Annotated in this window: 109 protein-coding genes and 2 riboswitches (2 of these 111 cut by a window edge); of the genes, 59 read left to right on the top strand and 50 right to left on the bottom strand. The window is 76.2% G+C overall.

Annotated features, from left to right (window positions below):
* Positions 1-73, bottom strand: partial view of an NAD(P)/FAD-dependent oxidoreductase gene (locus FN207_RS10500; RefSeq protein WP_142458431.1) — the 5' end (the start) only. The gene continues 1,187 nt to the left of window position 1, outside the view; only the first 73 of its 1,260 coding nucleotides appear in the window; its start codon is at positions 71-73; its stop codon lies beyond the left edge, outside the window.
* Positions 74-192: 119 nt separating this feature from the next.
* Here FN207_RS10500 and FN207_RS10495 point away from each other — a divergent pair, with 119 nt between their 5' ends.
* Complete coding sequence (locus tag FN207_RS10495) at positions 193-1,854, top strand: serine/threonine-protein kinase (protein WP_142458430.1); 1,662 nt, start codon at positions 193-195, stop codon at positions 1,852-1,854.
* A gap of 13 nt (positions 1,855-1,867) precedes the next feature.
* Here the strand turns inward: FN207_RS10495 and FN207_RS10490 are convergent, their stop codons facing one another.
* The 4 genes from FN207_RS10490 to FN207_RS10475 all read right to left on the bottom strand — a co-directional run bounded on the left by FN207_RS10490 (position 1,868) and on the right by FN207_RS10475 (position 7,855).
* A complete protein-coding gene (locus tag FN207_RS10490; protein WP_142458429.1) occupies positions 1,868-2,779 on the bottom strand; it encodes a TIGR01777 family oxidoreductase in 912 nt (303 codons plus the stop codon).
* A gap of 72 nt (positions 2,780-2,851) precedes the next feature.
* On the bottom strand, positions 2,852-4,768 hold the full coding sequence (gene sucB, locus FN207_RS10485) for a 2-oxoglutarate dehydrogenase, E2 component, dihydrolipoamide succinyltransferase (RefSeq protein ID WP_142458428.1): 1,917 nt from the start codon (positions 4,766-4,768) through the stop codon (positions 2,852-2,854).
* A 54-nt stretch (positions 4,769-4,822) separates the two neighbouring features.
* Positions 4,823-6,202: a dihydrolipoyl dehydrogenase gene (gene lpdA, locus FN207_RS10480; RefSeq protein ID WP_221888132.1), complete on the bottom strand. Its 1,380-nt coding sequence runs from the start codon at positions 6,200-6,202 to the stop codon at positions 4,823-4,825.
* Positions 6,203-6,343: 141 nt separating this feature from the next.
* Complete coding sequence (locus FN207_RS10475) at positions 6,344-7,855, bottom strand: leucyl aminopeptidase (protein ID WP_142458426.1); 1,512 nt, start codon at positions 7,853-7,855, stop codon at positions 6,344-6,346.
* An 80-nt stretch (positions 7,856-7,935) separates the two neighbouring features.
* On the opposite strand from FN207_RS10475, the gene gcvT reads away from it, so the two are divergent.
* Positions 7,936-9,045, top strand: coding sequence for a glycine cleavage system aminomethyltransferase GcvT (gene gcvT, locus FN207_RS10470; RefSeq protein ID WP_142458425.1), 1,110 nt, complete (start codon positions 7,936-7,938; stop codon positions 9,043-9,045).
* A gap of 8 nt (positions 9,046-9,053) precedes the next feature.
* On the opposite strand, the gene FN207_RS10465 is transcribed toward gcvT, so the two are convergent.
* The 4 genes from FN207_RS10465 to FN207_RS10450 form a co-directional block, all read right to left on the bottom strand.
* Positions 9,054-10,190, bottom strand: coding sequence for a YihY/virulence factor BrkB family protein (locus tag FN207_RS10465; RefSeq protein ID WP_142458424.1), 1,137 nt, complete (start codon positions 10,188-10,190; stop codon positions 9,054-9,056).
* A 152-nt stretch (positions 10,191-10,342) separates the two neighbouring features.
* Entirely contained in the window at positions 10,343-10,618 is a 276-nt protein-coding gene (locus FN207_RS10460; protein ID WP_110907867.1) for a DUF4235 domain-containing protein, read from the bottom strand.
* Complete coding sequence (locus FN207_RS10455) at positions 10,615-11,094, bottom strand: DUF3618 domain-containing protein (RefSeq protein ID WP_142458423.1); 480 nt, start codon at positions 11,092-11,094, stop codon at positions 10,615-10,617. Before FN207_RS10455 ends, FN207_RS10460 begins: the two co-directional genes overlap by 4 nt.
* On the bottom strand, positions 11,091-11,531 hold the full coding sequence (locus tag FN207_RS10450; protein WP_142458422.1) for a phage holin family protein: 441 nt from the start codon (positions 11,529-11,531) through the stop codon (positions 11,091-11,093). The genes FN207_RS10455 and FN207_RS10450 overlap by 4 nt, the downstream gene beginning before the upstream one ends.
* 126 nt (positions 11,532-11,657) lie before the next feature.
* Here FN207_RS10450 and FN207_RS10445 point away from each other — a divergent pair, with 126 nt between their 5' ends.
* Complete coding sequence (locus tag FN207_RS10445; protein WP_110907864.1) at positions 11,658-11,870, top strand: hypothetical protein; 213 nt, start codon at positions 11,658-11,660, stop codon at positions 11,868-11,870.
* Positions 11,871-11,929: 59 nt separating this feature from the next.
* Here the strand turns inward: FN207_RS10445 and FN207_RS10440 are convergent, their stop codons facing one another.
* Positions 11,930-12,913 carry an aldo/keto reductase family protein gene (locus tag FN207_RS10440; RefSeq protein WP_142458421.1) on the bottom strand — a complete coding sequence of 328 codons (984 nt, stop codon included), beginning with the start codon at positions 12,911-12,913 and terminating at the stop codon, positions 11,930-11,932.
* A 21-nt stretch (positions 12,914-12,934) separates the two neighbouring features.
* A complete protein-coding gene (locus tag FN207_RS10435) occupies positions 12,935-13,546 on the bottom strand; it encodes a DUF3043 domain-containing protein (protein WP_142458420.1) in 612 nt (203 codons plus the stop codon).
* A 141-nt stretch (positions 13,547-13,687) separates the two neighbouring features.
* On the opposite strand from FN207_RS10435, the gene FN207_RS10430 reads away from it, so the two are divergent.
* Entirely contained in the window at positions 13,688-14,044 is a 357-nt protein-coding gene (locus FN207_RS10430) for a HesB/IscA family protein (RefSeq protein ID WP_091110228.1), read from the top strand.
* Between the two features lie 111 nt (positions 14,045-14,155).
* On the opposite strand, the gene asnB is transcribed toward FN207_RS10430, so the two are convergent.
* The 3 genes from asnB to FN207_RS10415 are packed head-to-tail and all read right to left on the bottom strand — an operon-like array spanning position 14,156 to position 16,821.
* Entirely contained in the window at positions 14,156-16,090 is a 1,935-nt protein-coding gene (asnB, locus tag FN207_RS10425) for an asparagine synthase (glutamine-hydrolyzing) (RefSeq protein ID WP_142458419.1), read from the bottom strand.
* A 31-nt stretch (positions 16,091-16,121) separates the two neighbouring features.
* Positions 16,122-16,466, bottom strand: coding sequence for a DUF3817 domain-containing protein (locus tag FN207_RS10420; RefSeq protein ID WP_246065967.1), 345 nt, complete (start codon positions 16,464-16,466; stop codon positions 16,122-16,124).
* On the bottom strand, positions 16,456-16,821 hold the full coding sequence (locus FN207_RS10415) for a metalloprotease (RefSeq protein WP_110907859.1): 366 nt from the start codon (positions 16,819-16,821) through the stop codon (positions 16,456-16,458). Before FN207_RS10415 ends, FN207_RS10420 begins: the two co-directional genes overlap by 11 nt.
* Before the next feature lie 255 nt (positions 16,822-17,076).
* Here FN207_RS10415 and ctaC point away from each other — a divergent pair, with 255 nt between their 5' ends.
* Positions 17,077-17,949, top strand: coding sequence for an aa3-type cytochrome oxidase subunit II (gene ctaC / locus FN207_RS10410; RefSeq protein ID WP_142458418.1), 873 nt, complete (start codon positions 17,077-17,079; stop codon positions 17,947-17,949).
* Between the two features lie 54 nt (positions 17,950-18,003).
* Positions 18,004-18,408: a cytochrome c oxidase subunit 4 gene (locus FN207_RS10405; RefSeq protein ID WP_142458417.1), complete on the top strand. Its 405-nt coding sequence runs from the start codon at positions 18,004-18,006 to the stop codon at positions 18,406-18,408.
* A gap of 642 nt (positions 18,409-19,050) precedes the next feature.
* Here FN207_RS10405 and qcrB read toward each other — a convergent pair.
* From qcrB to ctaE, 4 genes are read right to left on the bottom strand one after another with little or no spacing between them, the layout of a single operon-like run.
* The gene (qcrB, locus tag FN207_RS10400; protein WP_142458416.1) at positions 19,051-20,769 is read right to left on the bottom strand and encodes a cytochrome bc1 complex cytochrome b subunit; all 1,719 of its coding nucleotides are present in this window, start codon (positions 20,767-20,769) and stop codon (positions 19,051-19,053) included.
* Positions 20,769-21,881 (bottom strand): cytochrome bc1 complex Rieske iron-sulfur subunit, encoded by a 1,113-nt coding sequence (qcrA, locus tag FN207_RS10395; RefSeq protein ID WP_142458415.1) that lies wholly within the window; start codon positions 21,879-21,881, stop codon positions 20,769-20,771. The genes qcrB and qcrA overlap by 1 nt, the downstream gene beginning before the upstream one ends.
* Complete coding sequence (qcrC, locus tag FN207_RS27300; protein ID WP_142458414.1) at positions 21,878-22,756, bottom strand: cytochrome bc1 complex diheme cytochrome c subunit; 879 nt, start codon at positions 22,754-22,756, stop codon at positions 21,878-21,880. The genes qcrA and qcrC overlap by 4 nt, the downstream gene beginning before the upstream one ends.
* 7 nt (positions 22,757-22,763) lie before the next feature.
* On the bottom strand, positions 22,764-23,387 hold the full coding sequence (gene ctaE / locus FN207_RS10385) for an aa3-type cytochrome oxidase subunit III (RefSeq protein WP_342778727.1): 624 nt from the start codon (positions 23,385-23,387) through the stop codon (positions 22,764-22,766).
* A 135-nt stretch (positions 23,388-23,522) separates the two neighbouring features.
* Here ctaE and FN207_RS10380 point away from each other — a divergent pair, with 135 nt between their 5' ends.
* Complete coding sequence (locus FN207_RS10380; RefSeq protein ID WP_142458412.1) at positions 23,523-23,942, top strand: response regulator; 420 nt, start codon at positions 23,523-23,525, stop codon at positions 23,940-23,942.
* Complete coding sequence (trpD, locus tag FN207_RS10375; protein ID WP_142458411.1) at positions 23,939-24,997, top strand: anthranilate phosphoribosyltransferase; 1,059 nt, start codon at positions 23,939-23,941, stop codon at positions 24,995-24,997. Before FN207_RS10380 ends, trpD begins: the two co-directional genes overlap by 4 nt.
* 25 nt (positions 24,998-25,022) lie before the next feature.
* Here the strand turns inward: trpD and FN207_RS10370 are convergent, their stop codons facing one another.
* Both FN207_RS10370 and FN207_RS10365 read right to left on the bottom strand, forming a co-directional pair.
* Positions 25,023-25,316: an Lrp/AsnC family transcriptional regulator gene (locus FN207_RS10370; protein WP_142458410.1), complete on the bottom strand. Its 294-nt coding sequence runs from the start codon at positions 25,314-25,316 to the stop codon at positions 25,023-25,025.
* A gap of 10 nt (positions 25,317-25,326) precedes the next feature.
* Entirely contained in the window at positions 25,327-27,291 is a 1,965-nt protein-coding gene (locus FN207_RS10365; RefSeq protein WP_246065966.1) for a DEDD exonuclease domain-containing protein, read from the bottom strand.
* Positions 27,292-27,468: 177 nt separating this feature from the next.
* On the opposite strand from FN207_RS10365, the gene FN207_RS10360 reads away from it, so the two are divergent.
* From FN207_RS10360 to FN207_RS10340, 5 genes are all read left to right on the top strand, one after another.
* A complete protein-coding gene (locus FN207_RS10360; protein ID WP_142458409.1) occupies positions 27,469-29,211 on the top strand; it encodes an NlpC/P60 family protein in 1,743 nt (580 codons plus the stop codon).
* Positions 29,212-29,321: 110 nt separating this feature from the next.
* Entirely contained in the window at positions 29,322-29,609 is a 288-nt protein-coding gene (locus tag FN207_RS10355; protein WP_142458408.1) for a hypothetical protein, read from the top strand.
* A gap of 157 nt (positions 29,610-29,766) precedes the next feature.
* A riboswitch (cyclic di-AMP (ydaO/yuaA leader) is annotated at positions 29,767-29,948 on the top strand.
* A 17-nt stretch (positions 29,949-29,965) separates the two neighbouring features.
* Positions 29,966-31,183, top strand: a complete 1,218-nt coding sequence (locus tag FN207_RS10350) for a C40 family peptidase (RefSeq protein ID WP_246065965.1) — start codon at positions 29,966-29,968, stop codon at positions 31,181-31,183.
* 110 nt (positions 31,184-31,293) lie between these two features.
* On the top strand, positions 31,294-32,574 hold the full coding sequence (locus tag FN207_RS10345) for a M48 family metallopeptidase (RefSeq protein ID WP_142458407.1): 1,281 nt from the start codon (positions 31,294-31,296) through the stop codon (positions 32,572-32,574).
* Entirely contained in the window at positions 32,571-33,698 is a 1,128-nt protein-coding gene (locus tag FN207_RS10340; protein ID WP_142458406.1) for a glycosyltransferase family 4 protein, read from the top strand. The genes FN207_RS10345 and FN207_RS10340 overlap by 4 nt, the downstream gene beginning before the upstream one ends.
* A 52-nt stretch (positions 33,699-33,750) precedes the next feature.
* Here FN207_RS10340 and FN207_RS10335 read toward each other — a convergent pair whose 3' ends face one another.
* Complete coding sequence (locus FN207_RS10335; RefSeq protein WP_142458405.1) at positions 33,751-35,550, bottom strand: AMP-dependent synthetase/ligase; 1,800 nt, start codon at positions 35,548-35,550, stop codon at positions 33,751-33,753.
* Between the two features lie 156 nt (positions 35,551-35,706).
* On the opposite strand from FN207_RS10335, the gene FN207_RS10330 reads away from it, so the two are divergent.
* Genes FN207_RS10330 through FN207_RS10315 form a run of 4 tightly spaced genes read left to right on the top strand, consistent with a single transcriptional unit; the run spans position 35,707 to position 38,692 of the window.
* The gene (locus FN207_RS10330; protein ID WP_142458404.1) at positions 35,707-36,138 is read left to right on the top strand and encodes an SRPBCC family protein; all 432 of its coding nucleotides are present in this window, start codon (positions 35,707-35,709) and stop codon (positions 36,136-36,138) included.
* Positions 36,139-36,143: 5 nt separating this feature from the next.
* A complete protein-coding gene (locus tag FN207_RS10325; RefSeq protein WP_142458403.1) occupies positions 36,144-37,355 on the top strand; it encodes an ArsA-related P-loop ATPase in 1,212 nt (403 codons plus the stop codon).
* Positions 37,352-37,687, top strand: a complete 336-nt coding sequence (locus FN207_RS10320) for a hypothetical protein (RefSeq protein ID WP_142458402.1) — start codon at positions 37,352-37,354, stop codon at positions 37,685-37,687. The genes FN207_RS10325 and FN207_RS10320 overlap by 4 nt, the downstream gene beginning before the upstream one ends.
* Positions 37,688-38,692, top strand: a complete 1,005-nt coding sequence (locus tag FN207_RS10315) for an ROK family glucokinase (RefSeq protein ID WP_142458401.1) — start codon at positions 37,688-37,690, stop codon at positions 38,690-38,692.
* Here the strand turns inward: FN207_RS10315 and FN207_RS10310 are convergent.
* Positions 38,689-39,393, bottom strand: coding sequence for a hypothetical protein (locus tag FN207_RS10310; RefSeq protein WP_142458400.1), 705 nt, complete (start codon positions 39,391-39,393; stop codon positions 38,689-38,691). The genes FN207_RS10315 and FN207_RS10310 overlap by 4 nt on opposite strands.
* A gap of 159 nt (positions 39,394-39,552) precedes the next feature.
* Here FN207_RS10310 and FN207_RS10305 point away from each other — a divergent pair, with 159 nt between their 5' ends.
* Complete coding sequence (locus tag FN207_RS10305) at positions 39,553-40,314, top strand: lysophospholipid acyltransferase family protein (protein ID WP_246065964.1); 762 nt, start codon at positions 39,553-39,555, stop codon at positions 40,312-40,314.
* A gap of 59 nt (positions 40,315-40,373) precedes the next feature.
* On the opposite strand, the gene FN207_RS26240 is transcribed toward FN207_RS10305, so the two are convergent.
* Complete coding sequence (locus FN207_RS26240) at positions 40,374-40,541, bottom strand: hypothetical protein (RefSeq protein WP_185938276.1); 168 nt, start codon at positions 40,539-40,541, stop codon at positions 40,374-40,376.
* Positions 40,542-40,565: 24 nt separating this feature from the next.
* Here FN207_RS26240 and FN207_RS10300 point away from each other — a divergent pair, with 24 nt between their 5' ends.
* Positions 40,566-41,054 carry a polyadenylate-specific 3'-exoribonuclease AS gene (locus FN207_RS10300; RefSeq protein ID WP_142458399.1) on the top strand — a complete coding sequence of 163 codons (489 nt, stop codon included), beginning with the start codon at positions 40,566-40,568 and terminating at the stop codon, positions 41,052-41,054.
* Positions 41,055-41,103: 49 nt separating this feature from the next.
* On the opposite strand, the gene FN207_RS10295 is transcribed toward FN207_RS10300, so the two are convergent.
* Both FN207_RS10295 and FN207_RS10290 read right to left on the bottom strand, forming a co-directional pair.
* Positions 41,104-43,227 (bottom strand): methyl-accepting chemotaxis protein, encoded by a 2,124-nt coding sequence (locus FN207_RS10295; RefSeq protein WP_246065962.1) that lies wholly within the window; start codon positions 43,225-43,227, stop codon positions 41,104-41,106.
* Between the two features lie 149 nt (positions 43,228-43,376).
* Complete coding sequence (locus FN207_RS10290) at positions 43,377-43,772, bottom strand: PaaI family thioesterase (protein ID WP_142458398.1); 396 nt, start codon at positions 43,770-43,772, stop codon at positions 43,377-43,379.
* Between the two features lie 97 nt (positions 43,773-43,869).
* Between FN207_RS10290 and FN207_RS10285 the strand changes: the two genes are divergently transcribed.
* From FN207_RS10285 to FN207_RS10275, 3 genes are read left to right on the top strand one after another with little or no spacing between them, the layout of a single operon-like run.
* Positions 43,870-44,892 (top strand): 6-phosphofructokinase, encoded by a 1,023-nt coding sequence (locus FN207_RS10285; RefSeq protein WP_142458397.1) that lies wholly within the window; start codon positions 43,870-43,872, stop codon positions 44,890-44,892.
* Positions 44,893-44,919: 27 nt separating this feature from the next.
* Entirely contained in the window at positions 44,920-46,257 is a 1,338-nt protein-coding gene (locus FN207_RS10280; RefSeq protein WP_142458396.1) for a class II 3-deoxy-7-phosphoheptulonate synthase, read from the top strand.
* Entirely contained in the window at positions 46,250-47,266 is a 1,017-nt protein-coding gene (locus FN207_RS10275) for a threonine aldolase family protein (RefSeq protein ID WP_142458395.1), read from the top strand. Before FN207_RS10280 ends, FN207_RS10275 begins: the two co-directional genes overlap by 8 nt.
* A gap of 44 nt (positions 47,267-47,310) precedes the next feature.
* Here FN207_RS10275 and FN207_RS10270 read toward each other — a convergent pair whose 3' ends face one another.
* From FN207_RS10270 to FN207_RS10245, 6 genes are all read right to left on the bottom strand, one after another.
* Entirely contained in the window at positions 47,311-48,489 is a 1,179-nt protein-coding gene (locus FN207_RS10270; RefSeq protein WP_142458394.1) for a S8 family peptidase, read from the bottom strand.
* A 205-nt stretch (positions 48,490-48,694) separates the two neighbouring features.
* The gene (locus tag FN207_RS10265) at positions 48,695-49,564 is read right to left on the bottom strand and encodes an endonuclease domain-containing protein (RefSeq protein ID WP_142458393.1); all 870 of its coding nucleotides are present in this window, start codon (positions 49,562-49,564) and stop codon (positions 48,695-48,697) included.
* Between the two features lie 117 nt (positions 49,565-49,681).
* Positions 49,682-50,572: a deoxyribonuclease IV gene (locus FN207_RS10260; protein ID WP_142458392.1), complete on the bottom strand. Its 891-nt coding sequence runs from the start codon at positions 50,570-50,572 to the stop codon at positions 49,682-49,684.
* Complete coding sequence (pknB, locus tag FN207_RS10255; RefSeq protein WP_142458391.1) at positions 50,569-52,554, bottom strand: Stk1 family PASTA domain-containing Ser/Thr kinase; 1,986 nt, start codon at positions 52,552-52,554, stop codon at positions 50,569-50,571. The genes FN207_RS10260 and pknB overlap by 4 nt, the downstream gene beginning before the upstream one ends.
* Positions 52,555-52,751: 197 nt before the next feature.
* Positions 52,752-54,206 carry a glycine hydroxymethyltransferase gene (locus tag FN207_RS10250; RefSeq protein ID WP_185938275.1) on the bottom strand — a complete coding sequence of 485 codons (1,455 nt, stop codon included), beginning with the start codon at positions 54,204-54,206 and terminating at the stop codon, positions 52,752-52,754.
* A 25-nt stretch (positions 54,207-54,231) separates the two neighbouring features.
* Positions 54,232-54,315: riboswitch (ZMP/ZTP riboswitch) on the bottom strand.
* 62 nt (positions 54,316-54,377) lie between these two features.
* A complete protein-coding gene (locus FN207_RS10245) occupies positions 54,378-56,027 on the bottom strand; it encodes an amidohydrolase (RefSeq protein WP_142458390.1) in 1,650 nt (549 codons plus the stop codon).
* Positions 56,028-56,220: 193 nt separating this feature from the next.
* Between FN207_RS10245 and FN207_RS10240 the strand changes: the two genes are divergently transcribed.
* Entirely contained in the window at positions 56,221-56,544 is a 324-nt protein-coding gene (locus FN207_RS10240; RefSeq protein ID WP_142458389.1) for an Rv2175c family DNA-binding protein, read from the top strand.
* A gap of 56 nt (positions 56,545-56,600) precedes the next feature.
* Here the strand turns inward: FN207_RS10240 and FN207_RS10235 are convergent, their stop codons facing one another.
* The 3 genes from FN207_RS10235 to FN207_RS10225 are packed head-to-tail and all read right to left on the bottom strand — an operon-like array spanning position 56,601 to position 60,150.
* A complete protein-coding gene (locus FN207_RS10235; protein ID WP_142458388.1) occupies positions 56,601-57,527 on the bottom strand; it encodes a phytoene/squalene synthase family protein in 927 nt (308 codons plus the stop codon).
* On the bottom strand, positions 57,524-59,014 hold the full coding sequence (gene crtI, locus FN207_RS10230; RefSeq protein WP_142458387.1) for a phytoene desaturase family protein: 1,491 nt from the start codon (positions 59,012-59,014) through the stop codon (positions 57,524-57,526). Before crtI ends, FN207_RS10235 begins: the two co-directional genes overlap by 4 nt.
* 2 nt (positions 59,015-59,016) lie before the next feature.
* Complete coding sequence (locus tag FN207_RS10225) at positions 59,017-60,150, bottom strand: polyprenyl synthetase family protein (protein WP_142458386.1); 1,134 nt, start codon at positions 60,148-60,150, stop codon at positions 59,017-59,019.
* A gap of 160 nt (positions 60,151-60,310) precedes the next feature.
* On the opposite strand from FN207_RS10225, the gene metF reads away from it, so the two are divergent.
* The 3 genes from metF to FN207_RS26235 all read left to right on the top strand — a co-directional run bounded on the left by metF (position 60,311) and on the right by FN207_RS26235 (position 64,278).
* Entirely contained in the window at positions 60,311-61,252 is a 942-nt protein-coding gene (metF, locus tag FN207_RS10220) for a methylenetetrahydrofolate reductase [NAD(P)H] (protein WP_221888131.1), read from the top strand.
* A 151-nt stretch (positions 61,253-61,403) separates the two neighbouring features.
* The gene (locus FN207_RS10215) at positions 61,404-63,395 is read left to right on the top strand and encodes a Calx-beta domain-containing protein (RefSeq protein ID WP_142458384.1); all 1,992 of its coding nucleotides are present in this window, start codon (positions 61,404-61,406) and stop codon (positions 63,393-63,395) included.
* 58 nt (positions 63,396-63,453) lie between these two features.
* Positions 63,454-64,278 carry a hypothetical protein gene (locus FN207_RS26235; protein WP_185938274.1) on the top strand — a complete coding sequence of 275 codons (825 nt, stop codon included), beginning with the start codon at positions 63,454-63,456 and terminating at the stop codon, positions 64,276-64,278.
* A gap of 60 nt (positions 64,279-64,338) precedes the next feature.
* Here FN207_RS26235 and FN207_RS10205 read toward each other — a convergent pair whose 3' ends face one another.
* Positions 64,339-64,983, bottom strand: coding sequence for a hypothetical protein (locus tag FN207_RS10205; protein ID WP_142458383.1), 645 nt, complete (start codon positions 64,981-64,983; stop codon positions 64,339-64,341).
* A 98-nt stretch (positions 64,984-65,081) separates the two neighbouring features.
* On the opposite strand from FN207_RS10205, the gene FN207_RS10200 reads away from it, so the two are divergent.
* Genes FN207_RS10200 through FN207_RS10180 form a run of 5 tightly spaced genes read left to right on the top strand, consistent with a single transcriptional unit; the run spans position 65,082 to position 68,583 of the window.
* Entirely contained in the window at positions 65,082-65,342 is a 261-nt protein-coding gene (locus FN207_RS10200; RefSeq protein WP_142458382.1) for a FitA-like ribbon-helix-helix domain-containing protein, read from the top strand.
* Complete coding sequence (locus FN207_RS10195; protein ID WP_142458381.1) at positions 65,339-65,728, top strand: type II toxin-antitoxin system VapC family toxin; 390 nt, start codon at positions 65,339-65,341, stop codon at positions 65,726-65,728. The genes FN207_RS10200 and FN207_RS10195 overlap by 4 nt, the downstream gene beginning before the upstream one ends.
* A gap of 31 nt (positions 65,729-65,759) precedes the next feature.
* Positions 65,760-66,860, top strand: coding sequence for a transcriptional regulator (locus FN207_RS10190; RefSeq protein ID WP_246065961.1), 1,101 nt, complete (start codon positions 65,760-65,762; stop codon positions 66,858-66,860).
* 5 nt (positions 66,861-66,865) lie between these two features.
* Entirely contained in the window at positions 66,866-67,774 is a 909-nt protein-coding gene (locus FN207_RS10185) for an ABC transporter ATP-binding protein (RefSeq protein WP_185938273.1), read from the top strand.
* The gene (locus FN207_RS10180; RefSeq protein ID WP_142458379.1) at positions 67,771-68,583 is read left to right on the top strand and encodes an ABC transporter permease; all 813 of its coding nucleotides are present in this window, start codon (positions 67,771-67,773) and stop codon (positions 68,581-68,583) included. The genes FN207_RS10185 and FN207_RS10180 overlap by 4 nt, the downstream gene beginning before the upstream one ends.
* A gap of 16 nt (positions 68,584-68,599) precedes the next feature.
* On the opposite strand, the gene FN207_RS10175 is transcribed toward FN207_RS10180, so the two are convergent.
* From FN207_RS10175 to FN207_RS10165, 3 genes are all read right to left on the bottom strand, one after another.
* A complete protein-coding gene (locus FN207_RS10175) occupies positions 68,600-69,262 on the bottom strand; it encodes a hypothetical protein (protein ID WP_142458378.1) in 663 nt (220 codons plus the stop codon).
* A gap of 134 nt (positions 69,263-69,396) precedes the next feature.
* Positions 69,397-70,212 carry an ArsR/SmtB family transcription factor gene (locus tag FN207_RS10170; RefSeq protein ID WP_142458377.1) on the bottom strand — a complete coding sequence of 272 codons (816 nt, stop codon included), beginning with the start codon at positions 70,210-70,212 and terminating at the stop codon, positions 69,397-69,399.
* Between the two features lie 43 nt (positions 70,213-70,255).
* Positions 70,256-71,065, bottom strand: a complete 810-nt coding sequence (locus tag FN207_RS10165) for a lipase family alpha/beta hydrolase (protein WP_142458376.1) — start codon at positions 71,063-71,065, stop codon at positions 70,256-70,258.
* A 57-nt stretch (positions 71,066-71,122) separates the two neighbouring features.
* Between FN207_RS10165 and FN207_RS10160 the strand changes: the two genes are divergently transcribed.
* Both FN207_RS10160 and FN207_RS10155 read left to right on the top strand, forming a co-directional pair.
* On the top strand, positions 71,123-71,818 hold the full coding sequence (locus FN207_RS10160) for a CDP-alcohol phosphatidyltransferase family protein (protein ID WP_142458375.1): 696 nt from the start codon (positions 71,123-71,125) through the stop codon (positions 71,816-71,818).
* A gap of 117 nt (positions 71,819-71,935) precedes the next feature.
* The gene (locus FN207_RS10155; protein ID WP_142458374.1) at positions 71,936-72,913 is read left to right on the top strand and encodes a carbohydrate kinase family protein; all 978 of its coding nucleotides are present in this window, start codon (positions 71,936-71,938) and stop codon (positions 72,911-72,913) included.
* A gap of 65 nt (positions 72,914-72,978) precedes the next feature.
* On the opposite strand, the gene FN207_RS10150 is transcribed toward FN207_RS10155, so the two are convergent.
* From FN207_RS10150 to FN207_RS10125, 6 genes are read right to left on the bottom strand one after another with little or no spacing between them, the layout of a single operon-like run.
* Positions 72,979-73,653 carry a flavin reductase family protein gene (locus FN207_RS10150; RefSeq protein WP_246065960.1) on the bottom strand — a complete coding sequence of 225 codons (675 nt, stop codon included), beginning with the start codon at positions 73,651-73,653 and terminating at the stop codon, positions 72,979-72,981.
* 18 nt (positions 73,654-73,671) lie between these two features.
* Positions 73,672-74,772: a glycosyltransferase family 2 protein gene (locus tag FN207_RS10145; RefSeq protein ID WP_142458373.1), complete on the bottom strand. Its 1,101-nt coding sequence runs from the start codon at positions 74,770-74,772 to the stop codon at positions 73,672-73,674.
* Positions 74,769-75,590 carry a carotenoid biosynthesis protein gene (locus FN207_RS10140; protein ID WP_246065959.1) on the bottom strand — a complete coding sequence of 274 codons (822 nt, stop codon included), beginning with the start codon at positions 75,588-75,590 and terminating at the stop codon, positions 74,769-74,771. Before FN207_RS10140 ends, FN207_RS10145 begins: the two co-directional genes overlap by 4 nt.
* The gene (locus tag FN207_RS10135; RefSeq protein WP_142458372.1) at positions 75,587-77,233 is read right to left on the bottom strand and encodes a phytoene desaturase family protein; all 1,647 of its coding nucleotides are present in this window, start codon (positions 77,231-77,233) and stop codon (positions 75,587-75,589) included. Before FN207_RS10135 ends, FN207_RS10140 begins: the two co-directional genes overlap by 4 nt.
* Complete coding sequence (locus FN207_RS10130; protein WP_142458371.1) at positions 77,230-77,808, bottom strand: GNAT family N-acetyltransferase; 579 nt, start codon at positions 77,806-77,808, stop codon at positions 77,230-77,232. The genes FN207_RS10135 and FN207_RS10130 overlap by 4 nt, the downstream gene beginning before the upstream one ends.
* A 14-nt stretch (positions 77,809-77,822) precedes the next feature.
* The gene (locus FN207_RS10125) at positions 77,823-78,392 is read right to left on the bottom strand and encodes a YbaK/EbsC family protein (protein ID WP_142458370.1); all 570 of its coding nucleotides are present in this window, start codon (positions 78,390-78,392) and stop codon (positions 77,823-77,825) included.
* 230 nt (positions 78,393-78,622) lie between these two features.
* Here FN207_RS10125 and FN207_RS10120 point away from each other — a divergent pair, with 230 nt between their 5' ends.
* From FN207_RS10120 to FN207_RS10095, 6 genes are all read left to right on the top strand, one after another.
* A complete protein-coding gene (locus tag FN207_RS10120) occupies positions 78,623-78,940 on the top strand; it encodes a DUF6504 family protein (protein ID WP_142458369.1) in 318 nt (105 codons plus the stop codon).
* Positions 78,940-79,431 carry an SAV_6107 family HEPN domain-containing protein gene (locus FN207_RS10115; protein WP_142458368.1) on the top strand — a complete coding sequence of 164 codons (492 nt, stop codon included), beginning with the start codon at positions 78,940-78,942 and terminating at the stop codon, positions 79,429-79,431. Before FN207_RS10120 ends, FN207_RS10115 begins: the two co-directional genes overlap by 1 nt.
* Positions 79,428-83,225, top strand: coding sequence for a DNA polymerase III subunit alpha (locus FN207_RS10110; protein ID WP_142458367.1), 3,798 nt, complete (start codon positions 79,428-79,430; stop codon positions 83,223-83,225). The genes FN207_RS10115 and FN207_RS10110 overlap by 4 nt, the downstream gene beginning before the upstream one ends.
* Before the next feature lie 93 nt (positions 83,226-83,318).
* On the top strand, positions 83,319-83,801 hold the full coding sequence (locus tag FN207_RS10105) for a VOC family protein (RefSeq protein ID WP_142458366.1): 483 nt from the start codon (positions 83,319-83,321) through the stop codon (positions 83,799-83,801).
* Between the two features lie 49 nt (positions 83,802-83,850).
* Positions 83,851-84,603, top strand: coding sequence for a class I SAM-dependent methyltransferase (locus tag FN207_RS10100; RefSeq protein WP_142458365.1), 753 nt, complete (start codon positions 83,851-83,853; stop codon positions 84,601-84,603).
* Complete coding sequence (locus tag FN207_RS10095; protein WP_142458364.1) at positions 84,600-85,775, top strand: alkaline phosphatase family protein; 1,176 nt, start codon at positions 84,600-84,602, stop codon at positions 85,773-85,775. The genes FN207_RS10100 and FN207_RS10095 overlap by 4 nt, the downstream gene beginning before the upstream one ends.
* A gap of 4 nt (positions 85,776-85,779) precedes the next feature.
* Here FN207_RS10095 and FN207_RS10090 read toward each other — a convergent pair whose 3' ends face one another.
* The 3 genes from FN207_RS10090 to FN207_RS10080 form a co-directional block, all read right to left on the bottom strand.
* Complete coding sequence (locus FN207_RS10090; RefSeq protein WP_246065958.1) at positions 85,780-86,727, bottom strand: sucrase ferredoxin; 948 nt, start codon at positions 86,725-86,727, stop codon at positions 85,780-85,782.
* Positions 86,728-86,746: 19 nt separating this feature from the next.
* Positions 86,747-87,871, bottom strand: a complete 1,125-nt coding sequence (locus FN207_RS10085) for a cupin domain-containing protein (protein ID WP_342778725.1) — start codon at positions 87,869-87,871, stop codon at positions 86,747-86,749.
* 287 nt (positions 87,872-88,158) lie between these two features.
* On the bottom strand, positions 88,159-88,470 hold the full coding sequence (locus FN207_RS10080; RefSeq protein ID WP_110907807.1) for a BatC protein: 312 nt from the start codon (positions 88,468-88,470) through the stop codon (positions 88,159-88,161).
* Between the two features lie 254 nt (positions 88,471-88,724).
* Between FN207_RS10080 and dinB the strand changes: the two genes are divergently transcribed.
* On the top strand, positions 88,725-89,897 hold the full coding sequence (gene dinB, locus FN207_RS10075) for a DNA polymerase IV (protein ID WP_246065957.1): 1,173 nt from the start codon (positions 88,725-88,727) through the stop codon (positions 89,895-89,897).
* Between the two features lie 139 nt (positions 89,898-90,036).
* Entirely contained in the window at positions 90,037-90,468 is a 432-nt protein-coding gene (locus tag FN207_RS10070; RefSeq protein WP_246065956.1) for a DUF3040 domain-containing protein, read from the top strand.
* Positions 90,469-90,589: 121 nt separating this feature from the next.
* Here FN207_RS10070 and FN207_RS10065 read toward each other — a convergent pair whose 3' ends face one another.
* From FN207_RS10065 to FN207_RS10055, 3 genes are read right to left on the bottom strand one after another with little or no spacing between them, the layout of a single operon-like run.
* The gene (locus tag FN207_RS10065; RefSeq protein ID WP_246065954.1) at positions 90,590-93,031 is read right to left on the bottom strand and encodes a transglutaminaseTgpA domain-containing protein; all 2,442 of its coding nucleotides are present in this window, start codon (positions 93,029-93,031) and stop codon (positions 90,590-90,592) included.
* Positions 93,028-94,437 (bottom strand): DUF58 domain-containing protein, encoded by a 1,410-nt coding sequence (locus tag FN207_RS10060; RefSeq protein WP_246065952.1) that lies wholly within the window; start codon positions 94,435-94,437, stop codon positions 93,028-93,030. The genes FN207_RS10065 and FN207_RS10060 overlap by 4 nt, the downstream gene beginning before the upstream one ends.
* A 5-nt stretch (positions 94,438-94,442) precedes the next feature.
* The gene (locus FN207_RS10055) at positions 94,443-95,426 is read right to left on the bottom strand and encodes an AAA family ATPase (protein ID WP_246065950.1); all 984 of its coding nucleotides are present in this window, start codon (positions 95,424-95,426) and stop codon (positions 94,443-94,445) included.
* Positions 95,427-95,797: 371 nt separating this feature from the next.
* Between FN207_RS10055 and mraZ the strand changes: the two genes are divergently transcribed.
* The 18 genes from mraZ to FN207_RS09960 form a co-directional block, all read left to right on the top strand.
* Entirely contained in the window at positions 95,798-96,232 is a 435-nt protein-coding gene (mraZ, locus tag FN207_RS10045; RefSeq protein ID WP_110907804.1) for a division/cell wall cluster transcriptional repressor MraZ, read from the top strand.
* A 361-nt stretch (positions 96,233-96,593) separates the two neighbouring features.
* Positions 96,594-97,556 (top strand): 16S rRNA (cytosine(1402)-N(4))-methyltransferase RsmH, encoded by a 963-nt coding sequence (gene rsmH / locus FN207_RS10040; RefSeq protein WP_142458361.1) that lies wholly within the window; start codon positions 96,594-96,596, stop codon positions 97,554-97,556.
* Complete coding sequence (ftsL, locus tag FN207_RS10035) at positions 97,553-98,122, top strand: cell division protein FtsL (RefSeq protein WP_142458360.1); 570 nt, start codon at positions 97,553-97,555, stop codon at positions 98,120-98,122. Before rsmH ends, ftsL begins: the two co-directional genes overlap by 4 nt.
* A gap of 1 nt (position 98,123) precedes the next feature.
* Positions 98,124-100,085 (top strand): peptidoglycan D,D-transpeptidase FtsI family protein, encoded by a 1,962-nt coding sequence (locus FN207_RS10030; RefSeq protein ID WP_246065949.1) that lies wholly within the window; start codon positions 98,124-98,126, stop codon positions 100,083-100,085.
* Positions 100,086-100,200: 115 nt separating this feature from the next.
* Positions 100,201-101,757, top strand: coding sequence for a UDP-N-acetylmuramoyl-L-alanyl-D-glutamate--2,6-diaminopimelate ligase (locus FN207_RS10025; RefSeq protein ID WP_142458359.1), 1,557 nt, complete (start codon positions 100,201-100,203; stop codon positions 101,755-101,757).
* Complete coding sequence (locus FN207_RS10020) at positions 101,754-103,214, top strand: UDP-N-acetylmuramoyl-tripeptide--D-alanyl-D-alanine ligase (protein ID WP_142458358.1); 1,461 nt, start codon at positions 101,754-101,756, stop codon at positions 103,212-103,214. Before FN207_RS10025 ends, FN207_RS10020 begins: the two co-directional genes overlap by 4 nt.
* Positions 103,211-104,290, top strand: coding sequence for a phospho-N-acetylmuramoyl-pentapeptide-transferase (gene mraY / locus FN207_RS10015; protein WP_142458357.1), 1,080 nt, complete (start codon positions 103,211-103,213; stop codon positions 104,288-104,290). The genes FN207_RS10020 and mraY overlap by 4 nt, the downstream gene beginning before the upstream one ends.
* Before the next feature lie 95 nt (positions 104,291-104,385).
* Positions 104,386-105,873 carry a putative lipid II flippase FtsW gene (gene ftsW, locus FN207_RS10010; RefSeq protein WP_246065948.1) on the top strand — a complete coding sequence of 496 codons (1,488 nt, stop codon included), beginning with the start codon at positions 104,386-104,388 and terminating at the stop codon, positions 105,871-105,873.
* On the top strand, positions 105,870-106,970 hold the full coding sequence (murG, locus tag FN207_RS10005) for an undecaprenyldiphospho-muramoylpentapeptide beta-N-acetylglucosaminyltransferase (protein WP_246065947.1): 1,101 nt from the start codon (positions 105,870-105,872) through the stop codon (positions 106,968-106,970). Before ftsW ends, murG begins: the two co-directional genes overlap by 4 nt.
* Entirely contained in the window at positions 106,960-108,405 is a 1,446-nt protein-coding gene (gene murC, locus FN207_RS10000; protein WP_142458356.1) for a UDP-N-acetylmuramate--L-alanine ligase, read from the top strand. The genes murG and murC overlap by 11 nt, the downstream gene beginning before the upstream one ends.
* Positions 108,402-109,190 carry a cell division protein FtsQ/DivIB gene (locus FN207_RS09995; RefSeq protein ID WP_246065946.1) on the top strand — a complete coding sequence of 263 codons (789 nt, stop codon included), beginning with the start codon at positions 108,402-108,404 and terminating at the stop codon, positions 109,188-109,190. Before murC ends, FN207_RS09995 begins: the two co-directional genes overlap by 4 nt.
* Positions 109,191-109,553: 363 nt before the next feature.
* Positions 109,554-110,840, top strand: coding sequence for a cell division protein FtsZ (gene ftsZ, locus FN207_RS09990; protein ID WP_142458355.1), 1,287 nt, complete (start codon positions 109,554-109,556; stop codon positions 110,838-110,840).
* A gap of 53 nt (positions 110,841-110,893) precedes the next feature.
* Positions 110,894-111,643, top strand: coding sequence for a peptidoglycan editing factor PgeF (gene pgeF / locus FN207_RS09985; protein WP_221888130.1), 750 nt, complete (start codon positions 110,894-110,896; stop codon positions 111,641-111,643).
* A gap of 92 nt (positions 111,644-111,735) precedes the next feature.
* The gene (locus FN207_RS09980) at positions 111,736-112,485 is read left to right on the top strand and encodes a YggS family pyridoxal phosphate-dependent enzyme (protein ID WP_142458354.1); all 750 of its coding nucleotides are present in this window, start codon (positions 111,736-111,738) and stop codon (positions 112,483-112,485) included.
* The gene (locus FN207_RS27515; RefSeq protein ID WP_142458353.1) at positions 112,485-113,390 is read left to right on the top strand and encodes a cell division protein SepF; all 906 of its coding nucleotides are present in this window, start codon (positions 112,485-112,487) and stop codon (positions 113,388-113,390) included. The genes FN207_RS09980 and FN207_RS27515 overlap by 1 nt, the downstream gene beginning before the upstream one ends.
* A 69-nt stretch (positions 113,391-113,459) precedes the next feature.
* Complete coding sequence (locus tag FN207_RS09970) at positions 113,460-113,756, top strand: YggT family protein (RefSeq protein WP_110006799.1); 297 nt, start codon at positions 113,460-113,462, stop codon at positions 113,754-113,756.
* A gap of 70 nt (positions 113,757-113,826) precedes the next feature.
* Complete coding sequence (locus tag FN207_RS09965) at positions 113,827-114,546, top strand: DivIVA domain-containing protein (RefSeq protein ID WP_142458352.1); 720 nt, start codon at positions 113,827-113,829, stop codon at positions 114,544-114,546.
* Between the two features lie 102 nt (positions 114,547-114,648).
* A protein-coding gene (locus FN207_RS09960; RefSeq protein ID WP_142458351.1) for a hypothetical protein crosses the window boundary here: on the top strand, positions 114,649-115,014 show its 5' portion. It continues 360 nt past the right edge of the window; the window shows 366 of its 726 coding nt (coding positions 1-366); it begins with the start codon at positions 114,649-114,651; the stop codon falls past the right edge of the window.

The following is a 115,014-nucleotide window of genomic DNA, read 5'->3' as shown; positions in this document are numbered from 1 at the left end:
GCCGGGTGGCCACCGAGAGCCCGGCCAAGCCCGCTCCGACGACGACGACCTCGGCACGGGCGGGCAGCGGCATGGCTCCGAACCTAGGCGCAGACGGCCGCGCTCACCCGTCCGGGATCCGGCCTGTGGACGCCTCCCGGGCCTGTGGACGGCCGGAGCGCCGATTGGGCCGTCGCGCTTACGGTCCCCGCCGTGGCTGCCCTTCCCGATCCCGGCGACACGCCTCCGGGCGACTCCTCCGACGCCTCCTCCGTCGTCGCCCCGGAGGCGCCCGCGGTGCCCGGCTACCGGCTCGAGCGGCTGCTCGGCCGCGGCGGGTCCGGCGAGGTCTGGCGGGCCCGGCCGCGCGACGGCGGGCCGCCGGTCGCCGTCAAGGTGCTCGTCGCCGGGGACGGCGAGCGGCAGGCGCGCGAGGCGGCCCTCCTCGGCGCCCTCGACCACCCCCACCTCGTCCGGCTGCACGAGGTGGTGCACCAGCCCCGGCGCGGCGGCCCGGCCCGCGTCGCCCTCGTGCTCGACCTGCTCGAGGGCGGCAGCCTGGCGGCGCTGCTGGCCCGGCGCGGGCGGCTGCGTCCCGGGGAGGTGGTGACCGCGCTGGCCCCGGTGGCCGCGGCCCTGGCGTGCGCGCACGAGCAGGGCGTGGTGCACGGCGACCTCTCGCCGGGCAACGTCGTCTTCACCGCCGAGGGCCGGCCCGTGCTCACCGACCTCGGCGTCGCGCGGGTGCTGGGCGAGGACGCCGCCGGCGAGGTGACGCCCCCCTACGTCGACCCCGCCGTCGCGCGTGGCGGCGCGCCGGGTCCGGCCTCCGACGTGTTCGGCGTCGCGGCGGCGGCCTTCCACGCGCTGACCGGCGTCCCGCCGTGGAACGCCGCGACGCCGGCCGACACGCTCGCCGTCGCCGCCACGGGGGAGCTGCCCGACCTCGCCGAGCTGGCGCCCGGCACGCCGCCGGCGTTGCTCGAGGTGGTCGCCCGGGGGCTGGCGGCCGATCCGCACGCCCGGGGGTCGGCCGCGGCCTTCGCCCTGGACCTGCGGCACGCCTGCCGGCCCGAGCCCGTACGGCTGCCCACCGCGGGGATCCCCGACGCCGACCTCGCCCGGACCGGCCGGGGACCGCGGACCGAGCTCACCCACCAGGTGCCCGCGCGGCACCGCCGCGAGGCGCCTCCCGAGGTGCGCACCCGCCGTGAGCGGTCGTGGGGACCGACCGGGCTCCTGGCGCGGCGGGCCGCCGCGGCGATCGGGGTGGTGGCCCTGGTGCTCGGCGCGGTGGCGCTCGGGCTGGCGCTGACGCGCTCCGGTCCGGGCGGGGGAGCCGTGCCGGCGGCGACGGACGCTGCAGCCGCGACCGCGCCACCCGCGTCCTCCGTGCCGCCCGCCGAGACCGCGGACCCCGTGGCCACCCCGACCGCGCGGCCGCAGCCGGCCCCGCCGACCGCTGCCCCGACCGCTGAGGTCGACTGGACCGCCGTCCTCACGGAGCTCTACGCGCGGCGTGCGAGCGCCTTCACGACCGGGGACCCCGCGCTGCTCGAGGAGGTCTACGCGGCCGGCAGTCCGCTGCTGGCCGCCGACCGCGCCTACCTGCAGGCCCTCGGCGCGGCCGGCGAGGTGCTGCGCGGTTTCGCCCCGTCCGTGTCCGGGGTGACGGTGACCGCCGGGCCGGCCGACGACGGGACGGTGCAGCTGCGGGTGGTCGACAGCAGGCCGGACTGCGCGGTCGTGTCCGCGTCGGCACCGGACGGCCCGCCGCTGCGCACCGAGCCCGGCCGCGGCGAGGTCGCGGTGGCGATGGTCCTCGTGCCCGGGCCCGACGGATGGCGGATCGGGACCGCGGGACGGCTGGCGTGAGGCCGGTGCGGGATCAGCCGCGGCCCAGCGCCTCCTGCAGCGCGGACGGGAGGTCGCCGTGACGGAACCGGTAGCCCGCGGCCTGCAGCCGCGCCGGGACGGCCCGCTGCCCGGCCAGGACGCTGGAGCGCCCGAACTCGCCGAGGGCCAGCCGGATCGCCGGACCGGGCACGGGCAGCACCGCCGGGCGCCGGACGGCGCGGGCGAGGTCGCGCACGAACTCGCTGTTGCGCACCGGGTCGGGCCCGGTCAGGTTCACCGGGCCGGACACGTCGTCGGCGGTCAGCAGGAACCGGATGGCGCCGATCTCGTCGGCCAGGCTGATCCAGGGCCAGAACTGCCGCCCCGACCCCATCCGGCCGCCGAGGCCGAACCGGAAGACCGTGCCGAGGATCCGCACCAGCATCGCGCCCCGGCCGATGACCAGGCCGGTCCGCACGGTGACCACCCGGATGCCGGCGGCGGAGGCGGGGCGGGTGGCCTCCTCCCACTGGACGCAGACACGGGCCAGGAAGTCGTCCCCGGGCGGGGCGTCCTCCTCGGTGACCCGGTCGCCGGTGTCGCCGTAGTAGCCGACCGCCGACGCCGACACCAGCACCCGCCGGCGCGAGGGGTCCGCGGCGGCCGCGGCGGCCAGGGCCTCGCTGATCGTGGTGGTGCTGTCGACCCGGCTGGTCAGCACGTCGCGCCGGTAGGCCTCGGTGAACGGTCGCGGCCGGATCGGCGTGCCGGCGAGGTTCACGACCGCGTCGACGTCGAGCAGCAGGGTCGGGTCGATCCGCCGGTGCTGGGGATCCCAGCGGTGCTCGTCGGCGGTGCGGGGGGTGCGGCGGACCAGCCGGATCACCTCGTGGCCGTCGGCCTGCAGCGCCGGGACCAGCGTCGACCCGACGAGGCCGGAGGCCCCGGTGACCGCGATCTTCATGACCCTCCTCGTTCCCCCTGCCCAGTACGACGTCGGGCCCCGGCGCACGCGCCGGGGCCCGATCGGGGGACGTCAGCCGAGGCCGAGCTCGCCCTCGAACTGTCCGGCCTCGAGCCGCTCCTTCACCGTGCCGAGGAAGCGCGCGGCGTCGGCGCCGTCGACGATCCGGTGGTCGTAGGTGAGGGCCAGGTAGACCATCGACCGCACCGCGATGACCTCGCCGAGGTCGGGGTCCTGGACCACGACCGGCCGCTTGACGACCGTGCCGGTGCCCAGGATCGCCACCTGCGGCTGGTTGATGATCGGGGTGTCGAACAGGGCGCCCCGGCTGCCGGTGTTGGTCAGCGTGAAGGTGCCGCCGCCGAGCTCGTCCGGCGTCACCTTGTTCAGCCGCGTGCGCTCGGCCAGGTCGGAGATCTTGCGGGCCAGCCCGCCGATGCTCAGGTCACCGGCGCCGTGGATGACCGGCACGAGCAGGCCGCGCTCGGTGTCCACCGCGACGCCGAGGTTCTCCGCGTCGTGGTAGGTGACCGTGCCGGCCTCCATGTCCACCGAGGAGTTCACGGCCGGGTGGGCCTTGAGCGCCTCGACGGCCGCCTTCGCGAAGAACGGCAGGAAGGACAGCTTGACGCCCTCGCGGGCCTCGAAGTCGCGCTTGGCCCGGTCCCGCAGCTTGGCGATCCGGGTGACGTCGACCTCGACCACCGTGGTCAGCTGCGCGCTGATGGCCAGGGACTCGACCATCCGCCGTGCGATGACCCCGCGCAGGCGGGACATCTTCTCCGTGCGGCCGCGCAGCGACGTGTCGGGCTGGGCAGCCGGCGACGGCGTCGCGGGACGACCGGCGCTCGCAGCCGGTGCGGCAGCGGCGGCCGGAGCCGGTGCGGCGGCCGGCGCGGCGGACTCGGCGGCGGCGAGGACGTCCTGCTTGCGGATCCGCCCGCCGACCCCGGTGCCGGTGACGCTCGACAGGTCGACGCCGTGCTCGGCGGCCAGGCGGCGGACCAGCGGCGTCACGTAGGTGCCGGAGCCGTCCGTCGGCGCGGCGCTCGGCGCCGGGGCCGGGGCCTGCGCCGGGGCGGACGCCTGGGCCGGCGAGGGCTGGGAGGGCTGCTGGGTCTGCTGCGCGCGGACGGTCTCGGCCTCGCCGGAGCCGTAGTCGGCGCCCGCGGGCACCGCCGGCGGGGCGCCGGGGGGCTGGGCCGCGGGCTGCTCCTGGCGCGGAGCCGGGGCCGGAGCGGGAGCCGGGGCCGGCTCGGGAGCGGGGGCCTGCTGCGGAGCCGGGGCCGGAGCGGGCGCACCGCCGCCGGCCGCACCGCTGCCGATCACGGCCAGCTGCGCGCCGACCTCGACCGTCTCGTCCTCGTTCACGGTGATCGACAGCAGGGTCCCCGACACCGGCGCCGGGATCTCGGTGTCGACCTTGTCGGTCGAGACCTCGAGCAGCGGCTCGTCCGCGGTCACCTCGTCGCCGACCGCCTTGAGCCAGCGGGTGACGGTGCCCTCGGTGACGCTCTCGCCGAGCGCCGGCATGGTCACCGGCGTCCCCTCGCCACCACCCTGGCCGCCGCCCTGGCCGCCGCCCTGGCCGTCGCCCTGGCCGTCGGAGGCCGGGGCGGGGGCCTCGGCGGCCGGCGCGGGCGCCGGCTCCTCGGACGGGCCGGGGCCGGCGTCCTCCACCTGCTCGGCCGGCGTCTGCGGGGTGGTGGCGTCGTCGGCCGACGCGGGTGCGCCCGCGCCCCCGCCGTCGCCGTCCCCGCCGATCACCGCGAGCTCGGCGCCGACCTCGACGGTCTCGTCCTCGGACACGAGGATCTTGGTGAGGACACCCGCGGCGGGCGAGGGGATCTCGGTGTCGACCTTGTCTGTCGAGACCTCGAGGAGTGGCTCGTCGACCTCGACCTGCTCACCCTCCTGCTTCAACCATCGGGTGACCGTGCCCTCGGTGACGCTCTCGCCCAGGGCGGGCATGGTGACGGAGGTCGGCATCGGGGCGGGGCTCCTTCGTGGTGGCGCGGGTGGGGGAGAGCGGACCGGGCAGGGTCAGCTGTGGGCGTGCAGCGGCTTGCCGGCCAGGGCCAGGTGGGCCTCGCCGATCGCCTCGCTCTGGGTCGGGTGCGGGTGGATGAGGGCGGCCACCTCGTCGGGCAGCGCCTCCCAGTTGAAGATCAGCTGCGCCTCGGCGACGAGCTCGCCGACCCGGCTGCCGACCATGTGCACGCCGACGACGGGGCCGTCCTTCTGGCGGATCAGCTTGACCGCGCCCTGCGTCTTGAGGATCTGGCTGCGGCCGTTGCCGCCGAGGTCGTAGACGAGGGTCTCGACGTCGCCGTACTTCTCGCGGGCCTGGACCTCGGTGAGCCCGACGGAGGCGACCTCGGGCTCGGAGTAGGTGACGCGCGGGACGCCGGCGTAGTCGATCGGGACGACCGGGAGGCCGGCCAGGCGCTCGGCCACGAGGATGCCCTCGCCGAAGCCGACGTGGGCCAGCTGCAGGGTCGGGATCAGGTCGCCGACGGCGGAGATGGTCGGCACGTTGGTCTGGCAGTACTCGTCGACCAGCACGTAGCCGCGGTCCATCGCGACGCCGGCCTCCTCGTAGCCGAGGCCCTGGCTGACCGGGCCGCGGCCGACGGCGACGAGGACGATCTCGGCCTCGAACTCCTTGCCGTTCTGCAGGCTGACCTTGACGCCGTTCTCGGTGTTCTCGACCGACGACACCAGGTTGCCGAGCTCGAAGTTGATCTTCCGGCGGCGGAACGCCCGCTCGAGGAGCTTGGAGGAGGACTCGTCCTCCAGCGGCACGAGGTGCTTGAGGCCCTCGATGATCGTGACATCGACGCCGAAGGACTTCCAGGCGCTGGCGAACTCGCAGCCGATGACGCCGCCGCCCAGGATGATCGCCGAGGTCGGGACGCGGTCGAGCTGCAGGGCCTGCTCGCTGTCGATCACGCGGACGCCGTCGAGCGTGACGCCCGGGATGCTGCGCGAGTAGGAGCCGGTGGCCAGCAGGACGTGGCGGCCCTCGTAGGTCTGGCCGTTCACCTCGACCGCGGTGGGGGAGACCAGCCGGCCCTCGCCCTCGACGTAGTTGACCTTGCGGCTCTTGATGAGGCCCTGCAGGCCCTTGTACAGCCGCGAGACGACGCCGTCCTTGTAGGCGTTGACGCCGTCCATGTCGATGCCGGCCAGCGAGGTCTTGACGCCGAACTGCTCGCCCTCGCGGGCCTGGTCGGCGATCTCGCCGCTGTGCAGCAGCGCCTTGGTCGGGATGCAGCCGCGGTGCAGGCAGGTGCCGCCGACCTTGTCCTTCTCGATCAGGACGACGGACAACCCGAGCTCGGCGGCCCGCAGCGCGGCGGCGTAGCCACCCGAGCCACCACCGAGGATGACCAGGTCGGCGGGGGTGGTGGGTGCGCTCACGACGTGCTCCTCGATGCTCTCGGCCTGCTCCACCCGAACGGGTGGGGGATGGTCCTCGTCCATCCTGCCACTCCGCGGATCTCGGGGAGCCGAGGGCGGCTGTGCGCCGCGCGCGGCCGGGTGTCCCGGCCGCGCGGGCGGTCAGCGGGCGAGCAGGTCCTCGATGGTCGCCAGCAGGGTCCGCACCGGCACGCCAGTGCCGCCCTTGGGCGTGTAACCCCAGGGTGCGCCGGTGTTGTAGCTCGGGCCGGCGATGTCGACGTGCGCCCACGGCAGCCCCGCGGGCACGAACTCGGCGAGGAAGTGCGCCCCGACGAGCATCCCGCCCATGCGGTCGGCGTTGGCGTTGACGAAGTCGGCGACGGGGGAGTCGATGCCCCGGCGCAGCTCCTCGGGCATCGGCATCGGCCACATCGGCTCACCGCTGCGCCGGCTGGCCACCACGACGGCGTCGCGCAGGTCGTCGCTGCCCATCACGCCGGCGGTGCGCGACCCGAGGGCGACCAGCTGCGCGCCGGTGAGCGTCGAGGTCTCGAGCAGCACGTCGGGGGAGTCCTCGGCGGCGCGGGCGATCGCGTCGGCGAGCACCACGCGGCCCTCGGCGTCGGTGTTGGTGATCTCGGCCTTCTTGCCGTTGCGGAAGGTCACCACGTCGGCCGGCCGGTAGGCGGTGCCGCTGGGGAGGTTCTCCGCGATCGGCACGGTGGCGGTCACCTCGACGGGCAGGCCGAGCCGGGCGACCAGGCAGACCGTGGCGATCACGGCGGCGGCGCCGGCCATGTCGCTGGTCATGTGGTGCATGTTGGCGGCGGGCTTGATCGACAGGCCGCCGCTGTCGAAGGTGATCCCCTTGCCGACCAGCGCGACCTTCTTCTGCGCCTTCTTGCCGCTGTAGCTCAGCCGCAGCAGGCGCGGGCCGCGGGCCGAGCCGCTGCCGACGGCCAGGATGCCTCCGTAGCCGCCGGCCACGAGGTCGTCCTCGTCGAGCACCTCGACCGACAGGCCGGCCGCCTTGCCCGCGGCGGCGCCGCGGGCGGCGAGCTCGGCGGGGTAGAGGTCGTTGGGCGGGGTGTTGACCAGGTCGCGCACCAGCGTGACGGCGTCGGCGACCGCGCGGACCCGCGCCAGCGGGGCCTTCGCCGCGCCGGCGTCGGGGACGACGACGGTGAACTCGCGCGGCGGCGCGGGCCGGTCGGCAGGCAGGTCGGACTTGTACTCGGTGAACTCGTAGGCGCCCAGCAGCGCGCCCTCGCCGACGGCGTGCAGCCGCTCGGCGTCCGGCGTCCCGCCGACGGCGGCGAGCAGCGTCACGACCGAGCCGCGGCCGGTCAGCGCGCGGCTGGCGGCACCCGCGGCGCGGCGGACCGCCTCGGTCGAGTACCCGCCGGTGGCAGCGGGAGCGCCGAGCCCGACGGCGGCGACCACGGGGAACGGGCCCTGGCCGAGGGTGGCCACGCGGGTCACCTCGTCCTGGCCGCCGCGTGCGCCGAGGTCGGCCAGCGCGGGCAGCAGCCGGCCGCCCAGCAGCCGGTCCACCGCCTCCGCGCCGGGCGTGGGCAGCGGGCCGTTGGTGCCCTTCCCGATCCCGACGACGACGGCGTCGGCGGGCGTCTTCTCGAGCGGGCGGTCGGTGGCGGTGATCGTCGGCGGCACCGCTCGATCCTAGGTGCCGGGCACTCCGCGGTCCTGAGGACGGCGAAGGGTCGGGGGGCGCCGTCGCTACGGTGCCCGGTGTGACCGCGCGGATCTCGCCCCTGCACGACCGCCACGTCGCGGCCGGCGCCAAGCTGGCCGACTTCGGCGGCTGGTCGATGCCGATCGAGTACGCCGGGGGCGGGGTGCTCGCCGAGCACGCCGCCGTGCGCGAGGCGGTGGGCCTGTTCGACGTCTCCCACCTGGGCACCGGAACGGTGCGCGGGCCGGGCGCCGCGGCCCTCGTCGACGCCGCGCTCACCAACGACCTCGGCCGCATCGGCCCGGGCCAGGCGCAGTACACGCTGTGCTGCGTCCCCGACGGCGAGGCCGACGCCGGCGGGGTGGTCGACGACCTGATCGTCTACCTGCACGGTCCCGACGACGTGCTGCTCGTGCCCAACGCCGCCAACGCCGCCGAGGTCCTGGCCCGGCTGGCCGACGCCGCGCCCGCGGAGGTCACGGTCACCGACCGGCACGAGGAGGTCGCCGTCCTCGCCGTCCAGGGACCCCGCTCGGCCGCCGTCCTCGAGGCCGCCGGGCTCGCCGCCGACCTGTCCTACATGGCCTTCGCCGGCGGGGAGGGGCAGGAGGTCACCGTCTGCCGCACCGGCTACACCGGCGAGCACGGCTACGAGCTCCTCGTCGCCGCCGAGCGGGCCGGCGTGCTGTGGGACCGGCTGCTGGAGGCCGGCGCGGCCGACGGCATCCGGCCCTGCGGGCTCGGCGCCCGCGACACGCTGCGCACCGAGATGGGCTATCCGCTGCACGGCCACGAGCTGTCCCGCGAGATCACGCCGAACCAGGCGCGCAGCGGCTGGGCCGTCGGCTGGCGCAAGCCCGCGTTCTGGGGCCGCGAGGCGCTGCTGGCCGAGAAGGAGGCCGGCGCCGCGCGGCTGCTGTGGGGCCTGCGCGCCCCCGGCCGGGGCATCCCGCGACCGGGCATGGCCGTCCTCGACGGCGCCGGCGCGCGGGTCGGCGAGGTCACCAGCGGCACCTTCTCGCCGACGCTGCGCACCGGCATCGCCCTGGCCCTGCTCGACACCGCCGCCGGCGTCGCCGAGGGCGCCGAGCTCGCCGTCGACGTCCGGGGCCGCCCGCAGCCGGTCGAGGTGGTCAAGCCGCCGTTCGTGCCCTCGCACGTGCGCTGAGCACGGTCTCAGGCCTTCTGCTTGGACTCCTTCGTCGGCTCCGGCGGGTCGGGCAGCTCGTCGGCCATCGTGGCGTTGCGGTCGCCCATCGGGACCGGGGGACCCTCGGTGGTGTCCTCGGCCGTCTGGTGCTCGGACTCGGAGTTGATCTCCGCGCCGAGCAGCACCAGGTAGCAGGTGAGGTAGAGCCACAGCATCAGGACGATGACGCCGGCGATGGCCCCGTAGGTCTTGTCGTAGGACCCGAAGTTGTTGACGTAGAAGCTGAAGCCCAGGCTGACCAGCGCCCAGATGACGGTGACGACGATCGCCCCGAGGCTGACCCACTTCAGCTGCGGGGCGTCGCGGTCGGGGGCCACCCGGTAGAGCACGGCCAGCGAGCCGGCGAAGACGCCGAGCAGCAGCACCCACCGCACGACCTGCGCGAGGACCGTCCCGACGACGCCCAGCGGCAGCTGGTCGAGCACGGCCGGCACCACCGCGACCAGCGCGAAGGTGACCAGCACGAAGAGGATCCCGCCTAGCGTCAGCCCCAGTGCCAGGGCCTTGCGCTTGACGAAGGAGCGGGTCTCGACCTCGTCGTAGGCGATGTTCACCGCGGTGATCACGTTGCCGGTACCGCCGGAGGCCGACCACAGCGCGGCGAGCACCGAGATGACCAGGGACAGGGACAGCGCGCCGCCGCTGTTCTGCGTGATCGCCGTCAGCTGATCGCCGATCAGCTCCGCCGCGCTGTCCGGGAGCTGCGCCGAGAGGCTCTCGACCTGCCGCGCGACCGTCTCCGGCGAGGCGACGAGGCCGTACAGGGAGATCGTCGCGATCAGTGCCGGGAAGATGGCGAGGAAGGCGAAGAACGCGACGCCGCCGGCGATGATCGGCATGTTGTCGGCGTTGTTCTCCGCCCACGCACGCTTGACGATCTGCTTCCAGCCGCGGATCGGGATCTGCGTGGGCGCGTCCGCGTGCACGCCGGGCAGCTGCGACGGGCTCGGGCCGCCGGGTGGCACCCGGCCGGGGTCGGGCGCGGGCTCCCCGCGTTCGGCCCGCTCCGCCGCCTCCCGGGCGGCCGCCCGCCGGGCCGCCTTCTCCTCGACCCGTTCCCGGATCCGGTCGACCGCGCTGTCGCGCTGCCTGGTCCCGGACATGGCCGGCCCCCCTCTGTACGTCGTCCTCGCAATCGTCGGCCGAGCGACCGTCGGCCGAGCGACCGTCGGCCGAGCCCCGGCCGGCCCGGCGTCCGGCGGCCCTGACGTCCGTCGGCCGGGCGTCCGTCGGCCGGGCGTCCGTCGGCCGGGCGTCAGTCGCCCGGCCAGCTGCCGGTCAGCTTGGTGAAGCCCCGGGCGCCCGCCCGGTCGATCGCCGCCTTCGTCGCGGCGAAGAGCGCGCCCTGGATCGCCGCGGCGAGGACCACCTCCCGCATGCGGTACTCGCTCTGCAGCGCGTCGGGGGCGTCCTCCTCCCCGGCGACCCGCTTCCAGACCTGCTTGAAGATGGCGCCGGACACCACACCGGCGAGGATGCCGCCGGCCAGGCCGACCGGGCGGTAGACCAGCTTCGCGCCCTTGCTGCTCACTTCCGCACCTTCCTCGTGGCCTTGCGCGTCTTCCGCTTGGTCCGCTGGGCGTTGCGCGCCACCGCCTTGCGCGCCCGCGCCGCCTCCCGCTGGGCCTTCTTGCGCGCGACCCGGGCCTCCGCCCGTGCCTGCGCGAGAGCGGCGGCGGACGCGGTCGAGGCGGCCGCGGCCCGGCGGCGCTTGCGGCGGCGCCGCCACACCACGAGGCCGACGAGGCCGGCCAGCCCCGCGCCGACGCCGACGACGGCCGGTGGGCTCTCGCGGTAGGTCTCCACCGCGGTGTCCTTGGCGCGGGCCGCGCCCTCCTTGGCCCGGGCCGGGACGTCGAGGCGGTGGCTCAGCTCGTCGACGGTGCGGCCGAGCTGCTCACGGGTCGCCTCGATCTCGGCCTTGATGGCGTCGGGGTCGGTCGGCCCGTTCGCGGCGTCGGTACCGGCGGCGTCGTCGGGACGGGAGCTCCCGGAGGGGGTGGTCATCGGCGCGCGTTCTCCTTCACGGTCGCGATGTCGGCCTTCGTGCTGGCGATCGCCTCGCTGGGCACCGGCGGCGACCCCTTCTGCACGTCCTTCTTGCCTACCAGGGCGAGGATCCCGGCGACGGCGAACAGCACGACGGCCACGATCAGCGCGGCCAGCCACGCGGGCAGCACGACGTCGAGGGCGAGGACGGCGGTGGCGACCAGCACGCACAGGCCCAGGAAGCCGAACAGGCCGGCGCCGCCGAAGAGGCCGGCGCCGACGCCCAGACGCTTGGCCTTCTGCGTCATCTCGGCCTGCGCGAGGCGGGCCTCGTCCCGGACCAGGCGGGAGACCTGCTCGGTGAGCTGGCTGATCAGCTGCCCGGTGGAGGAGTCCTCGGTGGTCGGGGGAGGTGGGGTGGCGCGCGAGGCGCCCCCGGCGTGGGGCACGGTCATCGGTCCTCCGGAGGATCGCAGACGGTCGTTGACCTCCTGTGCCCCCGATGATCGCCCGGTAACCCGGCGGGTGGTCACGCCGCGGACACGGCGCAGGGCGGGGCGGGCGTCACTACCCTCGCGGCCATGACCTGGACGTGGCGGCTCGAGGACCCCGACGGCGGAACGCTGGACCCGGCCGCGCTCGGCGTCGAGGTGCCGCCGGCGGACAACCAGGGCGACGCCGAGTCGTGGCTGGGCGAGAACTGGCGCGACCTGCTCGCCCGCGGCGTGGCCACCGTGAGCCTGTACGAGGGCGAGACCAAGGCGTACGGCCCGATGGGACTCGCCCCCGCCTGAGCCCGCCCCCGTCTCGACCTCGACCAGAGGTCGAGGTCGAGACCAGGTCGGCGTGGACGTCAGCCGCGCGCGGTCTTCGCCGGGTCGCGCTCGACGACGTCGCCGAGCACCTCGTCGATGCGTGCCATGACGTCGTCGTCGAGCCGGACGCCCGCGGCCTTCACGTTGTCGTGCACCTGTTCGGGCCGGGTGGCCCCGATGATCGCCGCGGCCACGTTCTCGTTCCGCAGCACCCAGGCGACGGCGAGCTGCGCCATCGACAGCCCGAGGTCGTCGGCGACGGGCCGCAGGTCCTGCACGCGCGCCAGCACGTCGTCGGTCATGAACCGGCGGATGAAGCGCCCGGCCTCCGGGTCGGTGGCGCGGCTGCCGGCCGGCGGCTGCTCGCCGGGGAGGTACTTGCCGGTGAGCACGCCCTGGGCCAGCGGCGACCACACGATCTGCGAGACGCCCTCGCGCTCGGACGTCGGCACGATCTCGTCCTCGATGACCCGCCACAGCATCGAGTACTGCGGCTGGTTGCTGATGAGCTGGATGCCGAGCTCGCGGGCGAGGGCGGCGCCCGCGGCGATCTCGTCGGCACGCCACTCCGAGACGCCGATGTAGAGCACCTTGCCGGCCCGCACGAGGTCGGCGAAGGCGGTCATCGTCTCCTCCAGCGGCACCGTCTCGTCGTAGCGGTGGGCCTGGTAGAGGTCGATGTGGTCGGTCTGCAGCCGCCGCAGCGAGGCCTCGCAGCTCTCGGTGACGTGCTTGCGTCCCAGCCCGCGGTCGTTCGGGCCGGGGCCGGTGGGCCAGTAGACCTTGGTGAAGATCTCCAGTCCCTCGCGGCGCTGCCCGGCCAGGGCGCGGCCGAGGACGGACTCGGCGCGGGTGCCGGCGTAGACGTCGGCGGTGTCGAAGGTGGTGATGCCGGCGTCGAGGGCGGCGCGCACGCACGCCTGCGCGGCGTCCTCCTCGACCTGGCCACCGTGGGTGAGCCAGTTGCCGTAGGCGATCTCGGAGATGGTCAGGCCGGAACGGCCGAGGCGTCGGTACTCCACGTGCTCCGACGCTAGCGTCGGCTAGACCTGGGCGCCCATCGCGACCTCGGGCTTCGGGAAGCGCCAGCGGCGGATCATCGTGGCCCGGCTGACGCCGTACCAGATCAGCGACTTCATCCGGTGGGGCTGCTCGGGGAAGCGCTGCCGCACCGTCCTCGAGATCCGCCGGCCGAGGAACACCGAGTCGACGATGATCACCAGGAAGAAGAGGAACCAGACGAAGACCGTGTAGTTCTGCACCGCCGGGCTCGGGATGAAGTACCCGACCAGGACGAGGGCGGCCACCGGCAGGAAGAAGCTGCCGGCGTTGCGGCGGGTGTCGACGAGGTCGCGCACCAGCTTGCGCACCGGGCCGCGGTCGCGCGCCGGGAGGTAGGAGTCGTCCCCACGGGCCATGCCCGCGCGGGTGTCGGACCGCCGCTCCGCCTGCTGGGCGCGCATGCGGGCGTAGGCCTCCTTGCGCGTGGTGGGCGGCGGCGGGGGCGGGCCGGGACGGCGGCCCTGCGCCTCGGTGCGCTTGGGCGTCGGGCGGCCCTTGCCGCCGGCCTTCACCAGCGAGGTGGTCAGGTCGGCGGCGGTGTCCGGGGCGGTCTCGGCGGCGGGGGTCCGGCGCCCGGGCAGGCGGAGCTTCACGACCGGTGAGTCTACGTGCGTCCCCGCGGGGGACTGGTCTCCTCGGCTGCGCGCCGTACAGTGGAACAGGCTCCGCCACGGCGGTGTTGGCAGCGGCAGGGAGTGCCGCAACGGACGCCCTCGGATGTGGGAGGACAGAACATGACGGTGCAGGACACCGAGACCCCCGGCAGCACCGGCGTGCTGCTGAGTGACCCGGCCGCCTCGAAGGTCAAGGCGCTGCTGGACCAGGAGGGCCGCGACGACCTGCGTCTGCGCATCGCCGTCCAGCCCGGCGGCTGCTCCGGCCTGCGCTACCAGCTCTTCTTCGACGAGCGGTTCCTCGACGGCGACCAGACCTACGAGTTCGGTGGCGTCGAGGTCATCGTCGACCGGATGAGCGGCCCCTACCTGGGCGGCGCGGTGATCGACTTCGTCGACACCATCGAGAAGCAGGGCTTCACGATCGACAACCCGAACGCGCAGGGCTCCTGCGCCTGCGGGGACTCGTTCCACTGATGTAAGGACCCCTCTGCCCCCCGGCACCTCGTACCTCGGCGCCGGGACCCTGCAGAGGGGCCGACTGAACGGCGCCCGCCCCCTCCCGGGGACGGGCGCCGTTCCGCGTTCTCAGAGCTTGACGGGGTACACCGTCTCCGGGACGTCGACGACGATCCGGTCCTCGACGAAGATCCCGTGCCACACCATGAAGACCAGCACCGACCACAGCTGACGGGCGATCCGCTTGCTCGGCACCTCCTCGGTACGCAGCCGGTCCAGCAGGCCGAGGACGACGTCGCGGTCGAGCCACTGCTGCGTCTGGCTCTCGGTGACGATCCCGCGGGCCCAGTCGTGCAGCGGGCCGGCGAGGAAGTCCGCCGTCGGCACGGGGAAGCCGAGCTTGCGGCGGTTCATGATCCGCGGCGGCACGATCTGGCGCATCGCCTGGCGCAGCGCGTACTTCGTCGCGTCCCCGCGGCGCGGCACCCGCTGCTCGACCGGCAGGGAGCTCGCGATCGCGAACACCTCGGGATCGAGGAAGGGCACCCGCAGCTCCAGCGAGTTGGCCATCGTCATCTTGTCGGCCTTGACCAGGATGTCGCCGCGCAGCCAGGTGAACAGGTCGACGTACTGCATCGCCGTCACGTCGTCGTAGCCGGCCTCGCGGGTGCGCCGGTAGAGGTCCTCGGTGACCGTGACGTGCGACAGGTCGGGGTCGCGGCCGGGCAGCAGCGCGGCGAGCTCGTCGTCGCGCATGTTCCGGGCGTTGCCGTAGTAGCGCTGCTCGAGCGGGGTGGCGGCGCGGCGCAGCAGGTCCTGGCCGCGCACGCCCTCGGGCAGCAGGTCGGCGATCCGGGCCATCGCCCGGCGGCCGGCCGGCGGCAGCGCCGACGCCCAGGCCAGGCTGATCGGCTCGCGGTAGATGGTGTAGCCGCCGAACAGCTCGTCGGCGCCCTCGCCGGAGAGCACCACCTTCACGTGCTTGCGCGCCTCGCGGGCCACGAAGTACAGCGGCACGAGCGCGGGGTCGGCGACCGGGTCGTCGAGGTACCAGACCACCTCGGGGATAGCCGCGGCGAACTGCTCGGCGGTCACCTCCACCGGCACGTGCTTGACGCCCAGGATGGAGGCGGACTCCGCGGCGATCTCGATCTCCGACTGCGCCTGCCGCTGGAAGCCGACGGTGAAGGTCATCAGGTCGGGGTTGTAGCGGTGCGCGAGCGCGGCGATCGCGGTGGAGTCGATGCCGCTGGAGAGGAACGACCCGACGGTGACGTCGGCGCGCATGTGCTTGGCCACCGACTCGTCGAGGACGTCGGCGATGCGGTCGTAGAGCTCCTGCTCCCCGCCGGCGGCCACCGGCTGCGGCTTCCACGCCGGGTGGAAGTACCGGGCGGTGGACAGCTCGCCGTCGACGACGGTGAAGCTGGTGCCGCTCTCGATCCGGCGGATGCCGCGGTGCAGCGTCGCGGGCTCGGGCACGTACTGCAGCGTCAGGTAGTGCTGCAGCGAGGCGGGGTCGACGCCGCCGGCGGCCGCGCTGCCGCCGAGCAGCTGCAGCAGCGCCTTCTTCTCCGAGCTGAAGACCAGCCCGCCGTCGGCCAGGCGCGCGGTGAACAGCGGCTTGATGCCGAACGGGTCGCGGGCGCCGAAGGCGGTGCGCGTCTGGGTGTCCCAGATGACGAAGGAGAACATCCCGCGCAGCCGCCGGACGACGTCCTGGCCCCACAGGTGGTAGCCCGCCACGATCGTCTCGGTGTCGCCGTGCGTGGCCAGCCGGGCGCCGGCGGCCTGCAGCTCCTCGCGCAGCTCGACGTAGTTGTAGATCTCGCCGTTGAACAGGATCCGGTAGCGGTCCGCGGCGTAGGGGAGCGGCTGCGGGCTGCCCTCGACGTCGATGATCGACAACCGGTTGAAGCCGAGGACGACGTGCTCGTCGGACCACACCGCGGTGTCGTCGGGACCGCGGTGGTGCAGACAGTGCAGCGCCTCGCGGACGTCGTCGACGTGCGCCTCGGCGACCCGGGGCGCGTCGGTGGACAGGTAGGCCAGCAGGCCGCACATGCGGGAGCTCTCCGGGGAGTGAGGAGGACGGTCAGAGAGGGCGGCCGGAGCGGACGCGGGTGGTCACCCGGCGCTCGGCGACGAAGGACACGAGCGGGACGACGCCGGCCAGGAGCACCAGCACGGTGCCCTTGGCGGTGAACCGCGCCTTGAGGGCCAGGTCGAAGGCCGTCACGAGGTAGACGATGTAGACCAGCCCGTGGATCGGCGAGACCACCGCCGACACCTCGGGCACCCCGGCCGCGTACCGCAGGGGGATGGCGACGGCCACGAGCACGAGCAGCATCACGCCGACGGCGTAGGCCATGACGCGGTAGCGGGTGAGGGCGCCGGCCACCTGGGGCGGGAGCGCGACCTCCTGGGGCTCAGCGGCCACCGGGACCCCGCTGACCGAGCGCGCGCTCGTTGAGCTCGGCGAGGTAGGCGTTGTAGGCGGCGAGCTCCGGGTCCCCGGTGGTGTCCACCCGCGGCCGCTGGTACAGGACGACGGCGGAGCTCGGCTCCTCCTCGTCCGGGTCGCGGTTGAGCTCGACCCGCACCATGCGGACGTAGAACCACAGGCCCATGAACCCGTAGAGCGGCCACTGCAGCGCGTAGCTCCAGTTGACCGCGCCGCCGCCGTTCTCCGCCTTGGTCAGCTGCCAGTAGCCGAGGAAGAACGTGGCCACGAACAGGACCGCCACCAGCAGGTGGAGCAGGACCCACCGGGGGGTCAGCAGCCGCGTCCACACGCCTCCGACTCTAACCGCCCGTGCGGACGGGGAGGCGTCACGGTGAGGAGCCCCACGGGCCGCGCGGTCACCTGCGTCCCGACCGTCCCGGCCGACCCGCCGCTGTCCGCTCTCCGGTGCCCGGCCGCCGTGCGGGGTCGGCTAGTCTCGGCTCAGACTGTGGTCGGCGCACGAGCCGGCGCGGGGCACCCGCCGCCGGCCGCGCCGGAGAGCCGTCCGGGAGTCCCCGGACGGAGGACGAGGAGGCAGCGAGCAGTGGCTCGACGCAGCAGGCTCGCGCGGGTCGCCGCGCTCGGTCTCCTGGGGGTGCTCACCCTCACCGGGTGCGACCTGAACAACGAGTTCTGGCGCTTCGGCTTCCCCGAGGGCGTCACCGAGGAGGCCACCGAGGTCCGCCAGCTGTGGACCGGCTCGGTCATCGCGGCGCTGGTCATCGGCTTCATCGTGTGGGGCCTGATCATCTGGTCGGTCGTCTTCCACCGGAAGAAGGGCGACGACCTCCCGCGGCAGACGGCCTACAACCTGCCCCTGGAGATCGCGTACTCGATCTTCCCGTTCATCATCATCGCCCTGCTGTTCTTCTTCACCGTGACGGTGCAGAACGACGTGCAGGAGCGCAGCGACGACCCCGACACCACGATCGCGGTCAACGCGTTCAAGTGGAACTGGCAGTTCGTCTACCCCGAGACCACCGGTCCCGACGGCGAGCCGGTGAACACCGTCGGCGCCACCGACGAGATCCCGATCCTGGTCATGCCGGTGGACCAGGACGTCCGGTTCGAGGTCGCCTCCGCCGACGTCATCCACTCGTTCTGGGTGCCGGAGTTCCTCTTCAAGCTCGACGTCATCCCGGGCAACGAGAACGGCCGGGACAACGTCTTCGAGGTGCACGCGAACGAGGAGGGCGCGTACGTCGGCCGCTGCGCCGAGCTGTGCGGCAGCTACCACGCGTACATGAACTTCGAGGTCCGCGTGGTCAGCGCCGACGACTACGACGCCTACCTGGCGGCCCGCGAGGAGGGCCAGAGCACCTTCGAGGCGCTCGAGAGCATCGGCCAGCCGGGCGACGCCACCACGACCCGTCCGTTCCGCGTCGGCGACGGCTACTACCAGCGCGCGGCCGACTGACGTGGCCACCGGCACCACCCACCACCGCACCGACGTCGCGCAGGGAGGACGACCGTGAAGGTCGAGGCGCTCATCTTCAACCTCATCGCGGTCTTCTGCATCGTCACGGCGGCCGTGTACGGCATCTGGTCCCGTGAGCCGATCGGCACGACCGCGCTGATCCTCTCCGGGGGGCTCTGCGGCCTCATCGGTGGCTTCTTCTGGTTCGTGTCCCGCCGCATCGACGCCCGACCGGAGGACCGCAAGGACGCCGAGATCGCCGAGGGCGCCGGCGAGCTGGGCTTCTTCAGCCCGGCCAGCTACTGGCCGTTCGCCGTGGCCTCGGCCGCCGCCCTCACCGGCCTGGGGATGGCGTTCTGGTACGACTGGCTGATCGCCATCGGGGTCGTCTCGATCCTCATCACCGTCGGCGGCCTGCTGTTCGAGTACTACACGGGGCAGAACGCGCAGTCGAGCTGACGTCCCCGAGCTGACGAGGGCCCCTCCCGCACCCGCGGGAGGGGCCCTCGTGCGTTCCCGGCCGGCCTCCGCCTGCCGACGACGGGCCCGTGCCGTGCCGTGGTGCGTCCGGCGCGTCCTCAATCACCTGTGGGGCGGTGAGGGGCGGCCCGCGCCTGCACCAGGGGCTCCACGGCGCTGGCGGTCCGGCAGGGCCGCCGCAGGACGCGGTAGCGACAGCTGCAGGGGAGCGGCCCCGCGCGGTCGTGGTGACCCTCGTGACGGTGGCGGACGTCCGACGAGCAGGGGAGGAGCGGACCGAGCCCCGTCCGCGTACGCCTGAGCCAGCCGCTGGGCGCCACCTGCCCGACCGCCACAGGATGCGAGCAGCCGTGCCTGCCCTCAGCAGGGCGCCTCGACGCCGCTCCGGCCCGACCAGGAGCCGGTCCGGCCGGCACCGGTGGGACGGGCGCGTGGTGGCGTCACAGCGGGGGAGGGACGGCCGGTGTCCGGGGCACGGTCCGGCCCGCCGCCGGGGCCGGCCGTCGACGAGCCGACGGCCGCCACCTCCGGCCGTGCTCGGCTGGGGGACCTACACCGGAGACGCAGCAGGGCCCCGGTGGAGTGCTCCACCGGGGCCCTGTGCGTGGTTCGTACCAGCCGTCAGTCGCGCGGCTCCTGCGGCCGGCCACCCTCGGAGGGGCGACCACCCTCGGACGGACGACCGCCCTCGGCGGGACGGCCACCCTCCGCGGGACGGCCACTGCTGGTCAGCTCGCGCTGCGCCTCGGCCGAGGACAGGCCCCGCTCCTCGCTGCGCTGCTCCAGCTCGACCGCCGTGGGCTCCTCGATCGGCGAGAAGAACCCGCGGATGGCGCGACGGGCGCCACCGACCTGGTTCATCTTCTTGGGCACCGGAGCGCCGCCGTAGGCCAGCTCGCCGTGGCCGTGAGCGTCCACCGGGCCCAGGGGCTGGTGGACCTCGATGAACTCACCGTGCGGCAGCCGCCGGATGACACCGGTCTCGATGCCGTGCTCGAGGACCTCGCGGTCGTGCTGCTGCAGACCGAGGCAGATCCGGTAGGTGATCACGTAGGCGATGGGGGGCAGGATGAGCAGCCCGATGCGACCGATCCAGGTCATCGCGTTCAGGCTGATGTCGAACTTGTCGGCGATGACGTCGTTGCCACCCGACAGCATCAGCACCAGGTAGAAGGTGATGGCCATGACGCCCAGCGAGGTGCGGACGGGGACGTCGCGCGGCCGCTGCAGCAGGTGGTGCGACGCGGTGTCGCCGGTGAGCTTCCGCTCCAGCATGGGATAGGCCAGCAGCAGCGTGAAGAGGATCCCCGGCAGGACGAGCGTCGGCCAGAACAGCGCCGGGATGTTGTAGTTGCCCGGCAGGTAGATGTCCCAGGCGGGGAAGAGACGTGTCGAGCCGTCGAGGAACATGACGTACCAGTCGGGCTGGGAGGCAGCCGAGACCTGCGCCGGGTTGTACGGGCCCCACAGCCACACCGGGTTGATCTGCACCAGCCCGCCCAGGGCGGCGACGACACCGAAGACCACGAGCAGCAGCCCGGTCGCCTTGCCGGCGAACGTCGGGAAGAGCCGGTTGCCGACCACGTTGTGCTCGGTGCGGCCCGGGCCGGGGAACTGCGTGTGCTTCTGCTTGACCAGGATGAGCAGGTGCAGCGCGATCAGCCCGAGCAGGATCGCCGGTATCAGCAGCACGTGGACGATGTAGAACCGGCCGACGATCAGCTCACCGACGTAGTCGCCGCCGAACACGGCCCAGTGCGCCCAGGTCCCGATCACCGGGATGGACAGGATGATCGCGCTGATGATCCGGAGACCGGTGCCGGAGAGCAGGTCGTCGGGCATGGTGTAGCCGGTCATGCCCTCGACCAGGGCCAGCACCAGCAGTACGACACCGATCAGCCAGTTGGTCTCCCGCGGCCGGCGGAAGGCGCCGGTGAAGAAGATCCGCATCATGTGGACGACGATCGAGGCGACGAAGAGCAGAGCCGCCCAGTGGTGCATCTGCCGGATGAGCAGTCCACCGCGGACGTCGAAGGAGAGGTCCAGCGTCGAGGCGTAGGCGATCGACATGTCGACGCCGCGCAGCGGCGCGTACGAGCCGTCGTAGGTGACCTCGGTCATCGCGGCCTGGAAGAAGAACGTCAGGTACGTGCCGGTCAGCAGCAGGATGATGAACGAGTAGAGCGCGATCTCCCCGAGCAGGAACGACCAGTGGTCGGGGAAGACCTTGTTCAGCGTGCGGCGCAGCGGACCGGCGACGATGAGCCGGTCGTCGACCTCGAGAGCGGCCTTGCCGAGGGCCGTCTTCGGCGCGCCCGGCGCGGTGGCGGTGCGAGCCATCAGATGCGCTCCCGGTTCCAGTAGGTGGGACCCACGGCCTCAATGTAGTCGCTCCGCGCGACGAAGAATCCCTCGTCGTCGACCGTGATGGGCAGCTGCGGGAGCGAGCGGGTCGCGGGGCCGAAGATCGGCTTGGCGCCCTGCGTGACGTCGAACTGCGACTGGTGGCACGGGCAGAGGATCCGGCTGGTCTCCTGCTCGTACAGCGACACCGGGCAGCCGGCGTGCGTGCAGATCTTCGAGAACGCGACGTAGTCGCCGTAGCCGAAGCCCTCCTGACCCTCACGCGGGATCTCCGCCGCCTGCTGCGACGGGCGCAGCCGGATGAGCATGGTGGCGGCGTCGGTCTGCCGGTTGCCGCCGGGGACGGCGGGGAAGACGGTCTCCAGCGAGCCGGGCTCCTGGTCGCCGGGGCGGATCGGAGTGCCGTCGTCACGGACGAGGCGCACGCCCTCGGCCCACTCGGTGGTGCCCAGCGGGTTCCCGCGGCTGGGGTTCTTGATGAGGCCGCCGAGCGGGGCGACCAGCATGAGGCCCAGGCCGCCGCCCATGAACAGCAGCGAGCGGGTGATCAGCTTGCGGCGCTTCAGGCCGCTGTTGTGCAGGCCGCCCACGAGGGTCGCGCCGGTGGTGACCCGGTCGAAGTGCGAGCCGTCGTGCTTGTCCTGCACGGCCGTCTCGTGCGGCAGCAGCTTCTTCGTGTAGAGCACGAGGCCCACGCCGAAGAAGGTGAACGCCAGGGCCATGAGCAGCCCGAGCATCGGGGTGTACAGCGAGCTGAAGGTGCTGCTGCCCAGCTCCCACTGCCAGTCCGGGAGGAACCAGCCGGCACCGGCGTAGACGACGAAGAAGGCGAAGGCGGCCAGGCCGGCGAGGCCGAACAGGAGGCCGACCTGGCGGACGGCGCGCTTCTCCAGCGCCGAGCCCGGCTCCGGGCCCGGCTCGACGTGCAGGACCTCCACGCCGTCGTAGCGGGCACCGAGGCGGTCGAGCTCCTCGCGGGGGAGGGCGGCGAGCTGCTCGGGCGTGTAGTCGTCGTCCGGGCCGCCGTGCAGCGGACCCGGCGTGTCCGCTCCGCCGGTCGTGCCGGGGCGGGTGTCGTGCGTGGTCACGCCTTGCTCCCCATCCAGAAGATCCCGAACATCAGCGCGGAGATCCCGACGACCCAGATCACGACACCCTCACTGACCGGGCCGATGCGGCCGATGCCCGCGCCACCCGGGTCCGGCATGTCGGTGATCGTCTGGATGTAGTTGATGATCGCCCGCTTCTCCTCGGAGGTGAGCTGGTTGTCCCCGAAGACCGGCATGTTCTCCGGCCCGCTCAGCATCGCGGAGTAGATCTCGAGGTCGTTGGCGTCCTCGAGGCTCGGCGCGTACTTGCCGGAGGACAGGGCGCCGCCCTCGCCGACGAAGTTGTGGCACTGCGCGCAGTTGAGCCGGAACAGCTCCCCGCCGAGGGCGAGGTCGCCGTCGCGCAGGTCACCGGAGGGCAGCACCGGGCCGCCGCCGTTGGCCTGCACGTAGGCCATGAGCTGGTCGATCTCCTCGTCGGAGAAGACCGCCGGCTTGTCGGGCGCCTGGGCGCCCTGGCGCACCAGCGGCATGCGGCCGGTGTGCACCTGGAAGTAGACCGACGCCTCGCCGACGCCGATGAGCGACGGACCGCGGTTGGGCACGCCCTCGAGGTTCTCGCCGTGGCAGCTGATGCAGCTGCGCTCGTAGAGCTCGCGGCCGGCGGCCTCGGCGCTGGACTCGCTGCCCTCGTCGGCGGCCTGGGCCCCCGGGGCGAGGGTCGAGTACAGCGCACCGGTCAGGACCAGGCCGGCCATGAGCGCCGCGACGTTGCCGACCCGGCGGCGCTGCTTGGAGCGGCGGCGGGCGCGGGCGGCGGCGGCCGGGGTGCCCTCGGCCGGGCGGCGCGACCAGCGCGACCGCCGCGGCCCCTCGTCGGGCTGGGTGTCGGACTGGGGGTTCGTGGTGGACACCGGTTCCCTAGCGGATCAGGTAGATCGTGGCGAAGAGCCCGACCCACACGACGTCGACGAAGTGCCAGTAGTAGGAGACCACGATGGCCGAGGTCGCCTGCGCGGGCGTGAACCGGCCCATGGTGGACCGGATGAGCACGTAGACGAAGGCCACGAGGCCCCCGATGACGTGGAGGGCGTGGAAGCCGGTCGTCAGGTAGAAGACCGAGCCGTAGGTGCTGCTCGAGAGGGTGGTCCCGTGCTCGGTGACCAGCACGCGGTACTCGTTCATCTGGGCGAGCACGAAGACCAGCCCCATGACGAAGGTGATCGTGAACCACCGGCGCAGCCCGTAGACGTTGCCGCTCTCCGCCGCGAACACACCGATCTGGCAGGTGACCGAGGAGGCCACGAGGACCAGCGTGAAGACCAACGCGTAGGGCAGGTTCAGCTCGGTGGGTTCCGGCGGCCAGCCCTCGGTCGCACGGGCTCGCGCGGTGAAGTACATCGCGAAGAGCCCGGCGAAGAACATCAGCTCGCTCGAGAGCCAGATGATCGTGCCGACGCTGACCATGTTCGGTCGGGTAAGCGAGTGCACCCGCGAGGTGTCGAAGGTGCTGCTCGCCACGGGGGCCGTTGTCACGCCGCCCATCATGGCACCGGCTGACGACGCGCACCGACCGTGGGTGGCACGGCGTGCCCGCACCGTGACCGCGCCGAGACAGTCCCCCGGTCGGGGGGCCGCGTCCACCCGGTCGGGAGCCGCGTGGGCACTAGGCTGCCGGGCGTGAGCGACGCGCCCGCGACCGTCCTGGTCTACAGCTCCCGGCCCGAGGTCCGCGAGGCCGTCCGCACCGCCGTCGGCCGCCGTCCGGCGCCCGACGTCGGGCCCCTGACCTGGGTGGAGTGCGCCACCGGTGAGGACGTCGTCGACACCGTCGACGGCGGCGGCGTGGACCTGTGCATCCTCGACGGCGAGGCGCAGCCGACCGGCGGCCTGGCGCTGTCCCGCCAGATCACCGTCGAGGTCGCCGACCGCCCGGCCCTGTGCGTCCTCATCGCCCGGCAGCCCGACCGCTGGCTGGCGCACTGGTCGCAGGCCGACGCCACACTCGCGCTCCCGGTCGACCCGCTGATCGCCCCGCAGGTCGTCGCCGGCCTGCTGCGCGCGCACGCGGCGCGGGGCCGCCGACCCGTCTCGCGGTGAGCGCCGGCCCCACCGCCGGGCCGACGTGGCCCGGTCTGCTGACGCGCCTGCTCGCCCGCGAGGACCTCCCGGCCGCCGACACGGCCTGGGCCATGCGCGAGGTGATGGCCGGCGAGGCGACACCGGCGCAGGTGGCCGCCTTCGCCGTCGCGCTGCGCGCCAAGGGCGAGGCGCCGGAGGAGGTCGCGGGGCTCGCGGCCACCATGCTCGAGCGGGCGACGCCGGTCGAGCTGCCCGTGGCCACCGTCGACATCGTGGGCACCGGCGGCGACGGCGCGCACACGGTGAACATCTCCACGATGGCCGCCGTCGTCACCGCGGCCGCGGGCGCGCCGGTGGCCAAGCACGGCAACCGGGCGGCGTCGTCGTCCTCCGGTGCGGCAGACGTGCTCGAGGCGCTCGGCGTGGTCATCGACCTGCCCGCCCCGGCCGTGGCCCGCTGCGTGCAGGAGGCCGGCATCGGCTTCTTCTTCGCGCCGGTCTTCCACCCCGGTTACCGGCACACCGCGGCGCCGCGCCGGGAGATGGGCATCGGCACCGTCTTCAACTTCCTCGGACCGCTGACCAACCCCGCCCGGCCGGTGGCCGCCGCGATCGGCTGCGCCGACGCCCGGATGGCGCCGGTGCTCGCCGCGGTGGTCGCCGGCCGCGGTGCCCGCGCGCTGGTCTTCCGCGGCGACGACGGCCTCGACGAGCTCACCACCGCGACGACGTCGCGGGTGTGGGTGGCCCGCGACGGCGCCGTGACCGCCGAGCAGGTCGACCCGGCCGCCCTCGGGATCGCCGCGGCCGGTCCGGACGCGCTGCGCGGCGGGGACCCGGCGCACAACGCGGGGGTCTTCCGGCGGGTCCTCGACGGCGAGCGCGGGCCGGTGCGCGACGCCGTCCTGCTCAACGCCGCCGCCGCGCTGGCCGCCTTCGACGAGCGCGGCGGGGAGCTCGACGACGTCCTCGCCGCCGGCCTGCAGCGGGCCGCCGCCGCGGTCGACGACGGCAGGGCCGCGGCGCTGCTCGACCGGTGGGTGGCCGTCAGCCGCGAGGCCGCCGGCCGCTGAGCCCGCTCGGGAGGACCCGGGTCGCTCAGGAGGACTCGAGGCCCTCGAGGCCCAGGGAGAAGGCCGCCTCGAGGTCGTGCCGGCTGTAGGCGCGGAAGGCGATGTGCGTCTCGGTCTCGAGCACGCCCGGCACCTTGTTGATGCGCCCGGCGATCACCTCGGCGACCTGGTCGAACTCGCGCACCCGCACGATCGCGATGAGGTCGACCTCGCCGGCGGTCGAGTACACCTCGCTGACGCCGTCGAGGTCGGCGATCGCGGCCGCCACCTCGGGGATCGCGTCGGTGGCGGCGTCGACCATCACGATGGCGGTGATCACGCCAGGGATGCTAGAAGGACCCGGCTGCCCCCCACCACTCGCTCCGCTCGCGGCGGGGCCCTGCAGCCGGGCCGCTCCCCGTGGTCACCGTTCCACCGCCGACCTCCGGCGGGCCGCCGGAGACCCGCTCCGGGCGGGCGCGGGTGCCGAGCTGGCGGCCGTCGGCGAAGGGGTCCCGCAGCGCGCGGCCGGCCTCCACGCGGGAGAGGAAGCCGCTGAGCCCGCCGGTGCCCGGGGCGACGCAGGCGAGCGTGCCGGTGACCTCGACCAGGCGGGTGCCGGGCTTCTCCATCCAGCGCATCACCAGCTCGGTCTCGTCGACGGTGGCCGCCAGCTCGCCGTCGTCGGGCGTCGTCTCGGCGGTGGCGCGCAGGCCGGCGAGGGTGTCGCGCACCGACGTCCCGCGCGGGGCGCACCCGGCGGCGACCAGTCGGCCCCGGCGCACGATCGACAGCGCCCACCCGCCCTCGCCGTCGGGCCGGGCGATCACCAGCTCCGGGACGGCGGCCAGCGACTGCAGCCGCTGCCGCCGGCGCACCGCGCGCACGAGGACCGCGATCCGGTCGCGCAGCACCCCGGCGTCCTCGAACCGGCGCTCGGCCGACAGCCGGTCGACGCGGGCGAGCAGCGGCTCGACGAGGGCGCTCGGGTCGCCGTCGACGGCGGCGCGCAGCACGGCGGCGATCCGCGCGTACTCCTCGACGGACTGGTGGCCCGCGCACGGCGCGCCGCAGCGGCCCATGCCGAACAGGGCGCAGGTGCTCGTGGGCACCCGCGGCGACAGCCGGGTGGTGCACTGCCGCAGCGGCAGCGCCTCGTGGATGGCGGCGGTGGCCATCTCGGCGGCCCGCCGGTCGGCGAAGGGGCCGAGGAAGACGCCCGGCCCGGGGCGCACCCGGCGGACCGTGGACAGCCGGGGGAAGTGCTCGTCGGTGAGCCGCAGCCACAGGGCACGCTCGGGGAAGCGCGAGCGGCGGTTGTAGCGGGGCTTGTGCTCGGCGATGAGCCGCAGTTCCCGGACGGCGGCCTCGAGGTCGTGCGCGCAGGACACCGACTCGATGCGCTGGGCCAGCGCCACCATCTCGGTCATGCGGCTGCGCTGCTCGCCGGAGGAGAAGTAGCTGCGGACCCGGGTGCGCAGGTCGTTCGACGTCCCGACGTAGAGCGGCTCGTCGCGCGGGCCGCGGAAGACGTAGACGCCGGGGCCGGAGGGGACGCCGTCGGCGAGGTGCCGCTTCTTGCGGCGCACGGGGTCGACCTGGCGGGTCAGCCCGTGCAGTTCCTCCAGCGACGTCACCCCGAGGGGCCCGAGTCGTTCGAACAGGCCGTGGAGGACGTCGACGGTGGCGCGGGCGTCGTCGAGGGCGCGGTGGCAGGGCGAGGTCGTGGCGGAGAAGTACGGCGCCAGGGTGGCCAGCTTGCAGTTGGGCACCTCGTCGCGGGACAGCAGCCGCCGGGCGAGCACCGCGGTGTCGACCGAGGCGGCCGCGGGCCACGCGATGCCGGTCTGCTCGCAGGCCGCGCGCAGGAAGCCGAGGTCGAACGGGGCGTTGTGGGCCACGAGCACCGCGCCGCGGGCGAACTCGAGGAAGGCCGGCAGCACCGCGCCGATCCGCGGGGCGGTGGCGACCATCGCCGTCGTGATCCCGGTGAGCACGCTGATGTAGGGCGGGACCTCGCAGCCGGGGTCGACCAGCGTCTGGAACTCCCCGAGCACCTCGCCGCCGCGGATCTTCACCGCCCCGATCTCGGTGATCGCGCTGTCCTTGGGCGATCCGCCCGTGGTCTCGAGGTCGACGACGACGAACGTGGTGCCGGCCAGCGGCGTCCCGAGGTCGTCGATGCTCGCCTGGACGAAGCCCTGCGCCGGGGCGGCGGGAGCCCGGCGGGAGCGGGGGAGCGGCCGGTCGCCGTGGGCCGGGGCCTGCTCGTGGCGCGGCAGCGCGGAGCCCGCGCCGGTGTCGGGGAAGAGCACGGCGGGACGGTAGGCCGGGGGTCGGACAGTCCCGGGGACGCGCGCCCGGCGACCCGCCCGGGGGACGCCGCGCCCGGGCGGGGGACCGACGGCGCCGCACCCGGTTGCGGGAGCGCCCGCGGGCGGACGACGATCCCCCGGCGGACCAGGGGGGTCCGCATCAGCAGAGGGAGTCCGATGCGCGCGCGCTCCCCGTGGCGCACCCGCCGTGGCCCGGCGTCGGTGCTGGTCACGGTGGCGGCCGCGGTCCTGCTCGCGGTGCCGCTCGCGGGCCCGGCGGGCGCGGAGCCGAGCGACCAGCCCGGCGGCACGAGCGGCGTCCTCGACAGCGAGGCGCTCGACCGGCTGCAGCAGCGCGCCGCGGAGGTCCAGGCCGACCTGCAGCTGCGCCAGACGGAGGTCGCCGCGGCGCGCCGGCAGCTGTCGGACGCGCAGGCCGACGTCGACGCCGCCCGGGCCGTGGTGGACGCGGCCGAGGGGGTGCTGGCGGAGAACCGGGCGGTCGTGGCGCAGTACGCCTCGGCGGTCTACCGCGACGGCGGCGCGCTCACCCCGCTCACCGTCCTGCTGAGCGGCGGCGACCCGGCCGACGTCGTCGCGGCGCTGGGCTACCTCGAGGCCGTCGACGCCCACACCGCCGCGGTGGTCGGCGCCGCCGAGGAGCAGCGGCAGGCCGCGCTCGGGCAGCAGGTCACCGCGGACGCCGCGCTCGCCGAGGCGCAGCGGCGCGCCGACGAGCTGGCCGCGGAGGTGGCCGACCTCGAGGCCTCGGCCGACGCCGTCACCGCGGAGCTCGACGTGGCCCTCGGCGACGTCGACCGGCAGCTGGCGGACCTGCAGCAGCAGCAGGTCGACGTCAACACGCAGACCGCGGCCAACTGGCGCGCCTACGTCGGCCAGCTGGGCGAGGCGGGGGTCGTCCTCCCGCCGGCGGCGGAGCTGCTCGACCCGGTCGCGGCCCTGCCCGCCGGGCTGACGCCGATCGGCGCGGCCGCCGGCGGCGCGCAGCAGGGCGCGGCCCAGTTCCCGCGGGAGCCGACGTCGCTGCTCGTGCTGCCCGCCGAGACGGTCGCGGCGGTCACCGCGGCGATGAACGCCCTCGGCAGGCCCTACGCGCCCGGGACGGCCGGGCCCGACTCGTGGGACTGCGGCTCGCTGGTGTCCACGGCCTACGGCGCGGCCGGCATCGACCTGCCCGACGACCAGGCCGCCCTCTTCGCCGTCAGCACGCCGGTCGAGCTGGCCGACGTCCTGCCCGGTGACCTGGTCTTCCTGGGCACCCCCGAGTCGGGCCTGGGGCACGTCGGGATCGCGCTCGACGGCCAGACGATGCTGGCCGCCGACGGGCGGGCCGGCGCGGTCGTCGTCCGCCGGCTGCCCGCCGACCAGGTGGTCCACGTCGGGCGGCCCAGCCTCGGCCCGCGCCCGGAGGAGCCCGCCCCCGGGCCGACCGGCGGCGCGCTGCGGGTCGAGTGCGGCAACCCCGTCCACCCGCCGACCTTCGACGGCGCCCGCTCCTGGGGCGGCTACCCCAACGGCCTCATCCCGCCGAGCGCGCTCTGCCCGATCGGGGTCGGCGGGCACTCCCTGCGCTGCGACGCCGCCGCGGCCTACCGGGCGCTGAGCGCCGCCTACGCGGCGACGTTCGGCCAGCCGATCTGCATCACCGACTCCTACCGGACCTACGCCGGCCAGGTGCGCCTCTACGGCGAGAAGCCGGCGCTGGCCGCCGTCCCGGGCACCAGCAACCACGGCTGGGGGCTGGCGGTCGACCTGTGCGGCGGCATCGACGGCTTCGGCAGCCCGCAGTACGCCTGGATGGTGGCCAACGCCGGCCGCTACGGGTGGCTGCACCCGACGTGGGCCGACCCGGGCAACGGCCGCGAGGAGCCCTGGCACTGGGAGTACGCGGGCAGCTGAGCCGGGACTGTCGGTGGCCGTCCCTAGCGTGCGGACGCAACCGACAGGGAGACCCGTCCCGACCGCGGCCCGGCACCGGGCGGAGCGGCCGGGGCACGGAGGGACACGACATGCTCATCGACTGCGACTCGTGCACCGCGCGCGGTGTCGGCTGCGCCGACTGCGTCGTCACCGCCCTGCTGGGCGCCCCGCCGGGGGAGCGGGACACCAGCCCCGTGCTGCTGCCCGTGCCCCCCGTCCCGGCGGCCCGGACGGCCGACGCCGCCGTCCCGCGGCCCGGCGTGGTGGTGGAACTCGACGACGTCGAGCGGCGTGCGGTGCGGGCGCTGGCCGAGGGCGGCCTGGTGCCCCCGCTGCGGCACCGGCCGTCGGGCGACGGGCGCCGGCGCACGGGCTGACCGGCGGGGATGCCGATCCGGGCACGCCCCGGAGTGGCGCGGATACTGACCGTGTGTGTCCTCACAGTCCACGCACCCCTCGTTTGTCACATCTGCATCACGTCCGTACTGTGGCCGCGTCCGACCGGGTGGTCGTCACCCGTCACGAGGTGACCTCGGCCGGGCACCGCCGAGTCACCGCAACGCCCCTCCCGGGGGTGCGCGAGGTGAGCCGGGGACCCACCGCAGCACTGGGGTGAGTTCTCGTGTGCGCCGGTCACTGACCGGTGTGCGGAGATAGGGCACGTCTTCCCAGCCCGAACCCGTCAGCTAACTCGGTAGGCGGTAGCTGAGGAAGAAACGGAGAGCCGCCGCCCGTGGCGACCCCCCGCCCCCTCCTGGGGCATGCGCGCGCACAGTCCACCGCCACCACCCGCTCCGCCGCCCGTGTCGCCGGGCCGCACCGCCCGTCGCGGGCCCGCCGTCTCGGCCGCGTCGCGGTCGTCGGCACCACCGCCGCGCTGACGATGACGCTCCTGCCCGGCACGGCGGCCGCCGACCCGGAGCAGGCCACCACCTCCGAGCAGGCCGCCCAGCTCGCCGCCGAGGCCGGTCACCGGCTCGAGGTCGTCACCGAGCAGGTCAACGAGGCCCGCGAGGTCCTGGCCCAGCAGCAGACCGCCGCCGACGAGGCCGACCGGGCCGCCGCCGAGAAGCAGGCCCAGCTGCAGGACCTCGACGGCCAGATCCGCCAGGTCGCTCGCAGCGCCTACACCGGCGGGCACAGCGACACCTTCGCCGGGCTCGACCTGCTGATGAGCAGCGACTCCGCCGAGGACTTCGTCAGCTCGCTGGCCACGCTCGACCAGATCGCCGGACACACCACCTCCGTGCTCGACGAGGTCTCGCAGGCGGCAGCCGCCGCGCAGCAGGCCCAGGCCGACGCCGACGCCGCCGAGGCCGAGGCGCAGCGCACCCTCGACGACCTCAGCGCCCAGGAGGATCGGCTCGAGAGCGACATCGCCGACTACCAGGCGCAGGTCGCCGCGCTGACCGAGGCCGAGCGGCAGGCGGCCCAGGCCGCGCAGGAGGCCGGTCTGGCCGCCGCCGCCGCGGAGGCCGAGGCAGCCGCCGGGGCGTCCGGGACGACGGCTCCGACGGGCTCCAGCGCCCCCGCGCCCCCGGCCACCCGCGCCGCGGCCCCCGCCCCGGCGCCGGCGCCCTCCGCCGGCAGCGGTGGCAGCGGCGCGGCCCAGACCGCCGTGCAGACGGCGCTGGCCCAGGTCGGCGACCCCTACGTGTGGGGCGCCGGCGGACCCAACGCCTTCGACTGCTCGGGCCTGACCCAGTACGCCTACGCGGCGGCCGGGATCAGCCTCCCGCACTCCAGCAGCATGCAGTCGCGGATGGGCACCGCCGTCTCGAGGGCGGACCTGCAGCCGGGCGACCTGATCTTCTACTACAGCCCGGTCAGCCACGTCTCGATGTACATCGGCAACGGCCAGATGGTGCACGCGTCGACCTCCGGCCAGCCGGTCAAGGTCGTGTCGGTCGACTCCATGGGCGGCGTCACCGCCATGCGCCGCATCGCCTGACCCCACAGGGCCGCGCGACAGGGCCGGTGACCCCTCGGGTCACCGGCCCTGCTGCGTCCCGTCCTCGGCGGCCGGCCGGGGCCCGGACCGGGCCGCCTAGGATCGGCCGGGTGAGCGCGGCGGGCCGGGGGAGTGCTCGCGCCGCCCTCCTGGTCGCGGCCGTGCTCGGCGTGGCGCTCGTGGTGGTCATCGCCGTCCGCACGCCGTGGAGCCTGCTGCCCACCCCGCCCGGCGGAGCCGCCCCGGTGAGCGACGACGCCGGCCTGCCCGCCGCCGTCGTCGCCCGGGCCGAGGCGCTCGCCGCCGACATCCGCCCGGCGTCGCTGGCCAACCTGCTGCTCGGGCTGGCCGTGTCGGCGCTGTTCGGGCTCACCCGGCTGGGCAGCCGGCTCGTCGCGGCGCTCGGCCGCCCGGTGGGGCAGCGCTGGCCGCTCACGGTGCTGCTGGGCACCGTCGCGTTGGTCGTCGTCGGCCGGCTGGCGACGCTGCCGATCTCGGCCTACGGCGAGGTGGTGCGCCACCGCTACGGGCTGTCGACCCGCTCGTGGCCGCTGTGGCTGCGCGACGTCGCCGTCTCCACCGCCATCGACGCCGGGCTCACCGCGCTCGGCCTGCTCGCGCTGGTGGCCCTCGCCCGCCGTGCGCCGCGCACCTGGTGGGCCTGGGCCGCCGGCGGCGCGGCCGCGCTGGTGGTGGTGGGCTCCTTCCTCTACCCGGTGGTCATCGAGCCGGCGTTCAACAGCTTCACCCCGCTGGCGGCCGGGCAGCTGCGCACCGACCTGCTCGAGCTCGCCGAGGAGAGCGGCACACCGGTCGAGGACGTCCTCGTGGCCGACGCCTCCCGCCGGACGACCGCGCTCAACGCCTACGTCTCCGGGTTCGGCTCCACCCGGCGGGTGGTCCTGTACGACACGCTGCTCAGCGACGTCCCCGACGACGAGATCGAGTCGATCGTCGCCCACGAGCTCGGCCACGTGGCCACCGACGACGTCCTCACCGGCACGCTGATCGGCGCCCTCGGGGCGGCCGGTGCCGTGGCCCTGCTCGGCTGGCTGCTCGGCTGGACGCCGCTGCTGCGCCGGGCGGGCGCGGACTCCGCGGGCGACCCGCGCGTGGTGCCGCTGGTGATGCTGCTGGTGGCTCTCGGCACGCTGGTGTCCACGCCGGTGCAGAACCTCGTCTCGCGGCACGTCGAGGCCCGGGCGGACCTGCACGCGCTCGACCTCACCGACGACGCGGCGGCGTTCGAGGAGATGCAGCGCCGGCTGGCCGAGACCAACGTCTCCGACCCGAGCCCCCCGGTGCCGTGGCAGTGGTGGTTCGGCTCGCACCCGACGGCGGCGCAGCGGATCGCCATGGCGGAGGACTGGCTGCGGCTGGACGACCGGTGAGCGGCCACACCCTCGTCGTCACCAACGACTTCCCGCCGCGGCAGGGCGGCATCCAGACCTTCGTGGCGGCCCTGCTGGAGCGCCGCCCGCCCGAGTCGCTGGTCGTGCTGGCGTCCCGCTCGCCGGGCTGGGAGCGGTACGACGCGCAGGTGCCCTACCCGGTGGTCCGGCAGCGCACGGCGATGCTGCTGCCCACCCCGGCCACCTCCCGCGCCGCCGTGGCGCTGGCCGCCGAGCACGGCTGCGACACCGCCTTCTTCGGCGCGGCCGCGCCGCTGGGCCTCATCGCGCCGGCGCTGCGGGCGGCCGGTGTGCGCCGGCTGGTGGGGGCCACGCACGGCCACGAGACGGGCTGGGTCGCGCTGCCCGGCGCCCGGCAGCTCATGCGCCGCATCGCCGGCGGCCTCGACGTCGTCACCTACATCAGCGACTACACCCGCAGCCGCCTGGAGCCGGCGCTGGGCGGGCGCACGCGGCTGGCCCAGCTGTCGCCGGGGGTCGACGTCGACCGGTTCACCCCGTCGGCCGACGGGACCGCGGTGCGCCGGCGCTACGGGCTGGGGGAGACGCCGGTCGTCGTCTGCGTGTCCCGGCTGGTGCCGCGCAAGGGGCAGGACGTCCTCGTGGCGGCCTGGCCGCGGGTGCTCGCCCGGCACCCGGGCGCGCGGCTTCTGCTGGTCGGTGGCGGGCCGGACGAGGCCCGGCTGCGCCGCGCGGTGGCCGACCGGGGGGTGGGCGACTCGGTGGTGTTCACCGGCCCGGTGCCCCCGGCGCAGCTGCCCGAGCACTACGCGGCCGGCGACGTGTTCGCCATGCCCTGCCGCACCCGCCGCGGCGGGCTCGACGTCGAGGGCCTCGGCATGGTCTACCTCGAGGCGGCCGCGGTCGGCCTGCCGGTGGTGGCGGGCACCTCGGGCGGGGCGCCGGAGGCGGTCCGCGACGGCGAGACCGGCACGGTGGTGCGCGACCCGCGCTCCGCGGAGGCCGTGGCCGCCGCCGTCACCGCGCTGCTCGACGACCCCGCCCGCGCCCGCGCCATGGGCGCTGCCGGCCGGGCCTGGGTGGAGGAGCGCTGGTCGTGGACGACGATCGCCGCCGACCTCGCCGCCCTGCTCGACCCCTGACGGCAGCGAGCCCCGCCCCGCACGACGGCGGGACGGGGCTCGGGAGCCGGGCTCAGCGGCTGTAGAGCGCCTCGACCTCGGTGTCGAACTCCTTCATGACCACCGAGCGCTTGAGCTTCAGGCTCGGGGTGAGCATCCCGTTGTCCTCGGTGAAGTCCGTGGTGAGGACGCGGTACTTCTTGATCGCCTCGGCCTGGGACACCGCCCGGTTGGCGTCGGCGACGGCGGCGTCGATCTCGGCCTTCACGTCGGGGTCGTCGACCAGCTGGGCGAGCGGGGTGCCGGCCGGCTTCCCCTTGCTCTCCAGCCAGCCCGGCAGCGCCTCCTCGTCGAGGGTGATCAGCGCGGCGATGAACGGCCGCTGGTCACCGACGACGATGCACTGGCTGACCAGCCGGTGGGCGCGCAGCCGGTCCTCGAGCACGGCGGGGGCGACGTTCTTGCCGCCCGCGGTCACCAGGATCTCCTTCTTGCGGCCGGTGATCCGGGTGAAGCCGTCGGCGTCGATCTCGCCGATGTCGCCGGTGTGGAACCAGCCGTCGGCGTCGATGGCCTCGGCGGTGGCCTGCTCGTTCCTCCAGTAGCCGCGCATGACGACGCCGCCGCGGATGAGGATCTCGCCGTCGTCGGCGATGCGGAAGCCGACCCCGGGCAGCGGGCGGCCGACGGTGCCGATCCGCAGCGCGCGGTCGTGGTTGACCGACGCGGCCGCGGTGGTCTCGGTGAGGCCGTAGCCCTCGAAGACGGTGACGCCGGCGCCGCGGAAGAAGTGGCCCAGCCGGTCGCCGAGCGGGGCGCCGCCGGAGATGGCGCCCAGGCAGCGGCCACCGAGCGCGGCGCGCAGCTTGCTGTAGACGAGCCGGTCGAACAACGCGTGCTGGGCGCGCAGCGCCAGGCCGGCGCCGCCGGTGTCCTGTGCCCGCGACCAGGCGATGGCCACCGCGGCGGCCCGGTCGAAGATCTTCCCCTTGACCGGGCTCTCGCCCTCGGCCTTCGCCTTGGCCTGGTTGAAGACCTTCTCGAACACCCGCGGGACGGCGAGGACGAAGGTCGGCCTGAACGCGCCGAGGTCCTCGACCAGGTTCTTCACGTCGGGCGTGTGGCCGATGACGGTGCGGGTCTTGACCGCGCCGACCTGCATGACGCGGGCCAGCACGTGCGCCAGCGGGATGAACAGCAGCAGCGAGCCCTGCACGTTCATGAACCGGTCGAGCAGGCTCATGCCGTTGCCGACCTCGAACAGGAAGTTGCCGTGGGTCAGCTCGCAGCCCTTGGGGCGGCCGGTCGTGCCCGAGGTGTAGATGAGCGTGGCCACGCTGTCGGCGCCCAGCGTCGCCCGGCGGGCCTCGAGCTCGCTGTCGGGGACGCCGGCGCCCGCGGCGGTCAGCGTGCCGACGGCGTCGTCCTCGATGACGTAGAGGGGGCCGAGGTCGGGGGCCTGGTCGCGCACCGAGTCGACCGCGGTGGCGTGCTCGGCCTTCTCGACGATCGCGGCGACCGCGCCGGAGTCGGACAGGATCCAGGCGACCTGGTCGGGGCTGGAGGTCTCGTACACCGGGACCGTGACGGCGCCGGCCGTCCAGATGGCGTAGTCGATGACGGTCCACTCGTAGCGGGTCTTGGCCTGCAGGGCGACGCGGTCGCCGGCCTGCACGCCCGCGGCCACGAGGCCCTTGGCCACCCCCGCGACCTGCTCGCCGAACTCCCGCCAGGTGACGTCCTCCCAGCGGCCGTCCCGCTGGATGCGCAGGCCCACCTCGTCGCCGTGCTCGGCCACGTTCTCGGCCAGCATGTCGGTGAGTGCCTCGGACGGCCCCACCTCGGTCGTCGCCGGGACGCTGTACTCGCGCACGCTCGGTCCTCCTCCTCCGCGCGGCTCGGGCGCCGCTGCCCGCGGTCCCGCGCGGGACACGTCCTGGGAAATCTACCGGCTGGGGCTACTGGGCAGTAGCCGTGCCCGCTCCGCCCACCCTGCAGCGTGAGCGGGGACCGCTCTAGCCTCTGGCGCATGGCCGAGCAGTCCACCCAGTCGATCGTCGTCTCCGCGCCGGCGGCCGACGTCATGGCGGTGATCGCCGACTTCGAGGCCTATCCGCAGTGGGTGGGGGCCGCCCGCACCGTCGAGGTGCAGGAGCGCGGGCCCGACGGCCGCGCCCGCCGGGTCCGGTTCGTCATCGACGCCACGGTCCTCACCGACGAGTACGTCCTCGACTACACGTGGGACGACGACCGGCAGGTCTCCTGGACCCTGGTGTCGAGCAAGCTGATGAAGCGCCAGGACGGCTCCTACACCCTGCGGGAGACCGGCGGCGCGACCGAGGTGACCTACCGGCTCACCGTCGACATCGCCATGCCGATGCTCGGGATGATGAAGCGCCGCGCCGAGAAGGTCATCCTCGACACCGCGCTCAAGGAGCTCAAGAAGCGCGTCGAGGGCTGACCCCCGTGCGCACCCTGCTGTTCACCGGCCCCGGCGGGGCCGGCACGACCACCCTCGCCGCGGCCGCCGCCGTGCGCGCCGCCCGGGACGGGCGGCGGGTGGTCCTGGTGACCCGCCAGGAGGTGCCCGCGGGCACCGCGGACGACGGCGTCGAGGTGGTGCGTGCCGAGGCGCAGTCCGCGTCCGAGGCGCTGTGGGCGGCGCGGGCCGCGGACCTGGCGGCGGCGCTGCCCGACCTCGGGCTGCCCCCGGCGACGTCGGTGGTGCCGCTGCCGGGCGCCGGGGAACTCGCCGTCCTCGCCGCGCTGGGCCGCGTGGGCGCCGGGACCGACCTCGTCGTCGTCGACGCCGGGCCGCTGGGCGCCGGCGCCGGGCTGGTCGCACTGCCCGGCGCGCTGCGCTGGTGGCTGGACCAGGCCTTCCCCACGCGGGTCCGGGTGCTCGCCGCCGTGCGCACCGCCGCGGTGCGGTCCGGCACGGTCCGCCGGGGCGCCGTCGACCTGGTGCTGTCGGCGGTCCCGGAGCTCGAGGCGCTGCTGGACCGGCTGACCCTGACCGACCCGGCCGCGACCGCCGTCTGGCTGACCGGCCGGCCCCGGCCCTCCGCCGTGGCCGCGCTGCGGACCGCCGCCACCGCCCTGGCCGTGCACGGGCAGCAGCCGGTGGGCGTGCTCGCGCGCCGCTCGCCCGGGGGCGGGCCGGGCGACTGGGCGGCCGCCCGCGCCGCGGAGGAGGAGGCCGCGCTGGCCGCGCTCGCCGACGTCGCCCCGGTGCACGAGGTGGCCGAGGCGGCCGTCGAGCCGGCCGGTGCCGACGCGTTGGCCGTGCTGCTGCCCGACCTGCCGGAGCCCGGCCCGGCGCCGACGGTGCCCGCCCCGGAGCGGGTCGAGGGTGGATGGCGGCTGACGCTGCCGCTGCCCTTCGCCGGGCGGGAGGGCGTGCGGCTCACGCGCTGGGAGGACGACCTGGTCGTCACCGCCGCCGGGACCCGCCGCTCGCTGCGGCTGGACGCGCTGCTGCGCCGGTGCGTGGTGACCTCGGGCGAGCTGGCCGACCCGGGAACCGCCGCGGCGCGGCTGCAGGTCGGGTTCGCGGCGGATCCTCAGCAGTGGCCGGCGGACCTGCTGGCGGCAGCTGCGCAGGACCCGGCGCGGACGACAGAGCCACGGGAGACGGCGGCCCGGGGCACGGGATCGCGGGACAGGGGGACCGAGTGAGCGAGGGAGCCGACTGGCTCGACCAGGCACGGCGGCTGGTGGCCGGTCTGGGGCAGGCCTGGGCCGAGTCCGGCGCCGGGGAGCCCCCGGACGCCGGGCACGCGGGACACGTGGCGGGCGGGGACTGCCAGTGGTGCCCGCTGTGCCGGGCGGCGGCCGTCGCGCGGCGGCCGGAGGTGTCCGAGGCGCTGGCCGACCTCCTGACCTCGGCGGCGGTGGCGCTGCGGACGGTGGCCACCCCGCCCGAGCCGCCGGCCGGCCCGGAGGAGCCCGCACCGGCTCAGCAGGCGGCACCCGAGCCGGCCCGGGTGCAACACATCGAGCTCGGCTGAGTGACCGCCGACCGGGCCGACCCCGCCGGCCTGCCCGCCCTCGGCGTCGACGTCGGCGGGACGAAGGTCGCCGGCGGCGTCGTCGCCCCTGACGGCACGGTGCTCGGCACCGCCCGCCGCTCGACGCCCACCGCGTCGGTGGCCGAGGCGGAGGCCGCGATCGCCGGCGTCGTCGAGGAGCTCGCCGTCTGGCACGGCGGGCCGCTGGTGGCGGTGGGCGTGGGCGCGGCCGGCTGGTTCGACCGCACCGGCGACGTCGTCCTGTTCAGCCCGCACCTGGCCTGGCGGCACACCTCGCTGCGGCGCGACCTCGCCGCCCGGCTGCAGCGGCCGCTGTGGGTGGGCAACGACGCCGACGCCGCGGCCTGGGCGGAGTACCGCTTCGGCGCCGCGCAGGGAGCCGAGCTCGCGCTGTGCATCACCCTCGGCACCGGCATCGGCGGCGGGATCGTCGCCGGCGGGCGGCTGCAGCGCGGCGCGCACGGGGTGGCGGGGGAGTGGGGGCACATGCGCGTCGTCCCCGACGGGCGGCTGTGCGCGTGCGGCAACCGCGGCTGCTGGGAGCAGTACGCCAGCGGCAGCGCGCTGGCGACCACCGCACGCGAGGTGGCCACCCGCTCGCCGGCCGCGGCGGCCCGGCTGCTCGACCGCGTCGACGGCGACGCGTCCCGCCTGACCGGCGAGGACGTGGCCCGGGCCGCGGCCGACGGCGACCCGGTGGCGCTCAACCTGGTCAGCGACGTCGGCGAGTGGCTCGGGCAGGGCATCGCCGACCTCACCACCGTCCTCGACCCCGACGTGGTGGTGATCGGCGGCGGGGTCAGCGTGCTCGGCGACATGGTGCTCGACCCCGCGCGCGAGCGGCTGGCGCGGGCGCTGCCCGGCCGCGGCTTCCGGCCCGGCCCGCGGGTGGTCGCGGCGGCCCTCGGCGCCCAGGCCGGGCTGGTGGGTGCCGCCGACCTCGCGCGCGCGGCCGTGTGCGAGGGCCGCGGGAGCACCCGCTAGACGACGGCCCCGTCGTCGCCGTCGTCGTCGCGGTCGCGCATCCGGGACAGCGCCAGGGCGGCGCTGCCGACCAGCGCCGCGACGCCCAGCACCAGGCCGGTCTCGGAGGTCAGGCCCAGGACGCCGGGGGCGCCGACCAGCACGACGCCGGCCGCGGCCAGCAGCACCGCGTACAGCGTCGACGGCGAGGGCATCGGCACCGGCGGCGCGGGCGGCGGCTCGTAGTGCTCCTCGGCGGCCGGGTCCTCGGCCTCCTCGACCGGCGCCGGGACCGGGCGGGGCGCCGCCGGCTGCGCGGGCGCGGCGTCCTCCACGACGGTGCGCCCGTGCTCGGCCTCGTAGGCGGCGACGATCCGCGCCCACTCGGCGTCCTCGTCGAGGTCGCGCCGCAGCGGGCGGCGCTCGGCGGCCGGGCCCTGGGCGGGGGCGTGGTCGTCGGCGTGCCGGTCGACCAGCGAGCGGCCCTCGCCGAGACGGGTGCGGTCGACGAAGAGCCGGTCGGCCGGGGGGCTGGGGAGGAAGACGGTGCGCGTGTACGGGCCGACGTCAGCGGCGGGCTCGAGGTAGGCGGCGATGCCGGCGTCGCGGAGGACGTCGAGCAGGTGCTCGCCCACCCGCGGGTCGACGTCGCGCAGGGGCGCCCAGAGGGTCGCGTCCAGGCCGTTGTCGCGCCGGCCGCGGCCGCGGCGGGGGCCGGTCACGCGGCGGCCCCGCGGATGCGCACCCGGTCCCCGGGCGGCCGGTCTGCAGCCACGGTGGTCCTCCTCCGGGGTCGGGCGGGGTGCCGTCGGGGACCGACGCGCGGGGCGGATTGTCGCCGGGGCACCCGGCTCCCTAGTCTGGCATTTCCCCAGGGAGGCGTGTTGTTCTACTGGTTCCTCAAGTTCGTGGCGATCGGTCCGGTCGTGAAGCTGGTGTTCCGTCCCCGGGCGGAGGGCCGGGAGCACGTGCCGGCCGGTGGCGCCGCGATCCTGGCGAGCAACCACATCTCGGCCGCGGACTGGATCTTCATGCCCCTGTCCCTGCGGCGACGGGTGACCTTCCTGGCCAAGCGCGAGTACTTCACCGGCACGGGCCTCAAGGGCATGCTGCAGCGGGCCTTCTTCACCGGCGCCGGCCAGGTGCCCATCGACCGCTCGAGCGCCTCGGCCGCCGAGGACGCCATGCGCACCGGCATCGAGATGCTGCAGCAGGGCCGCCTGCTGGGCATCTACCCCGAGGGCACCCGCTCGCCCGACGGCCGGCTCTTCCGCGGCAAGGTCGGGGTGGCGCGCATGGCGCTGGAGACCGGCGTCCCGGTGGTCCCGGTGGCGATGACCTACACGCCGCGGCGGATGCCCTTCGGCAAGAAGCTGGTGAAGGTCCACGTGCGCTTCGGCGAGCCGCTGGACTTCTCCCGCTACGAGGGCCTGGCCGGCGACCGCTTCGTGGAGCGCTCGGTCACCGACGAGATCATGTACGAGATCATGACGCTGTCGGGCCAGGAGTACGTCGACGTCTACGGCGCCACGGTGAAGAAGTCGATGGAGGCCACCGGCGCCAGCGCCTCCGACGTCGTCGGCCGGCTGCAGCCGCCCGCCGGCGAGGCCGGTGACCGGGCCCCCCAGTCCCTCGCCGGGTAAGGACCCCTCCGCCCCCCACCGCTCGCGAGCTCGCGGCGGGGCCCTGCGCAGGGGCCGAGTCAGCGGATCAAGAGCTGCTCGAGCAGATCGGTGAGCAGGGCCAGCAGGCCCTCGCGGCTCACGGCGGGCTCGCGCACCCACTGGTGCACGAGGTCCTCGGTGAAGGCGAACCCCGACCGCCCGGGCGGGCTGAGCACGCCGGTGGGCACTTCCGCGGAAGTGCACACCGGGGGCCACCTACGGTGGGCGGCGTGCGGCGGTTCTTCTACGACACCGAGTTCATCGAGGACGGGACGACGATCGACCTCGTCTCCATCGGCGTCGTCGACGAGACCGGTCGCGAGTTCTACGCGGTGAGCACCGAGTTCGACGAGCGCAAGGCCATCCCGTGGGTCCGCCGCAACGTCCTCGACCAGCTCCCGCCGCCGGCCGACCGGGCCTGGCGCGACCGGCGGCGCATCCGCGACGACCTGCTCGCCTTCCTCACCGGCCCGGGGGAGGAGGTCGAGCTGTGGGCGTGGTTCGCCGCCTACGACCACGTGGCGCTGGCCCAGCTGTGGGGGCCGATGACGGGGCTGCCCCGGGCCGTCCCGCGGTTCACCCGCGAGCTGCGGCAGCGGTGGGACGACGTCGGCCGGCCGGAGCTCCCACCGAAGCCGGCCAGCACGCACGACGCGCTCGTCGACGCCCGCTACAACCTCGCCCGCTGGCAGGTCATGGAGGCCGCCCGCAGCCGCTGAGCGTGCAACTCCGCGGACGTGCACGGTGCACGTCCGCGGAGATGCACGGCTAGACCGTGAAGACGGCGAGCAGACGGGTCAGCTCCTGCGACAGCCCGTCGAGCTCCACCGCGGCCGCGTGCGCCCGGCCGACGTCGTCGGCGCTGTCGCGGGCGTCGGAGCTGACCGACGTCAGCGTGGTCGACACCGAGCCGGTCCCCTCGGCGGCCGCGGCCACGCTCCGGGTGAGCTCCCGGGTGGTCGCCGACTGCTCCTCCACCGCGCTGGCGATGGTGAGCTGGTGGTCGTTCATCGCGTGCACGACCTCGGCGATGCGGGTGATCGAGCCGACCGCGGTGCCGGTGTCGGCCTGGATGGCCTCCACCCGGCGGGCGATGTCGTCGCTGGCGCGGGAGGCCTCCTGGGCCAGCTCCTTGACCTCGTTGGCCACGACCGCGAAGCCCTTGCCCGCCTCGCCGGCCCGGGCGGCCTCGATGGTGGCGTTGAGCGCGAGCAGGTTGGTCTGCTCGGCGACCGCCGCGATCACCCGCACGACCTCGCCGATCTCCGCGGAGCTGGTGCCCAGGGCCGCGATCGCGCCCTCGGTCTGGCGGGCGAGCTCGGCGGCCTGCCGGCCCACCTGGGCGGCCTCCGCGGCGCTGCGGGCGATGTCGGTGATCGACAGGCCCATCTCCTCGGCGCCCGCGGCCGCGGCGGTCACGCTGGCGCTGATGTCGCTGGCGACCGTGTGCGCCGACTGCGCCTGGTCGCGGCTGCGGGCCGCCCGGGTGGCCAGCCCGTCGGCGACGCCGGCCACGCCGGAGGCCGACGCCGCCACCTGGCGGGCGCACTGGCCGATGTCGCGCACGGTCCCGGCCACCTTGTCGACGAACCGGTTGAACGCCGCGGACAGTTGGCCGACCTCGTCGTCGCTGCCGACCGGCATGCGCTGCGTCAGGTCGCCCTCGCCGTCGGCGATCTCGGCCATGCGGGCGCGCAGCTGCTCCAGCGGCGCGGTGAGCCGGCGGGCCACCTGCCAGGCCAGCACCCCGCCGAGCAGCGCGACCACGACGGCGGCGAGGACGAGCGCGGTGACCATGGCCGAACGGCCGTCGGCGAGCTGGTCGACCGGGCCGGTGAAGTCGGCGTCGCGGGCGAGGGTGACCAGGACCCAGTCCCACGGCGCGTAGTAGGTGACCTGCGCGGTCGTCGCGCCGGCGTCGGGGTCGGTGAAGTGCACGGTGGCCTGCTCGCCGTCCTCCAGCGCGAGGGCGGCGTCGACGATCTCCCGCACGTACGGGCGACCGTCGGCGTCGGTGGCGTCGACCAGCGCCTCGCCGTCGCGGACGCCCCCGGGGCTGACCAGCACGGTGCCGACCCGGTCGCCGGTGCCGCCCCACACCTCGACGTGCCCGTGCGCGCCGACCTGCGTGGCCTCCAGGCTCTCCCGCAGCGCGGGGATCGCCTGCTGCTGCTCGCCGACGTAGAGCATCCCGACCAGCTGGCCGGCCCGGTCCAGCAGCGGGGTGTAGGCCGCGACGTACCAGGAGTCGACGACGAAGGCGTTGCCGCGGTAGGTCTGCCCGGAGGCGACCGCGGAGACCACCGGGTTGGGCTGCCCGTCCGGGTTGACCGCGGGGATGTAGGTGCCGATCGCCCGGCTGCCGGTGGCCGAGGTGACGTTGGTGGCCACGCGGAGCATGTCGCCCGACGGGGTCCGCTGGAAGATCGTCGCGGTGCCGCCGACGAGCGCCTTGACCTGGTCGACGACGGCCGTGGGCACAGCGGGGTCGGCGTTCTGGCCGAGCCAGGCGCCGCCCACGGTCACCCGGGGCAGGTCCACGGGCGTGACCTCGCCGGAGAGCTGGTTCTTCGCCTCCCAGCGCACCAGCCCGCCGGGGCCGCCCACGGCCAGGCCGCCGGAGTCGGCGAGGACGTCGAGGGCGACGGCGAGCTGGCTGTCCACGCGCGCGGCGGTGGACTGCCCCTGGGTGGCGACGACGTCGTGCACGCCGGCCGCGGTGCGCTCGACGCTGGCCTCGACCAGCTCGGTGACCGAGTCCTCGGTCGTGTCGGCGAAGCGCGCGCTCTGCCACGCGCTCACCCCGGCCATCGCCCCGCCGGTGACCGCGACGCTGGCGACCGCGAGCGCGACCACCTTCGTCCGGATGCCCCACTGACCGAGCCTGCGCACGTCGTCCCCCTCCCGGGCCGGGCGGTTCCCACGGCACCGCGCGCAGCGTCGGCGCGCAGCGGCCGGTCCTGTACCGGAACCCGGCGGCCTGGGGCGTCCGGGACGGGTGGGACGAGCCGCGACGGCCGCGTGACCGAGGGAGGACGTGGTCAGGCGGGGGCGAGGACGGCCTGCGTCTGGGTGACCGAGGCGACCGCGCGGCCCTCGTCGTCGGTCACCTCGGTGAGCACGACGATCGTCGAGCGGCCCACGTGCAGCGGCCGGGCGGTGGCGTGCGCGGTCCCGCCGCGGACGGCGCGCAGCAGCGACGTCGCCGAGGCCAGGGTCGACGTCGAGGCGCCGGCGGGCAGGTTCATGAAGGCGCAGACCGCCCCGACGGTGTCGGCCAGCGTCATCAGCGCGCCGCCGTGCAGCACCCCGCCGGCGGTGCAGCGCTCCGGCGACCAGGGCAGCCGCCCGGCCACCTCACCGGGGCCGGCACGGTCCAGTTCGATCCCGGTGGCGACGGCGAAGGGCATGAGCGCGAGCAGGGCGGCGGGGTCCATGGGCGGATCCTGCCGTGTGGTGCCGTCGAGGGTGACCGCGGTCACGTGCATGGTGCAGGATCGGCCCTGACCTGCGGATCGTCCCCCGGGAGGCGTCGTGCGCATCGGCATCCTGACCGGCGGCGGGGACTGCCCCGGCCTCAACGCGGTCATCCGCGCCGTCGTCCGCAGCGCGGTCGCCTCGGGGGACGAGGTGGTCGGCTTCCGCGACGGCTGGCGCGGCGTCCTCGACGACGACGCCGTCGCCCTCGACCTCGCCTCCGTCCGCGGGCTGCTGCCCCGCGGCGGCACCGTGCTCGGCACCTCCCGCACCAACCCCTACGCCATCGACGGCGGGCCCGGGCGGCTGATGGCCACGCTCGAGCGGCAGCGCATCGAGGCGCTGGTGCCGGTGGGCGGCGAGGACACCCTCGGTGTGGCCGCGAAGCTGGCGGGGGAGGGGCTGCGCGTGGTCGGCGTCCCGAAGACCATCGACAACGACCTCGACGGCACCGACTACACCTTCGGCTTCGACACCGCCGTCGGCGTCGCGATGGAGGCCATCGACCGGCTGCACACCACCGGCGACAGCCACCACCGCACGCTCGTCGTCGAGGTGATGGGCCGGCACGCCGGCTGGATCGCGTTGCACGCGGGGATGGCGGGCGGCGCCACCGTGGTGCTGGTCCCCGAGCGCCCCTTCGACGTCGAGGCGGTCGTCGGGCACTGCCTGCACCGCTTCGAGTCCGGCTACTCGCCGATCATCGTCGTCTCCGAGGGCGCGCGGCCGGCCGACGGCGCGCTGGTCACCGCGTCGGGGCAGACCGACGCGTTCGGCCACGTCCGGCTCGGCGGCATCGGCGCGGCGCTGGCTGCGCTGCTGGAGGAGCGCACCGGGCGGGAGGCGCGGGCGGTCGTGCTCGGCCACGTCCAGCGCGGCGGCACGCCCTCGGCCTTCGACCGGGTGCTGGCCACCCGCTTCGGCCTGGCCGCGGTCGCCGCCGTGCAGGAGGGGCGCTCCGGTGTCATGGTGGCCCTGCGCGGCACCGACGTCGTCCTGGTGCCGATCGCCGAGGCCACCGCCCACCTCAAGCTGGTGCCCCTGGAGCGGTACGCCGAGGCCGAGGTCTTCTTCGGCTGAGCGGCGGGCCCGCCGTACCCTCGGGGCGTGAACCCGCCCGAATCCGTGCTGCAGGTCCCCGGTCTCGACCGGTGGCGGGAGCTCCCCGCCGCCCAGCAGCCGCAGTGGCCCGACCGCGCCGCCCTCGACGGCGTCCTGACCACGCTGGCGACCGTGCCGCCGATCGTGGCGCCCAGCGAGGTCGACGAGCTGCGCGGCCGGCTGGCGGAGGTGGCGCAGGGGCGGGCGTTCCTGCTGCAGGGCGGGGACTGCGCGGAGACCTTCGACCTCAACACCGACGCCCACCTGCAGAGCACCACGCGCACGCTGCTGCAGATGGCCGTCGTCCTCACCTACGGCGCGAGCGTGCCCGTGGTGAAGGTCGGCCGGGTGGCCGGGCAGTACGCCAAGCCGCGCTCCTCGGAGCTCGACGCGCTGGGCCTGCCGTCCTACCGCGGCGACATGGTCAACTCGCTGGAGCCGGTGCTCGAGAAGCGCATCCCCGACCCGAACCGGCTGGTGCGCGCCTACGCCAACGCGGCCGCGGCGATGAACATGATCCGCGCCTACGCCCGCGGCGGACTCGCCGACCTGCACGCCGTCCACGACTGGAACAAGGACTTCGTCGCCCACTCGCCGGCCGGTGTCCGCTACGAGGTCATCGCCCGCGAGATCGACCGCGCGCTGGCGTTCATGAAGGCCTGCGGCGTCGACGACACCGCGCTGCGCGGCGTGGAGCTCTACAACAGCCACGAGGCGCTCGTCCTCGACTACGAGGCCGCGCTGCTGCGCGTGCACGGGGGCCGGCCCTACGCCTCCTCGGCGCACTTCGTGTGGATCGGCGAGCGCACCCGCCAGCTCGACGGCGCGCACGTGGAGTTCATGTCCCGCATCGCCAACCCGATCGGCGTCAAGATCGGCCCGACGACGACGCCCGAGCAGGCCACCGAGCTCGTCGAGCGGCTCGACCCCGACGGCGTCCCCGGCCGCATGACGCTGATCAGCCGCATGGGCAACGGGAAGATCCGCGACGTCCTGCCGCCGATCGTGGAGAAGGTCACCGCCTCCGGCCACCAGGTCGTGTGGCAGTGCGACCCGATGCACGGCAACACCCACGAGTCCTCGACCGGCTACAAGACCCGGCACTTCGACCGGATCGTCGACGAGGTCCTCGGCTTCTTCGACGTGCACCGGGCGCTGGGCACCTGGCCCGGCGGCATCCACGTCGAGCTCACCGGCGAGGACGTCACCGAGTGCCTCGGCGGCGCGATGGAGATCAGCGACGAGGACCTCAACAGCCGGTACGAGACCGCCTGCGACCCGCGGCTGAACACCGGGCAGTCCCTGGAGCTGGCCTTCCTCGTGGCGGAGATGCTGCGTGGGTGAGCACGACCTGATCGACCTCCGCTCCGACACCGTCACCCGCCCCACCCCGGCGATGCGCCGGGCGATGGCCGAGGCCGAGGTCGGCGACGACGTCTACGGCGAGGACCCGGCCATCCGGGCGCTCGAGGAGCGGGTCGCGGACCTGTTCGGCCACGAGGCCGCGCTCTTCGTGCCGTCCGGGACGATGGGCAACCAGATCGGCATGCGGCTGGTCTGCGAGCCCGGCCAGGAGGTGCTCTGCGACGCCGACGCGCACGTGGTCACCTACGAGATGGGTGCCGCGGCCGCGGTGTTCGGCATCTCCACGCGCACGGTGGTGTCCGACGGCGGCCTGCTCGACGCCGGCGCGCTGATCGAGCAGGTGCGCCCGCGCGGTGACTGGCACCTGACCGCCACCGCCGCCGTCGCCGTGGAGAACACGCACAACCGCGGCGGCGGGCGGGTGCAGCCGCTGGGCGAGCTCGAGCGGCTCTTCGCCTGGTCCCGCGAGGCCGGGGTCGCCGTGCACCTCGACGGCGCGCGCATCTGGAACGCCTCCGTCGCCTCCGGCGTCGACCTGGCCACCTACGGGCGGCTGGCCGACACCGCGTCGGTGTGCCTGTCCAAGGGGCTGGGCGCGCCGGTCGGGTCGGTGCTCGTGGCCTCCGCCGAGCGGATCGCCGTCGGTCGGCTGTGGCGCAAGCGGCTCGGCGGCGGGATGCGCCAGGCCGGCGTGCTCGCCGCGGCCGGGCTGCACGCGCTCGACGCCCACCTGTCGCGGCTGGCCGAGGACCACGAGCACGCCCGGCTGCTGGCCAAGCGCCTCGGCGTCGACCCGTCGACCGTGGAGACCAACATGGTCGTCGTCGACGACGTCGCGGCCCCGGTCGTGGCCGAGGCCGCCAAGGCGCGCGGCGTGCTCGTCTCGCAGGTGAGCCCCCGGCGGATCCGCCTGGTCACGCACCTCGACGTCGACCGGGCCGCGGTCGACCGTGCCGGCGACGTGCTCGCCGACCTCCTCGACCGCTAGGACGCCTGCCGGCCACCGCTGCGATGGCGGGCAGGCGCCGCGGCTCAGTACGCGCTGAACAGCAGCCGGTTGGGCGTGCCGGCCCGGCCGGCGGTGCGCGACATCGTCACGTGGTTCGTCGTCGCGGCCGCGGTGACCGCGCCGGCGACCGTGGCCGGGGCGGCGGCGGGACTGCCGGACAGGTACAGCGCCGCGACGCCGGCGACGTGCGGCGTGGCCATCGACGTCCCGCTGATGGTGTTGGTCGCCGTCGTGCCGGTGTGCCAGGCGCTGGTGATCGCGACGCCCGGGGCGAACAGGTCGACGCACGAGCCGTAGTTGCTGAAGGAGGCGGCCCGGTCGGCCCGGTCGGTGGCGCCCACGGTGAGCGCGGCGGGCACCCGGGCGGGGGAGGAGGCGCAGGCGTCCTGGGCCACGCCCGCGGAGTTGCCGTTGCCGGCCGCGACCGCGTACGTGACGCCGTCGGCGATGGAGGCGCGCACGGCGGTGTCGATCGCCGTGCTGCCCCCGCCGCCGAGGCTCATGTTCGCCACCGCCGGGGCGCCGGCCGCGTGGTTGGCGGTCACCCAGTCGATCCCGGCGACGACGCCGGAGGTGGTGCCGTTGCCGTCGCAGCCGAGCACCCGGACGCCGACCAGTCGCACGCCCTTCGCGACGCCGTACGTGCCGCCGCCGACCGTGCCCGCGACGTGCGTGCCGTGGCCGTTGCAGTCGTCGGCCGAGCCGCCGTCGACGGCGTCGAAGCCGGACACCGCGCGGCCGCCGAAGTCGGCGTGCGCGTAGGTGATGCCGGTGTCGATGACGTAGGCGGTGACGCCGGCGCCGGTGGCGGTGTAGCCGAACGTGGTGTTGAGCGGCAGGTCGCGCTGGTCGGTGCGGTCGAGGCCCCACGGCGCGTTGGCCTGCGTGCCGTCGGCGGTGACCACCTGGTCGCGCTCGACGGCGACGACGCCCGGGATCGAGGACAGCCGGCTCGCGGCGGCCTCGGGCAGCTCGACGGCGAAGCCGGTCAGTGCCGCGGAGTAGACGTGCGCGATCCGTCCGCCGATGCCGCGCGCCCGCTCCGCCGCCTGGTCGGGCAGGGTCGAGCGGTCGACGGTGACCACGTAGGTGGCGCGGGGGCCGGCGTCCGGCGGTGCGGCGGCGGCGGGTACGGCGGTGACGCCGAGGCCGGCGGTCGTCAGCGCGACGATCCCGACGGCCAGGGTGCGACGAGTGGGCAAGGACGTCTCCTCGGGGAGGCTCCCCGCTGCCGGTCGGCCGCGGGGTGATGCGAGCCAACGTCGTGTCGTAGATCACCGCAAGCGAAGACGCGAATGCGCAGGGTGACCGCGCGTGTCGCCGTCGCCCGGGCGTGCCGGTCCGTGGTGATCACCTCCCGCCCACGGCGGTCCGCCGGGCGCCAGGACCACCGTGGACGGGTGGTGATCACGCCTCGAGCGCCGCGGCCACCCGGGCGACCAGCTCCTGCGGCCGGTGCATGTCGCGAGCGGTCACGAAGACCACCCGCCATCCCGCTGCCAGCAGGCGGTTGAGCCGCTCGCGGTCGCGCGCGAACTGCTCCGGCTCTCCGTGCCAGGCACCGTCGTACTCCACCGCGAGACGGCGGTCCGGCCAGGCGAAGTCGACACGGGCCACGAAGCGGGAGCCCTGCCGGACGACGAACTGCGCGACGGGGAGGGGCAGCCCCGAGCGCGCGAGCAGCAACCTCAGCCGCGTCTCCTGAGGCGACTCGGCGCGTCCGTCCGCCGCCGCCGCGACCCGCCGCGCCTGGGCGCTGCCGCGGCACCGGGGCAGGGCGGCGGCCGCGGCCCGCACCGCCGAGAGCTCGGCGACGCCGGCCAGCACGAGCTGGTCGAGCAGGACGACGGCCTCGTCCTCGTCGCCCCGCCGGGTCAGGTCGAGCGCTGTCCTGGTGCCCGACGTCCAGCACCAGCGCCCGTCGGTCACCACGTCGCCGTCCAGGGATGCCGTGCGCACCAGCACCCCCGAGGTCGGGTGCCAGCGCACGCCGGGAGGCAGCACGACCTCGACGGGGTCGTCGGGACCCGCGAGGTGTCGGGCGCCGTGCCGGACCGCGGCGGTACGACCCCCGAAGACCGCCGCGGGAGGCGCGACCAGGGCGACGGCGTCGGCCTGGACGAGGTGGGTGACCGGCCGGTCGGCGGCCACGTAGACGTCGGGGCGCAGCCGTCGCCAGGCCGATGTCCGGAGCTGGCCCCGCGTCAGCAGGCCCTGGCGCAGCGCCACGCTCCCGCGGAAGGGTCGGCGCAGCAGGTCGGGGGATGGCTGGAGCACCGCGGCAGACTCCCCGACGCGCGCGATCTCCGCCGGCGTCGTCCACAGGCATGATCACCTCCCGTCCATGGTGGTCGGGACCCCGGCCGGACCACCCTGGACGGGAGGTGATCACCCTCAGGCGGCGGAGGAGACCTCGTGCGCGGGGCGGCCGTCGCGCAGGGCGCACAGCAGCGCGATGTCGCGGGCGTGGCCGCGGTCGGCGCTCGGCGTCTCGACGACGACCGGCACCCCGGCCATCGACGGGTGCGCCATCAGCTCGGCGAAGGCGCCCACCCCGATCGAGCCCTCGCCGATCGTGGTGTGCCGGTCCCGCTTGGACCCGCGCTCGTCGAGGGAGTCGTTGGCGTGCACCAGCCCGAGCCGGCCGGGGCCGACGGCGGCCTCCAGCGCGTCGAGCGTGGCCGTGGTGCCGCCGGGCGCGGCGAGGTCGTGCCCGGCCGCCCAGGCGTGGCAGGTGTCCAGGCAGACGCCGACCCGCGGGTGCATGTCCAGCGCCGCGAGGTAGGGGCCGAGGTCCTCGACGGTGGCCGCCAGTGACCGGCCGCCGCCCGCCGTCGGCTCGACCAGCAACCGCGGGCCGTCGTCGGGCAGGGCGTCGAGCACCGGCAGCAGCCGCTCGCGCAGCTGCCGCAGCGCGGCCTCGTAGCGGTCCTCGTCGACGGCGGAGCCCGCGTGCACGACGACGCCGCGCACACCGAGCTGCACCCCGCGGGCGAGGTCGGCGGCGATGGTCTCGATCGAGCGGTCGACGGTGGCCGGCGTGGGGGAGCCGACGTTCACCAGGAACGGCGTGTGCACGAACGACGGCACGCCGCGCTCGGCCAGGCCCGCGACGAACGCGGCGTCCTGCGCCGGGTCGCCGGCCGACCGCTTCCAGCCGCGCGGGTTGCCCACGAAGACCTGCACCGCCTGCGCGCCGACGTCGTCGGTGTAGCGCAGCCCGCCGGTGGCCAGGCCGCCGGCGACCTGGACGTGCGCACCGACCGGGATGGAGGGCGCGCTCACCCGAAGCTGAGCAGCAGGTTGACCTCGCTGCCCTGGTCGACGACGGTGCCCGGGCTCGGGCTCTGCCGGTACACGCGGTCGCCGGTGATGAAGGTGGAGGTGGTGACCTCGAGCCCCGCCGCCTCCAGCGTCGCGATGGCGTCGGCGGCGCGTTCCCCGGAAACGTCGGGCACGGTCACCTGCGGCACGCCCTCGGAGACCTGGATGGTCACCTCGCTGCCGAACGGCGCCTCGGTGCCCGGTGCCGGGCTGACCGCCATGACCGCACCGGTGGCGACGTCGGCGCTGCGGCCCGTGGTGCGGGCGACGGTGAAGCCCTGCGCCTCGAGGTTGGCCTGCGCGGCGTCGGCGGGCTGGCCGACGACGTTGGCGATCGCGACCGGCGCGCGACCGCGGCTGACGTACACCGTCACCGGGTCCCCGCGCTTGACCTCCGTGCCGGCCTCGGGCTCGAAGCCGGTGACCGAGCCGACCGGGACGTCGTCGTCGTAGTCCTGCACCTCGGTGGCGACCACCGGGATGTCGGTCAGCGCCTCCCGCACCGCCTCGATCGGCTGCCCGACCAGGTCGGTGGGGACGGTGAAGCGCTCGGGCCCCTTGGAGACGACGAGCTCGACGTCGCTGTTGCGGATGGCCTCCCCGCCCTCGGGGTCGGCGGAGATGACCACGCCCTCGGGCACGGTCTCGCTGAACTGCTCCTCGGCGAAGACGGGGTCCAGCCCCGCCTCCTGCAGCAGGTCGACGGCGGCCGCGCGGTCACTGCCCACCAGCGAGGGGACCTCGGTCCAGCGGCCCGAGCCCATCCACCAGCCGACGGCGCCGATGGTGACCGCCAGGAGCAGCACGACGGCGAGGGCCAGCCGGGCGCGGCGGCGCCGGATGTGCGGCGCGACGCCGCTGCGGTGCGGCGGGACGGGCCGCCGGCCGCCGACGTCGGCGGTGGAGCCGGTGCCCACGGCCGGCAGCAGGCTGGTGCGGCCGGTGCGCGAGGAGCGGCCGCCGAGCACCTCGGTGCCCGGGTCGCTGCCCTCGCCGGGGTCGCTGGGGTGGCGCCGCGGGGGCCGGTTGGTCGGGCGGATGGTGGCCGGGCCGGCCGAGCTGCGCCCGGTGGGCACCGGGACGCGCGCCAGGCCCAGGTCGCTGCGGACGTCCTCGAGGTCGGCCAGGAAGGCGCCGGCGTCGAGCGGGCGGACGGCGGGTTCGCGGCGGGTGGTCCGCTTGACCAGCTCGTCGACCTGCCACGGCACGGTCGGCGCCTCGGCCGAGGGCAGCGGGACGTCGTGGTGCACGTGCTGGTAGGCCACCGCGAGCGGGGTGTCCCCGCCGTAGGGCGGGTGGCCGGTGAGCATCTCGAAGAGCACGAGCCCGGCGGCGTAGACGTCGCTGCGGGCGTCGGCCCGGCCGCGCTCGAGCTGCTCGGGGGAGAGGTAGGCGACCGTGCCGATCAGCACGCCGCCGGTGTGGCTGGTCTGGCCGGTGCCGGTGAGCGCGCGGGCCAGGCCGAAGTCGGCGACCTTCACCGTGCCGTCGTGGCCGATGAGGACGTTCTCGGGCTTGACGTCGCGGTGCACGATCCCGGCCCGGTGCGCGGCCGAGAGCCCGGCGAGCACCGGCTCGAGGACGGCGAAGGCCTCGGCGACGGTGAGCCGGCCGCGGGCCTGCAGCAGGTCGCGCAGCGTGCGGCCGCGGACGAGCTCCATGACGAGGAAGACCAGTCCCTGGTCGGCGCCCTGGTCGCTGACCGAGACGACGTTGGGGTGGCTGAGCATCGCCGCGGCGCGCGCCTCGCGGGTGAACCGGTCGACGAACGTCGGGTCGTGCGCCAGGTGCTCGGCCATGACCTTGACCGCCACCGTGCGGTGCAGCCGCAGGTCGGTGGCGGCGTAGACGGTGGACATGCCGCCGCGCGCCAGCCGCTCCTCGAGGCGGTAGCGCCCCTCGAGGACCAGGCCGACCACGGGGTCGGTCACGGCGGTGTCCACGGGCACGAGTCTAGGAGCGCGCGGCGCCGAAGCGGTCGGCACACGCGCAGGCAGGCGGGCCGGCACACCCTCCCGTCACACCGGTAACGGCGACATCGGCGTCCTCCGGACGCCACCGCGGCCAAGTGCCGTCCCGACCTGCGCGGAGCCCCCTCGAGCAGTCGTCGGGGAGGCCTCCGGCCCCCCGCTCCTCCCGCTCAGAGCTCCAGGCCGGGGTACAGCGGGTGGGCGGCGACGAGCTCGGACGCCGCGGCGCGGGTCTTCTCCGCCAGGCCGCCGTCGACGACGTACTTGGCCTTGGACGGCGAGCCGTCCCTGGTCGCCGTCGGCGTGGTGTTGGACAGCACGTCGACGATCAGCTCGGCGGTGCGGTCGAACTCCGCCGCGCCGAACCCGCGGGTGGTCAGCGCCGGGGTGCCCAGGCGGACGCCGGAGGTGTACCAGGCGCCGTTCGGGTCGGCCGGGATCGCGTTGCGGTTGGTGACGATGCCGGCGTCGAGCAGCGCGGACTCCGCCTGCCGGCCGGTCAGCCCGTAGCCGGAGACGTCGAGCAGCACGATGTGGTTGTCGGTGCCGCCGGTGACCAGCCGGGCGCCGCGCCGGGACAGCCCGTCGGCGAGGGAGACGGCGTTGTCGACGACGGCCTGCGCGTAGGTGGCGAACAGCGGACGGCGCGCCTCGGCGAAGGCGACCGCCTTGGCGGCCATGACGTGCGGCAGCGGGCCGCCGAGCACCATCGGGCAGCCGCGGTCGACGGCGTCGGCGTACTCGGGCTGGGCGAGCACGAACCCGCCGCGCGGGCCGCGCAGCGACTTGTGGCTGGTGCTGGTGACCACGTGCGCGTGCGGCACCGGGTCGAAGTCACCGCTGAACACCTTCCCGGCGACCAGGCCGGCGAAGTGGCTCATGTCCACGATCAGCGTGGCGCCCACCTCGTCGGCGATCTCGCGCATCGTGGCGAAGTCGACCTTGCGCGGGTAGGCGGAGTAGCCGGCCATGAGGATCAGGGGGCGGAACTCGCGGGCGCGGGCGGCGACCAGGTCGTAGTCGAGCAGGCCGGTCCCCGGGTCGGTGCCGTAGGAGGACTGGGCGAACATCTTGCCGCTGATGTTCGGGCGGAAGCCGTGGGTGAGGTGGCCGCCGGCGTCGAGGCTCATGCCGAGCATCCGCTGGTCGCCGAGGGCGTGGCGCAGCGTGGCCCAGTCCTCGTCGGTCAGGTCGTTGACGTGCCGGACGCCGGCCCGCTCGAGCGCCGGGGACTCCACCCGCTGGGCGAGCACCGCCCAGAAGGCGACCAGGTTGGCGTCGATGCCCGAGTGGGGCTGGACGTAGGCGTAGGGGGCGCCGAAGAGCTCGCGGGCGTGCTCGGCGGCCAGGGCCTCGACGGTGTCGACGTTCTGGCAGCCCGCGTAGAAGCGGTGCCCGACCGTGCCCTCGGCGTACTTGTCGCTGAGCCAGTTGCCCATGGTCAGCAGCACCGCGGGGCTGGCGTAGTTCTCGCTGGCGATCAGCTTGAGGGAGGCGCGCTGGTCGGCGAGCTCGGCGCCGATGGCGTCGGCGACCCGCGGCTCGACCTCGGCGATCACCGAGAGGGCGCTGCGGTAGGCGGTCGACGCGGCGGAGGCGTCGAAGGAGGGGGTCACGTCGCTCATGGGGGCTCCTGGCGGGTGTCGGCGTCAGCGGTGCCCAGGCGCCCGGCGGGGGAGTGCAGGCCGCTCCCCGGTGGTGACCCACCTCGATGCGCCAGTCACGGCCCGCCCGCGATCGTAGCCCCGCGCCGGTCCCGCGGTGGCTGATGCCGCCGGTCCGCCGGCCACGCGCGGTCACGTCCGGGTGAGCTCTCCCTCGGCGTCGTGGCCGAACACCCCGCCGACCATGGTCGCCCGGACCTGCACCTCGCGGATCCGCTCCGGCGCCACCGCCAACAGGTCGTCGGACAGGACGACGAGGTCGGCGAGCATGCCCCTGCCCAGCGTGCCCTTGCGCGTCTCCTCGAAGACGGCGTGGGCGGAGCCGACCGTGTAGGCGCGCAGGGCCTGGTGGGCGGTGAGCGCCTCGCCGGGCGCGATGGGTGCCCCGCCGGCGGACCGGCGGTTCACCATGTCGTGGATGCTCAGGATCGGCTCGCCCGGGACGACGGGCGCGTCGGTCGAGCCGGGCAGCTCGACACCGGCCTCGACGAAGGACCGCATCCGGTAGGCGAGCTCGGTCCGCTCCGCGCCGAGCGCCGCCAGGATCCCGTCGCCGAGCGCGGAGAGGAACCTGCCCTGCGGCACCGGGACCAGCCCCGCGGCGACGATCCGCGCGACCTGCTCGTCGGAGGCCACCCCGACGTGCTCGATCCGGTGCCGGGCGTCGGCGCGCGGGGCCCGTCGCTGGGCCTCCTCGTAGGCGTCCAGGACGACGTCGAGCGCGCGGTCCCCGATGGCGTGGGTGGCGACCTGCCACCCGTTCTCGTGGCTGCTCACGATGGCCTCGTGCAGGGTCGCGGCCTCGGTCTGCAGGAACCCCGCGTTGCCCGGGGTGTCGGCGTAGTCGCAGCACATCGCGGCCGTCCGGCCGATGAGGGAGCCGTCGGACATGATCTTCACCGGTCCGAGGCGGAACCACTCGTCGCCGAGGCCGGTGCGGATGCCCAGGTCCAGACCCCATCCCTCGAGTCCCTCGTCCACCCGGCCGAGCCCGTGCAGGGCGTCGACGAAGGGCATGGCGGTGATCCGCGTGCGCAGCACCCCCCGCTCCCGCGCCGCCTGGAACGCGCGGGCGTCCGCGGGACCGTGCCCGATCATCCGTCCGCCGATCCCGGGTTCGGTCGCGCTCGTGAGGCCGTTGCGCAGTGCCCAGGCCGATGCCGCCCCCAGCGCGGCCACGAGGTCGTCCTGGGGCACCGGGCGCAGGACGTGGCTCACCAGCGCCATCGCCTGCTCCTGCAGGAGACCGGTGGCGACGCCGTCGACCCGCACGACGCTGCCGCCCGGAGGCGCCTCGAGCGCGTCCGGGTCGGGATGGCCCGCCAGGCGGAAGGCCTCCGTGCTGGCGACCGCCATGTGGTTGGAGGCGTGGACCAGGTACACCGGCCGGCCACCGGCGATCCGGTCCAGCGCCTGGCGCGTGGGGTGCTCGCCGATCTTGTTCTGGTCGTAGCCGTTGCCGATGACCCAGGCGCCCTCCGGCTGGGCGGCGGCCCACTCCCCGACCCGCCGGTAGAGCGCGTCGAGGCTGGGGGCGGCCTCGGCGGAGAGGTCGAGCTGCGTCATCTCCCTGCCGAGCACCGAGAAGTGCAGGTGGGCGTCGTTGAAGCCCGGCACGACCGGCGCGCCGCCCAGGTCGTGGCGCACGTCCGCGGCGACCCCGTCGAGTTCCTCGTCGAGGCCGACGACCCGGCCGCCGAGGATGCCGATCGCCGAGGCCGTCGGCCGCGCCGGGTCCAGCGTGGTGATGCGGGCGTTGGTGAGGACGGTGTCGATGCGCATGGGTGCGGTTCCTCGGGGTCGGGGGGTACCGGAGCCGGCTCGCGGCCGCACGGCCGTGCGGGGCGCCCGCTGACGGCGTCCCGCCCGTGATCGTGCGCGCCGGGCACCGGGAGCGGAAGCCCGGCCGGGCACGCCGCCGGCGGGGACCACCTCCGGCGGCCGCCCCGTCCCCCGCCTCATACGCTGGGTGGCCATGGAGACCCTTCAGCCCGCGGACGTGGCCGCGGCCCTCGGCGTCTCGCCGAACAAGGTCCGGCAGCTGATCCGGGAGGGCAAGCTGATGGCGGTGCCGGGGAGCGGCAACAGCCGCATCCCGGCCGACTTCCTCCAGGACGGCGCGGTGCTGCGGCACCTCCCGGGCCTGATCACCGTCCTCAAGGACGGCGGGTACACCGACGCCGAGGTCTTCGACTGGCTGTTCCGCGAGGACGAGTCGCTGCCGGGTACCCCGGTGCAGGCGCTGCGCGACGACCGGCACACCGAGGTCACGCGGCGCGCCCAGGCCCTCGCCTTCTAGCAGAGGCATGGGAAGCGATGCGCACGTCCCGCGGCCCGGGACGTGCGCACCGCTTCCTATGCCCGGCGCCGCGTCCTGAGCCGGACCGCCTGGGCGCTCGCGAGGCGGCGGGCGAAGATCCCCAGCCGGCGCGGCTTGGACACCGTCACGCGGCGGTCGAGGACGCGGTAGTCGGCGCGCTCGATCTCGGTGAGGATCCCGCCGTAGAGCGCGGTCGCCGCCCGCACGCAGTCGCGTGACTCCGGCGCCAGCAGCGGAGTCCCCGGGGCGGCGTCGTCGTAGCGGCGGCGCACGATCGCCACCATCTCCTGCATCAGCGCGCGGAACCGGGCGTCGTACCGCTTGGCCTCGATCTGCTCGCGGGTCACGCCGTGCGCGGCCATGACGTCGGCGGGCAGGTAGACGCGGCCGCGGTCGGCGTCCTCGGCGACGTCGCGCAGGAAGTTGGTGAGCTGGAACGCCTCGCCGAGCGCGATCGCGTGCGGCGCGGCCTCCTCGCGGGCGACGCCGGGCGCGGTGCCGAGCACGGGCAGCACCTGCAGGCCGATCACCGACGCCGAGCCCCACATGTACCGGTCCAGCGCCGCCAGATCGGCGTAGCCGGTGACGGTGAGGTCGCTGGTCATGGCGGCGAGGAAGTCGACGAGGTGCTCGACCGGGATGCGGTAGCGGCGGTAGGTGTGCACGGTCGCCAGCCGCACCGGGTCGTCGGACCAGCCCGCCTCGAGCTCGGCCAGCAGCGCCCGCGACCAGTCGGCGAGGTCGGCCTCGGGGTCGGCGCCGGGGTGGTCGACGAGGTCGTCGGCGGTGCGCGCCGCGGCGTAGAGGGCGTGCACCGCCGGGCGCCGGTCGGCGGTGAGCAGCCGGGTGGCCAGGTGGTAGCTCTTGCCGTGCTCGGCGTTGACCGCGGCGCAGTACCGGTAGGCCGCGTCGAGCCGCTCCTGCCGCTCGGCCGTCGACAGCGGCCGCTCGGTCGCGGTCACGCCGGCACCGGCCCGGTGATCCGCTCGGCGGCGAGCCGGCCGCTGATGACCACCATCGGGACGCCGACGCCGGGCTGCACCGACGAGCCGGCCAGCACCACGTTCTCCGGCCCGCGGCGGGGCAGCGTCGGCGTCCGGAACGGGCCGGTCTGGCCGAAGGTGTGGGCGAGGGCGAACGGCGTGCCGGCGGCCATGCCCTGCCGCGCCCAGGTCAGTGGGGTGTCCACGTGCTCCACCTCGATCGCGTCGGAGAGTCCGGCCCAGCCGCGGGCCTCGAGCACGCCGAGGACCTCCTCGCGGTAGCGCGGGGTCAGCGCGTCCCAGTCGATGCCGGGGTTGCCGCCGCTGTGCGGGTCGAGGTTCGGCGCCGGCGCGACCACGCTGAGCACCTGCCCGCCGTCGGGGGCCAGCGACCGGTCGGTGCGCGAGGGCATGCTCACCAGCAGGCTCGGGTCGCTCATCGGCCGGCCGTTGCGGGTGAGCTCGTCGAAGACCTGCTGCCAGGCCGCGCCGAAGCTGATCGTGTGGTGCGCCTGCCCGGGCAGCTCGTCCCGGACGCCGAGGTGCAGGGTCACGCACGACGGCGAGTAGGTGGGCCGGCGGCGCCGCAGGCCCGGCACCAGCCCTTCGGGGACGTCGGTGGTGACGACGACGGCGTCGGCCGGCAGCCGCTCACCGCCCTCGAGGCAGACACCGGTCACGCGCCGGCCGCGGACGTCGAGCTGCTCGACGGTGGCGCCGTACCGGAACACGACCCCGGCGTCCTGCGCCGCGGCGGCCATCGCCCGCGGCACCGCGCCGATCCCGCCGACCGGGTGCCAGACGCCGGCGCCGATGTCGAGCTGGGCGATCACGGCGTAGGCGGCGATCGCGCGGAACGGCGAGACGCCGGCGTAGAGCGCCTGGAAGCTGAACAGCCGCCGCAGCCGGTCGTCGTCGAAGAACCGGGCGACGTGGCTGGAGAGCCGGCCGAACCCGCCGCGGCGGGCCAGCGCCCACAGCTCCGGGCCGAGCAGGTCCAGCGGGGTGTCGAGGTTGCGGTCGATGAAGGTCCGCAGCTGCAGCCGGTACAGCTCGGCGAGGTCGGCGAGGTAGCGGCGCAGCGCGGCCGCCTCGGCCGGGCCGGCCAGCGTCTCCACCTCGGCGGCGAAGGCGTCGACGTCGGCGTGCACGTCCAGGTGCGAGCCGTCGGCGAACTGCGCCCGGTACGTGGTCTCCAGCGGGACCAGCGTCAGCCGGTCCTCCAGCCGCTCCCCGACGGCGGCCAGCGTGTCGGCCACCAACTCCGGCGCGGTGAACACCGACGGGCCCGTGTCGAGGACGTAGCCGTCGCGCCGGACCACGCCGGCGCGCCCGCCGGGACCGTCGCCGCGCTCGACGACGGTGACCTCGCGCCCGGCGCCGCGCAGTCGCAGCGCGGTGGCCAGCCCGGCGAGGCCGGCCCCGACGACGACGACCCGGTCGGTTCTCCCTGGGACCGTGCGCACGCTCAGGCCGCGCGCGTGGTGGCGGCGACGGCGAGCGCGTCGAGGGCGGCGCGGGCCTCCTCGGCGATCGGTGCGTCGGCGATGGCGCCGCGGGCGGTGGCGGTCCGCTCGGCGATCCGCTCCTCGACCCGGGCGCGGGCGCCGGTGGCCTCGATCAGCGCGCGCAGCGCCGCGAACTGCTCCTCGCCGGCGTCGGGGTCGCCGAGGGACTCGCGCAGCAGCCGCCGGCCGTCGTCGTCGGCCTCCTCCTCGGCCAGCGCGATGAGCAGCGTCTGCTTGCCCTCGCGCAGGTCGTCGTCGGCGGACTTGCCGGTGACGGCGGGGTCACCGAAGACGCCGAGGACGTCGTCGCGCAGCTGGAAGGCCTCGCCCAGCGGCAGGCCGATGGCGGTGTAGACGTCGGCCGCGCGCGGGCCGGCGCCGGCGATCGCGGCGCCGAGCTGCAGCGGGCGCTGCACGGTGTAGCCGGCGCTCTTGTAGCGGGCCACGGTGAGCGCGCCGTGGGCGCCGGGCAGGCCGCCGGCGGCGCGGAGCAGGTCGAGGTACTGCCCGGCGGTCACCTCGGTGCGCATGGTGTCCCAGACCGAGCGGGCGCGGGCCAGTGCCGGGCCGCTGATGCCCGAGCGGCGCAGCAGCTCGTCGGACCACACCAGCGCGAGGTCGCCGACGAGGATGGCCGCGCCGACCCCGAAGGTCGTGCCGTCGCCGGACAGGCCGCCGTCGCCGTGCCGGGTGGCGAACCCGACGTGCGTGGCCGGGCGGCCGCGGCGGGTCAGGGCGCCGTCCATGACGTCGTCGTGGACCAGGGCGCTGGCGTGCACGAACTCCAGGGCGGCGACGGCGCGGAGCACCGCGGCGTCGTCCTCGGCGGGGCCGCCCAGGTCCTCGGTGACGCCGCGCCAGCCCCAGTAGGCGAAGGCCGGCCGCAGCCGCTTGCCGCCGTCGGCCAGGGCGCAGACCTCGTCGACGACCGGCGTCAGCGACGGGTCCATCGCCGCCAGCGTGGTGCGCTGCTCCTCGAGGAAGCCGGTCAGCGCCGCCGACACCGCGCCGCGGACCCGGCCGAGGTCGGCGGCCTCGAGGGACGGGGCCAGGGGCCGGACGACGGGGTTCCGCTGCGCCGCGCCGGTGATCACCCGGCCAGTATCGCCCCATCGAGTCGCGCGCGTCCTGTCCAGGGGGTGGGGCTGCCTGCTCACCGGCTCCTCCTCGGGGTGGTCGTCCGGGGGTCTTCCGCCCAGGACCGCGGAGCGGATGCAGGGGCGCGCCCGGTCCCCGCACGTACCCTCGGTCCCCGTGACCCCAAGCGTCCGCGAGCTGCTCGCCTCGTCGCGGCCCACCTGGTCGTTCGAGTTCTTCCCCGCCAAGACGCCCGAGGGCGACGCGCAGCTGTGGACGGCGCTGCGCCAGCTCGAGCGGCTGCAGCCGTCGTTCGTGTCGGTCACCTACGGCGCCGGCGGCTCCACCCGCGAGGGGACCGTCGCCGTCACCGAGCGGATCGCCGCCGAGACGACGATGACACCGCTGGCGCACCTGACCGCGGTCGACCACTCGGTCGCCGAGCTGCGGCACGTGGTGAGCCGGCTGGCCGCCGCGGGCGTGCGCAACCTGCTGGCGCTGCGCGGTGACCCGCCGGGCGCCGATCCGCAGGCCGACTGGGTCAAGCACCCCGAGGGCCTGGAGTACGCCTCCGAGCTGGTGGAGCTCATCCGCTCGATGGGCGAGTTCTCCGTGGGCGTCGCGGCCTTCCCCGAGCGGCACCCGCGCTCGCCGGACCTCGACACCGACGTCGAGATGTTCGTGCGCAAGTGCCGCGCCGGCGCCGACTTCGCGATCACCCAGATGTTCTTCCGCGTCGAGGACTACCTGCGGCTGCGCGACCGGGTGGCCGCCCGTGGGTGCGACGTCCCGCTCATCGCCGGCGTCATGCCGGTGACCAACGCGCGGCAGATCGCCCGGATCGTGCAGCTGTCGGGCCAGGCGTTCCCCGAGGAGCTGGCCGCGCGCTTCGCCGAGCTCGACGGCGACGCCCCCGAGGACAAGGTGGCGGTGCGCGCCTACGGCGTCGAGGTGGCGACGGCGATGTGCCGGCGGCTCCAGGACGAGGGCGTGCCCGGCATCCACTTCATCACCATGAACCGGTCGACGGCCACGCGTGAGGTGTTCACCAACCTCACCGACGCCGGCACCGGTGTCTCGGTCCCCTCCACCCTGGCGGGAGCGCCGGGCGCCCGCTGAGGCGCCGTGGTGGTTGTCGCGCCCCGGTTCCCGGTGGGAGCCTTGCCGGGCGCGCGGGAGCCGAGGGGCCCTGCTCCCGGGCCCGCCCGGCTCCCGACCCCCGACCGGCCCGCGACGCGGCTCGACTCCGCAGCGGGGCTGGGAGGGTCGGATGGCGCACCGCGAGCGGACACCGGCCGGGATCGCCCTCGCGGCGGGCCTCGGGATCGTCCTGGCCGGCGCGTGCACGGCCGACCCCGGCGGCGGACCGGCTCCGGTACCGGCCGCGCAGGCCGTGCGGGACCTCCCGGCGGGGGTCCGGTCGGACCGGTGTCCTGCCGACCCGGCGGACCTCGGTGAGCTGGAGTTCAGCACCTCCGCCCTGCGGGTCCTCGAGGGCGCCGGTGAGCGGGTGGCGATCGTGACCCGCTCCGGCGACGGCCGGGGTGAGGCCACCGCGCGGGTGACGACCGCGGACGGGTCGGCGACGGCGGGGGCGGACTACACCGAGCCCCGGGACGGCGTCCGGTTCGCCGACGGCGACGCCACGGTGACGCTGGTGCGGGTGCCGGTCGTCGAGGACCTCGTCCACGAGGAGGACGAGACGCTGACGGTGTCGCTGGAGGACCCGGTGTGCGCGACGCTCGGGGAGAGGTCGACCCTCGAGCTCACCGTCGTCGACGACGACCCGGTGGCCACCTTCGAGATCGCCGGGACGGTGAGCGGCCTGGAGGGCGACGGGCTGGTGCTGCGCAACGGGGTCTCCGACGACGCGATCCAGGTCGACGGGCCCTTCGTCCTCTCCCGGCCGCTCGCCGCAGGGGACCGGTACGACGTCACGGTCGCCACCCAGCCGTCCGGCCCGCTGCAGTCGTGCACGGTGGCCAACGGCAGCGGGGTGATGCCCGCGGCCGCCGTCACCGACGTCCTGGTCTCCTGCACCACCGACGCCGCGATCGGCTTCCTGGACCCCGACTTCGGGGTGGCCGGCATCGTCACCACGCCCGGCCTCCGCGGGGTCCTGGCCCTGGCCGTCCAGGACGACGGGTCGCTCCTCGCCCTCGGGACCTCGGGCCTGACCCGGTACCGGTCCGACGGGGAGCTCGACCTCGGGTTCGGGCTCGGCGGCACGGTCGCGACGGGCCTGTCGACCGGCTTCCTCGGTGACGCCGGCGACGTCGCCGTCGCACCCGACGGGTCCGTCCTCGTGGCCGGGATCGTCGACCACCGGGGCTCCACGGGCGAGGACTTCGCCGTCCGGCGCTACGACCGCGACGGCGTCCCGGACGCCGGCTTCGGGTCCGGCGGGGTCGTGACGACCGACTTCGCGGGCGGCTCCGACCGTGCGTACGCCGTCGCCGTCGGGCCCGACGGCAGCGTCGTCGTCGCGGGCCACGCCGCCGGCCCGTCGGGCTCGGACCTCGCCCTCGCGCGCTACACCCCCTCCGGCGCGCCCGACCCGGCGTTCGACGGGGACGGGCGGGTCACCACCGACTTCGCCGGCGGGGCCGACCTCGGCCTCGCGCTCGCGCTGCAGGCCGACGGCGCGCCGGTCGTCGCCGGACGGGTGTCCGACAGCCGCGGCTTCCGGGAGGACGTCGGGGTGGTCCGGTACCGCGTCGACGGCGCGCCGGACCCGACGTTCGGGGAGGAGGGCCGGGCGACCGTCCGGTTCGCCGGGTCGTCGACCGCCACGGCCGTGACCCTCGACGACCAGGGGCGGGTGCTCGTGGCCGGTCACGCGCAGGGCGGCTTCTCGGCCACGCGCAACGACTTCGCCCTCGCGCGGCTCGACGCGGCGGGGGTCCCGGACGTCTCCTTCGACGGGGACGGCCTGGTCACCACGGACTTCGGCGGGCCGCCGCCCGCGTCGGCGCACGACGAGTACGCCCGGGGTGTGGTCGTGCAGCCCGACGGCCGGATCGTCGCGGTCGGGGTGGCCGAGCTCGACACCGGTGGGGACGTGGCCGTGTCGCGGTACACCGCCGATGGCGCCCTGGACCCGTCCTTCGGCGTGGGCGGGCGGCTGACCGTGGACGTGCACGGCGGGTTCGACCAGGCCGCCGACGCCGCCGTGCAGGCGGCCGACGGCCTGGTCCTGGTCGGCGGTTCGGCGGTCAACGGGGCCGCCGTCGAGAACGCACTCCTCCGGCTCGCGCCGTGACCGCGGCGGTGCCGGGTGTGCCGGGGTGCCGCCGGGACGGCAGACGGGAGACGGGCGGATGACCGAGTGCGCAGTACTGCTGGACGGCTTCGTCACCGAGACGGGGCGCGCCGAGCACGCCCTGGCCGAGGTGAAGAGGCTGATCGAGGCGTTCGGCACCCTGGCCGACCAGGGGCTCCAGATCGAGTCCGACGAGAAGGCGCTGGAGGCGCTGGTCTCCGAGATCGACGCCGAGATCCGGGACCTGCGTGCGCAGCAGGAGCAGGACCGCCTCGAGCGGTTCGCCGAGATCGACGAGCTGCTCGCCGCCATCACCGAGAGGCTGAACGAGATCCAGGCGATGCTGGACGGCGGTGCGGACCTGCCACCCGCGCCCCCGGACCAGGTCGGGGCACTGCTCGCCGAGGCGCAGCGCCTGGGCGAGGAGCGGGACCAGCTGCTCGGCGAGCAGATGCTCCTGGCCGCCGGGACCGGTGACCCCGGCGGCCGTCAGGCCGCGATCGACGCGAGGACTGTCGAACTGGCGGAGACGGCCCGGCTCCTGGAGGAGAACCGGCAGGAGCGCGCCCTGGTCGCCGAGCTGCAGCTGGCCAACCACGCCGCCCAGCAGGAACTGACGGCGACACAGCGGGCCGCGCTCTCGGCCGCCGGCGACCTCCGGAGCGAGGCGGCCGCGGCGGGTTGCGACTGGGCCGTCGACGACGGCGGGGAGGACCCGGTCGACCCCGGCGAGGACCCGGTCGACCCCGGCGAGGACCCGGAGGACCCGGAGGACCCGGAGGACCCGGAGGACCCGGAGGACCCGGAGGACCCGGAGGACCCGGAGGACCCGGAGGACCCCGAGGACCCGGGCGGGGACTCGGGTGGCGGCTCCGGGCGGTGACGCCGCGCGGGGGCTACCCGCTGGCGACGCCGTCCAGGACCGCGGCCGCGCGCCGCGTCCTCACGTGACCGTGACCCGGCGGCCGGGCTCGAGCAGCTCGGCCGTCCGGCGCGCGGCCCGGCGCAGTGCCTCGCGCTCCGCGGCGTAGCCACCCAGGACGCCCACGACGGGCAGCTGGGCGAACGCCCGCGCGCCGAGGCGGCCCTTCGGGCGGGCGTCGAGCGCCTCGTCGATGCGGCTGAGCAGCCGGGCGGCCCGCCAGATGGTCCGGATGACGCCGACCAGCCCGGCCCGCTCCTCGCGGGCGCCGAAGGCGGCCTCGGCGTAGCTCCCGCGGACCCGCTCCAGCAGCGGTCGCGCCTGCTCGGGGGACAGGGGGCGGTCGAGCAGCACCTGCGACAACAGCGAGACCCGCTCGGCCGGGTCGGTGACGCCGTGCTCGCCGGCCACCCCGAGCACCACCAGCGACTGCACCGCCGTCCCGACGGTGTTCTGCAGCGGCAGCAGGTCCGCGATCCGGCCGGCCAGCCGCGGCAGGCCGCCCCCGACGGCACCCATCTGCGCCGCCCGGGTGGCCCACCACGCGTCCCGTTCGGCGGGAGGCAGGTGCGGCGGACGGCCCAGCCGCCGCACGAGGGGCGCGGTGAGGCGGTCGAGCCGGCGCAGGACGTCGACGACGACGGCGTCACTGAGGGGAGGGGCCATGGGATCTGGGCTACCCGCCACGCGGCGCTCGTACCGTGGGAGAGACGTCGCCGTCCGATGCAATACACAGTGCATCACATCGGGCCTAGACTCTCGCCGTGCCGTCGTTGTTGCAGATCAGGGACGTGCCCGACGAGGTCCGTCGGGCACTCAAGGCGCGGGCGGCGGAGAGGGGCGAGTCCCTGAACCGCTACCTGCTCGGGCTCCTGGAGCGGGAGACCGCCCGGCCGACCGTCCGCGAGGTGCTCGCCCGCGCGGCCGGTCGGGCGGAGCCGGCCGGTGAGTCCGCGCTCGTGGCGGTGCAGGCCGAGCGGGACCGGCGGGACGCGGCGCTCGACGAGGCCGTCGGGACGCGGTGATCGTCGTCGACTGCGCCGCCCTGGTCGACGTCCTGACCGGAGTCGAGGGCAGCGGCGAGCTGCGCGACCGCCTGCTGGACGAGGACCTGCACGCGCCGTCCCTCGTCGACTACGAGGTCGTGTCGGCGCTCCGCGGCATGGTCCGCCGCGGTGCCCTGGACGCCGCCCGGGCCGCCGCCGTCCTCACCGACCTCGACGACCTCCCGATGAAGCGGTGGCCGGCCCACGCAGAGCTCCGGAGGCGCGCGTGGGAGCTCCGGGACGCGGTCTCGGCCTACGACGCCGCGTACGTGGCGCTGGCCGAGGCGCTCGACTGCCCGCTGGTCACCCGCGACGTGCGGCTGGCCCGGTCGTCCGGCCACACCGCGGTCGTCGAGGTGCTCTGAGGGGATGCGGGCCGGTCGTAGCGTGGCTCGCATGTCGCGGCACGGGCGGGCCCGCCGCTGGTCGCTCGTGGTCGCGCTGGTCGCCGTCCTCGCGTCGCTGCCCGCGGTGGTGGGCGCGCTGCCCGCCGACGACGCCGACGTCGCCGCCGCCGACCTGCGCGACGCCGTCCTCGCCAGCGACGGCGTCGGCTTCTCCGGGTACGCGGTCTCCGCGGGCGGGCTGGCGCTGCCGGTGGGCGACCAACTGCCCGCCGTCGCCGACCTGCTCAGCGACCGGACGGCGCTGCGGGTGTGGTGGCGCGGACCCGCCGAGCACCGCGTCGACGTCGTGTCCGCGGCGGGGGAGACCGGCGTGCACGTCGACGCGGGCGGCTCGTGGACGTGGGAGTACGAGTCGGCCACCGCCACCCGCACCGCACCCGCGGCGCTCACCCTGCCCGCGCCGCCGGACCTCGTGCCGGCGACCCTCGGCCGGCGGCTGCTGTCGGAGGCCGCCGACGAGGAGCTCTCGCGCATCGGCGCCCGCCGCGTGGCCGGCCGTGACGCGCTCGGGCTGCGGCTGGTGCCCGCCGCGCCCGCCGCCTCGGTGGCCCGGGTCGACGTGTGGGCCGACGCGGGCACCGGCCTGCCGCTGGCCGTCGAGGTGGTGGCCGAGGACGCGTCGGTCCCCGCGCTGGACACCCGGTTCCTCGACGTCGACCTCGCCGTCCCGCCGGCCGAGGTCGTCGCGTTCACCCCGCCGGCCGACGCCCGGGTGCGGACCGGCCAGGACGCCGAGGGGCTGCTGCGCGAGGCCGGCCGCCGGCTCGCGCCCGTGCCGCTGCCCGGCGAGCTGGCCGGCCTGCCGCGGCGGACGCTGGCCGGGGCGCCGGAGGCCGTGGGCCTCTACGGCAGCGGCGTCACCCTGCTCGCGGTGGCGCCGATCCCGGCGCGGCTGGCCTCGGCGATCCGGTCCACGCTGGCCGCCGCCCCCGACGCGGTGCGCGACGAGCGCGGCACCCGGGTCGCGGCCGGCCCGCTCGGGCTGATGCTCGTGGACGCGCCGGGCGCGGGCACCTACGTCCTCACCGGCACGGTCACGCTCGACGCGCTGGCCGACGCCGCGCAGACGCTGACCGGGGGACCGTCGTGACGTCGGTGATCGTCACGCGGGACCTGGTCAAGCAGTACGGCCGGGTGCGCGCCGTCGACGGCATCGACCTCGACGTGCGCGCCGGCGACGTCTACGGCTTCCTCGGCGCCAACGGCTCGGGCAAGACGACGACGGTCCGCATGCTGCTCGGGCTGGTGCTGCCCACTCGCGGGGACGTCGAGCTGCTCGGTGAGTGGATGCCGCGGGCCGGACGCCGTGTGCTGCCGCGCGTGGGCGCGCTCATCGAGGGGCCGGCGCACCACCGGCACCTGTCCGGCGCGGCCAACCTGGCACTGCTCGACGCGGCCGGGCCGGGCGGGTCGCGCCGTACCCGCGGACGCCGGATCGCCGAGGTGCTCGACCAGGTGGGGCTCAGCGGCGTGGGGCGGCGCAAGGTCGGCGCCTACTCCCTCGGCATGCGCCAGCGCCTCGGGCTGGCCGGGGCCCTGCTGCGGCGGCCGGAACTGCTGGTCCTCGACGAGCCGACCAACGGCCTGGACCCCCAGGGCATCGCCGAGGTGCGGGAGCTGCTGCTCGATCTGCACCGCGGCGGGACGACGGTGTTCCTCTCCAGCCACCTGCTGGCCGAGGTCGAGCAGCTGTGCAGCCGCGTGGGCGTGCTCGACCGCGGGCGGCTGGTGCTGCAGGACGAGATGGCCCGCCTGACCGCGCCCACCGGCGCGACCGTCGTCGACACCCCGGCGCCCGAGCGGGTGCGCGCGGTGCTCGACGGGCGGGTGCTCGCCACCGACGGCGGGACGGTGGTGGTGCGCGGGACCGACCCCGCGGAGGTCAACGCGCTGCTGGTCGGCGCCGGCGTGCCCGTGCGCGGCCTGGCGCTGCAGCGGCCCACGCTGGAGGAGGTGGTGCTCGCCGCAGCGGGCACCAGCGCGGACCGGGTGGAGCGCGCGTGATCGGGGTCGAGCTGCGCAAGACGTTCGGCCGGCCGCGCACGTGGGTGACCATCGCGGTCCTCAACGCGCTGCCGGTGCTGGTGGCGGTGCTGCTGCGGCTCACCGACCTCGCGCCGCGGCCGGGCGAGGGCCCGCCGTTCCTGTCCGCCGTCCTCACCAACGGCCAGCTCTACCCGCTCGCGGCGCTGGCCATCGTGCTGCCGCTGTTCCTGCCGATCGCCGTTGCGGTGGTCAGCGGGGACGCCGTCGCGGGGGAGGCGCAGGCCGGGACGCTGCGCTACCTGCTCGCCCGCCCCGCCGGCCGCACCCGGCTGCTGGTGGCCAAGCTCCTGGCGGTGCTCGCCTTCGTCGTGGTGACGGTGGTGGTGGTCGCCGCCGTCGGCTACCTGGTGGGCACGCTGCTGTTCGACGCCCGGCCGGTGGCCGCGGGGACGTCGGTGTCGGGGACCTCGTTGACGCCGGAGCAGCTGGCCGGGCGCACGGTCATGGCCATCGGCTACGTGGCGGTGTCGATGCTCGGCGTCGCGGCGTTCGGGCTGTTCTTCTCCACGCTCACCGACTCGCCGCTGGCCGCCGCCCTCGGCGCGCTGGCGGTGCTGGTGACCTCCTCGCTGCTGTTCACCCTCGACGCCGCCTCGCCGATCGCGCCGTACCTGCCGACGCGCTACTGGCTGGCGTTCGTCGACCTGTTCCGGGACCCGGTCCTGTGGCGCGACGTCGTCCGCGGGCTGGCGCTGCAGGGCGTCTACGTCGGGGTGCTGCTGACCGCCGCGTGGGCGAACTTCGCCACCAAGGACGTCACGAGCTGACCGGCAGGCCCGGTGGTCAGTCGCAGGTCACCGTGCGTCCGCGGGGGCTCACGGCGATCGTCGTGGTGTTGCTGAACGACGCCGGGGCGGCGCCCGCCACCAGCACCGGGTTCCTGGGCGCGAGGGTGCCCGCGATGGCGATCACGTGGCAGCCGACGGGCAACGGCCGCGTGAGGGCCACTCGTCCCGCGGCGACGGACGTCGCCGGTCCCGGGTCAGCGCTCAGGATGTTGGGGTCCGGGAGGGCGACGGCCAGCGGACCGGTCACCACCTTCGTCAGCGGCAGCGGCGCCCCGTCGAGGGTGACCGTCAGCGCGGCCACCCGGATGCCGGCGAGGGCGCAGTCGCGCAGCGAGGCCGGGTCGGTGCCGGCGAAGGGCGGCGGCTCGACGGTGCTGCACTCGACGGTCAAGCCCGCGACGAACACCCGCGTCCCCGGCGCCACGGTGCAGGTCAGCTCCGGGAAGAACGCGGAGAAGGGCGCGACGACACGGCCGGACAGAGGCACGCAGGGGTCCCCGCCGGCCAGCGGGTTCTTCGCCAGCGGCGTCTGCAGGGTCGTGGTCCACAGCTCCCCGAGGAGCCTCGTCTCCGTGCCGGGTGGGACCGCGGCGGCCGGCGGCGCCGCCACGACCAGGCCGAGCAGGAGCGCGAACAGGACCAGGGCGATGCGTCTCATGGCCGTCCCCTCCAGCCGAGACCCCGGACGGTCGCCCCGGCGCGGCCGGACGTCCACGGCCGGAGGGCCCGCCTCCGGCGCGTCGTCACCGCGCGGGCGTCAGCCGGACACCAGGGTCGTCGCCCGGGTCCGGCTCAGGTCTGCGCCGGCATCGCCCAGGGCTCCTCGGGGAGCACCTCGCCGGTCTCCAGCAGCGACTTGAGGTTGGCGAGCACGGCCGGCCAGCCCTGCGAGATCTCGCGCAGCGCCCGGCCGTCGGCGAGGTTCTCGTGGGTGACGGTCAGCCGGACGATGCCGCCGTGCTGCTCGACGAGGAAGGTGACGACGGAGGCGCCGCCCGGCGGTTCCTCGCCGGTGGGGTCGCCGAAGGTCATCACCAGCCGGCGCGGCGGTTCGGTCTCCAGCACGCGGCCGCCGGCGTCCACCTGGCCCGAGCCGTCGGTGCGGCGGTGCTCCCAGCGGCTGCCCGGCTGCCAGTCCGACACGTTGCTGTGCCCCCAGTAGCGGGCGGTGAGGTCGGCGTCGGTGAGGGCCTGCCACACCTGCTCGGCGCTGGCGCGGACGTAGGTGACGTAGACGTAGGTGGGGACGGACCCGGTCGTCTGCTCGGTCGACTGCTCGGACACGGCGAGCTCCTCTGCTGCGTCGCGGATGGCGGCCAGGGCCTGCAGGCGCGGCCGGTCGAACGTGGAGATCCAGCGCTCCCCGATCTCGGAGATCGCCGCGGGGTTCAGGAAGTGCAGCCGCTCCCGTCCGCTGCGGACCACGGTGACCAGGCCCGCCCGGACGAGGACGTCGAGGTGCTGGGTGGCCGACTGCCGGGCCATCCCCAGGTGCGCGCACAGCTCGCCGAGGGTCTGCCCGTCCTGCTCGCGCAGCCGGTCGAGGAGCACCCGGCGCGTGCGGTCGGCGAGGGCCTTGAACACCGCGTCGACGTCGGGTGCGTCCACGCGCCGATCATGCAGGCATTCACCTGCATGAGTCAAGGGCCGGTCAGCCGCCGAGGAGGGCGCAGTCGGCCGCGCCCAGCGGCACGGGGTCGCCCGGCGCGAGCTCGGCCAGCACGATCGCCTGCACCAGCGGGTCGCGGGGCAGGTCGCCGTGGCCGACCTGCGCGCCCGCGCACACCGACTGGACCTCGAGGTTGAGCGCGCCGTCGAGGCGGGCGGAGTCCGGCGGGGTGACCGTCTCGTCCTGCGCCGTCCACACCGACACCCACGTCGGGCCCGCCGGCGTCTCGTCGCCGTCGTTGAGAGCGGTGAGCAGGTCGCTGTCGGTGGCCAGCTGCCGGCAGGCCTCGGGGCACGAGCCGGGAGCGACGCCGACGGCGAGGTCGGCCAGCGTCGTCCCGTGGTGCGGCGAGCCCAGCGTCAGCACCCGCCGGGCAAGGTCCGCCCCGCCGTCGGCGGCCCACAGCCGCGCCACGACACCCCCGGCGGAGTAGCCGACGACGTCGACGCTGCCGGCGCCGGTGCGCTCCAGTGCGGCGCCGGCGGCGGTGTCCAGGACGTCGGCCGCGGCGGCGAGGTCGCCGGTGCCGTTGCCGGGCAGCGACACCACCGTGACGTCGCGGCCCGCGGCGGTCAGCCGGTCGGCCAGCCCGCGCAGCGAGCCGGTGCCGCCGCCGTAGCCCGGCACGAGCAGCACCGGGCCGGGCTCCTCCTGCGACACCGGCGCGGCCGGGCCGGGGGCGTCCTCGCGCGTGACCAGCACGAGGGCGACCGCGGCGAGCGCGGCGACGACGAGGAGGACCAGCACGGCGAGGAGCAGGCGGCGGCGGGCGGGGGCGAGGCCGGCGAGCACCTCCCCACTGTCCCCGGTCCCGCCCGGGGGCCGGCGCGGCTGGGGGAGACTGCGCCGGTGCTGAGCCGCGACGAATACCTCGCCGAGTGGTCGCGGTGGCACGGCGGCACCGACCCGGCCGCGAGCCGGCTGGTGCACGGGTGGCTGTCGCTGGCCTACGCGCTCGCCCGTGCGGTCTCGTGGCTGCCGCCGCTGGCCGCGACCGCGCTGGGCCTGCTGGTGGCGGCCGCCGCCGTCGGGCCCGCGCTCGCCGGCGGCGCGTGGCTGATCGCGGGCGGGCTGCTGGTCGGGCTCTCGGGGCTGCTCGACTCCCTCGACGGCGCGCTCGCCCTGGCCGGCGGCCGGGCCTCGCGGCGCGGGTACGTGCTCGACTCCGCCGTCGACCGGCTCACCGAGGCCTGCTACGCCGTCGCGCTGTGGGCCGCCGGCGCGCCGGGCTGGCTGGCCGCCGTCTTCGGGGCGCTGTGCTGGCTGCCGGACTACCTGCGCGCCCGGGCCGGCCAGGCGGGGGTGTCCGAGACCGGGGCGATCTCGGTGTGGGAGCGGCCCACCCGCGTGGCGATGACCGGGTTCACCGTGGGCGGCGCCGGGATCGTGGCCGCCACCGGGCTCGGCGAGGCGCTGGGCGTGGCCGGTGGGCCGGGGATCGTCGTGACCGCCGGGACCGCCGTGGGCGCCGTCCTCGGGCTGGTCGGCACCGCGCAGCTGGGCCTCTCGCTGCGCCGGGCGCTGGGGGAGGAGCCGGGGCGCTAGCCGGCGTGTCCGGTCCGTCGCCGTCCGGAGTGGGACGCACGCCGGGGCGCGCAGCGCCGGAGGCGCCTCTTAGGGTGGCGCTGCTCGCCGTACTCCCGCAGCTCCCGAGGAGCCACCGTGCCCGTCGTCGTCACCGGCTCCATCGCCACCGACCACCTCATGACCTTCCCGGGTCGGTTCACCGAGCAGTTCGTCGAGGGACAGATGGAGAACGTCTCCCTGTCCTTCCTGGTCGACGACCTCATCCAGCACCGCGGCGGCGCCGGGGCCAACATGGCCTTCGGCCTGGGGCTGCTGGGTCTGTCGCCGGTGCTGGTCGGGTCGGTCGGCAGCGACTTCACCGACTACGACGCCTGGCTGACCCGCCACGGCGTCGACACCCGCGACGTGCGGTGGTCCGAGCTCAAACACACCGCGCGGTTCGTCTGCACCACCGACGCGGTGAACAACCAGATCGCGTCGTTCTACTCGGGCGCGATGAGCGAGGCCGGCGAGATCGAGCTGGCGCCGGTGTGCGCGCGGGTGGGTGCGCCCGACCTCGTCGTCATCGGTCCCAACGACCCCAAGGCGATGCTGCGGCACACCCAGGAGTGCCGGGAGCGCGGCTACGCCTTCGCCGCCGACCCCAGCCAGCAGCTGGCCTGGGCCGACGGCGAGATGATCCGCGAGCTGGTCGACGGCGCGGACCTGCTGTTCACCAACGAGTACGAGTCGGCGCTGCTCAGGCAGAAGACCGGGTGGGACGCGCCGGAGATCCTCGGGCGGGTGGGCACCTGGGTCACCACGCGCGCCGCCCACGGCGTGCTCGTCCGCCAGGCCGGCGCCGACCCGATCGAGGTCATCGCCGTCCCCGAGACCAAGCCGGTCGAGCCCACCGGCGGCGGCGACGCGCTGCGGGCGGGGTTCATCGCCGGCCGCACCTGGGGGCTGAGCCTGGAGCGGGCCACCCAGCTGGGCTCGGCGGTGGCCACCGAGGCGGTCGAGGTGGTCGGCACCCAGGAGTACGAGCTGCGCCGCGAGCCCTTCCTCGAGCGGTTCGCCGCCGCGTTCGGCGCCGACGCCGCCGCCGAGGTCGCCGCGCACCTGCCGGCCTGAGGAGGCAGAGGAAGCGACACGCACGTCCTGGGGCCCAGGACGTGCGCAGCGCTTCCTGTGCCCGGCTAGCGCTTGCGCACCTGCTCGCCGATCGAGGGGTCCTCGGCCCACTTCGCGTAGGGGATCCGCGGGATCACGCGCATCTCGCCGACGGTGCACCACTCGTTGCCGCCGAGGCGCGCCAGCGGCCGCAGCTCCTCGATCCGCGGGCGGCCGTCGCGGACGGCGCTGGAGAAGACGCTCACCCACTCCACCCGGCCGAAGACGACGGTGCTGTCGCCCAGTCGCAGCGTGGAGTGCAGCGTGCACTCGATGCTCACCGGCGACTGCGCCACCCGCATCGCCGCCACCTTCTCGCTCGGCTCGAGCCGGACGCCGGCTGCCTCGGCCTCGCTCTGGTCCGGCGGGAAGTCGGTGCCGGTGGCGTTGGCCTGCTCGAACAGCTCCTCGGGCACCAGGTTGACGGTGAAGTCGCCGGTGGCCTCGACGTTGTTCAGCGAGTCCTTGCGGCCCACCGAGGTGAACTGCACGACCGGCGGCCGCACGCACGCCACCGTGTAGAAGGAGTGCGGCGCCAGGTTGTGCACGCCCTCGGCCGAACGGCTGCACACCCACGCGATCGGCCGCGGCACCACCACGGAGTTCATCACCCGGTAGAAGTCCGAGGGGCGCATGTCCCCGGGGTCGAAGGCGGTGCGGGGCGGGCTGGGGTCGGGCGTGCGCGTGTCGGGCGAGGTCACACCCCATCCTGGCCCGGGTCAGGCCAGCGCGCGCCCGCGCCAGGTGAGCGTGCCCCGCCGGTGCCCGGCCACCGATCCGGCCAGGAGCACGTCGAGGGCCAGCAGCGACACCGGGTGGGCGAGGGCGTCGGGCCACCCCCGCCCGCCGGTCGCCGCCGCGCTCACCGCCCGCCCGGCCACGCCGGCCACCCAGCCGGCCAGCCCGGCCCGCGACCCCCGCAGCGCGGCCAGCGGGGGGACCACGCCGACGGCGGTCAGCACCGCCGCCGCGGCCACCGACGCCGCCGTCGACCCGCCCACCGAGGCCCACAGCGACTTGCCGTAGCCCTCCCGCATCGCCGCCCAGCCGTCGTACATCCGGCACTCGGCCAGCGCCGCGCCGGCCGCCGGCACCGCCCGCCCGCCGGACCGCTTCACCGCCCGCGCCAGCGCCACGTCCTCCACCACCTCCTCGCGCACCGCCGCGTGCCCGCGGGCGCGCAGGTAGCCGCGCCGGGTGGACGCGAGGAACTGGCCGTTGGCGGCGGTGAGCGAGGGCCGCGCGGAGCGCTCGGCCAGCCGCAGCGGCAGCGTGGTCATCCACAGCCACGGCGACAGCGGCTGCACCAGCCGCTCGGCGGCGGTGCCCGCCACCGGCCGCGGCCAGGGCGAGACCAGGTCCAGGCCGTGCGCGTCGAGCAGCGCGACGGCGGAGGCCACCGCGCGCGGGGTGACCCGGACGTCGGCGTCGACGAAGACCAGGTACCCGTCGTCGCGCATCGTCTGCGCGCCCACCCAGCAGGCGTGCGGCTTGCCCAGCCACCCGGCCGGGGGCGCGCCGGCGGGCAGCAGCCGCACCCGCGGGTCACCGACGGCGCGGACGACGTCGGCGGTGCCGTCGGTGGAGCCGTCGTCGACCACGACCACCCGCAGGTCGGGCACGCCGGTGGAGGCCAGCAGCGCGGCCAGGCAGCCGCCGACCTGCGCCTCCTCGTCACGCACCGGGAGCACCACGGTGACCGGCCGGGCCACCACCGGCGGATCGGCGGGCGGACGGCGCAGCAGGGCCGCGTTGACCGCCGCGTGCACCGCGCCGGCCACCGCCAGGCCGGACAGGACCCGGACGGCCGGGCCGCTCACCGGCGGCGGGCCTGCGCGGCGAGCACGGCGACCACGACCGCGGACAGCGCCGCACCCCAGGCCGCCGAGCCGGGCAGGTCCAGCCAGACGGCGTGCGCGAGCGCTCCGCCGGCGACCATCCAGGCGATCACCAGCAGCGGAGCGGCGTCGGCGCCCGGGACGCCGTCGCGGGCGGTGCGCGCCACGACCACCTCGAGCAGCGCCATGAGCACGAGCCCGGCCAGCAGCCAGCCGGCGAGGTTGGTCAGCGGCACGGTGTCGATGCCGGGCAGCCCCGGGGTGGGGTGCGCCCACGTCCAGTAGCCGGCCTGCACCAGCTGCGGGTCGAGGACGACGTCCCACCCGGCGAACACCGCCGCGGCGACGGCGACCCGCGCCGCCCGCCGCCGCGCCGGCCGCACCCGCCGGGTGAGCAGCGCGGCCAGCACGCGGCTGGGCCACGCCATCAGCAGCCAGGCCAGCGGGACGAGGAACGGGACGCCGAGCAGCGTGGGGCCCAGCGCGTCGCTGTAGGTGTAGGAGCCGTAGGGGTACCCGGTGGCCAGCCCGACCGACTCGAACGCGACGGCGGTGGCCGCCACCGTCGCGAGCACCGCCGCGCCGGTGCGGGGACCGTGCGCCGCCGCGGCGGAGGTCACCGAGACCGCCGAGCCGAGCAGCACGATCGTCCAGGACACCGCGTCGCGGGCCGCGCCGTCGGTCAGCGGATAGGCGACGGCGGCGAGCACCAGCAGCACGGCCAGGACCAGCGGCAGCCGCGCGGCCGGGAGGGCGACCCGCCGGACCGCCGCCGGGCCGGAGCCCACGGAGGCGCTCACCGGGGACGGGCCGCGCGCACCGCCCGGCCCGCGGCCGCCCGGGCCCGCGCCAGCGGCCGGCGGTCGGCCAGCACCGCGCGCGCCGCCGTCCGGCCGGAGTTGCCCGAGACCCCGCCACCCGGGTGGGTGGAGGCTCCGGCGAGGTACAGCCCGTCGAGCCCCGGGACCCGGTAGCCGGCCAGCGCCGGCGTGGGGCGCAGCGAGAACATGCTGGCCAGGCCCATCTCCACGTGCATGACGTTGCCACGCAGCAGGGACAGTTCGCGTTCCAGCAGCAGCGGCGTCTGGACGTACATCCTCTGCACGGAGTCGGCGAAGCCGGGGGCGTAGCGGTCGACGGCGGCCACCAGCCGCTGCGCCTCGGCCTCGGCGAGCGCGTCCCAGTCGCCGCCGTCGGCCAGCGCGTACGGGTACCACTGGCCCCACACGGTGACCACGTGCTTCCCGGGCGGGGCGAGGGTGTCGTCGCTGGCGGAGAAGGACATCGCCAGCGGCACCGGCTCGCGGGGCAGCCGGCCGCCCAGCCAGTCGCCGTGCGCGGCGGCCAGTTGCGCGCGGTCGGTGCACAGCAGCTGCAGGCCCTGTCCCGACACCGCCGGGTCGACGCCCGGATAGGTGGGCAGCGCGTCGGTGAGGCAGCGCAGCACCAGGCCGAAGCCGTTGCCCACCGGCGGCGCGGCGTCGGCCAGCGCGGGCGGGGCGTCGTCGCCGGCGAGGTCGCGGGTGGCCAGCACGTGGCAGGCGGCGACGACGACCGGCGCGTGCACCCGCCGTCCGGACGCCGTCTCCACGCCGCAGACGCGACCGTCCTCGACGAGCAGCCGCGCGGCGCCGTCGCCGAGGACGACGTGCCCGCCGTCGGACTCCAGCCGGGCCCGCAGCGCCCGGGCGAGCCCGCCGGAGCCGCCCACCGGGTGACCGGGCGGGGTGTCGTGCAGCAGCGCCGCCCAGGCGACCATCGCGGCCGTCCCCGGCTCGGACATGGGCGGCCCGGACTGGGCGCCGAACCAGGCCAGCGCCGCCTTGAGCCGCTCGCTGGTGAACCAGCGGTCGAGCAGCGCGTCGCCGGAGCCGAGGAAGTCGACGGCGAGGTCGCCGCCCGGGGTGCGCGGGGCGTCGGCGGTGGGGGCGCCCAGCGGCCAGAACGCCCGGGCGAGGCCCAGCGGCGTCGGCCGGCGGCCGAAGGAGTCGACGACGGCGCGGCTGCGCGGCCCCCACACGCCGACGAAGCGGCGGTAGGCGGCGGCGTCGTCCTCCCCGCACGCGGCGGCGATGGAGGCGCAGGTGGCGTCGAGGTCGACGGAGAAGACCAGCGGGCGGCCGTCGGGGCCGGGGTCGCCGGGGACGGGGGCGGGCGCGAAGCCCCACGGGTCGCAGTCGAGGTAGCGCAGCCCGTGGGCGGCCAGCTCGAGCTCCTCGACGACGCCGCTGTGCCGGACGATGACGTGCGCGCTCGAGCCGCGGTCGACCCGCACGCCCGGCCAGCGCTCGACGGTGGACACCGCGCCGCCGAGGACCTCGTCGCGCTCGACGACCTCCACCGACAGCCCCGCCCGGGCCAGGTAGCAGGCGGCGACCAGCCCGTTGTGGCCCGCGCCGACGACGACGGCGTCGACGGCGGTGTCGGGCGCCGGGGCGCTCAGGACGGGCCCGCGCCCGGCCGCAGCGGCAGGCGGGCGCCGAGGATGGCGAAGGGCCGGGCGTCACCGGGGAAGTGGTGGCCGCGGGCGAGGTCGACGAAGCCGTCGGCGTGGTAGAGCCGGAAGGCCTTGGTGTCGGCGTCGGGCGTGGACAGCAGCGCCACCGGCGCCGGGACGCCCTCGACGAGCGCGTGCAGCAGCCGCCGGCCCAGCCCGCGGCTCTGCACGTCGGGGTGCACGTGCAGCTCGCAGACCTCGAACGCGCCGGGCAGCCAGCGCTTGGCGGTGCGCCGGTCGAGGGCCGCGCGCACCTGGTCGTGCCACCACTGCCCGGGGGCGACGAGGTAGCCGTAGCCGAAGCCGACCAGCCGCTCGCCGTCCGGCGTGGCCTCGAACCCCCCGACGGCACGGAAACCGGGGCGCTCGGTGTGCTGGACGGCGTAGCCGTAGCGGCCGGCCACCACCGAGGAGTCGTAGCCCATCGCCTCGCCGTAGATGGTCAGCGCCTCGTGCATGTGCTCGCGCAGCCAGCCGGCGGGGAGTTCGGTCACCCGCGTCGCGGGTGTCGTGCCGGTCACGTGGATCTCCTCGTTCACGGGCCCACCGCGGCCGGGGAGGTCACGGTGGCCGGGCTGTGGGTCGTGGGGCCGTCGAGTGGGCCGTCGAGTGGGCCGTCGAGTGGGCCGTCGCCGACCTCGGCGGGCGTGCCGCCGGTCAGCCGCAGCAGCTCGTCGTAGGTGGTGGGGAAGACGGCCGACGGGTTCCCGGCCGCGGCCCAGACGCGCTCGTACCGGGCGAGCTCGACGTCGACGAGCGTGCCGATCGGCGCGGGGTGGCCGACGGGGGCGACGCCGCCGATCGGCTGGCCGGTGTGCTCGCGGACGAAGTCGGCCGTGGCGCGCCGCACGCGGGGCACGCCGAGCAGGGTGGCCACCCGGTCGACGTCGACCCGGTGCGCGCCGCTGGTGAGCACGAGCAGGGGGGCTCCGCCGACGTCGAAGACCAGGCTGTTGGCGATGGCCCCGACGGGGACGCCGAGCTGTGCGGCGGCCGCGGCGGCGGTGTGCGCGCCCTCGGCGAGCTCGTGGACCCGCCCGGGAGCGCCGGCCTCGGCGAGCAGGCCGGCGATCGCGGCCACCCGGGGGTGGGTGGGTCGGCTCATGCGTCGATCCTGCCACCGCTGTCGGACCCCCGCCCTACCGTCCGGCCTGCGGGCGGGCGGGGCTGCCGTCCGGGAGGACCACGGTGGCGCGTCCGGCTTGACGCGACCGGCGGGGTCGGGTGTACTCGACGTGTTCGAACACGCGTTCGAACGGGTCGACCACCGTTCCCGGGACCTTCCCCGCCCGGGGCGGTGGCAGACCGTCAGCGGCACGGGGTGGGGAGACGGACATGAGCCGGGTGCTGGGTGACGTCGGCGAGCGGGCCGGCGAGGAGGTGCAGGTCGAGCGCGGTCCGCTCGGGCCCGCGCAGTTCTGGCGCGGGCAGGGCCGCTACGTCGTCGGAGAGCTGCTCGACTCCTGGGTCGAGACCGCGCCGTGGTGGCAGCACGCCGCCGGCGGCGCCTCGGCCGACCTGGTCGCCCCCCGCCAGGTGTTCCGGGTCGAGGCGCTGCGGGCCGGGCGCTCGCGGATGAGCTTCGCCGGCGTCTACGACCTGTGCTGGGACGCGGCGGACAACCGCTGGTCGCTCGTGCGGGTGCACGACTGATGGGCGCCGCGTACGCCATGACCCACGACCCGGCCGACCAGCTGCCCCTGCCCGCGCCGCTCCCCGCGGCCGCGACCCAGCTGCTCGACCAGGCCACCCGGGCGCTCGCCGAGGCCGCCCGCGCCGCCGACGCGCGCGACCGCTACGCCACCGCCCACCTCGGCGCGCTGCGCGCCGCCGCGGCGGTGCTGGCCGCCCGCACCCGGCCCGAGAGCGGCCGCCGCCGGCCGCGCAGCGCCTGGGTGCTCCTGGAGCAGGTCGCCCCCGAGCTGGGGGAGTGGGCCACCTTCTTCGCCGCCGGCGCCGCCAAGCGCGCCGCGGCCGAGGCGGGGCTGTCCCGCGCGGTCACCGAGCGCGAGGCCGACGACCTGGTCCGTGACGTCGGGGCCTTCCTCACCGTGGTCGAGAGCGTGCTCGCCAGCACGCCCGAGCCCGCGCCCCGGCCCCGCGTGGTCGGCGGCACCGCCCACCGTCCCGTCCGCGGGCGGTGAGCGGGGACCCCTTCGTCCACCTGCACGTCGCCTCCGGCTACTCCCTGCGGTACGGGGCCAACCACCCGGCCGACCTGGTCGCGCGCGCCGCCGAGCACGGCATGACGGCGCTGGCGCTGACCGACCGCGACGGTCTCTACGGCGCGGTCAAGTTCGCGCTGGCCTGCCGGTCGGCCGGGCTGCGGCCGGTGTTCGGGGTCGACTTGGCGGTCGCCCCCGCGGTGGACACGACCGTGCCGCCGGCGCGGGCGCACGTGCTGGGTGAGGACGAGTTCTCCCTCCGCCGCACCGGGAGCGCCTCGGTGCGGCCGGTGCCGCCGCGGCGCAGTCCCGTGCGCGGTGGCGCCGGTGTCGACCCGCGGCTGCCGCGGGTCACCTTCCTCGCCCGCGACGGCGCCGGCTGGCGGTCGCTGTGCCGGCTGACCAGCGCCACGCACCTGCGCGGCACCCGCGGCGAGCCGGTGGCCTCGCTGGCCCTGGCCGCCGAGCACGCGCCGGGGCTGGTCGCGGTCATGGGGCCGGACTCCCCGGTGGGGCGGGCGCTCGCGGCCGGGCGGGCCGACGTCGCCTCGGCGCGGCTGTCGGCCTGGCGGTCGGTGTTCGGCCCGGGCTCGCTGGTGGTCGAGGTGGTGCACCACCGCGGCCGGGGCGACCGCTCCCGCGCCCAGCGGCTGCTGCGCTTCGCCGAGGAGGAGGGCGTGCCGGCGGTGCTCACCAATGCCGTCCGCTACGTCGACGCCCTCGACGCGCCCACCGCCGACGTCCTCGACGCCTCCCGGAGGCTGGTCGCCCTCGACACCCGGCACGTCGACCGGCGCACCGCCGAGGGCTACCTCAAGTCGGGCAAGGAGATGGCCGAGGTCGCCGCCGACCTCGTCGGGCCCGACCGCGACGCGGCGCTGCGGCTGACCGAGCGCACCGCCCGGCTGGCCGAGCAGTGCGCCGTCGACGTCCGCGAGGACCTCGGCATCGGCACCGTGCGCTATCCCGAGCTCGACGTCGTCACCGCGCCCGGGGAGCGGGGGATGGGTCCCTCGGAGGTGCTGCGCGCCCGCTGCGAGGCCGGGCTCGGCCGGCGCGGGATGGCGCGCAGCGAGAAGGTCCTCGGCCGGCTGGAGGACGAGCTGGCGGTGATCGACTCCCTCGGCTACCCGTCCTACTTCCTCACCGTCGCCGACGTGGTCGACCTCATCAGGGGTCTGCGGGTCCGCGCCGCGGCCCGCGGGTCGGGCGCCGGCAGCCTGGTCACCTACCTGCTGGGCATCTCCGACGTCGACCCGATCCGCTACGGCCTGCTGATGGAGCGGTTCCTCTCCCCGCTGCGCCACCAGCTGCCCGACATCGACATCGACGTCGAGTCCGCCCGGCGCATGGAGGTCTACGACGCGGTCATCGGCCGCTTCGGCGCCCACCGGGTCAGCTGCATCTCGATGATGGACACCTACCGGGTGCGGCACGCCATCCGCGACGTCGGCGCCGCGCTGGGGCTGCCGCCGGCCGAGATCGACGCCGTCGCCAAGGCATTCCCACACATCCGGGCCAACCAGGTGCACGCCGCGCTCAAGGACCTCCCGGAGCTGCGGGCCAGCCGGCTGGGGTCCCGGCGCGGCGGCGGCACCGGCGACCTCGACCTGCTCTTCGACCTCGTCGCCCGGCTCGACGGCCTGCCCCGGCACATCGCGCTGCACCCCTGCGGGGTGCTGCTGTCCGACGCCACGCTGCTCGACCGCACCCCGGTGGAGAGCAGCTACCTCGGCTACCCGATGAGCCAGTTCGACAAGGACGACGTCGAGGAGCTCGGGCTGCTCAAGCTCGACCTGCTCGGCATCCGGATGCAGTCGGCGATCGCGCACGCCCTCGACGAGGTCGCCCGGGTCGACGGCACCGACGTCGACATCGACGCCGTCCCGCGCGACGACCCGACGACCTTCGAGCTCATCCGCAGCACCCGGACCCTCGGCATGTTCCAGATCGAGTCGCCGGGGCAGCGCGAGCTGGTCGGCAAGTTCGGGCCGGAGACGTTCGAGGACATCGTCATCGACATCTCGCTGTTCCGGCCCGGGCCGGTGAAGAGCGACATGGTGACGCCGTTCCTGCTGGCCCGGAACGGCTGGCGGGACCCGGTCTACCCGCACCCCGACCTCGCGCCGTTCCTCGAGCAGACCGCCGGCGTCGTCGTCTTCCACGAGCAGGTGCTGCAGATCGTGGCGCAGATGACCGGCTGCGACCTCGCCCAGGCCGACGAGGCGCGCCGCGCGCTCGGCGACCGCGAGCTGCACCCGGAGGTGCGGGCGTGGTTCATGCCGGAGGCGTTGCGGCGCTATCCGGTCGAGGTGGTCGAGCAGGTGTGGGAGGTGCTGGTCGCCTTCGGCTCCTTCGGGTTCTGCAAGGCCCACGCCGCGGCGTTCGCGCTGCCCACCTACCAGTCGGCGTGGCTGAAGACCCACCACCCGGCGGCCTTCCTCGCCGGGGTGCTCACCCACGACCCCGGCATGTACCCGAAGCGGCTGATCCTCGACGACGCCCGCAACTTCGGGATCCGCGTGCTGGGCCTCGACGTCAACGCCTCGACCGGCACCTACCGGGTGGAGCGGCTGGCCGAGGAGGACCGCCGGGCGGACTGGCGGCGGCCGGAGTGGATGCCGCCGTCGATGGCCGACCCGTCGGGCCACGGCATCCGGCTGTCGCTGACCGACGTCAAGGGCATCAGCGACGACGAGGTCGAGCGGATCGTGGCCGGGCAGCCCTACCGGTCGCTGACCGACTTCTGGTCGCGGGCCGCGGTGTCCCGCCCGGTGGTCGAGCGGCTGGTGCTGGCCGGCGGGTTCGACTCGCTCTACGGCTTCGGCGTGCGCGACCGCGAGGCCGGCCGGCCCACCCGCTCGCGCCGGTCGGTGACCCGCCGCGACCTGCTGCTGCAGATCAGCGAGCTCGACCGGTGGAGCCGCAGCGGGAAGAAGGCCGGCGCGGTGGGGCAGCTCAGCCTCGACCTGCTCGGGCTCGAGCTGCCGGAGGAGGCCGGGCCCGAGGAGACCGGGCCGGAGTGGGCCGGGGGCAGCGGGCTGCCGGAGTTCACCGACGCCGAGCTGGTCCGCGCCGAGCTCGAGGTGCTCGGGCTGGACGCCAGCCGGCACGTCGTCGACTTCTACAAGCCGTTCCTCTCCGCGATCGGCGCGGTGCCGGCAGGGGAGCTGCTCGGCTGCCGCAGCAGCGCCGAGGTGCTGGTGGCCGGGGTCAAGGTGGCCACCCAGACGCCGCCGATCCGGTCGGGACGCCGGGTGGTCTTCGTGACCCTCGACGACGGCACCGGCTGCACCGACTCGACCTTCTTCGAGGACGTGCAGGGCCCCTACGCGGCGACGGTGTTCCACTCGTGGCTGCTGGTGATCCGCGGGGTGCTGCGGCGCACCGGCCCACGCGGGGTGTCGATCCGGGCCACCGGCGCGTGGGAGCTGCCGGCGCTGCACGACGCCTGGGAGAACGGCGGGCTGGCCGCGGTGGCCGAGCACATGGCCGCGCCCGGGGAGTACACCGACCAGGCGATCGCCGGCGCGGCGGCCTCGCACGGCTCGCGGCCGGTGGTGGTCAAGCCGGTGCTGATGCACCCGACGGGCTTCCGGATGTCGCCCTACGCCGACATCAAGCCCGCCGGCGACGACGCCGCGACCGCCGCGCGGCGCGCCGCGGCACAACGGAGCGCCGCGGCACAACGGAGCGCCGCGGCACAACGGAGCGCCGCGGCAGGAGCCCCGCGCAAGCTGTGGCACTCCAGCCCCGGCAGCTCCGGCCACTGAGGCGCCGACCGGAGCGATGAGTCCGCAGGCGCTGCGCGGTCAGCCCCGGTGGGCGCCGGCGACCCGCCGGCCTCTCTCGAGGAGGACACAGCCATGCCGAAGCAGATCCCGTGCCTGTGGTTCGACACCGAGGCCGAGGAGGCCGCGCGGTTCTACACGTCGATCTGGCCGGACGCCGAGATCCTCGGCACCCTCCGCTACGGCGCGGAGAACCCCGAGCGCGAGGGACAGGCCCTCACCGTCAGCTGGCGGCTCGGCGAGACCGAGTACGTCGGCCTCAACGGCGGCCCGCAGGACTGGTCCTTCAGCGAGGCCATCTCCTTCCAGATCCTGTGCGCCGACCAGGACGAGGTCGACCACTACTGGAACCGCCTCACCGACGGCGGCGAGGAGGCCCCCTGCGGCTGGCTCAAGGACCGCTTCGGCGTCTCCTGGCAGGTCGTGCCCGTCCGCCTGCTGGAGCTGCAGGCCGATCCCGATCCCGACCGCCGGCAGCGCGCGGTGCAGGAGATGTTCACGATGCGGAAGATCGTCATCGCCGACCTCGAGCGGGCCGCCGGCTCGGTCTCCGCCTGAGGACCCCGCGGGCCGGTCCCCGGGCCGGCCCGCCGCTAGGGTCGGACGGGTGAGCGCCCCCGCCCCGTCCTCCGGCGAGCACCTGCCCGTCCGGACCGCCGCGGTCTGGGCCGCGCTCGACGCGCTGGCCGGGCGCGGGACCGCGCTGCGGGTCCTCGACGTCGGCGGCGGGAGCGGCGTCTTCGCCGTCCCGCTCGCCCGCCTCGGCCACGAGGTCACCGTCGTCGACCCCAGCGCCGACGCCCTGGCCACCCTCGAGCGCCGCGCGCAGACCGCCGGCGTCGGCGACCGGGTCCGCGGCCTGCAGGGCGACGGCGACCTGCTGCACGAGCTGCCTCTCGGCGGCGATCGCCCCGACGGCGGCGGCTACGACCTCGCGCTCTGCCACGCCGTCCTCGAGGTCGTCGACGACCCCGCCACCACCCTCGGCGAGATCACCCGCGCGCTGCGCCCCGGCGGGCAGGTCAGCGTCGCCACAGCCAACCGCGCCGGCGCCGTCCTCGCCCGGGCGCTGAGCGGCCACCCGAAGGAGGCGCTGGCCCTCCTGGAGGACCGCGACCCCGCGCCCGGCCGCACCCGCCCGGCCCGCCGCCGCTTCGCCTCCGAGGACCTGCTCGCCCTCCTGCGCAACGCCGGCCTGGAGCCGGGGGAGTGGCGCGGCGTGGCGGTGGTCGCCGACCTGCTCGACGCGAGCTCCGGCGCCGACCCCGACGCCGTCCGCCGGCTCGAGCTCGCGCTGGCCGGCACCTCGCCCTACCGCGACGTCGCCACCGGTCTGCACGTCCTGGCCACCCGCCCGTGACGGCGGTGCTCCCCGCCGACCTGGTCCCGCCGGCCTACGGCGCGGCCAGCCTCGCCGACGTCCTGCCCGGTGGGGCCGCCGCCCTCGGCGTCGCCGTCGACCGCGGCGGGCTGCCCGCAGATCCGCTCGGCCTCACCGACGCCCTGGCCGGCGCCCGCCGGGTCGCGGTCCTGCTCGTCGACGGCCTCGGCGCGCACCTGCTGCGCGCGCACGCCGCCCTCGCGCCGGCCCTCAGCGCGCTCGCCACCCCCGCCGGCGACCTCGCCGCGCCCTGCCCGAGCACCACCCCGGTCAGCCTGGTCACGCTCGGCACCGGCGTCCCCCCGGGCGGGCACGGCGTCCTCGGCTTCGTCACCGCCGTCCCCGGCGAGGACCGGCTGCTCAACCACGTGCAGTGGGCCGACGACCCCGACCCGCGCGACTGGCAGTCCCGCCCCACCGTCTTCGAGCAGGCCGCCGCGGCCGGCCTGCCGGTCACCGCCGTCGCGCCGTACGCCTACGCCGGCTCCGGGCTGACCACCGCCGCCTACCGCGGCGCGGGCTACTCGGGCACGGTCGGCGCCGGCGACCTCGCCGCGGGGATCCTGCGGTCGCTGGCCGCCACCCCCACCGGGCTGGTCTACGGCTACACCCCCGAGCTCGACCTCACCGGCCACGTCCGCGGGATCGACTCCGACAGCTGGCGGCTGCAGCTCGCCCTCGTCGATCGGCTGGTCGAGCAGGTCGTGGACGGCCTGCCCGACGACGCCGCCCTGCTGGTCACCGCCGACCACGGGATGCTCGACGTCCCCCGCGGCACCCGCGTCGACGTCGACGACGAGCCCGCGCTGCTCGACGGCGTCGCGCTGCTGGCCGGGGAGCCGCGCGCCCGCTACGTGCACGCCGTCCCGGGCGCCGCCGCCGACGTCCTCGACGCGTGGCGTGGCGTCCTCGGCGACCGGGCGTGGGTCGCCGGGCGCGAGGAGGCCATCGCCAGCGGGGTCTTCGGCGCCGTCGGCGAGGGCATGGCCGCCCGCATCGGCGACGTCGTCGTGCTGACCCGCGGCCCGTGGGCGGTCACCGCGTCGGCCACCGAGCCCGGCCCCAGCCGGCTGGCGGCCTACCACGGCTCGCTCACCGCGGCCGAGGTCGCGATCCCGCTGCTGCTGGCCCGGGGTCGCGCGCTCGGCTGAGGGGTCAGCGGACCGGTGACACCGACAGCGCCGTCCAGGTGCGCGGGTGCGCCGGGTGCAGCGCCCGGCAGGTGAGCTGCGCGGCCTCCTCGGCCGGCCGGCTCTCCACCCGCACCACGACGTCCCCGTCGGTCCCGCCGAGCACCACCTCGAAGCGCTCGACGCCGTCGGCGTCCTCGGCGCCGGTGCCGGCCAGCCGCCGCGACCCGCGCACTGGCAGGTCGTCGACCCCCAGCAGGCCCAGCCGCTCGCGCGCGGCCTGCTGGGCGGCCTGCGCCGGCAGCGCCACCCCGGCCCGCCCGCGCAGCCACGGCAACGCGACCTCGCCGCGGGCGTGCGCGTCCACCACGTCGGAGCCGTCGCCGGGGACCTGCCCGTAGGCGAAGCCGTGCGGCAGCACCAGCACGTTGGTGGCGAACCGGCAGCCGCCGAGGTGGCTGCACTCCCAGACGTCCGGCGCCGGCATCGACGCGGCCAGCGGCCGGCCGCGCAGCGCGCAGCAGGCGTCGTGCTGGCCGTGCGTGCACACCAGGTAGGTGGGCCGGTCGGTGCGCTCGCCGACCGAGCCGTCCCACGGCGCGTCGAGCAGGTCGGCGTCGTCGGTGCGCACCGACCACCACAGGCCCTCGCGGCCGGGGCGGCCGTCGGCGTAGGCCCAGCGGCGTCCGGAGTCGGCCAGCCGCCCACCCGGCCGGCGCACGAGCAGCACGCGCACGCCCTCGGCCCGCGCCCGCGCCGACAGCCGGGCGGCCACCGCCTGGTCGAAGCGCGACCCGGTGAGGGCGTCGCGGCCCCACGGGCCGGGCTGCTCGACCAGCAGCCAGCGCTGTGCCGGCCCGGCCGAGGCCACGGGGGAGTCCTCCCGGACCAGGGCCGTCACCGAGCAGCGGGTGGCGTCCAGCCGGCCGGCCCGCTCGGGTGCTGCTCCGCGTGCGGCGACCGCGCCGCTCACCCGGAGGGGAGCGGCCCGGTCACGACCCGGTCCCGAGGGCGTCGGCACGCTCCCCATCGTCCCCGCCGGCGTCCGGTGCCGGGGCGTCCGGTCCGGTCGGGCCGGGCTCGGGCGCGGTGGACGGGACGCCGTCGTACCCGTCGGCGCCCTGCACGGCGGCGTCGGCGACGAGCGCGACCGACTCGGTCACCAGCCGGCGGGCGAGGGTGAGCTGGTCGGCCGCGTCGAGCCCGGCCAGGTCGGCGACCTTGGCCTCGCCGGTGGCCAGCAGCCCGGTCAGCGCCGCGCGGGTCGAGGCGGGGAACTCCAGCCGGCGCCGGCCGGCGAGCAGGGCGACCCGCTCGCCGTCGGCGGTGGCGGGCGCGTCGCGCAGCGCGCAGCGCAGCCGGCGGCGCAGCCGCAGCACGGTGTCCGGCGAGAGCGCCGCGGCCGCGGTGGCCTGGGCCAGCGGCGCGACCGGCTCGGGGCGCACCTGCGACCACGTCCGCGAGCGCAGGCGGTCGGCGACCTCGTCGGGGTCGACCCGGCCGAGCCACTCCTGCAGCGCCGCGACGACGGTGGCGACGTCGTCGCGGACCGACGCCGGGTCGGCCAGGTCCAGGCCCAGCGGCAGCGACCGGCGCAGCTCGCGGTCCTCGGCGGCCAGCACCCGCACCAGGTCCAGCGCCGACTCCGCGGCCGCCCACCGGGTGACGGAGTGCACGCCGATGGTCAGGTGCGCGCTGGTCTGGCCCAGCGCGACGGCCGAGTGCAGGTAGCCGCGGGGCAGGTAGAGGGCGTCGCCCGCGCGCAGCACGGCGTCGATGACCGGCTCGCGCTCGGCGGCCGCGGCGACGGCGGCCGCGCGGTCGGTCCACGGCTGGGTGCGCAGCGGGTCGTCGAGCACCGGCGCGTGGATGGTCCAGTGCTTCTCGCCGGCCACCTGCAGCACGAAGACGTCGTGGACGTCGTAGTGGGGGGAGAAGCCGCGCGAGGACGGCGGCGTGATGTACGCGTTGACCTGCGTCGGGTGCCCCAGGTCGGCGGCGAGGGAGTCGGCGAACTCGATCAGCGGCGGCCAGAGCCGGTGCAGGCCCTGCAGGACCACGGTGCTGCCGTCGGCGAACAGCCGCAGCACGGCGTCGGAGGAGACCTGGTCGGCCACCTCGGCGCCGGCGCCGCCGGAGGTCGTGAAGCGCTGGGGGTCGACGACGGCGCCGTCCTTGGCGATGCGCAGGAACGGCGTGCGCAGGCCGCGGCGCGAGAGCAGCTCGTCGACAGCGGTCAGCGTCAGCAGGTCGGTGAACGACTCCCCGGTGTCCTCCGCGCGGGCGAGCAGCGGGCGGCGGGACCAGTACTCCTCGGCGAAAAGCGCGGGGTCGAGGTGCGTGCACCGGCGCAGGGCCGGGCGGGCATCAGCCCCACCCGGCCCCGCGACGGTCGGGTCCTGGCTCAGGCCGAACCGTCCGCGCCGCCGTCGGCACCACCGTCGGCGCCGCCATCCGAGCCGCCACCGGCCGCGCCGCCGTCGGCCGGGCCGTGACCGGCACCGCCGTCCGCGCCACCGTCCGCGCCGCCGTCCGCACCGCCGTCGGCGCCCCCGTCCGAGCCGCCACCGGCCGCGCCACCGTCGGCCGGGCCGTGACCCGCGCCGCTGTCGGCACCGCCGTCGGCGCCGCCGTCGTGCTGGCCGGGCGTGCCCTCGCCGGCGCCGCTGTCGGCCGGACCCTCCGTGCTGGTCATGTCGTCGTCGTCGAGCGCCATCGAGCTCCTCCGGGATCCGGGTCGGGACCGGCCGCCGGACGGCGGTCGGTCGCGTCCCACCTACCTCGATCACGGGCCGGTCACACATGCGTCGACCAGCGAGTTCCCGGCGCGCCGGGACACGCCGGGTGGGGCCGGGGGGACGACGCGCCACGGGCCGCGCGGTGCCGTTACCCTCCCCCGGTCGGTGCGAACAGGTGTTCGATCAGGGAGGGTCCGTGCGGTCGTCGGGGGCGCGTGCCGAGGGGTGCACGGTGCTGCACGTCGACATGGACGCGTTCTTCGCCAGCGTCGAGGTGCGCCGCCACCCCGAGCTGGCCGGCACCCCGGTGATCGTGGGCGGCGCGGGCAACCGCGGGGTGGTCACCTCGGCCACCTACGAGGCCCGCACCTACGGCGTGCACGCCGCCATGCCGACGGCGCGGGCGCTGCGGCTGTGCCCGACGGCGACCGTGCTGCCGGGGGACGTGGCGCTCTACGCCGAGGTGTCCCGGGCGGTCATGGCGCTGTTCCGCTCGGTGACGCCGGTCGTGGAGCCGCTGAGCCTGGACGAGGCGTTCCTCGACGTCAGCGGAGCCGGGCGCCGGCTGGGTGACGCCGCGGAGATCGGCGAGTACCTGCGCGCCCGCGTCTTCGACGAGCAGGGCATCACCTGCTCGGTCGGGGTGGCCGGCACCAAGTTCGTGGCCAAGCTGGCCTCCACCCGCGCCAAGCCCGACGGGCTGCTCGTCGTCCGCCCGGCCGAGGTCATCGACTTCCTGCACCCGCTGCCGGTCGGCGCGCTGTGGGGTGTCGGCGCCAAGACCGAGGAGGTGCTGCTGCGGCTGGGCCTGCGCACCGTCGGCGACCTCGCGCACGTCCCGGCGCGCACCCTGCAGCGGGCGGTCGGTCCGGCCGCCGGCAGCCACCTGCACGAGCTGGCCTGGGGCCGCGACCCGCGCCGGGTGGTGCCCGACGAGCCGGAGAAGTCGACCGGGCACGAGGAGACCTTCGCCACCGACGTCGACGACCCCGCCGTCATCCACCGGGAGCTGCTGCGGCTGTCGGAGCGGACGGCGGGCCGGCTGCGCGCCGGCGGCTGGCTGACCCGCACGGTGAGCATCAAGGTCCGCTTCGCCGACTTCACCACCCTCACCCGCAGCCGCACGCTCGGCGTCCCCACCGACGTCGGGCAGGAGCTGTACGAGACCGCCCGCGCGCTCTTCGACGCCCTCGGGCTGGACCGGGCGCGGATCCGGCTGGTCGGCGTCCGCGCCGAACGGCTGGTGCAGGCCGGTCAGGCGCCGCGCCAGCTCGAGCTCGGCGCCCGCGAGCACGGCCGCCGCGACGCCGAACTGGCCGCCGACCGGGCCGCCCGCCGGTTCGGCGCCGGCGCGGTCCGGCCCGCCACGCTGCTGCACCGCGACCGCGACCGCCGGCTGCGCTGACCCGGCGGCCTCCTGACCTGCTCCGACACCACCCGTGAGGGTGGTCGCGGGACGGGTGTGACGCGTCCCCGCACACTCGCCTTTCGCACCCCGCCCACGGCTCGTATCCTCGGTGACACCCCCGGGTATTCACCCGGGGGTGTTTGGCTCCGCCCACCTGGAGGTCTCGGTGCCGCTCTCCGAGCACGAGCAGCGACTACTGGAGCAGATCGAGCGCGCCCTCGTCGACGACGATCCCAAGTTCGCCTCCTCCGTCCGCACGGGTGACCGCAGGTTGAAGGCCCGGCGGAAGCTCCAACTGGGTGCGCTGCTGGTGCTGGTGGGCCTGGCCGTCCTCGTCGGCGGCGCGGTCGCCCCGTCGGTCCCGCTCGGCGTCCTGGGCTTCCTGGTGATGTTCGGCGGCGCCGCGCTCGGCGTCCTCAACTACCGCTCGGCCACCGGCGTCGTCGAGGCCGGCCCGGCCGGTGCCCGCGGCGGCGCGACCGCCGCCCGCGGCCGCGGTGGCAAGCCCCGCAAGCAGCCGCTGAAGAACCGGCTCGAGGAGCGCTTCCGCCGCCGGTACGACCAGTAGCCGCACCTCCCGCGACCTCCCCGACGGCCGCCGTCCCACCCGGGACGGCGGCCGTCGCCGTTCCCGCCCCAGGCGGCAGGAATGGCCATTCCTGCCGCCCGGGACAGGCGGGAGCGGGGCCTCAGGCGGGAGTGCGGCGGGGGAGCCGGGCGGTGACCGCGGCCCCGAGCGCGTCGCCCAGCGAGGCCGGCCACAGCAGCGCCCGCAGCCGGGTGCGGGGCGCGACCGCGGCGGTGAGCCCGTGCCGGGCCTGGGCCAGGGCGGTCCCCAGCGAAGGGTCGGCGGCCGCGCCGGGACGGCCGTAGCTCGCCGCCTCCTCCGCGCGGGCCAGCCGCCCGACCGCCTCGGCGGCACCGGCACCGCCGGCCCGGTGCGCACCGCGGCCCCCGCCCCCGTCGAGCAGGCGCGTGAGCGCGGCCGCCTGCTGGCGCGGCGTCTGCGCGGGATCCCAGGGCAGCCCGAGGTCGCGGGCGGTCGCGGCCAGCTCGTCCCACAGCGCGGCCGGGCTGTCGGCGGCGACCCGGCGGCGCCGCTGCAGCGCCCGCGCACCGGCCGGCGCGGCGCCCAGCAGGGCCAGGCCCAGCAGCACGCCGGCGCCCACGAGCACCGGCCGCGCCGACGACGACCCCTGCGCGGCGGTCTGGCCCGGCGGCACGGCGCCGTCCACCCGGTCCACCGGGGCCGACGTCGGGCCGGTGGGCGCGGTCGGGACCGTCGGCACGTCCTGCGGGCGCTCGAGCACCTCCTGGTCGGCCGGCCGCGGCGCCCACGGCAGGTCGACGGCGCGCTCGCTGTCGATCGGCGTCGGGTCGAACGGGATCCAGCCGAGGTCGTCGAAGTAGACCTCCACCCAGGCGTGCGCGTCGTCGCTGGTGACCATCCGGCCGCCGCCGGGCTGGACCCGGCCCGGCGTGTAGCCCAGCGCCACCCGGGCGGGGATCCCCGCGGCCCGGACCATCGCCGCCATCGCCCCGGCGTACTGCTCGCAGTAGCCCTGCTTGAGCCGCAGGAAGTCGGCGAGGTCGTCGCCGGTGGTGCCCGGCGTGGTGGAGAGGCTGTAGACGAAGCCGTTCTCCCGCGAGAAGTGGCGCTGGATGGCCAAGACCGCGTCGTAGGGGGTGGCCGCCCCGGCCGTCAGGCCCGCGACCAGCTCGGTGACGGTGGGGTCCAGCGGCGGCAGGGCGGTGTCGCGCTCGAGCACCGGCGAGCCGGCCGGCAGCGGGGCGGAAGCGCGCAGCTCGTCCGCGGAGGGCTGGGCCTCGACGGCGGTGACCTGCCAGCGCTCGCCGGTCGTGGACACGTCGCGGCCGAAGACGGTCCCGGCGGCCGGGTCGAACCGCCAGGCGCCGGGGTCGGAGATGGACACCGACAGCGGGGAGGCGAACACCGGCAGGAACCGGTCGTCGTGGCCGACGGCGGTGATGAGCGCCGTGACCTCCCGGCCCTCGCGGCGCCCGGGCAGCGGCGCGAGCTCCTCGGGCTGGGCCACCGACGCCTCGCCGTCGAGGTTGCCGACCGTCCAGCCCTCGTCGTCGGAGTAGACGTCGAGGGTCACCACGCGCAGGTAGCCGGGGTCGAGGACGGAGGCGTCGACCTGCAGGAGGTCGATCGGCTCGGGGAGGGTGAGCTGGCCCTGCAGGGCCGCGGCCGGGTCCAGCGCCGTCCCGGTGGATCCGCCGCCGCCCCCGTCGCCGAAGCCCTGCGCCAGCCGCCCCTCGGGCAGCGTCGGGACCACGCTGCCCACCACGAGGGCGACGGTCAGCGCGAGTACCGCGGTGCCGGTGGCGGCCAGCGCGCCGGCTCCGCCCCGGCCCGGAGGCCCGGAGGCCCGGCCGGCCAATCGCCGCGACTGGTCGGCCCACAGCAGCAGGGCCAGCCCGGCCGCCGGCGCCGCGACCGCCGCCAGGCCGATGCTCCCGGTCACCGTGCTGACCGGCACGCAGAACAGCACGAGCAGGCCGAGCCCGGCGAGGGCCGGCTGCCGGCCGCCGACGGCGATCAGGTCGACGACGACCGCGACGATGCCCACGAGCAGCACGGTCAGCGCCAGCAGCCCGGTCAGCGGCAGCGCCGGCGTCGACTGCTCGCGGATCTCGGCCGAGCCGTCGGTGAGCACCGCGCCCAGGCCGGCCAGCGAGCGCGGGGTGGGCAGCCAGCCGCCGATCGCGCCGGCGGGGGAGAACAGCAGCGTCATCAGGCACAGCAGCGCGGCGAGCTGGCCCAGCGGCACGAGGGGGACGCCGGCGGCGGCGGCGCGCGCGGGCAGGACGCGGCCGCCGGAGGCCCACGCCCACAGCGCCGGCCCGGCCGCCCGCAGCAGCAGCCCGGTGGCGGCGACCACGGCGATGGCGGCCAGCGCGGGCGGCACCCAGGCCGGGCGGGTGAAGACCGGTCCCAGCGCCCAGGCGCCGAGCGCCGTCGCGACCGCCGCGGCCAGCGTGGTCGAGCCCTCGCGGCGCAGCGTGCCCGGGACGGCGGGCGCGGCGGGGGGCGGCGGCGGAGGCACCGGTGGAGGGGGAACGGGGCCGCCGGCGCGGACCGGTGGCGGGGCGAGGGCGGTCACGCCGGCACCCCCAGGGTCCCGCCGGGCCGCAACCCGGCGCCGTCGCCGGCCAGGGCGAGGTCGGCCCACACGGCCTCGACGGTGCGGGAGGCGTCGGCGACCACCACCTGCCAGCCCGCGCCGCGCAGCAGCGTGGCCGACTGCTCTAGCTGGGCGGTGAGCGCGGCGCGGGCCGTGCCCGACAGGCCCCGCCGGCTGCGCGGGGAGGGGTCGGCCCAGCTGGTCACGTCGAGCAGGACGGCGACGTCGCGGGCCGGGCCCTGGCGCACCGAGACCAGCTCGGTGAGGTCGTCGGGGCCGACGGCGCCCAGCAGCGCCACGACCGGGCCCTCGCCGGCCGCGCGGTGCAGCTGCTCGGCGGCCTGCCCGAGGGCGGCGCCGCGGCTGGGGCCGAGCGCGGCCAGCCGGTCGAGCAGCTCGGTGCTGCCGAGACCCGTGGACACCCGCGCCGCGGCGCCCGCGGCCGGGGTGAGCTCGCCGCCGGTGGTGAGCACCCGCAGCACCGCGCCGCGCTGGGCCAGGTGCACGCCGATGCTGGCCGCGGCCTCCACCAGCCACTCGAGGCTGTCGTGCGGCGGTGCGGGGTCGCCGGGCGGGCCGGGGGGCGCGCTGCCGGCGGCCGGCCCGGGACCCGCGGCGCGGGTGAGCAGGTGCGCGCCCGCGCGGGTGTCGAGCAGCAGCGCCGCCTGGGCGCGCCAGGGCCGCTCCTCCAGCCGGACCATCAGCTCCCCGGTGCGCGCGGTGGCCCGCCAGTGCACCTTCCGCAGGTCGTCGCCGTGCCGGTACTGCCGGGTGCTGACGTCGTCCTCGCCGTGCACCGCGATGGACCGGCGGGCGCCCGCCCCGCCGCCCCCGTGCCCGCCGCCCGGGCCGCCGGGACCCAGCGGCCGCACCCGGGGCACCACCACGAGCGGAGCGCCGTCGGTGCCGCTGGTGGTGCGCTGCACCAGCCCGAAGGGATCGACCAGCCGCAGCCGCAGCGGGCCCAGCCGGAAGCGGCCGCGGCGGCCGCCGGACACCCGGTAGCGCATCGCGGCGGTGCCGCCCCCGGGCAGCCGCTCGACGACGAAGGAGGGGGTGCCGCCCAGCTCGGCGGGCAGCTGCTCCGACAGCAGCCACAGCCGGCCGGTGCGCCGGTCGGCGTTGGTCACCTCGAGCAGCACCTCGGCGTCCTGCCCGCGCGGCACCCGCGCCGGGCTCACCGTGCGCCGGACGCCGACGCGGAACCGCTGCCGGGCGACCGCCAGCGCCGACAGCAGCGGCAGCGCCAGCACGAAGACGGCGATCTGCACCAGAGGCCGCTCGCCGAGCAGCATGCCGAGGGCGAGCAGGGTGGCCCCGGCCGCGACCAGGCAGCGGCCGCGCAGGGTGAGCGAGGTCAGCGCCGTGCGCAGCGGCCCGCCCACGCCGGTCAGCGCCCGCGGAGGACGGGGACCGACGACAGCAGGCCCGCCACCACCTGCTCGGCGGTGCGGCGGGCGGCCGCGGCGTCGCCGGTGAGCAGCAGCCGGTGGGCGAGCACCGGGCCGGCCATCGCCTGGACGTCGTCGGGGAGCACGTGGTCGCGCCCAGCGAGCGCCGCCCAGGCGCGGGCGGTGCGCAGCAGCTGCAGCCCCGCGCGCGGGGACGCGCCCAGCCGCAGGTCGGGGGAGCGGCGGGTGGCCTCGACCAGCGCGACGACGTAGCGGCGGATGGCGTCGGAGACGTGCAGCCCCTGCACCGCGGTGACCAGCGCGCGCACCGTGGCGGCGTCGGCCACCGGTTGCAGGGTGGTCAGGGGGTCGGTGGTGCCGCGGTCGTCGAGCATGGCGATCTCGGACTCGCGGTCGGGGTAGCCCATGGACACCCGCGCGGTGAACCGGTCGCGCTGGGCCTCGGGGAGGGGATAGGTGCCCTCCATCTCCACCGGGTTCTGGGTGGCCATCACCAGGAACGGCCGGGCCAGCTCGTAGCTGACGCCGTCGACGGTGACCTGGCGCTCCTCCATGCACTCCAGCAGCGCCGACTGCGTCTTGGGGGAGGCCCGGTTGATCTCGTCGGCGACGACGACGTTGGCGAAGACCGCGCCGGGCTTGAACTCGAAGGCGCGCGTCTCCTGGTCGTAGACGGCCACGCCGGTCACGTCGCTCGGCAGCAGGTCGGGCGTGAACTGGATGCGGCGCACGCTGGCGTCGATCGAGGCGGCCAGGGCCTTGGCCAGCGTCGTCTTGCCGGTGCCGGGCACGTCCTCCACGAGCAGGTGCCCCTCGGCCAGCAGCACCACGAGGGCCAGGCGGACGACGTCGGGCTTGCCCTGGACGACGCGCGACACGTTCGCCGCGATCCGTGCGCCCTCGGCGGCGACGTCGACCGGCAGCCCTGCCGTCCCGTCAGCCGCACGCATGGTGTCGGTCACCCGACCCACGGTACGTGTCCGGAGCCGTCCGCAACGGCGATCGCGCTGCGGCTCGGCGTCGGCCCGGTGCCGGCCCGGGGTCGGCCCCACGCCGTCCTGGCCGGTGCCCGCCCGGTCCCCACCCGGGCCCTCCACGGGAGGTCCCCGGGACCCCTCCCGGCGGGCGCGCACCCCACCGCGCCCCACCCGGCCGCCCCCGGCCGTCCCCACGCCCCTGACCTGCACGCGAGCGGGTGGAGGAGAGCGGTCACGACATGGTGTCGAGTGGTGTCTGGTGGGGCGTAGTGGGTTAGGGTGTGGCGCGGTGGGGAGCCAGGGCCCGTCCCGGGTCCGCGGAGGACACGAGGAGGACCGATGGGGGAGGTGATCCGGTGTTCGTCGGCAGCTTCGCGTTGCGTCTGGACGAGAAGGGCCGGCTCGCACTCCCCGTGCGGTTCCGCGACCAGGTGGCCGACGGCATGGTGATCAAGAAGGGGCAGGAGCGCTGCATCTACGGCCTGACCCTGGCCCGGGTCGCCGAGCAGAGCCGCGCCGCCGCGTCGATGGCTCCCGCCGACACCGCCGAGGCCCGCATGCGGGCCCGCATGAGCTTCGGCTCGATGGTCGAGGTCGAGCCGGACAAGACCGGTCGCATCACCATCCCGGCCAACCTCCGCCAGTACGCCGGCCTCGACCGCGACGTCGTCGTGGTCGGTGTCGACACCCGTTTCGAGATCTGGGACCAGGCCACGTGGGACGCCTACGTGGAGGAGCAGGAGGCGGCCTACGCCGCCATGGAGAGCGAGGGGATGCCCACGCTGTCCTGACCCCCGTCCCGCCGGTCGCCCCGTCCGCCGCGCGCCCCGTCGCGAGCCGTCTTCCCCGCGGCTCGACCGGACGCGGCCCGAACCGCCTTCCCCGCGGCTCGGTCCCCGCGCGGAACCGGCGCCTCCCCGCGCCGCCGGCCGGACCGGCCACCGGCATCCGGCGACCCCCGCCCCCCGCGGCCACCTGACGCTCTTCCCCGGCGCCAGGCGGTCCCGCGGGGGGTGGGGGTCTCCTCTTCCCCGGGCCCGGCCCGCACTCCCCGCGCGGCACGCCCGGCGAGCTCCCGCAGCCGACCCGCCGTCCGCGTCACCATGAGACGCCCGCCCCGCCCCCGGGGGCCCGACCTGCGAGGAGGACGACGTGAGCACGCCCGCGGTGCACGTGCCGGTGCTCCTCGACCGCGTCACCGAGCTGCTCGGGCCGGCCTGCGCCGCCGAGGGCGCCGTGCTCGTCGACGCCACCCTCGGCCTGGCCGGCCACTCACTGGCCCTGCTCGACGCCCACCCGGGGCTGCGCCTGGTCGGCCTCGACCGCGACCCCCAGGCCCGCGCCGAGGCCGCCGCCCGCATCGCCGCCGCCGGCCACACCGACCGCGCCACCCTCGTGCCGGCCGTCTTCGACGAGCTGCCCGACGTCCTCGACCGGCTCGGCCTGACCGAGGTGCAGGCGGTGCTGTTCGACCTCGGCGTCTCCTCGCTGCAGCTCGACCGGCCCGAGCGCGGCTTCAGCTACGCCGGCGACGGGCCGCTGGACATGCGGATGGACCCCGACGCCCCCCGCAGCGCCGCCGACGTCGTCAACACCTACCCCGCGGCCGAGCTCGCCCGGGTGCTGCGCGTGTACGGCGAGGAGCGCTTCGCCTCCCGCATCGCCGCGGCGATCGTCCGCGAGCGGGCCCGCGAGCCGTTCACGCGCACCGAGCGGCTGGCTCACCTGGTGCGCGAGTCCATCCCCGCCGCCACCCGCCGCACCGGCGGCCACCCGGCCAAGCGGACCTTCCAGGCGCTGCGGATCGAGGTCAACGACGAGCTCGGCGCCCTGCAGCGGGCGCTGCCCGCCGCGCTGGACGCGCTCGCCGTGGGCGGCCGGGTCGCCGTCATCACCTTCCACTCGCTCGAGGACCGCATCGTGAAGCAGACCCTCGCCGCCGGTGCCACCGACCGCACGCCGCCGGAGCTGCCGGTCCGGCTGCCCGAGTACGGCCCCGTGCTGCGGCTGCTCACCCGCGGCGGCGAGGGACCCGGCGACGACGAGCTCGCCGCCAACCCGCGCGCGGCCTCGGCCCGGGTCCGCGCGGCCGAGCGCATCCGGCGGGCGGCATGAGCGCCGCCGCCCGTGCCTCGCGCGCCGAGCCGACCCCGCCGGGGGAGCGGGCCACCCGGACCTCGCCGTCGCGGCCGCTGCGCGCCGTCCCCGGCCGGACCCGCACCACCGGACCGGCCCCCCGCCTCACCCCGGCCCGGACCGCCAGCACCCGGACCGCCACCGGCCGCACCCCGGCGCCCGAGCTGCGGCTGCTGCCCGGGGGCGCGGCCCGCACCCGCCGGGCCGACGCCCGGCGGCGCGCGCCCTTCGCCCTGGCGCTCGTCGCGCTGCTGGTGCTCACCACCATCGGCCTGCTGGTCCTCAACACCGCGATCGCGGTCAACTCGCTGCGGGCCACCGAGCTGCGGACCGCCAACGCCGAGAAGGCCGAGGAGGTCCAGGAGCTCGAGCAGCAGGTCGTCTCCGGCAGCACGCCGGCGCAGCTCGCCGCGGCCGCCGTCGCGGCGGGCCTGGTGCCCGCCGGGGCGGCGGGCCACCTCGTCGTGGGCGGCGACGGCACGGCCGTCCTGCGCGGCGCCCCCGAGCCGGCGCCCGTCCCCGGGGCGCCCGAGGGGGAGGGCTGAGGTGGCCCCGCCCGTCCGCGGCCCCGAGCCCGGCCGCCGCACCGCCCCCCGCACCGCTGCCCGCGGGAGCCGGGGCGCCGTCCCCCGTCCCGCTCCCCGCGCCGGGGCGCCGCGCGGCCCCCGCGAGCCCCTGACCCGGGACCTGCTGCCGCGGTCGGGGGCCTTCGCGCCCCGCCGCGCCCCCGGCATCCGGCGGGTCGGCCGGCCCCTGACCTCCGGCCCCGGGCGGCTGTGGTGGGGCCTGGTGCTCGTCGTCGTCCCGCTGCTGGTGGTCACCGGCAAGCTGGTGCTGCTGCAGGGCGTCGACGGCGCGGCCTACGCCACCGCCGCCGAGCAGGACCGGCTGCGCACCTATCCCATCGCCGCCCTGCGCGGCGCGATCGTCGACCGCGACGGCAACCCCTTCGCCTACACCGTCGACGCCTCGCGGGTGGTGGCCGACCCGACCGTGGTCGAGGACCCCGAGCGCACCGCCCTGGCGCTCACCGCGCTGCTCGACGTGCCGGTGTCGGACCTGACCGGGGAGCTCACCCGCGACGGCCGCTACGTCGTCCTCGCCCGGCAGGTGTCGCCGGAGACCGTCGACGCCATCGACGCGCTCGACCTGGCCGGGATCGTCTTCGAGGACGACCCGGTGCGGCTCTACCCGACCGGGACCGTCGGCGGGCAGGTGATCGGCTTCGTCGGCCGCGACGGCGACGGCCTGGCCGGCGTCGAGCTGCAGTTCCAGGACGCGCTCGCCGGCACCGACGGGCAGCGCCGGGTCGAGGTGGGCAGCGGCGGCAACCCGATCCCCTCGGGCATCGACGAGTCCATGCCGGCCACCGACGGCAGCACCGTCGAGCTGACGATCGACCAGGACGTGCAGTACACGACCGAGCAGCGGCTGGCCGAGGCCTGCGCCGACGGCGCGACCACCCGCGCCTCCGCCGTGGTGCTCGACGTGCGCACCGGCCAGGTCGTGGCCATGGGGTCCTGCCCCGGCTATGACCCCGCCCAGGCCGGCAGCACCGACGCCGAGCTGCTCGGCAACCCGCTGGTCTCCGACGTCTTCGAGCCCGGCTCGGTGATGAAGGCGGTCACCATGGCCGCCGCCATCGAGGAGGGCCACGCCACCCCTGACCGGGTGCTCAGCGTCAACGGCCACATCCAGGCCGGCGACGCCGTCGTCACCGACGCCCACGACCACGCCCCGGTCGACTGGACGGTCACCGGCATCCTCGCCAAGTCCAGCAACGTCGGCACGATCATGCTGGCCCGGGAGGTCGGCGACGAGACGCTCGAGCGCTACCTGCGCGCCTTCGGTCTCGGCTCGGAGACCGGCATCGAGCTGCCCGGCGAGAGCGCCGGCATCCTGCAGGACTCCGCCGACTGGACCGAGAGCCGCGCGGCCAACGTGCCGATCGGGCAGGGCGTGTCGGTGACGACGCTGCAGATGGCCTCGATCTACCAGGCCATCGCCAACGGCGGCGTGCGCGTCCCGCCGCGGGTGGTGGCCTCGGTGACCGCGCCCGACGGGACGACGTCGACCCCCGCCGCGCCGGAGGCGACCCGCGTCGTCAGCGAGGACACCGCCGACGACCTCGCCCACATGCTCGAGGCCGTCGTCGGCCCCGGCGGCACCGCGCCGCTGGGCGAGGTCGACGGCTACCGGGTCGCCGGCAAGACCGGGACCGCGCAGCGGGCCAACCCGGAGTGCGGCTGTTACGAGGGCGGCGGCTACGTGACCACCTTCGTCGGCTTCGCCCCCGCCGACGACCCGCAGTACGTCGTCGCGGTCGACCTCGAGCGGCCCACCAGCTCCGCCGAGGGCGGCCAGGTCGCCGCGCCCGTCTTCGCCGACGTCATGCGCTACGTGCTCACCGAGGGCGGGGTGGTGCCCTCCGGCACGCCGCGGCCGGACTTCGCGCTCACCGGCGAGGACCTCGCCGAGGCCGCGACCGGCGGCCCCGCCGGCGACTGACGGTGCACTTCCGTGGAAGTGCACCGCGCACTTCCGCGGAGTTGCACGGGACGGACACCGCCGAGGGCCCGCGGGTGCGCGGGACGGGACCGGCCCGCCGGTAGATTGGCCCGACGTGAGCCCGACCGGACCCGGGTCGGTGCCCCGGCCAGCGGGGACCCGCCCGCTCGCCCTCAGCGCGCTGCGCGACCTCCTCGGCGACCCCGTGCAGGGGGACCCCGCGACGACGGTCACCGGCGTCACGCTGGCCTCGCCCGAGGTGCGCCCCGGCGACCTCTACGCCGCCCTCCCCGGCGCCCGCACCCACGGCGCGCGCTACGCCGCCGACGCCGCCGGGCGCGGGGCCGTCGCCGTCCTCACCGACCCCGCCGGCCGGGAGGAGGCCGCCGCCACCGGCCTGCCGGTGTGCGTCGTGGACGCGCCGCGGGCGCTGCTCGGCGACGTCGCCGCCCGGGTCTACGGCGAGCCCGCCCGCCGGCTGCCGGTCATCGGCATCACCGGCACCAACGGCAAGACGACGACGGCGTACCTGGTCGAGGCCGGCCTGGCCGCCGCCGGGCACGGCACCGGGCTGATCGGCACCGTGCAGACCCGCGTGCGCGCGCGGGGGAGCGAGACCGCCTTCCCCAGCGTCCGCACCACGCCCGAGGCGCCCGTGCTGCACGCACTGCTGGCGACCATGGCCGAGTCCGGCGTCGACACCGTGGTCATGGAGGTCTCCAGCCACGCGCTGGTGCAGGGCCGGGTCGGCGGCGTGCCCTTCGCCGTGGCCGGGTTCACCAACCTCAGCCAGGACCACCTCGACTTCCACCGCGACCTCGAGGACTACTTCCGGGCCAAGGCGCTGCTGTTCGACGGCCGCGCGGCGCGGGAGGTCGTCGTGGTGGACGACGACCACGGCCGCCGCCTGGCCGCGATGCTGGGGGAGCGGGCGGTCACCGTCTCCGCCGAGGGCGCCGGGACGGACTGGAGCGCCACCGGCATCGAGCGGGCCCCCGACGGCGGCTCGGCGTTCACCGTCACCGGCCCGGGCGGCACCTGGCCCGCGCGGGTGCGGCTGCCCGGGCGGTTCAACGTCACCAACGCCGTGCTCGCCGTCGCACTGCTCGACGCGGTCGGCGTGCCGGTGCCGGCGGCCCTCGAGGGGATCGGCGGCGCGGTCGTCCCGGGCCGCATGGAGCCGGTCGACGCCGGCCAGCCGTTCACCGCCGTCGTCGACTACGCGCACACCCCCGACGCCGTCGCGTCCGCGCTCGCCGCGCTGCGCGGCGCCACGACCGGCAGGCTGGTCACCGTGCTCGGCTGTGGCGGTGACCGCGACCCCGGCAAGCGCCCCGCGATGGGCGCCGCCGCGGCGCTCGGCAGCGACCACCTCGTCGTCACCGACGACAACCCGCGTTCGGAGGACCCCGCGGCCATCCGCGCCGCCGTCCTCGCCGGGGTGCCGGCCGAGCGGCGCGGGTCGGTCGAGGAGATCGGCGACCGCCGGGCGGCCATCGCCCGCGCGGTCGCACTGGCACGCCCCGGCGACACCGTCCTGGTGGCCGGCAAGGGACACGAGTCGGGTCAGGAGGTCGCCGGCACCGTGACGCCGTTCGACGACCGCGCGGTGCTGCGCGAGGTCATCACCGGGGACACCGCCGGGAACCCCGCCGGGGCGGCCCGCCGGTGATCGCCCTGACCCTCGCCGAGGTCGCGGAGGCCGTCGGCGCAGCGCTGCCGCACGCCGCCGAGGGGACCGTCACCGGCGTCACCCTCGACTCGCGCACCGTCGGCGCCGGCGACCTGTTCGTCGCCGTCGCCGGGGAGCGCGTCGACGGCCACGACTTCCTCGACGCCGCGGCCGCCGCCGGCGCCGTCGCCGCGCTGACCACCCGCCCCGGCGGGCCGCTGCCGGCGCTGGTCGTCGACGACGCCGTCGCCGCGCTCGGCCGGCTGGCCGCCGCGGTGCACGCCCGGCTGGCCGAACGGGGCCTGTTCACCCTCGGCATCACCGGCTCCTCGGGCAAGACCTCGACCAAGGACCTGCTCGGCCAGGTGCTCGCCGCCGCCGGGCCCACGGTCAGCCCGCCCGGCTCGTTCAACAACGACATCGGCCTGCCGCTCACCGTGCTCTCCGCCGACGAGACGACCCGCTACCTGGTGCTGGAGATGGGCGCGCGCGGCGTCGGCCACATCGCCCGGCTGTGCGCCGTCGCCCGGCCCGACGTCGGCGTCGTCCTGAACGTCGGCTCGGCGCACCTGGGCGAGTTCGGCTCGGCCGACGGGATCGCGCTGGCCAAGGGCGAGCTGGTCGAGGCGCTCCCGGAGTCGGGCACCGCCGTCCTCAACGCCGACGACCCGCGGGTGCTCGGGATGGCGCCGCGCACCCGGGCCCGAGTGGTCACCACCGGCCGGTCCGAGGGCGCCGACGTCCGCGCCACCGGCGTCACGCTCGACGACGCCGCCCGCGCCCGCTTCACCCTCGCCGCCGCCGGCGAGGAGCACCCGGTGGCCCTGCGGGTCGTGGGGGAGCACCAGGTGGCCAACGCGCTGTCGGCCGCGGGCGCCGCGCTCGCCGCCGGCATGACTCCCGCCGCGGTCGCCGCGGCACTGTCGGCGGCGGAGCCGCGCAGCCGCTGGCGCATGGAGGTCACCCGCCGCGCCGACGGCGTGACCGTGGTCAACGACGCCTACAACGCCAACCCCGAGTCGATGCGCGCCGCCCTCGCTGCGCTGGCCGGGCTGCCGGCCACCCGCCGGGTCGCCGTCCTCGGCGGGATGGCCGAGCTCGGCCCCGACGCCGACGCCGAGCACGAGCGGCTCGGACGCGACGCGGTCGCCGCCGGGGTCGACCTGCTCGTCGCCGTCGGAGCCGATGCGGTAGGGATGGTGGCGGGTGCCACGGCCGCCGGTGCCCACCAGGGGGAGGGCCACGGGACGAGCGTCGGGGGGACGCGCGTCGTGTCCGTGCCCGACCGGGCGGCCGCACTCGACCAGCTCTCGGAGGTACTGGTGCCCGGTGACGTCGTGCTGGTGAAGGCCAGCCGGTCCCACGGGCTGGAGGTCGTGGCCGACGGCCTGCTGGCCGACGCCGGGGCCGCAGCCGGGCTCGCAGCCGACGGCGGCCCGGCCGGGGCGGGCGCGTGAAGTCCGTCCTCATCGCCGCGGCCTTCGGGCTGTTCATCTCGATCCTCTGCACCCCCGTGGCCGTCCGGGTCTTCCGCCGGCGCGGCTTCGGGCAGGAGATCCGCGACGACGGCCCCGAGTCGCACCTGTCCAAGAAGGGCACGCCCACCATGGGCGGGACCGTGATCGTCGGCGCGACGGTCGGCGGCTACCTGCTCTCCCACCTCTTCCTCATCGGCCAGCCCAACCGCGGGGTCACCGCCAGCGGCCTGCTGGTGCTGTTCCTGATGGTGGGCCTGGGCACCGTCGGCTTCCTGGACGACTACCTCAAGATCCGCTTCCGGCGCAGCCTGGGGCTGAACAAGACCTCGAAGCTGGTCGGCCAGCTGGTGGTCGGCGTCGCCTTCGCCGTGCTCGCCCTGAACTTCCCGGACGAGGCCGGCGTGCGGCCGGCCTCGGAGTTCGTCTCCTTCGTCCGCGACATCGACCCGCTGTTCCTCGGCTCGGTGGGCTTCGTGATCCTGGCCTACCTGTTCATCGCCGGGTTCTCCAACGCGGTCAACCTGACCGACGGCCTGGACGGGCTGGCGGCCGGCTGCTCGGCGATGGTCTGCGGCGCCTACACGGTCATCTCGTTCTGGCAGTTCACCCACGACTGCTCCGGCGCGCTGGTCGACGGCTGCTACCAGGTGCGCGACCCGCTCGACATCACGCTGGTGGCCGCCGCCGGGCTCGGCGCCTGCCTGGGCTTCCTGTGGTGGAACACCAGCCCGGCGCGGATCTTCATGGGCGACACCGGGTCGCTGGCCCTCGGCGGCCTGCTCGCCGGGCTGGCCGTCGTCACTCGCACCGAGCTGCTGCTCATCGTCCTCGGCGGCCTGTTCGTGGCGGTGACCCTCTCGGTGGTCATCCAGGTGGCCTTCTTCCGCGCCACCCGCCGCCGGGTGTTCCGGATGGCCCCGCTGCACCACCACTTCGAGCTGGCCGGGTGGGCGGAGAACACCGTGATCGTGCGGTTCTGGCTGGTCACCGGCATGGCCGTCGCCTTCGGCCTCGGCCTGTTCTACGCCGACTGGCTGTCCATCACCGGACTGTGAGCACGCGGTCGGGGAGCGTGCCGGTCCGCGGGGACCGGGCGCGACACGCCAGGCCGTTGACCCGGCTGCGCGCCGGCAGCGGCGACGATGGCGGGATGGACGGCCGGAGCGAGTCGACCCGCACCCGCCGCACGCCCCGCCGGGCGCCCGCAGCCGGGACGCGCCCGCGGCTGCGCGGACCCGCCTGGCTCGACGGCCCCATGACCAGCTGCCACCTCGTCATCGGTGCCGCCGGGCTGCTGCTGGCCATCGGGCTGGTGATGGTCTTCTCCGCCTCCTCGATCGAGGCGGCGCTGGCCGACCAGCCCGCCTGGCGCCCCGGCGTGGACCAGCTGCTGTTCGCCGCGCTGGGCCTGGTCGCGCTGGGGGTGGCCGTGCGGCTGCCCGCGGGGCTGGTCCGCCGCTGGTCGCCGATCGCGCTGGTGGTCGTCGTCGTGCTGCTGCTGGCGGTGCTCGTGCCGGGCATCGGGGTCGAGTACAACGGCTCCCGGGCCTGGATCAGCCTCGGCTTCACCGACTTCCAGCCCTCCGAGCTGTCCAAGCTCGTCGTCTCCCTGTGGGGCGCGCACGTGCTGGCCGTGCGTGGGCGGCACCTGACGGTCAAGACGCTGCTGCTGCCGCTGATCCCCGTCTTCGTCCTGCTGTGCGGGCTGCTCATGCTCGAGCCGGACTTCGGCGCGGTCGTCAGCCTGCTGCTCGTCGTGATGGGCCTGCTCTACGCCGGCGGGCTGCCCGGCCGGCTCTGGGCGGTCGGCGGGGCGAGCGTGGTCACCCTCGTCGTCCTCATGGTCGGGACGTCGGAGTACCGGATGGAGCGGGTCACCGCCTTCCTCCACCCCTTCGACGACCCCACCGACACCGGCTTCCAGGCCATCCGCGGCTTCTACGCCCTGGCCACCGGCGGCCTGTGGGGCGTGGGCCTGGGCAACAGCGCCATGAAGTGGAACCTGCTGCCCGAGGCCGAGTCCGACTACATCTTCGCGATCATCGGCGAGGAGCTCGGCTTCCTCGGCTGCCTGGTCGTCATCACCCTCTACGCGGTGCTGGCCTACGCCGGCTTCCGCATCGCCCGCCGCTCGGCCGACCGCTTCGTGTCGCTGGCCAGCGTGGCGATCACCGTCTGGCTGGTCGGCCAGGCGGCCCTGAACATGGGCTACGTGGTGGGTCTGCTCCCGGTCACCGGGGTCACCCTGCCGCTGGTCTCCGCCGGTGGCACCTCGCTGGTGCTCACCCTCTTCATCGTGGGACTCCTCATCCGCTTCGCCCGATCCGAGCCCGAGGCCATCGAGCACCTGCGCCGCGTCCCGCGCGGCCGCCTGGCCCGCTGGCTGCTGCCCGTCCCCGCGCACGCCGTCGACCCCGTCCGGCCCCGCCGGTCCCGTCCCGAGCGGGCGCCGCGCCCGGTGGGCCGCCGTCCCGTCGAGGCCCACCCGGTCCGGCGCGCCGCCGACGGCCGGCCGGCCGACCGGCGCGCGCCTTCCCCGGCCGCCCGGCGTCCCGAGCGGGACCGCGTCCCGGCCCGCCCGGCCGACCGCGACCGGACGCCCGGGCGCCCGGCCGACCGCCCGGGGCGGTCCCGGTGAGCCCGCTGTCGGTGGTCCTGGCCGGTGGCGGCACCGGCGGCCACATCGAGCCGATGCTGGCGCTCGCGGACGCGCTGACCCGCCGCGCGGAGGGGCCGCGGGTCACCTGCCTGGGCACCGCCCGCGGCATGGAGACCCGGCTGGTGCCCGCCCGCGGCTACGACCTGCGGCTCATCCCGCCGGTCCCGCTGCCGCGCAGGCCCACCCTCGACCTGCTGCGCGTGCCCGGCCGGGTGCGCCGGTCGGTCGCCGAGACCCGCGCGCTGCTCGACGAGCTGGCCGCCGACGTCGTCGTGGGGTTCGGCGGGTACGTGGCGCTGCCGGCCTACCTGGCCGCCCGGCGGGCGGGGGTGCCGGTGGTCGTGCACGAGCAGAACGCGCTGCCGGGGCTGGCCAACCGGATCGGGGCGCGGATCGCCGCCCGCGTGGCGGTCACCGTGCCGGACACGCCGCTGCACCGCGGCGAGCACGTCGGCATGCCGCTGCGTACGGCGATCAGCGGCCTGGACCGCGCTGCCCGCCGCGCCGAGGCGCGGGAGACCTTCAGCCTGGACGCCGACCGGCCCACGCTGCTGGTCTTCGGCGGCTCGCAGGGCGCCGCCTCGCTCAACCGGGCGGCCACCGCCGCGGCCGACGCCCTGACCGCGGCCGGGGTGCAGGTGCTGCACGCCCGCGGCCCGAAGAACACCGACGTCACGGTGCCGCCCCGCCCGGCCGGCGCGGCGCCCTACGTCGTCGTCGACTACCTGGAGCGGATGGACCTCGCCTACGCCGCCGCGGACCTGGCGCTGTGCCGCTCGGGCGCGGTGACCGTCGCCGAGCTGTCGGCGGTGGGCCTGCCCGCGGCGTTCGTCCCGCTGCCGATCGGCAACGGCGAGCAGCGGCGCAACGCCCTGCCGGTGGTGGAGGCCGGCGGCGGGCTGCTGGTCGACGACGCCGACCTCTCGCCGTCCTGGATCGAGGCCACCCTGCTGCCGCTGCTCACCGACCCCGCCGCGCTGTCGTCCTACGCCGCGCACGCCGCGGCGGCCGGCGTGCCCGACGCCGACGAGCGGCTGGCCGACATCGTGCTGGAGGTGGCGCGCGGTGACCGCTGACGCGACGGCAGCCTGGAGCGCGCCGGTGCCCTCGCTGGCGGAGCTCGGCGCGGTGCACTTCGTCGGGATCGGCGGTGCCGGCATGAGCGGCATCGCACGCATCCTGCTGGCCCGCGGGGTGCGGGTCTCCGGCAGCGACCGTCGGGACACCCCGACCCTGCTGGCACTGCGCGCGCTGGGCGCCCGGGTGGAGGTCGGGCACGAGGCCGGCCACCTCGGCGACGCCGACAGCGTGGTCGTCTCCTCGGCGATCCGCGAGGACAACCCCGAGCTCGCCGCCGCCCGCGCCCGCGGGCTGCTGGTGCTGCCCCGCGCGGTCGCGCTGGCCGCGGTCATGGCGGGGCTGCGCAGCGTCGCCGTCGCCGGGACGCACGGCAAGACGTCGACCACCTCGATGCTCACCGTGGCCGTGCAGGCCTGCGGGGTCGACGCCTCGTTCGCCATCGGCGGCACCCTCAACGAGTCGGGCAGCAACGCGCACGCGGGGGAGAGCGACGTCTTCGTCGCCGAGGCCGACGAGAGCGACCGCTCCTTCCTGCTGCTGGCCCCGCATGGCGCGATCGTCACCAACGTCGAGGCCGACCACCTGGACAACTACGGCGACCTCGCCGCGGTCGAGGCGGCCTTCGACCGGTTCCTCGGGACGGTGCACCCCGACGGGTTCGTCGTCCTGTGCGCCGACGACCCCGGCGCGGTTCGGCTGCGCGGCGTCCCGACGCCGGCCCGGGTGCGCACCTACGGCACCGCCGCCGACGCCGACCTGCGGCTGGTGGACCTCGACGTCGGGCCGGACGCCACGAGCTGGACCGCCGTCCTGGACGGCGCGGTGCTCGGCCGGGTCCGGATCCGGGTGCCCGGCGAGCACATGGCCCGCAACAGCGCCGCCGCGCTGCTGGCCGGCATCGAGCTCGGGCTCCCCGCCGAGGGGCTGATCGCCGGGCTCGAGCGCTTCGGCGGCGTGCACCGCCGGTTCGAGCTCAAGGGCGTGGCCGCCGGGGTGCGCGTCTACGACGACTACGCCCACCACCCGACCGAGGTGACTGCCCAGCTGCACGCCGCCCGCGCGGTGGCCGGCGACGGGCGGGTCGTCGTCGCCTTCCAGCCGCACCTCTACAGCCGCACCCGCGAGTTCGCGACCGCCTTCGGCGCGGCGCTCGGCCTGGCCGACGAGGTCGTGGTGATGGACGTCTACGGCGCCCGCGAGGACCCGGTGCCCGGCGTCACCGGCGCGCTGGTGGCCGACGCCGTGCCGCTGCCGCCGGAGCAGGTGGCCTTCGAGCCCTCGTGGTCGGCGGCCGCACCCGCGCTGGCCGGCCGCGCCCGCCCCGGCGACCTGGTCATCACCATGGGCGCCGGCAACGTCTCCATGCTCGGCCCGGAGGTCCTCACCGTGCTGGACGGCGGCGCCCCCGGCGACGGGGACGCACACCGGTGAGCCGCTCCGGTCTGACGACCGCCGACCGGGAGCGCGGGATCCCGGCCGAGGTCGTCCGGCCGGCCCGGCGCCGCCCGCGCCGCGACACCCCGGCCGACCGCCGCCGCCGGCGGATCGTCCGCGCGGTGGTCGCCGTCGCCGTCGTCGCCCTGGCCTGGTGGGCGGTGTGGGCCAGCCCGCTGCTGGCCGTGCACCAGGTCCGCGTCGACGGCGCCACGACGCTCACCGCCGAGCAGGTGCGCTCCGCGGCCGGCGTCCCCGAGGGGACGCCGCTGCTGCGGGTCGACGTCGACGCCGCGGCGGCGCGCGTGGCCCGGCTGCCCCAGGTGGCCGACGTCTCGGTCACCCGCGGCTGGCCGCGCAGCGTCGTCGTCACCGTGGTGGAGCGGCGGCCGGTCGCGGTGGTCGAGCAGGCCGGCACGCGCTCGCTGGTCGACGCCTCCGGTGTGCTCTTCGACACCGTCACCGGCGAGGCGCCCGACGGCGTCGTCCCGCTCGACGTCGCCTCGCCCGGCCCCGACGACCCGGCCACCCGGTCGGCGCTGGGCGCGCTGGTGTCGCTGCCGGCCGACGTCCGCGCGCAGGTCACCGGCGCCCGGGCCACCACCGGCGAGGACGTCACGCTGACCCTCGCCGACGGCACGGCCGTCGTCTGGGGGGGTGCCGAGGACGCCGACGACAAGGCCGCGGCCCTCGTCGCCCTGCTGGCCCAGGTCGACTCCGGCGCGCTCGACCCCGCGGCCACGATCGACGTCAGCGCGCCGCGCGCCGTCGTCCTTCGGTGACCGGCGCCTGCTCGCTGAGGGTGCTCGGGCGGGCGCGCACAGCGGTTCCGGCGGTGCGCCGCCGACACGCCCACCACCGCGACACGCCCGACACGCTGCACCGATCCGATTCGTCCCCGTGCCGCTCGGTCGACGACTCTCGAGCCGAGGTGGAGGCCTGTGGCAGGCGGGTCGTCACCGACCGTGGTGCAGATGTGACCACCGGGTCGTCAGGTGTCCGTGAGGTGTCGTGCTCGCGACACGCCGGGCCGGGGAGGGTGCTTGTAGGGCCGGACGTGCCCCACCTAACTTCGACCGCGTCGACCCAGTTGACATAACACTAAGTCTCCACTTGAGGATGAGGGTCGAGGTCGGGAGCCCCACATGACACCTCCGCACAACTACCTCGCGGTCATCAAGGTCGTCGGCATCGGCGGCGGCGGTGTGAACGCGGTCAACCGGATGATCGAGGTCGGTCTGAAGGGGGTGGAGTTCATCGCCATCAACACCGACGCGCAGGCGCTGCTGATGAGCGACGCCGACGTCAAGCTCGACGTCGGCCGCGAGCTCACCCGTGGCCTCGGCGCCGGCGCGCAGCCCGACGTCGGCCGCCAGGCCGCCGAGGACCACCGCGAGGAGATCGAAGAGGTGCTCAAGGGCGCCGACATGGTCTTCGTGACCGCCGGCGAGGGCGGCGGCACCGGCACCGGCGGCGCGCCCGTCGTCGCCTCGATCGCCCGCAAGCTCGGCGCACTGACCATCGGTGTGGTCACCCGGCCGTTCTCCTTCGAGGGCAAGCGCCGCGCGGTGCAGGCCGAGTCGGGGATCGAGGAGCTGCGCAACGAGTGCGACACGCTCATCGTCATCCCCAACGACCGGCTGCTGCAGCTCGGTGACCGCAACGTCAGCGTGATGGACGCCTTCCGCACCGCCGACCAGGTGCTGCTCTCCGGTGTCCAGGGCATCACCGACCTGATCACCACGCCCGGCCTGATCAACCTGGACTTCGCCGACGTCAAGTCGGTCATGTCCGGCGCGGGCTCGGCGCTCATGGGCATTGGCAGCGCCCGCGGCGACAACCGCGCGCTGCTCGCGGCCGAGCAGGCCATCGCCAGCCCGCTGCTGGAGGCCTCGATGGAGGGCGCCCACGGCGTCCTGCTGTCGATCTCCGGCGGGTCGGACCTCGGCCTGTTCGAGATCAACGAGGCCGCCTCGCTGGTGTCGGACGCCGCGCACGCCGACGCCAACATCATCTTCGGTGCGGTCATCGACGACGCCCTGGGCGACGAGGTCCGCGTGACCGTCATCGCCGCGGGCTTCGACGGCGGCCGGCCCTCGTCCCGCAAGGACGGCGCCGTCGCGTCCGTGCCGGCCGCACCCCCGGCCGCGCCGAGCCGGTTCGGTTCGCCGCCGCCGGTCGCCCCCGCCCCGCCGCGGGCGACGGGGGAGCGGCTCGTCGGGCACGTCCCGCCGGCGCCCGTGGCCCCGGTGGCCCAGCCGGCGCCCGCCCCGGCTCCGGCCCGGCCGGCGCCGCCCACGGGTGGCGGGATCACCGTCCCGCCGCTGCCCCCGGTGCAGAACCAGGCCGCGGCCGCCTCGGCCGGTCGCCGGCCGCTGGGCAACGAGGACTTCGAGGAGGAGCTCGACATCCCGGAGTTCCTCCGCCAGTGACGGACCCCGACTCCCCGGCCCGCTCGCAGGATCCCGCCGCGAGCGTGCGAGCGGTGGGGGGCGAGGGGGTCCTTACTTCGACCCCGGCCGCCCCGCCGGCGGTGCGCCCCCGACGGGTGGTCACCGACCGGCGGGGCGGCCGCTCGCGTCCGCCCTACGACGCGTTCAACCTCGGCGTCCACGTCGGCGACGACCCGGTCGACGTCGCGGCCAACCGGGAGCGCCTGGCCCGCGAGCTCGGCGTGCCCGGCGAACGGCTGGTGTGGATGGACCAGGTCCACGGCACCGGCGTCGCCGTCGTCGACGGGCCGGTCGAGGCCCCGCTGCCCGCCACCGACGCGCTGGTGACCCGCACGCCCGGCCTGGTGCTGTGCGTGCTGGTCGCCGACTGCGTGCCCGTGCTCCTGGCCGACCCGGTCGCCGGGGTGGTCGCCGCCGTGCACGCCGGGCGCGAGGGCGTCCGCCAGGGCGTCGTCGCCGCCACGCTGGCCGCCATGGCGCGGCTGGGCAGCCGGCCGGCCGACACCACCGCGCTGCTCGGCCCGGCCGTCTGCGGTGCCGACTACGAGGTGCCGCGGGAGATGCAGGCCGAGGTGGCCCGGGTGGCGCCCGCGGCCGCCGTCCGCACCCGGAGGGGGACGCCGGGGCTGGACCTGCGCGCCGGCCTCGCCGAGCTGCTGACCCGCGCCGGACTGCCCCAGGTGGTCCACGACCCGCGCTGCACCGTCGAGGACCGGCGGCTGTTCAGCCACCGCCGCGACGGCGTCACCGGGCGCCAGGCCGGCGTCACCTGGCTGGGTTGAAGGACCCTCCTGCCCCCCACCCCTCGCTGACGCTCGGGGCGGGCCCCTGCAGGAGGGCCGTTCCAGCACCTCACCAGGGGATGATCGTCGGCATGACCTCCCCGGCCGACCGTCTGCGGGCGGTCCGCGAGCGGATCGCCGCCGCGGCCCGTGCCGCCGGGCGCGACCCGTCGTCGGTGACGCTGCTCGCCGTCAGCAAGACCTGGCCGGGCGACGCGGTCCGCGAGCTGGCCGCGCTCGGCCAGACGGCGTTCGGCGAGAACCGCGCCCAGGAGCTCACCGCCAAGGCCGCCGAGCTCGCCGACCTCCCGCTGGAGTGGCACTTCATCGGCCAGCTGCAGCGCAACAAGGCGGGCGCCGTCGCCCGCACCGGCGCCGTGGTCCACTCCGTCGACCGGCTGCCGCTGGCCCGCGCCCTGGCCCGGGTGGGGGAGGAGAGCGGCCGGCCGGTCGGCGTCTTCCTCCAGGTCGACCTCGGCGGGGCGGCCGGCGAGCTGGCCGAGCGGGGTGGCGCCGCGCCCGACGACGTCCCGGCCCTCGCCGACGCCGTCGCCGACCTGCCCGGCCTGGCGCTGCGCGGCCTCATGGCGGTCGCGCCGCGGGACGAGGAGCCCGGCCCCGCCTTCGCCCGCCTGGCCGCCCTCGCCGACCGCGTGCGGGCCGACCACCCCGGCGCCGCGGAGCTGTCGGCGGGCATGAGCGGGGACCTCGAGGAGGCGGTCGCGGCGGGCGCCACGCTGGTGCGTGTCGGTACCGCGCTCTTCGGCTCCCGACCCCTAACCTCGGCGCGAGTCACACCAGTCACAGGGGTCCCAGCCGGATCCCCGGAGGAGGTCGTCTGATGGCCGGTGCCATGCGGAAGATGGGCATCTACCTCGGACTCGTCGAGGACGACGACGCCCGCGCCTACGGGCGCTACGACGCGCGCCAGTCCGACCACCACGACCGGTACGACGACGGCAGGTACGACGAGGGCCGCTACGACGACGGGCGGTTCGACTCCGGCCGCCTGGACTCCGGGCGACTGGACCCCCGCCTGGACGAGGGCCGCTACGACCCCGCCCGCTACGACGAGGGCCGCTACGACGCCGGCCGCTTCGACGAGCGCCGCTACGACCGCCTGGGCGACTCCTACCCCGGCGAGCGCGCCGACGAGGGGCGCCGCCGGGAGGCCGACCGGCACGACGGCGACCGCTACGACGCCGACCGCTACGACGGCGACCGCGCCGACGAGGGCCGTCCCGCCGTCCGCACCCCCGCGTCGGCCGGCTCCGAGCCCGCCGTCCTGCGCCGCGCGGGCGCGCCCCGCATCGGCCTGGCGCAGCCGGTGACCGGCGCGGCCCCCGCCGCCTCGGGCCCCTCGCGCATCGGCGCGGTCGGCGGCGGGGCGGGTGCCACCGCGGCCGGCCTGGCCGCGCGCGAGCAGGTGGCCGCGGCGCCCGAGCCGGCGCCCGCCCCCGTGGTGCAGCCCTACCGGATCACCACGCTGCACCCCAAGACCTACAACGAGGCGCGCGCCATCGGCGAGGCGTTCCGCGAGGGCAGCCCGGTCATCATGAACCTCACCGAGCTCGACCACGCCGACGCGCGGCGGCTGGTGGACTTCGCAGCGGGACTCGTCTTCGGGCTGCGCGGTAGCATCGAGCCCGTCACGGCCAAGGTGTTCCTGCTCAGCCCGCGGGACGTCGACGTGACGGCCGAGGACAAGGCCAAGATCCGCGAGGGCGGGTTCTTCGAGGAGTCCTGACGCCGTCGGCCGGGGCGCTGGGAGCGCAGACACAACGGCACCGCTGGTGCCCCGGGACGAGCGAGGACAGTGGGCATCTTCTGGCAGGTCGTGTCATCGGTCCTGCTCGTCTTCCTCATCCTCCTGTTCGCGCGATTCGTCGTGGACTGGGTGATGGTGCTGGCGCGCAGTTGGCGCCCGTCCGGCTTCGTCGCCGCGGGCCTGGAGGTCGTGTACGCGACCACCGATCCGCCGCTCAAGGCGATCCGGAAGGTGATCCCGCCCCTGAACCTGGGGTCCATCCGTCTGGACCTCGCGTTTATGGTGCTCCTGATCGCCGTCTACATCCTGCGGAGCATCACGTCCGGTCTCGCCCTCACCGCGTGACCGCCGTGCGCGCGCACCGGCGCGCGACCCGACAGACCCCGTACCCGCCGTCCGACCCGAGGTGAGCCCCTTGCCACTCACGCCAGCCGACGTGCACAACGTCGTCTTCAAGAAGCCGCCGATCGGTAAGCGTGGCTACGACGAGGACGAGGTCGACGCGTTCCTCGACGTGGTGGAGGCCGAGCTCGCCCGGCTGATCGAGGAGAACAACGAGCTGCGCGCGGGCTCGAGCACCGGCCGTGTCGCCGCCCAGCCGGTCGCTCCCGAGCCGACGCCGGCCCCGGCTCCCGCCCCGCCGCAGCCGGTCGCCCGCGAGGACGACACCGCGCGCGCCTCCCGGATGCTGGCGCTGGCGTCGGAGACCGCCGACCGCTACGTCAACGAGGCCAAGTCCCAGGCCGACCAGATGGTCAGCACGGCGAAGACCAACAGCGACCGGATGGTCGCCGAGGCCCGCGCCAAGAGCGAGCAGATGGTCAACGAGGCCCGCACCCGGGCCGACTCGATGCTCAACGACGCGCGCACCCGCGCCGACACGATGGAGCGCGAGGCCCGCGCCAAGGCCGCGGCCCTCGACCAGGACGCCGAGCGCCGGCACGCCGAGGTCATGGGCGGCCTCGAGGAGAAGCGGGCCAACCTCGAGCGGAAGATCGAGGAGCTGCGGACCTTCGAGCGCGAGTACCGGACCCGCTTCCGGTCCTACCTCGAGTCGCACCTGCGCGACCTCGACGCCCGCGGCTCGGCCGAGCCGTCGTCGGCCACCCGGCAGACGCAGCACGCCACCGCCTGACGTTCCCCGACAGGGCCCCCGGACACCTCGTCCGGGGGCCCTGTCGCGTTCCGGGACCGGACGGCCGGGAGCCCCAGCGGATCCGCCGCTACAGTCGCGCCCGTGGTCGTCGCCGCCGGTCTCCTCGTGCTCGCCGGCCTCGGGTTGTTCGTCGCCGGCGTCCTGACCGCCGTCACCGCCTGGTACTGGGCCTGCGTCGCCGCCTGCGCCCTGGCCGCGGTCCTGCTGGTGGTCGCCCGGCTGCGGGCACCGGCGGGCACCCGCGTCCCGGCCCGCCGCCCGGAGGGCGAGCCGCAGCCGGCCCGCTCCGCCGGCCGGACGACGGCCGCGTCGACGACTGCGGGCGCCGCGGAGGTCGCCCCGCCGACGCCGGCCGCCGGCGGGCCCGCGACCGGCGAGGAGCCCACCGGCCGGCACGGGCGCCACGAGGCTCCCGCGGACGCCGGGGAGCCCGCAGCGGCGCCGGAG

This window comes from Geodermatophilus aquaeductus (genome assembly GCF_900182545.1).
In the GTDB taxonomy this organism is placed as follows: Bacteria; Actinomycetota; Actinomycetes; order Mycobacteriales; family Geodermatophilaceae; genus Geodermatophilus; species Geodermatophilus aquaeductus.
Note: the sequence above shows the minus strand (reverse complement) of the source record. Positions and strands in the feature narration are given on the sequence as shown.

Coding starts and splice junctions, on each gene's coding strand:
- FN207_RS10490 (WP_142458429.1), bottom strand. CDS start 2,779: ATGAAGATCGCGGTCACCGGGGCCTCCGGCCTCGTCGGGTCGACGCTG.
- sucB (WP_142458428.1), bottom strand. CDS start 4,768: ATGCCGACCTCCGTCACCATGCCCGCCCTGGGCGAGAGCGTCACCGAG.
- FN207_RS10465 (WP_142458424.1), bottom strand. CDS start 10,190: ATGTCCGGGACCAGGCAGCGCGACAGCGCGGTCGACCGGATCCGGGAA.
- FN207_RS10455 (WP_142458423.1), bottom strand. CDS start 11,094: ATGACCACCCCCTCCGGGAGCTCCCGTCCCGACGACGCCGCCGGTACC.
- FN207_RS10450 (WP_142458422.1), bottom strand. CDS start 11,531: ATGACCGTGCCCCACGCCGGGGGCGCCTCGCGCGCCACCCCACCTCCC.
- FN207_RS10445 (WP_110907864.1), top strand. CDS start 11,658: ATGACCTGGACGTGGCGGCTCGAGGACCCCGACGGCGGAACGCTGGAC.
- FN207_RS10430 (WP_091110228.1), top strand. CDS start 13,688: ATGACGGTGCAGGACACCGAGACCCCCGGCAGCACCGGCGTGCTGCTG.
- asnB (WP_142458419.1), bottom strand. CDS start 16,090: ATGTGCGGCCTGCTGGCCTACCTGTCCACCGACGCGCCCCGGGTCGCC.
- qcrB (WP_142458416.1), bottom strand. CDS start 20,769: ATGGCTCGCACCGCCACCGCGCCGGGCGCGCCGAAGACGGCCCTCGGC.
- ctaE (WP_342778727.1), bottom strand. CDS start 23,387: ATGGGCGGCGTGACAACGGCCCCCGTGGCGAGCAGCACCTTCGACACC.
- FN207_RS10360 (WP_142458409.1), top strand. CDS start 27,469: ATGCGCGCGCGCTCCCCGTGGCGCACCCGCCGTGGCCCGGCGTCGGTG.
- FN207_RS10355 (WP_142458408.1), top strand. CDS start 29,322: ATGCTCATCGACTGCGACTCGTGCACCGCGCGCGGTGTCGGCTGCGCC.
- FN207_RS10330 (WP_142458404.1), top strand. CDS start 35,707: ATGGCCGAGCAGTCCACCCAGTCGATCGTCGTCTCCGCGCCGGCGGCC.
- FN207_RS10290 (WP_142458398.1), bottom strand. CDS start 43,772: ATGGACCCCGCCGCCCTGCTCGCGCTCATGCCCTTCGCCGTCGCCACC.
- FN207_RS10250 (WP_185938275.1), bottom strand. CDS start 54,206: ATGAGCGACGTGACCCCCTCCTTCGACGCCTCCGCCGCGTCGACCGCC.
- FN207_RS10245 (WP_142458390.1), bottom strand. CDS start 56,027: ATGCGCATCGACACCGTCCTCACCAACGCCCGCATCACCACGCTGGAC.
- FN207_RS10240 (WP_142458389.1), top strand. CDS start 56,221: ATGGAGACCCTTCAGCCCGCGGACGTGGCCGCGGCCCTCGGCGTCTCG.
- FN207_RS10215 (WP_142458384.1), top strand. CDS start 61,404: ATGGCGCACCGCGAGCGGACACCGGCCGGGATCGCCCTCGCGGCGGGC.
- FN207_RS26235 (WP_185938274.1), top strand. CDS start 63,454: ATGACCGAGTGCGCAGTACTGCTGGACGGCTTCGTCACCGAGACGGGG.
- FN207_RS10205 (WP_142458383.1), bottom strand. CDS start 64,983: ATGGCCCCTCCCCTCAGTGACGCCGTCGTCGTCGACGTCCTGCGCCGG.
- FN207_RS10190 (WP_246065961.1), top strand. CDS start 65,760: ATGTCGCGGCACGGGCGGGCCCGCCGCTGGTCGCTCGTGGTCGCGCTG.
- FN207_RS10175 (WP_142458378.1), bottom strand. CDS start 69,262: ATGAGACGCATCGCCCTGGTCCTGTTCGCGCTCCTGCTCGGCCTGGTC.
- FN207_RS10125 (WP_142458370.1), bottom strand. CDS start 78,392: ATGAGCCGACCCACCCACCCCCGGGTGGCCGCGATCGCCGGCCTGCTC.
- FN207_RS10120 (WP_142458369.1), top strand. CDS start 78,623: ATGAGCCGGGTGCTGGGTGACGTCGGCGAGCGGGCCGGCGAGGAGGTG.
- FN207_RS10115 (WP_142458368.1), top strand. CDS start 78,940: ATGGGCGCCGCGTACGCCATGACCCACGACCCGGCCGACCAGCTGCCC.
- FN207_RS10105 (WP_142458366.1), top strand. CDS start 83,319: ATGCCGAAGCAGATCCCGTGCCTGTGGTTCGACACCGAGGCCGAGGAG.
- FN207_RS10080 (WP_110907807.1), bottom strand. CDS start 88,470: ATGGCGCTCGACGACGACGACATGACCAGCACGGAGGGTCCGGCCGAC.
- ftsL (WP_142458360.1), top strand. CDS start 97,553: ATGAGCGCCGCCGCCCGTGCCTCGCGCGCCGAGCCGACCCCGCCGGGG.
- ftsW (WP_246065948.1), top strand. CDS start 104,386: ATGGACGGCCGGAGCGAGTCGACCCGCACCCGCCGCACGCCCCGCCGG.
- ftsZ (WP_142458355.1), top strand. CDS start 109,554: ATGACACCTCCGCACAACTACCTCGCGGTCATCAAGGTCGTCGGCATC.
- FN207_RS09980 (WP_142458354.1), top strand. CDS start 111,736: ATGACCTCCCCGGCCGACCGTCTGCGGGCGGTCCGCGAGCGGATCGCC.
- FN207_RS27515 (WP_142458353.1), top strand. CDS start 112,485: ATGGCCGGTGCCATGCGGAAGATGGGCATCTACCTCGGACTCGTCGAG.